This window comes from Lysinibacillus sp. NPDC093692 (assembly GCF_050280125.1).
In the GTDB taxonomy this organism is placed as follows: Bacteria; Bacillota; Bacilli; order Bacillales_A; family Planococcaceae; genus Lysinibacillus.
Genome location: NZ_JBNNUW010000008.1, coordinates 1 through 115343, shown reverse-complemented (window position 1 = coordinate 115343; position 115343 = coordinate 1). Strand labels below are relative to the sequence as shown.

At 35.7% G+C, this 115343-nt stretch carries 102 protein-coding genes, 3 pseudogenes and 2 riboswitches (1 of these 107 running past the window's edge); of the genes and pseudogenes, 32 read left to right on the top strand and 73 right to left on the bottom strand.

Annotated elements, in window-relative coordinates; genetic code table 11:
• Positions 1–103: the 3' portion of a 5,6-dimethylbenzimidazole synthase gene (gene bluB, locus ACQKN4_RS11000; RefSeq protein WP_079562615.1), read on the top strand. Its footprint begins 539 nt before the window's first position; the window shows 103 of its 642 coding nt (coding positions 540–642); the start codon falls outside the window, past its left edge; its stop codon occupies positions 101–103.
• A 129-nt stretch (positions 104–232) separates the two neighbouring features.
• On the opposite strand, the gene ACQKN4_RS10995 is transcribed toward bluB, so the two are convergent.
• A complete protein-coding gene (locus ACQKN4_RS10995; RefSeq protein ID WP_427483669.1) occupies positions 233–379 on the bottom strand; it encodes a hypothetical protein in 147 nt (48 codons plus the stop codon).
• Positions 380–1301: 922 nt separating this feature from the next.
• On the opposite strand from ACQKN4_RS10995, the gene ACQKN4_RS10990 reads away from it, so the two are divergent.
• On the top strand, positions 1302–2552 hold the full coding sequence (locus ACQKN4_RS10990; RefSeq protein WP_427483708.1) for a DUF445 domain-containing protein: 1251 nt from the start codon (positions 1302–1304) through the stop codon (positions 2550–2552).
• 799 nt (positions 2553–3351) lie between these two features.
• On the opposite strand, the gene ACQKN4_RS10985 is transcribed toward ACQKN4_RS10990, so the two are convergent.
• On the bottom strand, positions 3352–3498 hold the full coding sequence (locus ACQKN4_RS10985) for a YrzI family small protein (protein WP_427483668.1): 147 nt from the start codon (positions 3496–3498) through the stop codon (positions 3352–3354).
• A gap of 1252 nt (positions 3499–4750) precedes the next feature.
• Here ACQKN4_RS10985 and ACQKN4_RS10980 point away from each other — a divergent pair.
• The 5 genes from ACQKN4_RS10980 to ACQKN4_RS10960 all read left to right on the top strand — a co-directional run bounded on the left by ACQKN4_RS10980 (position 4751) and on the right by ACQKN4_RS10960 (position 9716).
• Entirely contained in the window at positions 4751–5425 is a 675-nt protein-coding gene (locus tag ACQKN4_RS10980) for a serine/threonine protein kinase (RefSeq protein ID WP_427483707.1), read from the top strand.
• Between the two features lie 502 nt (positions 5426–5927).
• Positions 5928–6272 carry a hypothetical protein gene (locus ACQKN4_RS10975; protein WP_079562620.1) on the top strand — a complete coding sequence of 115 codons (345 nt, stop codon included), beginning with the start codon at positions 5928–5930 and terminating at the stop codon, positions 6270–6272.
• 258 nt (positions 6273–6530) lie between these two features.
• The gene (locus tag ACQKN4_RS10970) at positions 6531–7097 is read left to right on the top strand and encodes a TetR/AcrR family transcriptional regulator (RefSeq protein ID WP_079562621.1); all 567 of its coding nucleotides are present in this window, start codon (positions 6531–6533) and stop codon (positions 7095–7097) included.
• A gap of 57 nt (positions 7098–7154) precedes the next feature.
• Positions 7155–9011 (top strand): alpha/beta fold hydrolase, encoded by a 1857-nt coding sequence (locus ACQKN4_RS10965; protein ID WP_427483667.1) that lies wholly within the window; start codon positions 7155–7157, stop codon positions 9009–9011.
• A 444-nt stretch (positions 9012–9455) separates the two neighbouring features.
• Positions 9456–9716, top strand: a complete 261-nt coding sequence (locus ACQKN4_RS10960) for a hypothetical protein (RefSeq protein ID WP_079562623.1) — start codon at positions 9456–9458, stop codon at positions 9714–9716.
• Between the two features lie 46 nt (positions 9717–9762).
• On the opposite strand, the pseudogene ACQKN4_RS10955 reads toward ACQKN4_RS10960, so the two are convergent.
• Together ACQKN4_RS10955 and ACQKN4_RS10950 are read right to left on the bottom strand one after the other, a co-directional pair.
• Positions 9763–10290, bottom strand: a pseudogene (locus ACQKN4_RS10955) (tyrosine-type recombinase/integrase); the annotation flags it as partial.
• Positions 10291–10491: 201 nt separating this feature from the next.
• Positions 10492–11124: pseudogene (locus ACQKN4_RS10950) on the bottom strand (IS66 family transposase zinc-finger binding domain-containing protein); the annotation flags it as partial.
• A 528-nt stretch (positions 11125–11652) separates the two neighbouring features.
• Here ACQKN4_RS10950 and ACQKN4_RS10945 point away from each other — a divergent pair.
• A complete protein-coding gene (locus tag ACQKN4_RS10945) occupies positions 11653–13965 on the top strand; it encodes a glycoside hydrolase (RefSeq protein ID WP_079562624.1) in 2313 nt (770 codons plus the stop codon).
• Between the two features lie 760 nt (positions 13966–14725).
• On the opposite strand, the gene ACQKN4_RS10940 is transcribed toward ACQKN4_RS10945, so the two are convergent.
• From ACQKN4_RS10940 to ACQKN4_RS10895, 10 genes are all read right to left on the bottom strand, one after another.
• A complete protein-coding gene (locus tag ACQKN4_RS10940; protein ID WP_427483666.1) occupies positions 14726–15274 on the bottom strand; it encodes a DinB family protein in 549 nt (182 codons plus the stop codon).
• A 262-nt stretch (positions 15275–15536) separates the two neighbouring features.
• Positions 15537–16463 (bottom strand): alpha/beta hydrolase fold domain-containing protein, encoded by a 927-nt coding sequence (locus ACQKN4_RS10935; RefSeq protein WP_427483665.1) that lies wholly within the window; start codon positions 16461–16463, stop codon positions 15537–15539.
• Between the two features lie 359 nt (positions 16464–16822).
• Positions 16823–17755, bottom strand: coding sequence for a carbamate kinase (gene arcC, locus ACQKN4_RS10930; protein ID WP_079561844.1), 933 nt, complete (start codon positions 17753–17755; stop codon positions 16823–16825).
• 5 nt (positions 17756–17760) lie between these two features.
• The gene (locus tag ACQKN4_RS10925) at positions 17761–18531 is read right to left on the bottom strand and encodes a DUF2877 domain-containing protein (RefSeq protein ID WP_427483664.1); all 771 of its coding nucleotides are present in this window, start codon (positions 18529–18531) and stop codon (positions 17761–17763) included.
• A complete protein-coding gene (locus ACQKN4_RS10920) occupies positions 18528–19793 on the bottom strand; it encodes a DUF1116 domain-containing protein (protein ID WP_079561846.1) in 1266 nt (421 codons plus the stop codon). Before ACQKN4_RS10920 ends, ACQKN4_RS10925 begins: the two co-directional genes overlap by 4 nt.
• Positions 19793–21547, bottom strand: a complete 1755-nt coding sequence (locus tag ACQKN4_RS10915) for an acyl-CoA synthetase FdrA (RefSeq protein WP_427483663.1) — start codon at positions 21545–21547, stop codon at positions 19793–19795. Before ACQKN4_RS10915 ends, ACQKN4_RS10920 begins: the two co-directional genes overlap by 1 nt.
• 17 nt (positions 21548–21564) lie before the next feature.
• Positions 21565–22614 carry an ureidoglycolate dehydrogenase gene (allD, locus tag ACQKN4_RS10910; protein ID WP_079561848.1) on the bottom strand — a complete coding sequence of 350 codons (1050 nt, stop codon included), beginning with the start codon at positions 22612–22614 and terminating at the stop codon, positions 21565–21567.
• Between the two features lie 124 nt (positions 22615–22738).
• A complete protein-coding gene (allE, locus tag ACQKN4_RS10905) occupies positions 22739–23542 on the bottom strand; it encodes a (S)-ureidoglycine aminohydrolase (protein WP_079561849.1) in 804 nt (267 codons plus the stop codon).
• Positions 23543–23567: 25 nt separating this feature from the next.
• The gene (gene allC, locus ACQKN4_RS10900) at positions 23568–24797 is read right to left on the bottom strand and encodes an allantoate deiminase (protein WP_079561850.1); all 1230 of its coding nucleotides are present in this window, start codon (positions 24795–24797) and stop codon (positions 23568–23570) included.
• Positions 24798–25092: 295 nt separating this feature from the next.
• The gene (locus ACQKN4_RS10895) at positions 25093–26715 is read right to left on the bottom strand and encodes a lactate permease LctP family transporter (RefSeq protein WP_427483662.1); all 1623 of its coding nucleotides are present in this window, start codon (positions 26713–26715) and stop codon (positions 25093–25095) included.
• 308 nt (positions 26716–27023) lie between these two features.
• Between ACQKN4_RS10895 and ACQKN4_RS10890 the strand changes: the two genes are divergently transcribed.
• A complete protein-coding gene (locus ACQKN4_RS10890; protein ID WP_079561852.1) occupies positions 27024–28637 on the top strand; it encodes a PucR family transcriptional regulator in 1614 nt (537 codons plus the stop codon).
• A gap of 253 nt (positions 28638–28890) precedes the next feature.
• Here ACQKN4_RS10890 and ACQKN4_RS10885 read toward each other — a convergent pair whose 3' ends face one another.
• The 7 genes from ACQKN4_RS10885 to ACQKN4_RS10855 form a co-directional block, all read right to left on the bottom strand.
• On the bottom strand, positions 28891–29649 hold the full coding sequence (locus ACQKN4_RS10885) for a class I SAM-dependent methyltransferase (protein WP_079561853.1): 759 nt from the start codon (positions 29647–29649) through the stop codon (positions 28891–28893).
• 80 nt (positions 29650–29729) lie between these two features.
• Positions 29730–30623 (bottom strand): AraC family transcriptional regulator, encoded by an 894-nt coding sequence (locus ACQKN4_RS10880; RefSeq protein ID WP_427483661.1) that lies wholly within the window; start codon positions 30621–30623, stop codon positions 29730–29732.
• A 764-nt stretch (positions 30624–31387) separates the two neighbouring features.
• On the bottom strand, positions 31388–32641 hold the full coding sequence (locus ACQKN4_RS10875; RefSeq protein ID WP_079561855.1) for an MFS transporter: 1254 nt from the start codon (positions 32639–32641) through the stop codon (positions 31388–31390).
• Positions 32642–33068: 427 nt separating this feature from the next.
• A complete protein-coding gene (locus ACQKN4_RS10870) occupies positions 33069–34277 on the bottom strand; it encodes an alpha/beta hydrolase fold domain-containing protein (protein WP_427483660.1) in 1209 nt (402 codons plus the stop codon).
• A gap of 1002 nt (positions 34278–35279) precedes the next feature.
• A complete protein-coding gene (locus ACQKN4_RS10865) occupies positions 35280–35654 on the bottom strand; it encodes a cupin domain-containing protein (RefSeq protein ID WP_079561857.1) in 375 nt (124 codons plus the stop codon).
• Positions 35655–35748: 94 nt separating this feature from the next.
• The gene (locus tag ACQKN4_RS10860) at positions 35749–36708 is read right to left on the bottom strand and encodes a 2-hydroxyacid dehydrogenase (RefSeq protein WP_427483659.1); all 960 of its coding nucleotides are present in this window, start codon (positions 36706–36708) and stop codon (positions 35749–35751) included.
• 514 nt (positions 36709–37222) lie between these two features.
• Positions 37223–38122 (bottom strand): helix-turn-helix transcriptional regulator, encoded by a 900-nt coding sequence (locus ACQKN4_RS10855; RefSeq protein WP_427483658.1) that lies wholly within the window; start codon positions 38120–38122, stop codon positions 37223–37225.
• Between the two features lie 95 nt (positions 38123–38217).
• Here ACQKN4_RS10855 and ACQKN4_RS10850 point away from each other — a divergent pair, with 95 nt between their 5' ends.
• Positions 38218–38673 (top strand): effector binding domain-containing protein, encoded by a 456-nt coding sequence (locus ACQKN4_RS10850; RefSeq protein WP_427483657.1) that lies wholly within the window; start codon positions 38218–38220, stop codon positions 38671–38673.
• A gap of 198 nt (positions 38674–38871) precedes the next feature.
• Here ACQKN4_RS10850 and ACQKN4_RS10845 read toward each other — a convergent pair whose 3' ends face one another.
• The 7 genes from ACQKN4_RS10845 to ACQKN4_RS10815 form a co-directional block, all read right to left on the bottom strand.
• Positions 38872–40068 (bottom strand): MFS transporter, encoded by a 1197-nt coding sequence (locus ACQKN4_RS10845; RefSeq protein ID WP_427483656.1) that lies wholly within the window; start codon positions 40066–40068, stop codon positions 38872–38874.
• A gap of 93 nt (positions 40069–40161) precedes the next feature.
• Positions 40162–40710 (bottom strand): MarR family winged helix-turn-helix transcriptional regulator, encoded by a 549-nt coding sequence (locus tag ACQKN4_RS10840; protein ID WP_079561862.1) that lies wholly within the window; start codon positions 40708–40710, stop codon positions 40162–40164.
• Positions 40711–41458: 748 nt separating this feature from the next.
• Positions 41459–42151, bottom strand: a complete 693-nt coding sequence (locus ACQKN4_RS10835) for a stalk domain-containing protein (protein WP_427483655.1) — start codon at positions 42149–42151, stop codon at positions 41459–41461.
• A 763-nt stretch (positions 42152–42914) separates the two neighbouring features.
• A complete protein-coding gene (locus ACQKN4_RS10830; RefSeq protein ID WP_427483654.1) occupies positions 42915–45239 on the bottom strand; it encodes an ABC transporter permease in 2325 nt (774 codons plus the stop codon).
• 2 nt (positions 45240–45241) lie between these two features.
• A complete protein-coding gene (locus ACQKN4_RS10825) occupies positions 45242–45892 on the bottom strand; it encodes an ABC transporter ATP-binding protein (RefSeq protein ID WP_427483653.1) in 651 nt (216 codons plus the stop codon).
• A 947-nt stretch (positions 45893–46839) separates the two neighbouring features.
• Complete coding sequence (locus tag ACQKN4_RS10820; protein WP_427483652.1) at positions 46840–47178, bottom strand: hypothetical protein; 339 nt, start codon at positions 47176–47178, stop codon at positions 46840–46842.
• 256 nt (positions 47179–47434) lie between these two features.
• Complete coding sequence (locus ACQKN4_RS10815) at positions 47435–48022, bottom strand: SCO family protein (protein ID WP_079561866.1); 588 nt, start codon at positions 48020–48022, stop codon at positions 47435–47437.
• Between the two features lie 589 nt (positions 48023–48611).
• Here ACQKN4_RS10815 and ACQKN4_RS10810 point away from each other — a divergent pair.
• From ACQKN4_RS10810 to ACQKN4_RS10790, 5 genes are all read left to right on the top strand, one after another.
• On the top strand, positions 48612–48947 hold the full coding sequence (locus ACQKN4_RS10810) for a DUF485 domain-containing protein (RefSeq protein ID WP_079561867.1): 336 nt from the start codon (positions 48612–48614) through the stop codon (positions 48945–48947).
• Positions 48948–50501, top strand: a complete 1554-nt coding sequence (locus ACQKN4_RS10805; RefSeq protein WP_079561868.1) for a solute symporter family protein — start codon at positions 48948–48950, stop codon at positions 50499–50501.
• Positions 50502–50988: 487 nt separating this feature from the next.
• Entirely contained in the window at positions 50989–51327 is a 339-nt protein-coding gene (locus ACQKN4_RS10800; protein WP_079561869.1) for a DUF485 domain-containing protein, read from the top strand.
• Between the two features lie 8 nt (positions 51328–51335).
• The gene (locus ACQKN4_RS10795; RefSeq protein WP_079561962.1) at positions 51336–52880 is read left to right on the top strand and encodes a solute symporter family protein; all 1545 of its coding nucleotides are present in this window, start codon (positions 51336–51338) and stop codon (positions 52878–52880) included.
• A 99-nt stretch (positions 52881–52979) separates the two neighbouring features.
• Positions 52980–53162 carry a hypothetical protein gene (locus ACQKN4_RS10790; protein ID WP_079561870.1) on the top strand — a complete coding sequence of 61 codons (183 nt, stop codon included), beginning with the start codon at positions 52980–52982 and terminating at the stop codon, positions 53160–53162.
• On the opposite strand, the pseudogene ACQKN4_RS10785 reads toward ACQKN4_RS10790, so the two are convergent.
• The 7 genes and pseudogenes from ACQKN4_RS10785 to ACQKN4_RS10755 form a co-directional block, all read right to left on the bottom strand.
• Positions 53159–53713, bottom strand: a pseudogene (locus ACQKN4_RS10785) (DUF5360 family protein). The gene ACQKN4_RS10790 and the pseudogene ACQKN4_RS10785 overlap by 4 nt on opposite strands.
• A gap of 13 nt (positions 53714–53726) precedes the next feature.
• Positions 53727–54299 carry a TetR/AcrR family transcriptional regulator gene (locus tag ACQKN4_RS10780; RefSeq protein ID WP_427483651.1) on the bottom strand — a complete coding sequence of 191 codons (573 nt, stop codon included), beginning with the start codon at positions 54297–54299 and terminating at the stop codon, positions 53727–53729.
• A gap of 173 nt (positions 54300–54472) precedes the next feature.
• On the bottom strand, positions 54473–55222 hold the full coding sequence (locus tag ACQKN4_RS10775; protein WP_427483650.1) for a TatD family hydrolase: 750 nt from the start codon (positions 55220–55222) through the stop codon (positions 54473–54475).
• Positions 55212–55961: an ABC transporter ATP-binding protein gene (locus ACQKN4_RS10770; protein ID WP_427483649.1), complete on the bottom strand. Its 750-nt coding sequence runs from the start codon at positions 55959–55961 to the stop codon at positions 55212–55214. The genes ACQKN4_RS10775 and ACQKN4_RS10770 overlap by 11 nt, the downstream gene beginning before the upstream one ends.
• The gene (locus ACQKN4_RS10765) at positions 55939–56709 is read right to left on the bottom strand and encodes an ABC transporter permease (protein ID WP_427483648.1); all 771 of its coding nucleotides are present in this window, start codon (positions 56707–56709) and stop codon (positions 55939–55941) included. Before ACQKN4_RS10765 ends, ACQKN4_RS10770 begins: the two co-directional genes overlap by 23 nt.
• Positions 56706–56999, bottom strand: a complete 294-nt coding sequence (locus tag ACQKN4_RS10760; protein WP_427483647.1) for a thiamine-binding protein — start codon at positions 56997–56999, stop codon at positions 56706–56708. Before ACQKN4_RS10760 ends, ACQKN4_RS10765 begins: the two co-directional genes overlap by 4 nt.
• 1 nt (position 57000) lies before the next feature.
• On the bottom strand, positions 57001–57996 hold the full coding sequence (locus ACQKN4_RS10755; RefSeq protein ID WP_427483646.1) for an ABC transporter substrate-binding protein: 996 nt from the start codon (positions 57994–57996) through the stop codon (positions 57001–57003).
• Positions 57997–58129: 133 nt separating this feature from the next.
• Positions 58130–58240, bottom strand: a riboswitch (TPP riboswitch).
• 252 nt (positions 58241–58492) lie between these two features.
• Here ACQKN4_RS10755 and ACQKN4_RS10750 point away from each other — a divergent pair.
• The 3 genes from ACQKN4_RS10750 (at position 58493) to ACQKN4_RS10740 (ending at position 62108) form a co-directional block, all read left to right on the top strand.
• Positions 58493–59101 carry a TetR/AcrR family transcriptional regulator gene (locus ACQKN4_RS10750; protein WP_427483645.1) on the top strand — a complete coding sequence of 203 codons (609 nt, stop codon included), beginning with the start codon at positions 58493–58495 and terminating at the stop codon, positions 59099–59101.
• Positions 59102–59164: 63 nt separating this feature from the next.
• Positions 59165–60451: an MFS transporter gene (locus ACQKN4_RS10745; protein WP_427483644.1), complete on the top strand. Its 1287-nt coding sequence runs from the start codon at positions 59165–59167 to the stop codon at positions 60449–60451.
• Positions 60452–60701: 250 nt separating this feature from the next.
• A complete protein-coding gene (locus tag ACQKN4_RS10740) occupies positions 60702–62108 on the top strand; it encodes a serine hydrolase (protein WP_427483643.1) in 1407 nt (468 codons plus the stop codon).
• A gap of 519 nt (positions 62109–62627) precedes the next feature.
• On the opposite strand, the gene parC is transcribed toward ACQKN4_RS10740, so the two are convergent.
• Positions 62628–65060: a DNA topoisomerase IV subunit A gene (parC, locus tag ACQKN4_RS10735; RefSeq protein ID WP_079561879.1), complete on the bottom strand. Its 2433-nt coding sequence runs from the start codon at positions 65058–65060 to the stop codon at positions 62628–62630.
• Positions 65057–67033, bottom strand: a complete 1977-nt coding sequence (parE, locus tag ACQKN4_RS10730) for a DNA topoisomerase IV subunit B (RefSeq protein WP_079561880.1) — start codon at positions 67031–67033, stop codon at positions 65057–65059. Before parE ends, parC begins: the two co-directional genes overlap by 4 nt.
• Positions 67034–67726: 693 nt before the next feature.
• On the opposite strand from parE, the gene plsY reads away from it, so the two are divergent.
• The 6 genes from plsY (at position 67727) to ACQKN4_RS10700 (ending at position 73643) form a co-directional block, all read left to right on the top strand.
• Positions 67727–68329, top strand: coding sequence for a glycerol-3-phosphate 1-O-acyltransferase PlsY (plsY, locus tag ACQKN4_RS10725; RefSeq protein ID WP_079561881.1), 603 nt, complete (start codon positions 67727–67729; stop codon positions 68327–68329).
• A gap of 19 nt (positions 68330–68348) precedes the next feature.
• On the top strand, positions 68349–68639 hold the full coding sequence (locus ACQKN4_RS10720; RefSeq protein WP_079561882.1) for a HesB/YadR/YfhF family protein: 291 nt from the start codon (positions 68349–68351) through the stop codon (positions 68637–68639).
• Between the two features lie 127 nt (positions 68640–68766).
• Positions 68767–70302 carry a spore germination protein gene (locus ACQKN4_RS10715; protein WP_079561883.1) on the top strand — a complete coding sequence of 512 codons (1536 nt, stop codon included), beginning with the start codon at positions 68767–68769 and terminating at the stop codon, positions 70300–70302.
• Between the two features lie 26 nt (positions 70303–70328).
• Positions 70329–71528 (top strand): Ger(x)C family spore germination protein, encoded by a 1200-nt coding sequence (locus ACQKN4_RS10710; protein ID WP_079561884.1) that lies wholly within the window; start codon positions 70329–70331, stop codon positions 71526–71528.
• Positions 71529–71531: 3 nt separating this feature from the next.
• Positions 71532–71765: a hypothetical protein gene (locus ACQKN4_RS10705; protein WP_079561885.1), complete on the top strand. Its 234-nt coding sequence runs from the start codon at positions 71532–71534 to the stop codon at positions 71763–71765.
• 36 nt (positions 71766–71801) lie between these two features.
• Positions 71802–73643, top strand: coding sequence for an endospore germination permease (locus tag ACQKN4_RS10700; RefSeq protein WP_427483642.1), 1842 nt, complete (start codon positions 71802–71804; stop codon positions 73641–73643).
• 164 nt (positions 73644–73807) lie between these two features.
• On the opposite strand, the gene metA is transcribed toward ACQKN4_RS10700, so the two are convergent.
• On the bottom strand, positions 73808–74743 hold the full coding sequence (gene metA, locus ACQKN4_RS10695; protein ID WP_079561887.1) for a homoserine O-acetyltransferase MetA: 936 nt from the start codon (positions 74741–74743) through the stop codon (positions 73808–73810).
• Positions 74744–74897: 154 nt separating this feature from the next.
• A riboswitch (SAM riboswitch) is annotated at positions 74898–75008 on the bottom strand.
• A 194-nt stretch (positions 75009–75202) separates the two neighbouring features.
• On the opposite strand from metA, the gene ACQKN4_RS10690 reads away from it, so the two are divergent.
• On the top strand, positions 75203–75574 hold the full coding sequence (locus ACQKN4_RS10690) for a nucleotide excision repair endonuclease (RefSeq protein WP_079561920.1): 372 nt from the start codon (positions 75203–75205) through the stop codon (positions 75572–75574).
• 71 nt (positions 75575–75645) lie between these two features.
• Here ACQKN4_RS10690 and ACQKN4_RS10685 read toward each other — a convergent pair whose 3' ends face one another.
• Positions 75646–76431: a TrmB family transcriptional regulator gene (locus ACQKN4_RS10685; protein WP_079561921.1), complete on the bottom strand. Its 786-nt coding sequence runs from the start codon at positions 76429–76431 to the stop codon at positions 75646–75648.
• Positions 76432–76556: 125 nt separating this feature from the next.
• On the opposite strand from ACQKN4_RS10685, the gene ACQKN4_RS10680 reads away from it, so the two are divergent.
• Entirely contained in the window at positions 76557–77327 is a 771-nt protein-coding gene (locus ACQKN4_RS10680; RefSeq protein WP_079561922.1) for a TSUP family transporter, read from the top strand.
• 137 nt (positions 77328–77464) lie between these two features.
• Here the strand turns inward: ACQKN4_RS10680 and ACQKN4_RS10675 are convergent, their stop codons facing one another.
• The 7 genes from ACQKN4_RS10675 to ACQKN4_RS10645 all read right to left on the bottom strand — a co-directional run bounded on the left by ACQKN4_RS10675 (position 77465) and on the right by ACQKN4_RS10645 (position 83177).
• Positions 77465–77692, bottom strand: a complete 228-nt coding sequence (locus tag ACQKN4_RS10675; RefSeq protein ID WP_427483641.1) for a hypothetical protein — start codon at positions 77690–77692, stop codon at positions 77465–77467.
• Between the two features lie 140 nt (positions 77693–77832).
• Positions 77833–79278, bottom strand: a complete 1446-nt coding sequence (gene panF / locus ACQKN4_RS10670; RefSeq protein ID WP_427483640.1) for a sodium/pantothenate symporter — start codon at positions 79276–79278, stop codon at positions 77833–77835.
• A complete protein-coding gene (locus tag ACQKN4_RS10665) occupies positions 79278–79541 on the bottom strand; it encodes a YhdT family protein (RefSeq protein ID WP_079561925.1) in 264 nt (87 codons plus the stop codon). Before ACQKN4_RS10665 ends, panF begins: the two co-directional genes overlap by 1 nt.
• A gap of 272 nt (positions 79542–79813) precedes the next feature.
• On the bottom strand, positions 79814–80179 hold the full coding sequence (locus ACQKN4_RS10660; protein WP_427483639.1) for a GyrI-like domain-containing protein: 366 nt from the start codon (positions 80177–80179) through the stop codon (positions 79814–79816).
• A gap of 182 nt (positions 80180–80361) precedes the next feature.
• The gene (locus ACQKN4_RS10655) at positions 80362–80832 is read right to left on the bottom strand and encodes a GNAT family N-acetyltransferase (protein WP_427483638.1); all 471 of its coding nucleotides are present in this window, start codon (positions 80830–80832) and stop codon (positions 80362–80364) included.
• A 23-nt stretch (positions 80833–80855) separates the two neighbouring features.
• The gene (locus ACQKN4_RS10650) at positions 80856–81098 is read right to left on the bottom strand and encodes a hypothetical protein (RefSeq protein WP_427483637.1); all 243 of its coding nucleotides are present in this window, start codon (positions 81096–81098) and stop codon (positions 80856–80858) included.
• Positions 81099–81482: 384 nt separating this feature from the next.
• Positions 81483–83177 carry a methyl-accepting chemotaxis protein gene (locus ACQKN4_RS10645; RefSeq protein ID WP_079561928.1) on the bottom strand — a complete coding sequence of 565 codons (1695 nt, stop codon included), beginning with the start codon at positions 83175–83177 and terminating at the stop codon, positions 81483–81485.
• Between the two features lie 411 nt (positions 83178–83588).
• Between ACQKN4_RS10645 and ACQKN4_RS10640 the strand changes: the two genes are divergently transcribed.
• Complete coding sequence (locus ACQKN4_RS10640) at positions 83589–84149, top strand: AAA family ATPase (RefSeq protein ID WP_079561929.1); 561 nt, start codon at positions 83589–83591, stop codon at positions 84147–84149.
• A 73-nt stretch (positions 84150–84222) separates the two neighbouring features.
• Here the strand turns inward: ACQKN4_RS10640 and ACQKN4_RS10635 are convergent, their stop codons facing one another.
• The 13 genes from ACQKN4_RS10635 to ACQKN4_RS10575 form a co-directional block, all read right to left on the bottom strand.
• Complete coding sequence (locus ACQKN4_RS10635) at positions 84223–85080, bottom strand: MBL fold metallo-hydrolase (protein WP_427483636.1); 858 nt, start codon at positions 85078–85080, stop codon at positions 84223–84225.
• Positions 85081–85084: 4 nt separating this feature from the next.
• Entirely contained in the window at positions 85085–85534 is a 450-nt protein-coding gene (locus ACQKN4_RS10630) for a MarR family winged helix-turn-helix transcriptional regulator (protein WP_427483635.1), read from the bottom strand.
• Positions 85535–86028: 494 nt separating this feature from the next.
• Positions 86029–86490: a DUF2975 domain-containing protein gene (locus ACQKN4_RS10625; protein ID WP_427483634.1), complete on the bottom strand. Its 462-nt coding sequence runs from the start codon at positions 86488–86490 to the stop codon at positions 86029–86031.
• A 186-nt stretch (positions 86491–86676) separates the two neighbouring features.
• The gene (locus tag ACQKN4_RS10620; protein WP_427483633.1) at positions 86677–87042 is read right to left on the bottom strand and encodes a hypothetical protein; all 366 of its coding nucleotides are present in this window, start codon (positions 87040–87042) and stop codon (positions 86677–86679) included.
• A gap of 212 nt (positions 87043–87254) precedes the next feature.
• The gene (locus ACQKN4_RS10615; protein WP_427483632.1) at positions 87255–88721 is read right to left on the bottom strand and encodes a class I adenylate-forming enzyme family protein; all 1467 of its coding nucleotides are present in this window, start codon (positions 88719–88721) and stop codon (positions 87255–87257) included.
• Between the two features lie 16 nt (positions 88722–88737).
• On the bottom strand, positions 88738–89469 hold the full coding sequence (fabG, locus tag ACQKN4_RS10610) for a 3-oxoacyl-ACP reductase FabG (protein WP_079561935.1): 732 nt from the start codon (positions 89467–89469) through the stop codon (positions 88738–88740).
• Complete coding sequence (locus tag ACQKN4_RS10605; RefSeq protein ID WP_427483631.1) at positions 89453–90364, bottom strand: alpha/beta fold hydrolase; 912 nt, start codon at positions 90362–90364, stop codon at positions 89453–89455. The genes fabG and ACQKN4_RS10605 overlap by 17 nt, the downstream gene beginning before the upstream one ends.
• 12 nt (positions 90365–90376) lie before the next feature.
• Entirely contained in the window at positions 90377–91381 is a 1005-nt protein-coding gene (locus tag ACQKN4_RS10600; protein ID WP_427483630.1) for a 3-oxoacyl-ACP synthase, read from the bottom strand.
• Complete coding sequence (locus tag ACQKN4_RS10595; protein ID WP_427483629.1) at positions 91378–92397, bottom strand: branched-chain amino acid ABC transporter permease; 1020 nt, start codon at positions 92395–92397, stop codon at positions 91378–91380. The genes ACQKN4_RS10600 and ACQKN4_RS10595 overlap by 4 nt, the downstream gene beginning before the upstream one ends.
• Positions 92394–93266, bottom strand: coding sequence for a branched-chain amino acid ABC transporter permease (locus tag ACQKN4_RS10590; RefSeq protein ID WP_427483628.1), 873 nt, complete (start codon positions 93264–93266; stop codon positions 92394–92396). Before ACQKN4_RS10590 ends, ACQKN4_RS10595 begins: the two co-directional genes overlap by 4 nt.
• A 14-nt stretch (positions 93267–93280) precedes the next feature.
• Entirely contained in the window at positions 93281–93988 is a 708-nt protein-coding gene (locus ACQKN4_RS10585; protein ID WP_079561940.1) for an ABC transporter ATP-binding protein, read from the bottom strand.
• Positions 93963–94739, bottom strand: a complete 777-nt coding sequence (locus ACQKN4_RS10580; protein ID WP_427483627.1) for an ABC transporter ATP-binding protein — start codon at positions 94737–94739, stop codon at positions 93963–93965. The genes ACQKN4_RS10585 and ACQKN4_RS10580 overlap by 26 nt, the downstream gene beginning before the upstream one ends.
• 99 nt (positions 94740–94838) lie before the next feature.
• On the bottom strand, positions 94839–96077 hold the full coding sequence (locus ACQKN4_RS10575) for a substrate-binding domain-containing protein (RefSeq protein WP_427483626.1): 1239 nt from the start codon (positions 96075–96077) through the stop codon (positions 94839–94841).
• 369 nt (positions 96078–96446) lie between these two features.
• Here ACQKN4_RS10575 and ACQKN4_RS10570 point away from each other — a divergent pair, with 369 nt between their 5' ends.
• Positions 96447–97436: an aldo/keto reductase family protein gene (locus ACQKN4_RS10570; RefSeq protein ID WP_427483625.1), complete on the top strand. Its 990-nt coding sequence runs from the start codon at positions 96447–96449 to the stop codon at positions 97434–97436.
• Between the two features lie 36 nt (positions 97437–97472).
• Here ACQKN4_RS10570 and ACQKN4_RS10565 read toward each other — a convergent pair whose 3' ends face one another.
• The 5 genes from ACQKN4_RS10565 to ACQKN4_RS10545 all read right to left on the bottom strand — a co-directional run bounded on the left by ACQKN4_RS10565 (position 97473) and on the right by ACQKN4_RS10545 (position 104881).
• Positions 97473–98372: a LysR substrate-binding domain-containing protein gene (locus tag ACQKN4_RS10565; RefSeq protein ID WP_427483624.1), complete on the bottom strand. Its 900-nt coding sequence runs from the start codon at positions 98370–98372 to the stop codon at positions 97473–97475.
• 212 nt (positions 98373–98584) lie between these two features.
• A complete protein-coding gene (locus ACQKN4_RS10560; RefSeq protein ID WP_427483623.1) occupies positions 98585–99403 on the bottom strand; it encodes an alpha/beta fold hydrolase in 819 nt (272 codons plus the stop codon).
• Positions 99404–99608: 205 nt separating this feature from the next.
• On the bottom strand, positions 99609–102800 hold the full coding sequence (locus ACQKN4_RS10555; protein ID WP_427483622.1) for a BTAD domain-containing putative transcriptional regulator: 3192 nt from the start codon (positions 102798–102800) through the stop codon (positions 99609–99611).
• Between the two features lie 267 nt (positions 102801–103067).
• On the bottom strand, positions 103068–103586 hold the full coding sequence (locus ACQKN4_RS10550) for a GrpB family protein (protein ID WP_240518297.1): 519 nt from the start codon (positions 103584–103586) through the stop codon (positions 103068–103070).
• A 314-nt stretch (positions 103587–103900) separates the two neighbouring features.
• Positions 103901–104881: a diaminopimelate dehydrogenase gene (locus ACQKN4_RS10545; protein WP_079561947.1), complete on the bottom strand. Its 981-nt coding sequence runs from the start codon at positions 104879–104881 to the stop codon at positions 103901–103903.
• 368 nt (positions 104882–105249) lie between these two features.
• Here ACQKN4_RS10545 and ACQKN4_RS10540 point away from each other — a divergent pair, with 368 nt between their 5' ends.
• On the top strand, positions 105250–105537 hold the full coding sequence (locus ACQKN4_RS10540) for a hypothetical protein (RefSeq protein WP_427483621.1): 288 nt from the start codon (positions 105250–105252) through the stop codon (positions 105535–105537).
• 9 nt (positions 105538–105546) lie between these two features.
• Here ACQKN4_RS10540 and yeiL read toward each other — a convergent pair whose 3' ends face one another.
• Positions 105547–106209, bottom strand: coding sequence for a transcriptional regulator YeiL (yeiL, locus tag ACQKN4_RS10535; RefSeq protein WP_079561949.1), 663 nt, complete (start codon positions 106207–106209; stop codon positions 105547–105549).
• Between the two features lie 96 nt (positions 106210–106305).
• Between yeiL and ACQKN4_RS10530 the strand changes: the two genes are divergently transcribed.
• On the top strand, positions 106306–107457 hold the full coding sequence (locus ACQKN4_RS10530; protein ID WP_079561950.1) for an MFS transporter: 1152 nt from the start codon (positions 106306–106308) through the stop codon (positions 107455–107457).
• 42 nt (positions 107458–107499) lie between these two features.
• Here ACQKN4_RS10530 and ACQKN4_RS10525 read toward each other — a convergent pair whose 3' ends face one another.
• The 7 genes from ACQKN4_RS10525 to ACQKN4_RS10495 all read right to left on the bottom strand — a co-directional run bounded on the left by ACQKN4_RS10525 (position 107500) and on the right by ACQKN4_RS10495 (position 112925).
• Positions 107500–108684: an oxalate decarboxylase family bicupin gene (locus ACQKN4_RS10525; RefSeq protein ID WP_427483620.1), complete on the bottom strand. Its 1185-nt coding sequence runs from the start codon at positions 108682–108684 to the stop codon at positions 107500–107502.
• Between the two features lie 200 nt (positions 108685–108884).
• Entirely contained in the window at positions 108885–109166 is a 282-nt protein-coding gene (locus tag ACQKN4_RS10520; protein ID WP_079561952.1) for a hypothetical protein, read from the bottom strand.
• 10 nt (positions 109167–109176) lie between these two features.
• Complete coding sequence (locus tag ACQKN4_RS10515) at positions 109177–109557, bottom strand: SHOCT-like domain-containing protein (RefSeq protein WP_079561953.1); 381 nt, start codon at positions 109555–109557, stop codon at positions 109177–109179.
• A gap of 13 nt (positions 109558–109570) precedes the next feature.
• Positions 109571–109936 (bottom strand): DUF2089 domain-containing protein, encoded by a 366-nt coding sequence (locus ACQKN4_RS10510; RefSeq protein ID WP_079561954.1) that lies wholly within the window; start codon positions 109934–109936, stop codon positions 109571–109573.
• 45 nt (positions 109937–109981) lie between these two features.
• Entirely contained in the window at positions 109982–110197 is a 216-nt protein-coding gene (locus ACQKN4_RS10505; protein WP_079561955.1) for a hypothetical protein, read from the bottom strand.
• 92 nt (positions 110198–110289) lie between these two features.
• A complete protein-coding gene (locus ACQKN4_RS10500; RefSeq protein ID WP_427483619.1) occupies positions 110290–111036 on the bottom strand; it encodes a hypothetical protein in 747 nt (248 codons plus the stop codon).
• 467 nt (positions 111037–111503) lie between these two features.
• The gene (locus tag ACQKN4_RS10495) at positions 111504–112925 is read right to left on the bottom strand and encodes a PLP-dependent aminotransferase family protein (RefSeq protein WP_427483618.1); all 1422 of its coding nucleotides are present in this window, start codon (positions 112923–112925) and stop codon (positions 111504–111506) included.
• A 102-nt stretch (positions 112926–113027) separates the two neighbouring features.
• Between ACQKN4_RS10495 and ACQKN4_RS10490 the strand changes: the two genes are divergently transcribed.
• Positions 113028–113630 carry a LysE/ArgO family amino acid transporter gene (locus tag ACQKN4_RS10490; protein WP_427483617.1) on the top strand — a complete coding sequence of 201 codons (603 nt, stop codon included), beginning with the start codon at positions 113028–113030 and terminating at the stop codon, positions 113628–113630.
• 306 nt (positions 113631–113936) lie between these two features.
• Positions 113937–114380: a hypothetical protein gene (locus tag ACQKN4_RS10485; protein ID WP_427483616.1), complete on the top strand. Its 444-nt coding sequence runs from the start codon at positions 113937–113939 to the stop codon at positions 114378–114380.
• Positions 114381–114590: 210 nt separating this feature from the next.
• Here the strand turns inward: ACQKN4_RS10485 and ACQKN4_RS10480 are convergent, their stop codons facing one another.
• Positions 114591–115055 carry a hypothetical protein gene (locus ACQKN4_RS10480; RefSeq protein WP_427483615.1) on the bottom strand — a complete coding sequence of 155 codons (465 nt, stop codon included), beginning with the start codon at positions 115053–115055 and terminating at the stop codon, positions 114591–114593.
• Positions 115056–115343 lie beyond the last annotated feature (288 nt).

Genomic DNA, 115343 nt, shown 5'->3' with positions numbered 1-115343 from the left:
TACTGAAAATTACCCAGAAAAGCCCATTTTAGAGTTAGCTAATTGGGAAAAAAGACGTTCTTTAGAACATCTTATTTTCGAAAATAAATGGGGACAAAACTAAAGACTTAATAATCTATCAGGGTGCGTTAATTGAATAATGTTGAATTGCATAGGCAACTCTTTTTTTTATTGAACTAACGAAGTAGTTTAATTTAAGAAGGACTTTTTGCATTAAAGTTGCTAACTGAACTTATAAAAGTTTCTCCTTATTACTCGGGTGTATATCACCTGTTTTAATGCTTATAACCTCTACTCGAATTGTTTCACTTACCAAATCGACTTGTTCCCAGATCAATGAAACGAGCTCAGAACGCCTCAGACCTGTTGTTGCTAACAATTTAAACCATTATCTCATTCCGCATCGAAAAACGTGATTTGGCGCGTTCTAAATAGCTGCTTTAGATCCGTTAATGTCATATAAATAGGAAGTATCATCGGTCTTTGGCGATTCAATCCCGCGCGTAAAATCATTAGGAAGGTATCGTTCAATTAAACAATATTTGGCGAACTATTTTAAGGAAGAGATTTTTCGGTTCACTTGCAAGTATAAAACCTCCAGATATCGTATTAAACTATAATTATTATCTGTACAAAATCATCCCATTATCGTAAAAAAGGGGATTATTCGTTTAAATAATGCTAATTATCGTTCAATGTAGATTTGTCCAATACTCATAGAAATTATTCATATTAATGAACTTAAATAGTTGTAACAGAAATATGATACAAGTTTCATTGAAGAATAATTATATTGATATTTATTGAGGAATTCATGAAGAGTCGAACATTCAAATATGTATGTTCGACTTTTTTTATTCATTCAGATATATAATTGAACAGAAATAAATCAGAAATCAGGTTAATTTTAAATATTGCGAATAAAGTATTTAATACTTATAAAAAAAAGAGAAATAAGCGAGAAATGACTTTTAATAACCACTCAGTAGAGTAAGAAGAATAATACATTATCATTAAAGAGTGCGTTTTATTATCTGAGCATACTCTAATGTTATGTCAAATAACAGGTATCCGTACTAATAATAAATATTAAAATCTAAGCGTTTTGCTTACTATTTACATTGTTGATTAATTGTTGAAATCAATCCGATTTAGTATGCTATTTACAATGTTATTATTTTTTTATCTTCAAAAACGGAACCCTTTAAACTTTGACAAGGGGTATTATTTTTAGAAGTCTCTAAGTAAGTCTGATTAAATCTAATATGTATATAGAATAATTTAAGAGGTTGATTACATTGATGAAAAAGGGAAAAAAATCAAATTATTTAGCGAAGATTTCTTTGGGAGTTATGAGTGCAGGATTTCTCATAACGATTCCATTTCAAGAAACCCTTATGGGAAAATTATTGCAAGGGGGATTTGAGGCAGGACTTGTTGGGGGGTTAGCAGATTGGTTTGCTGTAACAGCTCTTTTTCGCCACCCAATGGGTATACCTATCCCACATACCGCATTGCTTCCAAAAAACCGGAATAGAATGATTACAGCTCTTATAACCATGCTTGAAAATGATTGGCTCACTAAAGAAAGTATTAAAGAGAAAATCCAACAAATTAATTTTGCAGATAAACTAATACAACTTGCTGAGAAAGAATTGTCATCCGTAACTTTCAAAAGAAGAATGTGTTTAGTTCTTAAAGAGATAATTAATTTTGTAAATGTAGAAAAAATAGCTCCGTTTATGGAAAAGGTCTTAAAGGAATATCTTCATTCTTTAAAAGTAGAAAAAGTTCTTGAATCTATAATTACCCAAGCACTTCACAAAAAATTAGATGAAAAAGCATTGAACTATACCTTGACTGAAATCGAAAAGTGGATGTCAAAAGAAGAAGCAAAGCAGAAAATAGGAAGAATAGCCAAACAATTACTAGATAATATCGAAGCAGATGGCTTTTTAAAGATGGCCATTAGTTCTTTTCGTAATTTAATTACCGAGGAAAAGCTCGGAACTATGCTTCAACCATTTATGCTTAAAAAAATCATTCTTTTACAGAGTGATGATAACCCCTATAGGAATTTGATTCTTTCTCGAATTAGAGAAGAGTTAGAAGGCATACAAGATAAGGAACAATTAATGGTTGAAATAAATAATTGGAAGGAAACACAAGTAAACAATTGGAACACGGTAGATCAAATTACAGAGATTTTAAAGCAACTACAGAAGAAGTTGATTCTTCTAGTCGAAGATGAGGATTTTATTGATAAGTATGTGATCTCACTTATTCAAAACTTTATAAATAGCATAAAAACGCCTGAAAAAATGGAAAGTATTGAACATTGGATTCAAAAGCAAATTTTACACTACCTTGATAAGAACCATTCAAAAATAGGTGTTCTTGTCAAAGAAAATCTGGAAAAATTAGATAACGAAACTCTTATTACTATGATGGAAAATAACATTGGTAAGGATCTACAATGGATACGAGTGAATGGTGCAATTTGCGGGTTTTTCATAGGAATTATCTTAACAATCTTGAAAACTATTATATAGGATCAGTTCGTCAGGTAATCCTAATCCTGGTTGAAATTGTAGCTGATGGAGTTTATGTACGCAGGAAAGGGAATATATGCTATCAGTGTTTCATGGGGAGAATCACTGAACGCTCTAATCCAAAGTGTTAGCAACAAACCTATTGAAGGAAGTTTAACAATCAATCCAATAAAACCATTGCAGAAGAATTTTGGTCAATCCATATGAATACGGTAGCAGCAGCGACGTTTTATTCAGATAAAGATAGCTGATATACGGGTGCATAAATTAATGGCAAAGCAAAAACACAATCGGTTTAACGTGGTGAATTGCAACTGTATCGTAAGAAATATCACGAAGTAGCAGCAAATGGCTACGATGGATTTTCTTTATCAATTGCAATTAACAACTAATCATTTTTATAAATCCAATTTCCATTCCTATCTATTTGAAAACTTTTAATAGCTATTACTATGTGGAAACTTTGTTTATTACAAATGAAATTGTAATAAACAATATGCTACATGGATGGCCGATAGGGCAGAATAATGGAATTAAGTTTAGTATTTTTTTAAACTACATCAAGTTGTATGTGTAACATATCATATCGCTTAAAAAAGTGCAAAATACCTCCTGAAGCAACCCGTCCTAGATTAGAACGGGTTAGTTTTACGGAGATTATAAAATTAAATAGCTATATTGTCACTTTATATTACTTCATCTGGTGGTTGTGTCTTTCTCCAGCCATAAAACTGCATGATGTCTTTTGATCATATAAATCATTTCATTTCCCACCTTTCATGTTTTTTAATTAAGAAAATTAATATTGACGAATACGAATATAATTATCTACTTTTCTTCGGTTCTCTTCAAAGATTTTTTTCGCATTTTCATTATGAAGTGCTTTCTCAAGAGAGATCTCACGTTTTGTAATAGTTATCGTGAGAGCAAAAAAGTTTAATATCATTTATGATCACCTCCTTAAATTACCATAAAAAATAAAAAAAACCGTAGAGAGACTCCTCTACGGTGAAAAAAGGCACAAAAATACCGCAGGGGCACACTTCTCCCTGCGGTATGGGTATGCTAAATTACAAAAAAACTTAAGCGATCCATTCCGATCTGGTCGAATGTGTGATTTTCATTTTTACTTTAGTTGTGGCTAACAATGACATCAATTTAACGATAACGATCATCTCATTCGACCTCCTTAAGAATTTTATGTTTACTTTGTAAGTATATCTATATTTAAGTTGTTTGTAAACATCTTTTACTAAGATTTCCTGATTATTGAAGCGAGAGCCGTTATTTCTCATCAGGGTCAACGTATTACTGTTTAACGAGCTATCGTAGGGCTTCCTGTTAACTAGCGTATTAGCTATAGAATACACCTTAGAGGAAATTTGCGAAAAAGGTAAGTCAGAGGATGTCGGTATTGCTATGAACGATAGCTATGATTGTGAGATTGTCGTAGTCAATTAGTATGAAGAGAGTACAACTATTCAAATAAAATTAAATGAGTTGTATAAATTACCGCAAAATAGAGTGGACTTCATAAAATATAGACGCCAAAGTAAAATCTTTAGTGTCTTTAAATTTTTGAAATTGTGAGTTTGTCTGGACTTTCTTGTCCAAAAAGTAGGGAATTATCTTTCGTCTGTAGTTTCTTGTCCATATACACATATACAACAGATATTATGGGCGTTGACGTATCCAAGCCCTCCTCCACGTCAAATAATTTTAGTTTACATAATATAAATACCTTGGTCACAACTTTCTAGTTATCGGAAGTTTCCTATAATTTATCGTTCAAAAGGGGATTATTCGTTTAAATAATGCTAATTATCGTTCAATGTAGATTTGTCCAATATTCATAAAAATTATTCAAAGAGTGATGAACATAGCTAGGTGTTTCAGAATCACAATATATGTTCTTTGAGGATCAAAATAATTAAAACCTATCATTCTACAAAAAACCAATTTAAAAAATTCAAAGTAAAAATTCGATGTTCAGGAATTTAATTAAAATCTAAGAATATGATAATGAGGTATTCAAAATAATGATGAAAATAGTACCCTCCAAGCTTTTACGGGAGTGTTAGGTAAAAATCAATGAACTGCAATGTATAATCTGAATTTTGTTAAGAGGAATAGAGAATCACTATTAAAGTAACTTGGATAATGTAGGTTTCTTCAATGCTAATGAAGGGAGTGATTATTTGGAAAACGACTGGGACAAAGCTATTGGCTCTCTTTCTAAAATTAAAGTATTTTCAAATCCAAATAACGATCCAGTAACCATAAGTGGTGAAGCTAATGATTTGAAGTGTATAGGTGTTGGAACAGATGCGGCTGTTTTTCAGTCTCTTTCTGCCCCAGCCTATGCATTTAAAATATATGCCAAGGACAAATTACACAAAGTAAAAGTTGAAGCAAATGTTTATCAATTATTAGAAGATTCACCTTTCTTTTCAACATGTTTTGCTTCATATGACGAATATCTTATTTTAGGCTATGAAGAAGGAACGACTCTCTTTGACTGCATTCTACAAGGTATTCACATTCCAGAACAGGTTGTAAATGAAGTGGAGGATGCAAGAGAATATGTTCGGAATAAGGGCCTCAACCCCCGTGATATCCATTTGAAAAATATTTTACTACAAAATGGAAGAGCAAAAATAATTGATGTCTCTGAATACACATTACAAGGTAATGATTTTCGATGGGAGCATTTAAAAAAAGGATATGAGCAATACTATCATTTAATAGATGGAAATTCTGTGCCGTTTTGGTTAGTAGAAACGATTCGAAAGTGGTATAACCAGCGGGGAAAGAATTCTTCATATGAGGGGTTTACAAAGAATATTTTAAAACTTCTGTTTAAAAATAATTGAACTAACCGGGGCTTTACTTCATCTATGGAGGAAAAGCCTTTTCTACTTAAACAAACGAAGTGTAAAATGATAAGAACTTCGGGTCCAATTATTTTATATTCTTCTCCCTATCTATAATAAATTCTAATAACAATTTGATACTTTTAAAAAAATACATTATCAGGTAATTTTTATATAAAAAGTGTAAATCAAAAGTATTCCGCAATCGGGCGCTTTTCTGTAATGAGGAAAGCATCTTTCTTTATGAAAAGGGCCATATTGTTTAATTGTTAAACTGAATTATATATATGGTGAAATTATATTATAGAGAAGGGTTTACATGAATTTTTCTGGAGATATGGTTGGATTGTTGTTTCAGTTAATACCTATATTGTTAGTAGCGTTACTATTAAGATGGGTTCAGATCATTTGGGTAAATATTGAAATCCAAATTGAACAAAACAAAGAAATCATCTCTTTACTCAAAAAATAGTAGAGAAAAGATAAGAGGAGATAAAAAGCAATGATTGAACAATGTAAATGTGATGAAACATATGATTTAAGAGTAGAAGCAGATATCGGGGCTGATGCTATATGGTGTAATAAATGCCTCTGTAACTTTGAAATATCATATGTTCCAATTTCCATCGAACTGCAATCGGAATTAACAAAATGGATATTAAAATATGGTGAGTGGATTGATTGGGCTAATGATGAAATAGTTCCTATTGGAATTGAACTTGAAGAAATACATAATCAACAAGGATTAAAGCTAACGGAAAAAGTAAGGAAGGAACTTGAAGGGAAATACAAAGTTTCATTTTCCCCTTCTACATTTGCAAAAAGGCATGCAAACAAAAAGAAGTAAACTGCTATTACATAAACAGGCGCATTACTTTTAAAAGGAATGCGTCTTTCTTCATCTAAAGGGCCAGATTGTTGAATTGCAAGCCATCCAAAACAGTTTTGGGGTTCAGTTCAACTTTGTTCAAAATGAGATTAATTATTAGCAGTAAAATCAATTAAAGTATAGCTTTTTTGATCAATTTTATTATAAAACTAACAAAAATACTTGCAACACCTATTATAGGACTGTATAGTACTAATTATGACAAGGGTAAAATTAATGAATCAAAAACGTGTGATTGAAGTAGCTGCAACATTATTTTTAGAAAAAGGGTTTGCTTATACAAGCATGGATGAATTAGTTCGTGTAAGCAAAGTTTCAAAGTCTAATGTGTATTATCACTTCTCTAATAAGGAAGAATTGTTGGAAGGGGTCGTTGATTATTGGATAGAAATGTATCAATCTGCAATTGATGGCTTACTATCTCAAAACCAATTATTAGTTGAAGATCGTATCCAACTGTTTTTAAAGCAATTATCACAAGGAGTTCAGACGAGAGAATATAAGGGGAGCTGTCCATTTATTACGCTTTATATTCAAAGCCCTGCAAATGCCACAAAAGTAAAAGGAAAAATAGGTCTTTTTTTTGCAGGATTACAAACGAAAGTTTCTCTATTACTTAAACAAGGGATAGAGAATGGTGAATTTAGAAAGACAATTAATATTGACGAGGTTGCATCTCTTTTTATTACAAATCTTGAAGGAGCGCTATTTATTTCAGAAACACTGAAGGATGCAACTGTAATCATGAAAACAGCAGATCATTTTTTTAACTTGCTTCGATAAAAGAAGCATTTTTTTTACATCAAATTAGTACTGAATAGTACTAAAAGGGGGATTTATATGAGAACAGTATTTTTAACTGGTGGCACAGGTTTTATTGGAAAGCAATTAGTGATGGAATTAGCCAAAGAGCATGTTACAATTCTTCTATTAGTGAGATCGAAAAGTAAAGCAACACGCATTTATCAAGAAAGAGGCATCTTAAAAGAGGCAGTTATGCACTTTATTGAAGGTGATTTGTCGAAAATAGACTTAGGTCTAAGTGCTGAAGATAAGGAGTTGGTATTGAAAACGGATGTGATTATTCACGCAGGTGGCCCCATGGATATTCAAGCGACAAGCAAAGAGGCAGCTTCCGTATTTTTGAATGGTGCCCAACATATTAGTGAATTCGCTAAAAATATTCATCGATTGAAGGGATTGCAACAATTTATTCATGTTGTAGGCTATATGAGTCCCTTTGATGATATAAATAGCAAGATTGCGATAGATGTGTTTAAAGAAGGAAACAATTTTTTGAAAATAAAAAATCCATATGAGAGAACAAAGTTTTTAGCAGATCTTTATATCCGTCAGCAGGCATCAACAGTAGGTTATCCGCTTTCAGTAATTAATCCACCAACTGTAGTTGGTAGTAGTAAAACAGGGAGTACGGAGCAAACAGGAGGCTTAGGCTTACTTGTGAAGAGTATGCGAAAGGGGCTCATGCCAGTGATCCCTGGAGGTAAGGAATATAGATTACCACTTATTGCAAACAATGAACTAGCAAAGTTTATTGTGCAGGTTTTCAGATTGGGGCAACCAACTATACAGACATATACACTTGTTGAAGATAAACAACATGATCAGAATATTTCAGAATTATTAGATGCTATGTCAGAAAGTATGAATATGACTGCACCTAAAATTTCTGCCCCATTGCCATTTTTGAAAGCACTTATGAATAGTGGCGTAAGCAAAATAACCCAAATTCCTGCTGATGGGCTGAACTTTATTACAAATCGAACATTTTCAAATGGTTCAGCGAAAAAGATTATGGGAGAAGATTGGTTTAAGGAGACAAATGTAATGAAATTTTTCCCAGCCGTAATAGCTGATCTGGATTATCGCATGATGTATCAAAATGGCCAGCCCAGTCATTTATTTAAACGAACATTATGTAATAATACTACCATTTACCAATCACAAGGAGAGGGTAAACCGTTTATTTTATTACATGGTTTATTAAGTGATGGAGAGGATTTATTTCCTTTAGGGAAAGAGCTTCATGAAAAAACGGGTCGACCTGTATGGATCATGGACCTTCCAGGTTTGGGACGTTCTCCTTTTAAACGAGAGAAAAATCTTTTAAATATCTATTTGAATGTAGTGAAAAAGTTATTGGAGAAAGCTACTAACGGTGCCCATCTAATTGGCCATTCATTTGGTGCGTATATTCTTTTGGAAGCATTAGTACAAAAGTACATAGATAAGAAGTATACAATTACTTTACTTCAGCCACCTGTTGCTAAAAAAAATGCTAAATTGATAAATGTTCCTCAATTTTTGAACAAATGGACATTGAAATTGGCAACTACTAATTTGATAGAGCGTTATTTATTAAGTAATGGTTTATTTGAAAGTACGGAGAGCATCCCTGAACATTATATTGAAAAAATAAGTAACAGTTTTACTTCTCCTAGAATTTTAAATACCACGGTTCAGCTTAACAGTTTACTATTTAAAAACGTTCAAGGTGATTTCAATGAAGTAACAAAGTATAATCTTCGCATTATTTGGGGGGATTATGACAGAGGCTATTCTGCTCCTTCGCATCTTGGTAAGGTTGATTTTGTTCCATATGGTCATCATTTTCCTCTTAACCATCCATGTGAAACGGCTAATTTGGTAATAAAAAATAGTAGCACTAGCAGATGAGAGTGTGGGATAAATAAAAAGTGGGTAGTAAGATCGTTATTGTAATTCTAATTTCTCTTCGTTTACTTTGAATAAAGTAGTATTGAATCTAATAATCAACAAAGATTAAAAAAACAGAACTAACAAGTATGGTTCTGTTTTTTTAATATGAATTTAATATCAAATTGAGAAAACACATAAGACACCAAAGTCTAAACAATTTTGTCATCAAAGTAAAGTATAAACTTTGATGTCCATGTACAGTAGTTAACCAAGCCCTCCTCCACGACAAATAATTTTAGTTTACATAATATAAATACCTGGGTCACAACAGAACTAATGGATTTAGAAACGATCTATGAACAACTACCAGTAGCATATGAAAACCTATTAAAAAATCCACACTATATTAATGAATTTAAGGATCAACTAATTCGTTTTACTTTTTAAAAAAAGGAGCACGCAATGTTATCGAATACAAGTCCTTATTCTAATAATGCTACACTTTTTTCTAATCCTTCAATTGAAGGTAAAAATGTAACATCACCGTTTCAAACAGCTGAAGTAAACCCTTATTCTTATCGTCAACAAGTCGGGTTTCAATCAGAAGGATTTACAATGCCGTCAACAAATATGAATTATCCTTATCAACCGCAATTAACAACTAATCATTTTCAGTCTAGCTATCCAAATCAATTGAACGGTTACGATTTTTCTAATAAATAATAACTACCCATTTACGGGTAGTTGCTTCCTTTTAAAAAATAAGGAATCAAAATATTCGAAAAGAATCAATTGCTTTCTTTTTCTGTTCAAACTTAACATGTGTATAGACTTGAGTTGATGTAATACTTTCATGGCCAAGTAATTCTTGCAGTGTTCGTAAATCAACGTTATCTTTACTTTGCTGTAACATCAATGTTGCAAAAGTATGCCGTAAGTGATGTAGCGAGAAGCGGGTAGGTGGAAGGCCTGCTTTTTTCAATACATCTTAAAAAATGACATGTAAACCCCGCGGATCTAATGCTTTACGATTTTTATTTAGAAAAACAGGTTCTGTTGGATAAATTTGATATGATCTTAAAGAAGCTTTATAGGATGCCAGAAGCGGCATTAAGTGTGGATGAAGGGGCAATATACGTTCTTTTTTCCCTTTTCCTTCTATTCGAATTGTTTCACTTACCAAATCAACTTGTTCCCAGGTCAATGAAACGAGCTCAGAACGCCTCAGACCTGTTGTTGCTAATAATTTAAACATTAGCTCATTCCGCATCGAAAAACGTGATTGGGAGCGCTCTAAATAGTCAAATAGCTGTTATAGATCCGTTAGTGTCATATAGACAGGAAGTTTATCATCGGTCTTTGGCGATTCAATCCCGTGCGTAAAATCATTAGCTGTGAATGATTTTAAGGAAGAAATTTTTCGGTTCACCGAACGAGGTTTTTGTTTTAATGATCCTAATAAATATTGGATAAAGCGACGTACTTGGGTCTATTCCATTGCTGCATGGAACACCCAGTTTGAAAAGTTCTTATCATTCGTAAGCAGGCCATATCGTTCCCAACGGTAAAGAGGCAAGTATTGGATGAACTTATCATAGATGAGTTTTGCTAGAACGGTAGGTCCCGCAATGCTTCTCTGAATGGCAGCTTGTGGGGCTTTCCCACGTTTCATTTGTGCTTTTTGTGTGGCATCCATTTTGCAGTGCTTGCACTCGTAGGTATGTTCAATATGCTGAATGCGCATCATTTTTGCCGGAATGAATTTTGCTTCTTCACGCGCAATAGTTGTACCGGCTTCGGTCATTGGGCCAAGGTAACAGTCGCATTGTGTATTGGTGGGATGATGGTGAATTTCTTCTATTTCAATCCCATCATGAAAAGAATCATTCCGTTTTTTTTGTAATTTACGCTTAACAGTTTAAGTAACCGTCGCTGAGCTATGTTCTTCTGTGTGCTCAGATTCGTTAAAAGACGGATCGTCATCGAATAAAGAGCCATGTCAGTCTGGCCCTTGATACTTTGATTTTTCCGATTTTGAACCATATAAAGCCTTGGTTAATTGGCGAACTTGTCCAGTCAATGCTTCGATTTGTCGATTTGACTGAGCTAATTGTTGCGCAAGTATTCGAATTAATCGTTAATTTTGATTTTCTCGATTAGGAACGTTCTTCAAATCATTCACCACATTTCCGTTCAGAATAAGTTATGGATGATTATACCAGGGAGTATAAAAGACACCTTTTGCAGATTTCGTTATCGCTTTTAGCTGCTGAAGCGGTAAACCTTCTAAAAGCCAGCGAAGTTCCTTTTGTGAAAGGTTACGTACTTCCTTTTCATCTTTTCTTTTGTTTTTTGATTGCTACCTCACTCTTAGGATTTTTGTTGCAATGTGTATTCTCTATCAATACCTTATTTTTCAGCCATATTTACAATAGAAAGACCTTATTTCTTTATTTCCAAACTATTGGGGTTGGCGAATTGACATAAATGATTTAGAAAATATTTGGAGAACTTTTTACGAATTGGAAAATCAAAAATAGAATCTCTCTACTAAGGATTTGGGCTTGCCTTTTATTTTGAATTAAAAAATAATATGTTAGATTTGTTTGTCACATTAGTGTAACAAACCGATATTACTCTAGGTATGGAGGTGTGTTACATGAAAAAAATTCTATCAATCATGTTAATTGCTGCAATATTAACAAGCGTTCTTACGGGATGTAAGAAAGAAAAAATTAATACAGGTATAGAGGGTAAACCACAAATAAATAATTTAGACTTTAACTTTAGTGTGGATCCTGAGACACTTGCGCTTGAGGTGGAATCCAATGGAATTACTGAGAAATTATCTGAACCATTGGGGAAAATGAAAGTTTCAAATTTAAAAGACAGTGGAGATAACATTAGCTGGAACTACGCAGAACAGGGAATTAAGGTTGATATCGAAAAAAAAGATAAGTATGTTGATGTAACCATAAAATCCAGCAAAGATGAAGACAACATGTTTGCATGGCCAAAAGTGAAAGGTGACGGATATATGCTCCCATTAAATCAAGGGAAGTATATTCCAAGCAATGATTCAATTTGGAAAAATTACTTAAGTGAAGAAAAAATGAAGGTAATTGAGGCTTTATCTATGCAATTTTTTGCAGTTGATAAAAGTGGGTATTCACTAGTATATATAATTAAAAACCCTTATAATAGTGAAATTGTTTATAATACAGAAAACGATATTGAGTTTACTTTTAATCATGAGTTTCCAACTATTAATAAAGAGAAGGAATATGGTTTCAGAATATATTTAACGGAAAAAAATCCAGTAGATGTTGCAAAGACCTATAAAAATTATTTGATTGAACAGGGGAACTTCAAAAGCTTGGCGGATAAGGCTAAAGAAAATAGTAATATTGAAAAGCTTTATGGAGCACCTCATGCTTATTTTTGGGACAGAACTGTGATTTCAGAAGAAAATATTAAATGGGCAAAGCTGAGAGACAGTTTTCCCGAAAAACTGAAATTATGGATTCAGAGGCTATTAACTACTAATGTTGAGGATGGATCAGAGCTTTCATCAGCTTTTGAAGATTTAAAAACCTTAGATTATGTAGATAAATACAATAAAAAAAGAATAATAAAAGCCTTAAGTGCCGTAATGCAACTAAAGGAATTCTATAATCCGGAAGTATTTACTGAAACAGATAAAGATACTCAGAGGCTGTTAAACAAAGGAATAGAAAAATTAAATCCCGTTGAATTAATTGACCTAAATAAGAGATTATTAAAAAGCATGCTTGGAGAAGTAGTTGACCCAATAAAGAAGTGGGCAGATGCTAATACTGTGGATGTGATAAAGGACATGAAGGATTCTGGGCTAGAAAATATGTGGATCGGCTTGGATGATTGGCAGGAAGGATTCATTAAACCAGAGTTAGTAAAAGAAGCAGAAGAATTCGGCTATCTATTTGGTACCTATGATTCATATCATTCAATCCATGAACCAGGTAAAGAGAAGTGGGAAACTGCTAAATTTAAGGACACTTCACTTTACGAGAATGCAACTGTAACAAATAAAAATGGAGAAAAGATTGAAGGATTCCAAGGTGCAGGTAGAAAGTTGAATCCGACGCTTGCAATGCCTAGTGTAAAAGAAAGAGTAACTTCGATTTTAAATACTGGCTTAGCATTTAACTCATGGTTTTTAGACACAGATGGTACTGGAGAAATCTTTGATGACTATTCGCCAGAACATATTACTACTGAAAAGGAAGATATCCAGGCTAGGATTAAGAGAATGGAGTATCTGCAAAAAGAATGGAATATGGTAGTAGGAACTGAGGGCGGAAATGATTTTGCTAGCAAATCTATTGCCTTTGCACATGGAATAGAAACGCCATCATTTTCTTGGATGGACGAGGATATGGCAAAAAACAAACAAAGTGAGTATTACGTAGGGAGATACTATTCGAGTAATGGTGGAGTTCCCGAAATGTTTTCTAAACAAATACCACTAAAGGATAAGTACAAGAAGTTATTTTTGGATTCAAACTACACGATCCCATTGTATAAGTTAGTTTACAACGATTCAGTGATCACAACTCATTGGTGGGGATGGGGAACCTTAAAATTTAAAGACGAAATAACAAATAGAATGTTGTATGAGATACTTTATAATGTTCCTCCTTTATATCATATAGATAAACACGAGTGGGAAAAACATAAAGAAACAATTGTAAGGCATTCAAAGGTATGGTCAAATTTTAGCAAAAAAGCAATAACGAAAGAAATGACAGATTTTAAAATAATTTCAGATGATAGACTCGTTCAAATGACTGAATATGGCGAAGCATTAAAAGTAGTCGCGAATTTTTCAGAAGATAAATTTAACTATCAAGGCAAGACAATACCAGGAAAATCAGTGTTAATTATTGATGGAAATAGCAATACTATCTATTCACCGGAAAAAAAAGCGTGAAATTCGCAATAGTGTAACTGCTAATAATTTTCCTTTAGATAATCTTCAGAGAGGCTAAATCTGAACGCTAAGGAATAGTTTACAAGAAGACATAGAAGTAGCTTATCCATTGTGGAGGTTCATTGAAAAAAGGATAAAAAAGTAATAATTACGTATGCTGCAGTTAGCGTAAAAATATTAGAAAAAAGGTGAAGTTTACGTATTAAAATGTACCCTATAAGATAGACACTTTCAAAAAGGTCATCTTATAGGGTATTTTTGTTTATGTTGTAGAAGAAACGAGGAATAAAGGGCTGTCGGGAACAAGGCTAGGCTTGTCGTATTACATGAACGTTCGCAGCAAACTTTTTTATCAAACTTTATTCCAAACCAACACTAATATACATAGCTGTGGAACAGTACGAGCACATGGAGAAAAAATATTAAGACAGCTGGAAAAATGTACGTTTGTCTGGATATTCTTGTCCAAAAAGTAGGGAAATATATTATGTCCGGACATTCTTGTCCAAAATGTCTGTAGATTCTTGTCCATATACATATGGGCAGTTGACGTATCCAAGCCCTCCTCCACGCCAAATAATTTTAGTTTACATAATATAAATTATAGGAAGTTATGTATCAATGAAAAGTATACTAATAATAGTGAGACAAAACAGCTAAAAAAGTTAATTTAACTAGTAATGTTGTTTTTTAAGTATAAAATATGGGAACGCCCGATTTGGATGTTCCCATTCTTAATATGAAATCTGCGTTTACCTGCCTAAGCTTTTTGCATTTTACTTAGGAATACTATTTGCCCAATATGGTATGCGTCATGTAATGCTAAACTCTTCATTTCAAGCACTAATGATCTTTCTCCAGGTATCTGTCGATACAAATCTTCTTGTTCTGCTTTTGCTAGTATTTTTTCTAGTTCATTATGAACATCATAATATTCTTGTTTTGTTTCCTTCCAATTTTCAAACGTCAAAATTGGTAATCGAAATGTAGATTCATTATTATCTGCCCGTGGTTCATTCGCTGTATCACCAAGAAATCGCGTCAGAAGTCTCTTTTTATAGAAAAGTAAATGACAAACTAATTCCCAAATGGAATTCATTGCTCCCTCAGTTGGTTTCCAAAATGCCTGTTCAAAAGTAATTTCCTCTAGCACTTTTTCAAGTGCTGGAAACCAATCTTCTTCATCTAAGCAGCTTGTCCATTGTTGTAACAAAAGTGTCTTTGCATCCATTGTTTGTTCCCTCCAGTTTAATCCCTTTAATACATAATCCACTTTGTCAAAATCATTTACGGCTAAATATTTAAACAACTTTCACCAACCATTTTCTTTTCTTATAATGCGTTCTTACTTCTAAGCCCTTTAATGCGCGAAATGACCATAGTCTGCTATTTCAGCTGCAGTTAACCTTCAATTGGAGATTAAAGTTTAATCCATTTTGACTTCTGATAAACCATATATATAAATACGTCCTCTTTTTTGCATATTTCAATTGATATATGAATTCATCACAATCTTGCCACGCTAATTTACTCACACACAGAACATACGTTCTATACCTAAAAAACAGCATTTATTCATTAATTATAGTGATAATTTTCTGTTGAGCATCTAGAGCTTCAGGGATTGGCATAACAACAAACACATGATTCATTTTCGGATAAACAAAGGTATTGTGTTCAATTTCCTGTTCTGTTAGCTCTTCATCAAGTCTTATTGCATCTGGATATAAACATTCGTGCGTTCCAATAAAATGAGTTATCTTTCCTAGTCCTTTAAAGTCAAGGTTTATTGGACTAATCAATGGATCTTTTAAATCTTTATCAGCTGCCCATAACTTAGTAATGACTACCATTCCTTCACTTGCTAACATCGGATCGATTTCTTCATATTCAGCTATAAGAGGATTTTCAAAAGTCAAATCAACACTTGCTGATAATAAAATAATGTCTTTCGGTTGAGGCAAATTGTTCATTTTTACAACATGGGCCAGGCCAAGTGCTATATTACCGCCTGCCGAATCTCCCATGATTGTTAATTGATTTGAATTTTCAGCAGTTGCAAGCATTTCTTTATACAGATTTAGAATTTTCGGGTACGTATCCTTATAGTTAAAATGAGGCACTTTAGGATAAATCGGAACAATTATTTTCGCATTCAAAGATTGCGCCATTTTATCCAAGAACAACCAATGGAAACTTAAAGGTTGCTCCGTCCAAGCACCACCGTGTAGATATAGAATAGCTTTTTGCTTCAAAGACTTTTCGTCATTTAATGTGAAAACCTGCATTCCCTCGAATACATGCTCCTTCACTTCACTTAAAAATGTAACATCCTCTCCAATAACATAAGGTTTAGTGTTTTCAGTACCTTTTTCCTTAACAAACTGTTCGGTGTTTGCAATACTAGAAAAACTCTCTTTATTACTTTCAGCAATTATCCATTTTTCGAATTGAATACTTTCTTCTGAACGTTCTCCGTTATAAATAGTTACACCCATCTTTTAGTTTTCTCCCCTTTAAATAAACATTTTTATTGGTTTCAAAACATAGAATAATGATTTGTAATAGCTGTGAATCTTAGAAGTTTTTCAACAGTTTTACAAATTATCAATCTTCATTATACATTATTATCCTTTTTTAACTAAATATAAAAAGTCCAAAACTATTTCTCCATTTTTAAGACAAATAGTTTTGGACTTTTAATTTTTACATATGCTTTCTACTTATTTGTTTAAAGGCTAGTAGAACCCTCTTAAGAGTGATTCAACAATTTCGAAGTAAGTTGAACGACAAGAAGTTTGCAACGTCTAGAGAACGCTATATGTCGCTTTAGGACGTTGCAAACAACTAATTCAGCTTATTTTGTTATACGTGTACCTGCTTTTCCGTCTAATGCAGTTACTGCTTGATCGATTGAACAAATGATAGACTCTTTCCCTAATTTCGCAAATTCTATAGCTGCTTGCATTTTTGGTAACATACTACCTGCTGGGAATTGTCCTTCTGCAACATACTGCTCAGCTTCTGCTACAGTAATATGGCTTAATTTTTGCTCATTTTCTTTCCCAAAATTAATATAGACATTTGGTACATCTGTTAGCATCATGAAAACATCCGCATTCACTTGTTGTGCAAGCTTTAATCCTGAACGATCTTTATCAATTACTGCTTCAATACCTTGTAATTGACCACTGTCTTCACGATAAACAGGTATTCCACCACCACCAGATGAAATAACAATTGTTTCATCAATTAAACGTTTAATTTCATCTATACCATGAATCACTTTAGGTTCTGGTGAAGGCACAACGCGTCTGTATCCCCGACCTGCATCTTCTGCCATCGTAAAGCCTTGTCTTTCTAGACGCTGCGCATCTTCTTCCGAGAAAAATACACCGATTGGTTTAGTCGGATTTTTAAACGCTTGATCGTCCTTGTCCACTTCTACCATCGTTAGCAATGTCACCACATTTGTAGCAATGTCTCGTTCTTTCATATGGTTTTTTAAAGCTGTCTCCATCATATAACCAATGAACCCCTGTGATTCTGCGTTACAAACATGGATTGGTAGTGGTTCAACAACATTTTTAGCAGCTTCGTTTTGAGCAATAATATTTCCCACTTGCGGACCATTGCCGTGTGTAATGACAATTTTATGCCCCGCTTCTCGAATTTCCACCATATGGCCTGTTGCCGACACTACGTTTTTGAATTGATTTTCATAAGTTGCTTCTTGTTTTGGCTGTAAAATGGCATTACCGCCCAAAGCAATAACTACACTTTTCCCCATTTCTTTCACTCCTTAGTTAATGACATGTAAATGCCATATAACGTATCCATCCCGGATGATGAACCTACATTTATAAGCCTTTTCATACTTTCTAAAGATGGATCATGCTGCAATGCTGTAATCTTCGAACTAAATAGACCATCTAAAGCACATGTTATAAAACGCTTACTAACAATGGTTGTTAACGGTTCCTTCATTAAAGCTTTTAACGTTTCTAGATGTTTATGTTCGATAAAATGATTGATAAAATGTCCGTACAAAATGCCGACCAGTATATCGTCACCAGTTGGTGTTAGGCCTTGTCCACGTCCAATGAAGTAACGAAGTGTCTCCTCAAGATTTTCAGATGGATCTTGTAATCGATTGATCAAGGACAACACACGTGCACGTTCAAAATCTGTTGAATCATAGGCTTTAAATGAAATGTCTTGAAAATTTTCTTTTAATTGAGTGATATTTGCATGTTCAAAATCCATATTTAAAGGGAGTGTTTTTGAATTCAACAACATGTCAAATCGGTTATGAGTAAGACGTTTATGACGAACTGTTAACGTATCTCCCACTTGAATATAAGTCTTTATCGTTTCTTTCGTTTGTGGATCAAGCAATATACCAAACGGAAATGTCCCATTTTCATCGGTACCAGCAAATATCAATTCACCATTTTGATCAACGATATTCAAACCTTTTTCAAATATACTGTGTACGGAAAAGGTATTACCTTCATTTAACAATGGAAGTGCGATTGACCCAACCGCACTTGCTTGTAAAATCATCCTTTAAAGCCTAGCTTTTCGGCATAAGCTGTAATAGCTTTTTCGAAACATTCGATTGGCGGATGGACTGTACCGGCACCAATTTGTCCGTAACCCGCAATTTTGTGGGCAATACCTGTGTTGATGACTGGAGTGATCCCTGTTTCAACAACTTTCCTAGCGTCGATGCCTAAACATGCGCCTTTGAAGTCCCAAGTTGGGATGACAAAGTTCGGATTTTCACTAATACAAATTTCAGTCATTTGATTACTCGTTTCAAGCGCATCATTAAATCCGCCCGTACCTACAAAGCGTGTAACTGCAGGAGCTGCAATCATTGCCATGCCGCCCACACCGATTGTTTCTGTAATCGCTGAATCGCCCATATCTGTGTTTGCATCTTCTGCTGAGTAACCAGTGAAATATAATCCTTGTGGCGTATTAACAGGAGCCGTAAACCATTCGTCTCCCATACCCGCAATACGTATACCAAAGTTTTCACCGTTTCGGCACATCGCAGTAACAACTGTACCGTGTTCGATCGTACGCGCTGCATCCATCATCGCCTTACCAGCCGCCATGGCAATGTTTAAGAAAAATTGGTCTGTGTCAGCTAAGAACTGGATTACTTCTGTACATTGTTCTTTTTCAACGTCTTCTAATGACGTAATGATTGGCGCTATTTCTTTTAAAAACGCAAGTGACGCAGCAATATTACGTTGGTGGAATTCATCACCCATGGCAATCGCTTTCGCAAACAATACGTTAACGTTCAAGCCTTCAGCCAATGTTCTTAATGCTTTACTTAACACTGGACCTAATACGTCTTTCATCCAGTGTAAACGGTTGATTACTTGCTCATTATAAGCGCCAAAGCGTAATACGGCTCCAATCCCTTCGTTCATTTGACAGTACGCCTCGTGACCACTCTCTTTGTTAACAACGACAAGGACTGGCATATTAGGTGATGTGATACCACCCATTGGCCCAACCGCATTCACATGGTGACATGGAATAAATGTTATCTGATCATTTTCAAGTAGATCACGTGCACCTTCCTCGTCTTTTGCCCATCCTTCAAAAAGGATTGCGCCAACGCAGGAACCTTGCATAGGATCTGTCATGTTTTCATATTTCATTGGAGGTCCAGCATGTAATAACACATACTCTTTTAATTCTGGAATAACAGACTTAGCAGGTACAACATCCGTTAAGAATGGTGCTGCTGCTATGATCTTTTGAATAACGGCTTCGTTTGCTTCATTGATTGTTCTGAAACCCATTAGATTGTACCTCCTTCATAATAGTTTAAGAATTGAAGTACTTTCATTAACTTCTCATCGCCACCAGCAATTGGACGCCAATTAAATTGAACACATTCCGAGCCACTGTTTTGAACAGCTTCCGTAAAGCTTTTTAGCCCAATATTGATCACACTTGGTTTCATATTGATGAACGACATCACTTTATCATCTACTGCTAAATTTTCTTTTGTATAGTCGAATTTTTGTACATCGACAATTGGTTGTTCCACTTTACCGCCTATAAGTTGGATAGCTGTGCGAACCATTTGGTCGTTTGTCTTACAAATAATTGCACCGCTCTCTTTTAAGATCTCCATTTGTTTCTCATAACCTTGGATGTCCTGTGCTGTACCAACAACTGTTGCAAGCACTGCAAGTTGACGACCATCTTGACGTGCACTGTCTAAAATACGTTTGATTGCTGGTGCTAGTTCACTGGCCATGTCTTCATGCCCACCGTTACCAATGACGTTATCAATCATAATGACCGCTGTTTCAGGATCGTTAACGGATTTTTCAAGCATTTCGATTCGTTTTTCAGGATCAATCATCGGGTGTGGTTTACCTTTTGTATAAACATCATCACCTAAATCGATAATTTCATGAGTGTTTGTTTTTAAAACATAGCTATCGCTTTTCTCTTCAGTCATTGTATCTTTGAAAGCATCTCTCACTAGCATCGCTGCTTCAGATGCTAATGTACCGCCTGAATAATAACCTTTAATACCAACTTGTAATTCTTTTAATACAACGTTTACATCAGCTGTTGTCGGTTCGAAATTCGGTTTGTCCCCATTTGATAATTGGACAGCTACAACTGCTGCTTCTTCAAGTGTATAAGCATGATAGATGTTCTCTTCTTGATAGGAAGGTTTGTCACCTAAAAATAGCGTAACAACTGGTTTGTCAATATTTCTTAATAAGTTTAATACTTTGCGTTGTACTTCCTCTGCAGGTGGTTTGGAGATCACTGTAATTACTTTTACTTTCGGATCTTGATTTAACGCTTTGATGCTATCTAACATTGTAATCGCACCAACTTCCGTCGATAAATCACGTCCACCTGTACCAAGAGCGTTCGTAACACCTTTACCATAACGGTCAATAATTGTTGTCACTTCTTGGATCCCTGTACCTGATGCCCCGACAATACCGATGTCGCCTTCGTTTACGTTATTTGTAAAGGCAAGAGGTACGCCGTGAATAAGTGCAGTACCACAGTCTGGGCCCATCACTAATAATCCTTTTTCATGCGCTTTTTGTTTCAATTTCACTTCGTCTTCTTTCGAAACATTGTCGCTGAACATGAATACATGCAAGCCTTCGTTCAATGCGTTTTCCGCTTCCATCGCAGCATATTGACCAGGAATAGAAATTAACGCTAAGTTCGGATTGTTCGCAAGCTCCATTGCACGTTTCCAGTTATGTGCTTCTTGACCTTTAGATGTATTTTGTGAATCTGATTCACCTTTTAAAGCGATCTCTACTTCTTCTTTCACTTCGTCTACTTTTTGTTCTTGATCTGTATCTACAACGATGACAATATCATTTGGCTTAGCTTTTTCTAATTCATCCGTGCCTAAGCCAGAAGATTTAAAAATGTCTTTATTCGCTGGTGTTCCCATCATGATTGATACTTTGCTTACACCATCAATTGCAGATAACTTATTTGATAAAAGCATTAACACGATGGAGTCTTTATAAGTGTTTTCTTTTATAATTGTGTATAACATGATGATCCTCCAATTTATTATTCTGCAAATCTATTTTTTCCGTGATAACGATCGAAATGAACATCGTCTGACACAAGGTAGTTATAAATATCGTCTACGATTTCAATACCTTCTTTATCATATTTCGCACTTCTTAATTTACCGCGTTCACCTGGATAATAAATTTCTCCATATCCCTCTGCAGCTGGCTGCCCTTTTAATTCATCGAGCATCGTGGAAATTTGTCGTTTGAAAGCATCTAAATTTGTGAAATAGGCAGGATTAATAACAATATGAAGTTGACCTAAGTCACGCCCTTTTGTTAAGTCTTGATACATGGAAGACACATGCATACCATGAGGGACTCCTAGAAGACTACCGGATAATATATCTACCATCATCATCAAGCCATACCCTTTTGCACCCGAAATTGGCAGGAGTGCATGAACATCTCTAGCATTCGTAGTTGGTGCACCAGTTTCATCTACTGCCCATGTATCTGGAATAGATTCGTTTTTACTTCTTGCGTCTAAAATTTTGCCCCAAGCTTGGACAGTTGTCGCCATATCAAATGTAATGATGCGATCATCTGCAGATGGTGCACTAAATGCAATTGGGTTTGTACCAAAGTAAGGTTCAGTCCCCCCAAATGGCACGGCCATAGGATCTGATTGACACATACTAATAGCAACCATATCTTGTTCTGCTGCCATCTCAACAAAATAACCTAACGCACCACTATGTGAGATATTTTTCATACCAACAACGGCAACACCTGATTGTTTTGCCATGTCAATCGCTTTTTCCATTGCTTGTTTTGCCACTTGGTGACCTGGGCCATTATCTCCACCAAAAACAGCAGAGCATGGACCTGTTTGTTCAAATGTATAATTTGGATTTGCGGTAATACCGCCTTTTGCGATTCGTTCAGAATAGTATTCAACACGTACGGCACCATGTGAGTGAATACCTCTATGATCAGCGAATGTTAAAACATCTGAAACATCATGTGCCGCTCCTTCATTTAATCCCGCTTTTATAAACTTTTGTTTCATTAGATTAAATAGTTCTTCCTTCGATACACGCATCTTGTCAGCCCCTTTTCTTACATCACTAAAATATTTTGTCAGATTCTACATAAGTGAATTTCTTTTGTAACGGAGATACCTAATGAATCTTTCGATAGCTTCAAAGATTCATTAGGCCTCCTCTTTATAGGTCAATGTCTCGGTTTGCATCTTTAGAATAAATATATGAGAATGGTTCATCTAAACCAATTGCATAAGTTGCTTGTGGTACATAAGCGCCCATAAAGATATAATCCCCTTTATCAACTGGCATCCATTCGTTATCTAAGTTATACATTCCTCGGCCACTTAAAACGTACGCACCGTGTTCTTGAACATGTGTTTCAATGTAACCGTGTGAAGCACCTGGTTTGAATGAAAGAATATGAATGTTCATGTCATATCCGATCTCTTTTGGTAATAAATCTTGGATTAATACTTCTTTCATACCTTCATAAGCTTCTTGTTTAATGTCGTTCACATTACCTGTCACTACATCAGGTGTATGTCCTTTAAGTGGATGCCCTTTAAGTGGTTGATAACGTTTTTTATATAAAAATAAGCGGCTATCCTCACCGTTATTATTATTTTCAAAAGTTAACTGTAGGTGTGGCGGTACATATAAGTATCCACCTGCCGTTAATTCGTATTTTTCACCAGCTGCATAAGCGTTGATTGTGCCATTAATAACGTATACAAATGATTGAATACCTTCACCAGCGAAACCAGTTTTATTTCCACCTTCGTTTTTAACAGTCACTAAGTAATCTACGAATCTTGCGCCTAAACGTGGTGATCCTAAAATTGTTACGTCACAATCTTGAAAGCCAGGTACAACATTATTCACTAAGCCATCTGGTGTGATTAAAGCGTAATTATCTTTTTTAATGACAGAACGTGTTTCTAATAAACCTTCTCTGTATCCTTGATTAAGATTTAAGTAACCCATCAGTAAATCCGCTCCTTTTCAATGTTTATTCTTTATACGCTAGTTCATAAAGTACATCTGCTAATACTTCGATGCCTTTAACTAGGTCTTCTATCTTCGTCTCTTCTGTGATATTGTGACTAATTCCACCAATAGAAGGTACAAACAACATCGCCGTTGGAACATATTGCGCGAAGATTTGTGAGTCATGTCCTGCACCAGATGGCATCACTTTATATTGATCACCTACATTGTTTTTTGCTGCTTGTTCAATAATTCGAACGATTTTTTCATCCATCAATGTTGGTGCCTCATCCATCCATAAATTAATGTCGTAAGTCATGCTATTTGCTTCAGCGACTAGTTTAATTTTGTCTTCGATTTCTGCAGCAAAATCATTTAATAGTTGCTGATCAATATGACGACAATCTATTGAGAACGTAATTTCACCAGGAACTACATTTACTGTGTTTGGTACAAGTGTGACATGACCGAACGTTAACACAAGTGGTTCCCCAATTTCTCTAGCACGTTTTGTTAAATCAGTGACAATTTCACTATAGGCAACAACTGTATCACGACGTAATGACATTGGCGTTGTGCCTGCATGATTTGCTTCACCTTTTAAGTTGATCGTGAAGCGTTTTTGACCGACGATTCCATTAACAACACCGATTGTTTTGTTTTCCGTCTCTAACACCTTACCTTGTTCAATATGAATTTCAACAAATGCTTTGATGTCTTTGCGTACGTCAGTCGTATTACGATAATCAAAACCTGATTGACGCATCGCATCTTCGAACTTAATACCTTCAGCATCTTCAATTGTGTCAACATCTGATTTTTTAGCTAAGTTAAAGAAGTTTTTGCTACCCCAAAATGTATAAGGGAAACGACTACCTTCTTCTTCTGCAAGCGATAATACTTCTAATGAGCGCAATGGTTGACCATGCTTTTCTTTTAAATATTTCACAGCCACGAGTGCAGATAAGATACCGAATTGTCCATCTAGATGACCACCTTCAACTACTGTGTCGATATGTGATCCTGTTAAAATTGTTTCTTCCGGATATTTACTGCCAACAAGACGCCCAGATAAGTTACCGATGTCGTCGAATCGTGCATAGAAGCCTTCTTCTTTGAATGTTGTTTCCAACTCACGAACGGCATCATTCCATTCTTGAGAATATAAAAGACGTGTAATACCACCTTGTTCTAAACCGCCAAAGCTTGTGAATTTCTTATCTAACAACTCAAAAGTCGATTGAATATCCATACTGCTTTCACTCCTTCCTTCTACACTTTTATTATAGGGCCTTCCTTATAACCATTCATTGACACAACGAACAATAATGGAGGGTCCTTTTATGCACTTTAAACAAAAAAATTAGTAAGGAGCAAGTAGCCGTGAGGTAAAAAAGAATGCTGTTCGCTATCGATTATGTAAAGGGACTAAAAAGGCGTTTGAGCAGAGCAAATAATCGAGTTTATCTTTACGTAAAAACAAAAACCACATAGTAAATCTATGTAAAAACTTAGATTTACTATGTGGTATATTCATATTTACGTCATTAGAGGATAAATGATAACCCGAGTGTCATGATACATACGAGAAGGAGCAAGCCTAAACTATATCGTATTGTATATTGAAAAATTTTTGACTCATTCCCGGTTTGATTAACGGCTGCCGCTGCAATCGCGATAGATTGTGGTGAAATCAATTTCGCTACGCTTCCACCAGCCGTATTCGCAGCCATTAGCAATGATGGTGAGATGCCAATCTGCGTTCCGGTAACTACCTGCAAGCTGCCAAATAATGCGTTATTATTCACAACAGATCCCGTGAGAAAAACACCGATCCATCCTAATACTGGACTAACAAATGGGAAAAATTCACCCGTTTTGGCAAGCGCCAGTCCTAGAGAAGTGCTAAGCCCAGAAAAGTCCGAAAGATTAGCAAAAGCCATTACAAGTACGATTGTAACAATTGGTAACCATAGTTCTTTAATCGTGTCACCTAATAAATGAACGGATTGTTTGATATTTAATGCTGGAAACAGGACACTTGTTAAAATGATGGACAATAAAATCGCCGTTCCCGTAGCCGAAACAAAGTTAATATTTAAAATAGCTGGTATAGCATTTGCTTCTGTTACGATCGGTGGTGTACGCATGATTTGCTCATGTAATCCTGGCATTTTCAAAGCGACAGTCGTAAAATCAAGTGCACCACCATCTACAAATAATTGTTTAAATGCAGGCAAGCTCCAAACGGCAATAACACCTGTAAGGATATAAAATGGTGACCATGCTACCAAAATCTCTTTCATCGAATAGTTTTTTAATTTCCCTGTTAATTCTACCCCTGGTTCATGGTAAATCGTTTTCGGTTGCCACTTCCTTAAGAATAACGCTAAAGCAACCATACTAACTAAAGAAGGAATAATATTCGCAAGCTCCGGCCCGATCATAGTAATTGTCAGTAAATGAAGCACTGAATAGACACTACTAACGACTAAAATAGCTGGGAATATTTCTTTTATTCCCTTGATTCCATCTAAAATAAAAATGAGGAGAAAGGGTACGACAAATGATATTAAAGGTAATAGATAGGCTGTCATTCTTGACAGTTCTAACGTTTCCAACCCACCTACTTCAGCACCAGTAATGACAGGAATTCCAACTGTACCAAATGCGCCCGTAGAGGCATTGGCGATTAGACAAAGTCCGGCAGCTTTAATCGGATGAAAACCAAGCGTCACAAGTAAGGCTGCACAAATAGCGATTGGAACACCTAATCCGGCCGCTCCTTCCAAGAAAGCATTAAAACAAAAGCCAATGAGCAATAATTGCAGTCTTTGATCCTCGGTAATATTCGCTATACTACCACGTACGATTTCAAATTTTCCGGCTTGCACAGAAATTTTGTACAACCAAACAGCCATAATGACGATATAACCTATAGGCCACAGCGCTTTACCTGTTCCTAGAAGAATGGCCGCGAAAGCTTTGGCAATCGGCATATCGAAAATTCCGACTGAAATGATCATAGTAACCCCTAAAGTTAAAGCCGCTGCATAAATACCTTTTAACTTAAAGATTGTTAAACTAAGTAGAAATAGGAGTATAGGAAGAAAGGCTATGATGCCACTCACTATTTCGTTTCCAAGTGGATTGTATTGTTGATCCCACATCGTTGTCACTTCTTTCTAACGTAGTTATTTCTAACATGGTTTAGTTGAGTAAAAGTGAATTTCTTTGTTCGAGCTACTTTAGCATGCTATCCTTGTTGTAACCCGCTTTTCAAAAACAAAGCATTACATAGAATATTTTGACCTAGTTCAAGCATATGAATCTCCTTTACTATTTCGAAATAAAGGATTATACGTATAATAACCTTCAAAAATAGTATACAATCAGAGAGATAGCTTATCCTTGTAGCATCTTACATATTTAAATAATATTTTGGCTTTTTCTAACAAAGGTAGAGGAGATGATTCTTGTGACAACATTAAAAGAAATTATGTCTGTCCAACAATTTTCTGATTTAATATTGTTAAATGATGAGGGCGATTTAGAAAGAGAAGTAGAAATGGTTGATATTACGGAAACGCCTGACATTAAAAATTTCACAGCACCACATTCATTTATCGTCACGACGGGTATGTGTTATCAAGACGACCAATCCGGATTAATAGATCTCATACGAGAATTAAATGATATACAAGTTGCCGGCATAGGCGTTAAGTTATCGCGCTTTTTAGAAAAGATCGACGAGGAAGTATTAGAATATGCGAATGAGTTAAAATTCCCCATTATCAGAATCCCTGATAGTTGGAATCTTGGATCCATTACACACCATATATCATCCTATATATTGGATGAAGAAACTGAAAAATTATATTTCGCATTAGATATCCAACAAGAATTAAATACAATGCTTATGAGAGGTTTGAGCTTGGAAATGATGATTGAACGTATGAGCAGACTCCTCAGAGTCCCGGTGATGCTCTTAAATCCTTTCCATCAAATTAAATCGATGAGCCATCACTTCCACGAACACTCAGAGCAAGTTCAAAAAAATCTTAGTTACTTCAAAAGATGTGTTAATTCCAATCAAATTTCACCTAATAATAAAGCATCTTTCCAAGAAGAACATATTATATTTGAGGTTCCAGCATTTAAATATTTTCCATATTATTTGATGGTCTCAAATGTCAATACGCTTACGTATCCATTTAGTTTGCTTGCCATAGAACAAGCTGTCAATACACTCAGTCTTGCCATCTATAAAAATAGTAAAATCAAAGAAGCGGAACAACAAGATGTAAATCGATTTTTCGAAACTTTAATGTCTGAACATCCTGATAATCTTATTTCAGTCAAGCAGCACCCTGAGTTTTTAAAAAAGCATCTTATCCAACCATCTAATTTCTATCAAGTGATCGTTTGTGCAATTGATCAAGAAAGAGATGTGGAAAATAATATTTATTTGAATGAACGCTATCAGATGACCTTTGAATGGCTCACACATAAGTTGACGGACATTGATCCTTCTATCAGTGTCTATATGTCTCCAGGGAATCATCGGTTTACGATACTCTTACAAACGAAACATCAACATTATTTAGATTACTGCAAATATATCCAAAAAGAGTATCAAAAACTTTTTAATAGTACCCTTTCTTTCGGTATTGGGAATGAAGTCACTGAATTCTCACAGTTACCACTCTCTTATTTCGAAGCGAATGAAGCTTTTGATCATAAGTCTGAAAGTGGGAAAATAGAATTTATAGAACTCTATAAATCTAAAAGTGTGGAAGAATTATTACAACTCATTCCAGCCAATAAATTAAAGCCGTTTATCACATATACGCTAGGTTCATTAGCCTATCCGAAAACGACGAAGGAAAAAGAACTAAAACATACATTGAAAATTTATTTGGCGAACCATTGTGATCTTACAAAAACTTCAGAGGATATATTTATTCATCGGAATACGGTTAAATATCGGATTAAAAAATGTGAAGAGATATTAGGTCAACCTATCGAAGCACCTGACATTTCACTGGATTTACGATTAGCATTATTTGCATCAGAAAAAGTAAATTTTTAACCTAAAAAATCCCGCTAAAAAGCTGTTATGGATGCTTTATAGCGGGATTTTTTTCCTATTTTACCGCTACACTTGCTTCCCCACCTCAATTATGAGCATGAAAATATAGGAGCTCCTCTTCACCGCCGTTAGTTTAAGTGTAATTCATCATAAACTATTAGCAGGTTTAAAAGTCTTTTTAAATAAATGAACTGAGCGAAAAATAACGTTCAGTTCTTTTGGAAATATCCAATTTCATAAGTGTGCGATTATATTATTTTCGTACAGCTTCAAATGTAATGAGTTGGCTATCTTTTGATGGTTGCTTTTTGTAAGTATAATCGGCAGAACAAGTAATATCAGAAAAACCAACGTTTTCTAATATAAGTTTGAATTCTTCGATTCCGTACCATCTCATTGCAAACTTCTGTAATTCTGTGCTTACCAGCTTACCTTTTCTCCATTTCTCGTATTTTAAATAAGATAAGGTATATTGGTCGACCCAGTTGATTTCAATTGATTTGCTTTCTAATGAAATGCCTTCTTCGTTAGAAAGAGGAAAGGTTTCAGTAGTAATTTCTCCTGTACGCCAATTGCTTGGTAATTCCAAATCAACTATTATACGTCCTCCTGGCATTAGATGATTATAAAAGCATTTCAGAGCATCTTTAGCATCCATTAAATTGTCAATCAAGCAAAAGGAGCCTGTAGGTATAACGACAGCTTCATATTTTGATTCCAAAGAAAAACTACGTAAGTTACCTTCATATAGTTTCGGAGTTAAGCCTCTTTCTTTGCATCGTTTTCGACAAGAATTTAACATTTCTGTTGAATAGTCAATGCCATCAACAATAAATCCATTTTCAATTAAAGGAATTAGGAATCGGCCTGATCCGACAGCAGCTTCAAGTATCTTCCCTTTAGTCCCTTTTAATCTTTCAAGATAATATTCAATATCACCGTCAATTGAATACCCCACTGGTTTGGTAAAATCATATACTTCCGTACTTAATGCACCATAATAACTAAACATTCCATTTCCTCCGATATTATTTGCGAAAAATTTTAATTGAATTTTTAAAACTTCCGCACCTCAATTTTACTGATTAAAACTTATGATTTCTTTTTAATTGGTACATAAATTTCCATTACTGCATTTTCTAAACCATGACAACGTTCATCGTAAAATTCAAAGTCTACTTTTGCTTCGTCAAAAACATATTCACTGTCTTGAAACCATTCTTCAAAAATGTATTTCCATGTTGCCTTTACAACTTCTGATAATGGGTCTGCATTGTATGTTGCTGCTGTTGCAACATTGTCAACAGGAGGAGTTGTGAAAACTGCATATTCCGCTTTTGGAACATCAATTGTCATCATATCCGATGTTATATTTGAATAATCATCAACAATAACGCCGAACAAATATTTGACATTACTTTCATCAGATGAAGATACACAAATCCCAACTTCTCCATGCTTTGGTGGATTCAATTGTTCATACATTTTGCTCTCTAAATTTTCACCAGTATAAGTATCCCAATATGCAGCTATATCTTTCGTATATCCATTCGAAAGATTGGTTTTGATTCCATAACCTGCAACCTTAAAAGCAGATTTTTTAGTAAAGGTAGGATTCATGTTATAACTTTCGATTTTTAACATATTTTTGCTTTTGCTCAAGCTATTGTTTCTAGTAATATAAACCGTCGGACTGTAACCAAATTCTTTCCGAAACGCTTTGGAAAATCCGCTTGCTGTTTTAAAACCATAATCAAAAGCAATGTCAATGATTTTTCTGTTTAATAGAAGTTCTTCTCTAGCTTGAATTAATCTTTTTTTACGAACATAATCCATAAGAGGTGTTCCTTGATACAAACTGAAAACTCTGCAAAAGTGGAAAACAGAATAACCGATATGTTCTGCAATCTCATTTGCGGTAAGTTCTTCCCTAATGTGCTTTTCAATATATGTAATACTACGCTTAATGTCATCATTATAATTCAATGTACCAACCTACCTTCTTCTGTATGGCGAATTCATTATAACAATTTGTAAAATGAGATGCTGTTCCGTTTTTGCTAAAAAACTGTTTACATTTTTTATTTGCTCTTTAAAATTTCAAGATACTACTTTAACCTAATAAAAAAAAGAATCTTTAGATAATGAAGAATCGCTCTTGTTCGTTCTATTCATAATAATATCCACTTTCTTATCCAGCCACCTTGTAAATCACTTAAACATGAAAAATTGTCCTATTCACAGCCTTCATTGTCAAAATAACACCGACTTTTATATAAGTCCAAGTTCAATAATTGAAAAAAGTAACACTACAAAAAGTAATTAACTTCTCTCTTTCAGATAATATTTCTAGTTTCCATCGTATTCTTCCTACGCAAAGACTTTCTTATAAACTGTGCATCTTTGTTTCAAACTAACACCTAGAGAATTATTCAAAAATTTATCCATGCTGCGGTTGGTGATCCAGCCGAAAAACAAAGTCAAACCAATGATGGATAAAATACTGTATACAAACTAACTAGTAATTCAAATGAGAAGACAGTAGTGACAAGGATATGTTCCTTGTTACTACTGCCTAATTCAGTGGTTATATCGAACTCGGATTGCAGGGGTTGTACAATTCATGTTTTATATAAATCTAGAGCATTAGCTTGTAAGACCTCGATAAACTCCGCTGCCTTTAGACAGCAATTACAAAACTACCTATCAGCGGGAGATGTATTAAACCTCCACTGATAGGTAGCTTTACTTTATTCATTAGTTAGGGGATGGATTGTTTTCTTCTCTTTCAACATCACGACAATGAAGAATAAAATCGTTGCTGCTACAAGAAGTATTGCTGCAATATAGAATGCTAATACTTTCGAACCGGTGATATCACCAATATAACCAGTAAGAGTTGGCGCGATAACTGATGAAGTCATCCCAAAGAAGTTAAAGATACCTAGTGCTTTAGCCATGCTGTTGGAAGGTACTGAATCAGTTACATATGTGATTAAAACTGGATCAATGGCAAGTTTACCTAATAAACCATATAAAATTAGTGCTCCATAAAGGACAGCAGGGTTAGGTGCAAATACGGTTAAACTAATTGTTACGGCTGCACCAATTAACAAGAAGATAATTAATTTCTGACGCATATGTGCATTTTTATCAATATACTTAGAAAATATCAATGCACCAGGTACTGCTGTGACTGCAACTAAAGCAGCTACATATCCTACTGAACCTTGTTCGAATCCTTTTTCTGAGACAAGGAATGATGGTAACCACGTCACAATCATGTAATAACCATAACATGTTGCAAAATATACGAAATAAATAACTAATTTTTTTGACGAGAATAATTCTACGCCTTGAGATACTGTGTTTTGTGTTGTTTTCTTATCTTCGGATGTTTCATTTGTAGCTGTTTTTTTGTCTTGTTTAACAAACAACATAAACACAAATGTTACAGCTACTATTAAGACTGCTATAATATACAGCATGAAATTCCATTTAATTTCAAGACCACCTACTAATACAGATGAGCCTACTAGGCCAATGACCATCCCTAATGCCGAACCACTGTTGATGATCGCATTAGAAAAACTTTTCTTATCTTTTGGCATATATTTAGCTGATAAGGAGAACGCTGCACCATAATATGAACCAGTCGAAAGACCTGCCATTAAGGCGCCTATATAAACTTGAGTAATTGTCGTGCTTGATCCAATGACGAATGCTGCTAATGCAAAAATGATAAACGCAGGGATTAATACTCGTTTTTGTCCAAATTTATCGACGAGTATTCCTGATGGAATTTGCATACCTGTATAGGCAAAGAAATAAATAGAAGCAATAAGTCCTACTTGTGTATCGCTAATATTACCAAGCGATTCTTGAATTTGTGGATATATTGGCGTAAGTATTGTACGATAAATCCAAATAACTACCCAACCTAAACACAATGCAAAAATGATTTTTTTGTAATAATTCGGGTCATGTTTAACTGTTTGTTCCATGGTTGACACTCCCATTTTTTTGTATTTACTGCAGTTACTACTGTTATTACTTAACTTGATTGTAGGTTACGAGTAGGCAAAAAACATTGTTCACTTTGAACAAAAATAAAAATTACTTTGCATATTTTAGACAAAAGGCAATTCTTAAAATAGTTAATATTTCGTCTAAACAAATGAATACTCACTATACATTTTTGTTTGATCTTTCAGAGAGGCTTTCAAAATCAGTTGTTCATTGCCACCATTACACTTGGCTGACCGCTACTTCTATCTTCTCGGCATAGGAGGTGCACCCTATAGAGCGGCCATGCTGAGCACAAAAAAAGCTGATTTCTAACCAGAAATCAGCTTTGGAAAAATAAAAACTCTATCAAACTACTTTTTTCATATTTTTTACATATCTCATCAAATAATTTGTTTTTAATGTTTATTTGTTATATTTTTCAAGAAACATCTTGACCTTTTCGAAAGTAACTTGAGTATTCAAATTACCTGGTGTTCCATCATAAATATGATCAGCATGTGGAAGAAGATAAAGCTCATGAAGAACGTTATTCTTTGAAAGTGCTGTATCTAAAATTTTAGCTTGTTCTATTGGAACAATACGATCGTCCATACCTAAAAACGTAATAGTAGGTGGTGTGTGTTCTCCGATATAATTAATAGGAGAAAGTTTTTTATAACGATCAGGGAATTGTGAAGGTGTGCCCCCTATATATTCTTTCATAACATTTTGCACATAGTCCGGACTAGGGCTACCCTGATAAAACTTTGTCATATCTGTCGGTCCGTAAATATTAATTACAGAATTAATAGGTGTCGGTGCAACATTAGTTGAAGCTGATAACTCTTCATTCCCCATACTATAAGCAGCTAGCATAGCTAGATTCCCTCCTGCGGATTGGCCCATTAAATTTATTTTGGTCGGGTCAATTTTGTAAGTATCCGCATGTTCCACTACCCATCCTATTGCTGATTTCACATCGCCGACCTCATCTTTCCATTCTGCATGAGGAGGCATACGATATTGTACATCAAAAACAGTATATCCTAACTCACTAAGATATTGGTTCCAATGGGGGGCACTATTCTTATCACCTTCAACCCAGCCACCACCATGTACATTTATAACAGCAGGATTAAGTGCAGTTTTTGAACTTGCATGGGCAGGCCACACATCAAGCTTTAACTCTATGCCATCTGTAGTTTTTTCATATACAACATCCTGTGTAAATGTAGACGATATTTTTGCATTGTTAAAAAAATGAGTGTTAAGTGAAACTGAAACATTCTCACTTTTAGCATAGTTCTCCATTTTTATAATTGGTTCTACATTTAAAAATATGTTTAGTAACAATAGTGGAATCAAAATAAATTGAGCGATTCTAGCTTTTTTCCATGTAGCAAGTATTAATAGCGCTATGTTGAAAACTGTCAGAATGACTAAAAACCATGGAGTGTACAATGCAAGTGTTCCAACAAGACCCATCATGCTAATTATACTCATTGTATAAGTAATGGGAAATGGATATATTACCATGACAGTAATAAGTATCATTACTACTGAAAGGGCTGTTAATAGCCACTGAATTATACCTTTAGGGCGCCAAGATGTTAACTGTCGTTTTGTTATCATTTCTTTAAATTCCTCCATAATAAATCAACTATCTCTTTTTGTAAAAAGACTATTTGACTCTAATCTACTGATTTATCCAGCGTATAATAATTGTTTCAACGATGGATAAACCTCGAAAAAATGGCTTTTATACTTTATTTTAATCACTTACTTTTGTCATTATAAAGAACAACTGAAAATATTTTTTTATTACATTCCTCTCTCCTTTAAATATAACCGACACTAAAAACAAATTAAAATGTTCATTATCCCCCCGATATGATAATTTCAGTCTTAGATTTCCGTTAAGACATTTTTATTTTCACACGAATTTTGACTACAATTTAATAATTAAAATGCACTCAATAGTGAAAATTTTGGTTTCTTATGTGATCATATAAAAATATTAAGCCTACAATTCAATACCTCATAAATGGAATTTGTAAACCTTAAAACTTAGTATTTTTAAACAAATTTTAAATAAACCTTTCCTTTTTTATTAGGAAGTACGATGAATGTTAATGAGGAATGAACGTTAGAGGTAAATTTAGGAAGGAAAAGAACTCATATGTTTTGCAGCATTAAGGACCTATATATGTTCTCCGACTTTGGGTATTTCTTTTTTATTGATGATAAATACTCCTTCAATCAACCGAAACATCATAAAATCAGTACTCGACGAGTCAATACAAAAACGGAAGAAGGACTTTTGAGACAAGTCATATAAGACGTCCAAAAAAACTTTAAGTAAGAAATCAATGTAGTATCAATGGATTAAACCCTTTTAATACATGGTTTTCTGCTTTATCGTTGTATACCCCTATGTTTCTATACTTGCAAATATAGAAACATAATAAAAAAGCTGCCAAAAGATCAGATTCGATCTGTTTTCTGGGCAGCCGTTCAAAATTCCATTGCTTACTGTGAAATCAAGTTTTGAAAAAGTATATAAATCGTGTTAATCTCTCTATTTTATCGATGAAAACTAGTTAACCAACAGACGTGAAAGTTAACTCTACACTATTAATGCGGAATAAAACCAATTGGTGTAGGACCCGCAATTCCTAACATAACAAAATCTTTATCAGAATTATTAGTCATACCGTGCTTTTCACCCGGACGTGCAACAACAACATCACCAGCTTTAATTTGCACCATTTCACCACATTCTGGATAAAAATCTGCTGTTCCTTCAATAACAATCCAAATATCATCCGCCTTCTTGTGCGAGTGGATGGGCAAATCTTGTCCTGGACGCATACACCAGACAGCTCCAACAGTATTAGGTGTTTCATAGAAAATATGTTTTGTCGCTTCTTCATCTCTAAACTCTTGAATATCTGGCCAATGGAAAATACGGTTTTTCAAATCATCTCTTGCTATTTTTTTTAATGTCATTGTATTTTCTCCTTGTTTCAAATTTCCAAACCCAAATGATTTAGCGTGTAACAGATAAAAAACTTATCGAATTTGTAAGTTAAGTATCAAGGAATTATCCTTTTATAATATTTTGAGGTTTACCCTCTAAAAAGGCAATTGTGTTATCGAATGCAATTCTAGCACGCAATTCCATCGCTTCATCAGTTAAGAAACCTACGTGTGGTGTTAAAATTACATTTTTAGCTTGTAATAGCTTATAGTCTCCAGGTATAGGCGGTTCCATATCAAATACGTCGATACCAGCTCCGGCAATTCGACCTTCGTTTAATGCATCCGCTAATGCATCATTATCAACAATCGGACCTCGTGCGCAGTTGATTAAAATAGCAGATTCCTTCATTAATTCTAATTTTTCTTTAGAGATTAATCCCTTCGTACTTGGTAATAACGGAATATGTAAGGACACAATATCAGATTGAGTTAATACATGATCTAATTCCATATACTCAATTCCTAAAGCCTCAGCTTCCGGATTTCTTCGGGATTGGTCTGCAGCCACTATTTTTGCGCCAAATGCTTTAAACAAATGAGCCGTCATCATGCCAATTTTACCTGTACCAATCAAACCAACAGTTTTACCTTTAATTTCACGACCTTGGAATGCTCCTGGGAAATTAACGCCACGAATCTCTTTATCCCCCTGAGTAATATGACGATACACATCTAATACTAAACCAATTGTTAATTCCGCAACTGCTTGATTTGCATATCCAGCTGCATTACATATCAAAATATCTTGGTTTTTAGCTTGAGCGATCCCTACATGATCAACACCTGTAAAGGCAACATTGATTAGTTTTACATTGTCATTTTGATCAATGACTTCTGTAGGATATGGATTATTGGCAATCATAATCACATCTGCACCTTCACTACGTCTTGCTAATTCTGCCAAATCCGTTGTTTTCTCGTTGTAATAAACAAATTCATGACCGCCCTGTTTAATTGGTTCCGCTAATTTTTCAATGATCGAATCCGAAACATTTAATGGTTCTAATAATTTAACTAACATGTCATCAATTCCCTCCTATTATTTTACAATACGTCTGTTGATTAACTAGGTACCATAGTTTAAAAATAGAAAGATCCACGTTAAAATCACATAAGAAGAGGTGAATGAAATTTCAGTTTTCACTTTGTACGTTTTGCACAAAAAACAAGGTATTTTCATTTTTAACACTTCTACTTTCTCATATTTTCTTATGGTATTCCTTAATTCAATTGTAGGATAGGAGCATTTAAATAACATTGTTCACTTTCAACAAAAATAGAAACAACATTACATGTTTTTGACAAAAGTAAATATGAAAATAACTAGGGAATTATGCTTTATCGATCTTATAAGTACTTTCTCTTTCTGCTTTCCGAGCGGTATTTTTATCTCTACATACAATAAAAAGCCCGTCTACCTCCAAGGTAAACGGACTGTTATAGCTAGTTTAAAGGCTGCTGTTGTAAATATTCCTAATTAAAAGTTGATATAATAACATAAACTATAGCCCTTTAATCTTATTTAACATGCAGAACTATTTACTATATAGATTTCTAATCTCATCTAAATATTTCGTAAAATTATTAATATATGAAGTAGGCGATACAACTTCAACGAATTTACCATAACTAAGGAGAGTATTATATCCTAATACATTATCATTAAGAGGATAGATTACAGAATACCACGTATCATCTACATTCTTAATGCTTTCTCTTCCTAGTAATTCAAAAAATTTATCAATAACTAATTTATTTACTAATAGAGTAACTGGTACTTTCTCTTTCTCCATCCATTCACCACCATTATAAGATAGTGGTCGATACTCTCTTTTTGAGAAGGTACCTACAATACTAAGGTTTGATATTCTTGCAAGTTTATAGATTTTGAATTGTTCTGTGGAATAACAATAAGCATCCATGTACCAGCTTCTGTCTTTATATACAACTCTATATGGCTCAGTGGTCTTTATTGATTCTTCACCTTTTGAATTTATATAGTTAAAACTAATTAATTCATTTTTTCGTATTATTGAAAGTAAATCCAAAACCAGTTTTCTTAGTTCCGTATTTCCTTTCGAAAGAGAGAGGTCTATTTCAAAATCTGGAGTTTCTCCAATTTTATTTAACTTTAATATTGCATTAAACGTCGAGTTATCATCTAGTACTTGTAACCTACTTTTCAAACTTGTTTCAATAGACATCAACTCCGATTTCGACATCGGAGGTTTATTTAATTCAACTGAATCCATCAAATATATACCACCATTTTTACCTTTTACACAATACAGTGGTAATCCAGACAATGTAAGGTCATCTATATCTCGCATAATTGTTCGTATGTTTACATTGTATTTTTCAGCCAATTCTTTAGCTGTTGTTTTTTTATGATCAATTAGGTAAGAAATTATTCCTAAATGCCTATCTATTTTCATAAAATCTCCCTCATAAACCCCTTTATTAATATGACATACAGTTGTCATATTGTATTTGATAAGATTATAGCATAAACCAAAGGAGGTTCATGATCATGAAAATCAAAAGCAGAGAAACATTTAAATTAATTGGTAGAAGTATTGAGATACAAGGTCAAGGAGTAAATGATGAAAATTACTCAAAAGAAAAAACAAAATTCTATAAGGAATTGTTTGATCAAGGCATGATGAAAGAACTTATGCCTATCTCAACTGATAAAAAAGGTTATGCAGTTATTATTCCCATAGAAAACGGAATAAAATACTTTGCAGGTGTAGTATCAGATGATTGTAAAGACGGATATGAAAATTTAGAAATATCTTCACAATCTTATGTAGTACTTGCTACACATGATGGGGTTTCAAGGCTCTTGTTTGATAAACTTGAAAATGAGTTTTTTTCAAATAAAGACGATGTTTCAAAATTTAACGGCGAGAAAATTCTGGAAGTTCTTATAAATGGAAACCCAATGAATGCTGAAGTTGAACTTTGGGTGCCAATTAAAAGTTAGATTTCGAGACTATACTTTTTTGAAAAAACTGGTTAGATTTATCTAACCAGTTTTTAGGTTTATTTATTATATTGAATTTCAGTAAAATGTCATGTTAATAAAGGTAAGTCTCCATTATTGAAAATCGATATTTTTCGGAAGGCATATCGATTAACTTAGCTGGTCTTCTTCTATTTGATGCTAATGGTCCATCAATAATCAATTTAGACTTTGCTTAGTTTGCATTTTTATCATCATTGCAGAAACTAATCCGATACTAAGTGTTGTAGCAAGAAGAATGAATGCTACTGTAAAGCTACTAATTTTCATAAAGTAAACAGATATAATGGGCGCAACACTTGTTCCAGCAAATAAAATAACCGTATACATAGAGACCGCAATACCACCCATTTTCCAGCCTAATTGACTAACAAGTGTCACTAATGAAGGGGCAGCAAGAGAAATCCCACTAACAAATATGATACTAATGATGGTTAATCCAATTATGTTTGAAGTAACGCTCATCATGATTAGTGCGATAATCGAAAGAGTCAAGGCAACTTTAAGTACAAACAACACATTGAATCGTTTTGCTAGTTTTCCTGCAAAAGGTGACATTATCATTCCTAAAATACCAAAAGATCGAATGTAAATTAGTTTCTGACTACTCATTCCGAAAGAAGCGCTCGTAAGATACTCACCCAAAATAATATACATACTGACAAAAGACATTAATAAAACGAATGCAATCATATAGCTGAATATTAAATTTCCATTGGTGAAAATAGTATCAATCTTTTTCATGGGTTCCCATATATTTTTGGTTTGGTTATGAGCCACCCCTTTTGGTATAAACCACGATACTAGAAAGGCAGTAAAAATATATACTATAGAAAGAACATAAAATATTACATGCCAATGAGTATGTTCACTAACATATCCGCTAAATACCTGACCTACAATTCCAGCTACAAGAAATCCTGTGCTTATAAAACCAACTGCTCCTACTTTTTTATCATTTGGAAATACCTCAAGAGTATATGCAAGTGCTACTGGTGAAAATGTAGCCGCCGCAAGTCCCTGTAACCCTCTTAGTAGTAGAATTAAAGAAAAATCAGTAACCATTCCTAGTAGCAACGTTATAATACTTAATGAAAAAAGGCCCATAACGATCACATTTTTTCGTCCATATTTTTCTGATATAGCTCCATAGAAAAAACACCCTGTAGCAAATCCAATTGAAAAAATACTTGAAGTGATGCCTGCTTTGGACAATGAAATATGAAAATAATCACTGAAAAGACTAATAAGAGGTATTGTTAAATATAAACTAGACATAACTACCATCCCTGACCAAGATAAAATAATAGTCATCAGAGAATAATTTACTTGGTTTCCTGTAATTGCTTTGTTCATACAATAAATCACCCTTTTTAATTTGATTAACTTATAGTTAGATAATCTAATTAAATGATTAAAAAAATTAAACTGCATCAACAAAGCTACAGTTTAACGTTCCACCTCAAGTTTTCTTTGTATAGATGTTAATAATTTATTAACCAGCTTCTCAAAGACTTTTCGTTCATCGGGTTCCAAATCAATCATGTTAGAAGCACAAGACGACCAATAAGTTGGCAAAATCTCAGCAACAAAAGTACGACCTTCATCTGTTAAACTCACATAAATTTTCCTACGATCTTCTTTACTATGATTCCGTACGACAAGATTTCTCTTTTCTAACCAATCTATCATGGAAGTTGCCGACGCCCTCGTAATCCCTAATCGTTCAGCTATAGCAGAAGGAGTCGCTCGTCTTTCACCATGAAGTGTAAGTAATATTAGTAAGTCTAATTTACTTTCTGTAATTCCGAAAGGAGCCAGTTCAATATCCATTTCATCTAAAACGTAGTCACTTAACCACAATAACATTAATCCTAATTTTGCATCTTCTTTATCCGTATTACCTGAAGAAGTCGTTTGAATCAGCTCGATATACGGCTCTAGGCCTAATACTGGTAAATCATCTTCATTAGTGAACATTTTTTTAAATTTTGTCATTTAATCACCTTTTAATTAGATTATCTAACTATCTACCATTCTAACTAAAAATCTAAATTGATGCAAGAAGTATTATTACCATAAATTTCTTTAATCTAAAGCAACACAACAAGCATTAATCTAGAACGGTGCTTTCCTATATTTCATAGTTCTTGCTTTTTTCTGATTGAGGAATTTTTGCATAGCATCCAACACATGATCAGTGACACAAGCCCCACCCAACCCATTAATGAATACACCAACTTACAAAACAAAAAAGTACACCACTTATAAATAAGTGATGTACTAATTATCCTATAGTGTACGACAAGATAAGTTACTGTTTTTATAACAAAAACATACATTCACTTATCTTTAATATTACAAAGTAGTTGTCTTTTATTCTTTTTTTGTCAAAACCAACAGGTTCATTGTATAACTAATAACCAAAATGGCGTAGATAGTAAATATATGATCAATTTTTATAGAAGTGAGCTCTGATACAAGGTATTAGATTATAATCGACAAATATAAGATTAAGATCGTATGATATGCTGCCTTGTTCGCAGTACTTTCGCCTTTTCATCGTCAGATTTGGACAAGTCAAGATATATGGTAGTAGTACCCAAACAAGGTTGATAATTATATGTTTTACGAGACGTAAAGCAAAAAAAGAAAGAACATATGAGTGAGTCTCCTCGTTCTTTCTTTTTTATCACTGAACACGTGCTGTATTGACTTCAGATTCTTCTATATTTACTTTGTACAATTATTGAATAAATTTAGGATCTACTATACCTAAGCCACCGCCTTCCATTTCAATCTTCACTTTTGAAATACCTTCTAAATTAACATTAACCTTTATCTTTTCTTTTATCGATCCACTATCATAAATCAATTTATTATCTGCATAAATTTTCATATAACCTACCCCGAAAGAGCCCGCCGATAACTTTTTAACTGGTGCTAAATACGTTTCGAATCCTTTGTAATTTCCGTTTGCTAAGTATTCAACTGTATGATCTTGTACAGCCCCTCCACCATGATATCCACCAAGTTGATAGGATCGTTCAAACTTTTCTCCGGTACTGATTACAATAGAGCTTGGGTTATGGAAGAAGTGATCCTCATCACTCCCAATAGGTTTTACATCTTTTAAAGCGATGAATTTTGGAACATCACCAATATAAACGGACTTTGATTTTCCATCCCATGTCACTTTTTTCCCTAATGATTCAGCAACAAAACGCATTGGCACATAAGTAGTACCTTCATAAATAAAGCCAGATTGACCCGCTTGTGGTTTTTTTTCAACCTTATCAAAATAGTAATTGATTGTATCCTGAAATACGCTAATCTTTTTCAAATTGCTAGCCGCTTCCGTTGTTGAGAGGTATGTAAATGTTAATCCTCCTAATATAAAAAAGCCTAAATAACTTGTTACTATAAGTAATTTTTTCATATAGTCACTCCTTAATATAAATAGTTATATGTAATTATACCAAAAATTACATACTATATTCCGATATATTGTTCAAATATTGATCGTAGTGGAATTAGAAGTAATTGATTTAATTAAAAGGGAGTAATAGGTCTTTGTTCAATCCTACAATCTATTTATACAATTTTTATTACCCTTGTTTTAATCCCAAAAGCAGCAAGATTTATTTACGATAGGCACGTCTTTCAGCATATTCAACACATAGATAACATACCTTAATTTTTTCAGTTCTTTCATTCCGGTAATTTCTTAAATCAGCTGCTTTTCGTTTACAAAAATAACAAGCATTTTTAGGAGGTTTCGGAGTACTAGTTATTAATTAATATCGACTTCATTAAGGTTCTCCAATTCAAATATACTGTTTTAAATTTTAGTATAAATATTTCTTTTATTGTTAAATTACACCTTTTTAATTCCGTTTTTATTCTACCATATTCTTTAAGTGTTTTTAATCATACTCAATTAAATTCTAAACCTCAAAACATAGCATACTTAAATAACTGTCCGATTCTATTGCCATATACAAACCCCACATTCAAGGGGTTTGTATATGGCAATAAGACAGCTTTAATATTAATAAGTTCATGAAGAAATGTACTTAAACGAACGCAGGCATAAGTTTAACAAGACAAAACTTTTTAGACCCTCATTCGCATGTTTCGAAAGATGAGTTATCTTCGCATCAAGGGGAAAAATACTATTTTGTCTGATCATCTTAAAAGGCCTATTCCACACTTTTTAACGATTCAATCATATTGATTTTCGTAACTTTTCTTCTAAGAAGTAAATTAGAAACAATCGTCAGTAAGAATGCAAGCAATACAGAAACCAAAATGATTAAAATATTTAATTTATCAGGGATTTGCTGATGGGTACTTGATAGAGCCTTTACAATAATTTTATAAACATAACCACTGATTGGCAAAGCCACAATAACCGCGAATGAAGTTAATATGATGTTTTCCAAAAATATTAGTTTGTTTATTTTATTTTTTTGATAGCCTAGTACCTTAAGCGTTGCAAGCTCACTATTCCTTTCATAGATGTTTATGGAAGATATCGTATAGATAGCGCCAAAGGAAAGTATGATCGCACTTGTGATGAACATGATAAAAACAAAACTGTTTTGTTTCACAATGAATTGTGCTGATTTTTTCAAATCATTTTTATCAGCAATTGTATCTACATAACGATCTTGTTCAAAAAAGTTACGAACGTTCATAAGATCCGCCGCGCTATTTGCTTGAACTAAAAGCGAGGTTGGATTGTAGTCTATGTTAAAGCTCTTTAAGTACTCTGGTGTACTATAAAATGATGGATTCGAGTATTGTGTAGATATATTTAAAACTTTCATATCTACAGTAGTATTTTTAAGCTCTGGCGCTGTGAACTTTATTTTGATAAAATCCCCTTTTGAAATATGGTATTGATCCGCGTAAGATTTGGGTACAAGTAAACCGTTATTTTCTAAAGGGATGTTATCGTTCTTTTCATCAAAGAAATGAATGAGATTGTTATCTTCTTCAGTAACAATTAAAGTAGTATTTTCTTTTTCATTATCTTTGATGATTTCAATAGGAAAAGTCGATAAAAAATAACTTTCTTTCATACCAGGAGGTTGTTTTATCATATTAGGAGATGTACCGATCGTATAATCTACTTTTAGATCATACGTATAAACTTCTTCAATTTGATTAGCTACTTTTAGCAAGGATGCTTGAGTACCAAAAGCAGTAATCAGTAAAACCGTGCTAACAACAACACCAATTGAACTCGCTAAAGCCTTCTGTTTATTTAAAAATATATTTCTTAATATGAGTTTATTACTGTAGGAAATAGAACTCCAGAAGCCTGGAACTCTTTCTATCAATAGCTTTTTCATCTTCTTTGGCGGTTTAGGACGCATAGCTTGTGCTGCACGTTCTTTTAATATAGCTCTACCGCTTAAGTAACATGCTAGAACTCCAAAAGCACTTGAGAAAATAATCGGAGGGATGATTGAAAATAGAGAGAGTGAGAATTTAATGTCAGGTAAAGAATAGGCTCTCGCGCATGATGCCGTTACTAAAGGGATAAAAACAAAAGCGGCCATAACACAGCCAATGATTGAGCCTAGTATACTTGCAAGCACAGGGTATCCCATATAGTGAAGCATGATGTTGCTATTTTTCACACCTAAAGCCTTCATAATACCAACCTGAATTCTTTGAGAATCGATTGTCCTCGACATGACTAGAAAAAGGATAACCGCTTCAATCAAAAAGAGTACTAAAGGTATAACCTTACTCATTAAGTTATTATTATTTATCGTTTGATTGATTTTAGAATAATTCAAAGTCCGTTCCTTGTTTACTTGATCTAAATAACTAAGCTGTTTAGATTGTACCTCAATTGATTTGCCTAATTGTTCAATATCATACCCTTTTTTAGCATCAATGAGGACCTCATTATAATAAAAGCCATTTAAAATTTGAGGTAATGTCTCTTCGGCAATATAAGCTACCCCATAAGTTTTATGGTCTTGAATTTCGTTCTTTTTTGCATATTCTACATTCTCACCTAATCCACTAATTGTAAAATCAAAATTTTTGTCATTCGCCTTGATTGTGAATTGATCGCCAACACGATAATGATGTTCTTTTGCATAGTGAGAATCTAATAAAATCTCACCCTTGTTTAATGGGATATTCCCTTCAATGATAGTAGGCGTATTTATTTCATTGTTTTCAGGGATCGAATGAATTTTTAATGTAGTTTTGTAATCTTCAAAGGCTTGCGTTCCATCAAAGGTGTAACGTCCTTCAATTTTATGGATCCCTTCAATTTTACTCAAACGCGTCACATCATTTTTAGAAAGGTGACTGTAATACACATTTAAATCGCTTAAATGATGCTTTTGGAAGTAATCCTTCGTATAAGCACTTAGATTAGTGCTATACGTTACTAGTCCCGCATAGAAAAAAGCACCAACTGCGATAATAATTACTATGGCTAAAAATTGCCCCATAGATTGTTTGATGTCCCTCAATAATTTTAAAAACAATTTCATGTTTACCACTCAATCCCTTCAACACTTTGTTTTTCATTATTGATCGTGACGCTTTCGATGAATCCGCTTTTAACTTTAATAATTTTGTCTGCCATAGGAGCAATTGCTGAATTATGTGTGACCAAAACAACGCATTTCTTCGTTTCTCTGTTTAAATCTTGCAAAGTCTTTAATACGGACTTACCAGTTACATAATCTAAAGCGCCGGTTGGTTCATCACAAAGTAAAAGCAACGGATTTTTTGCAACCGCTCTAGCTATAGCAACTCTTTGCTGTTCGCCACCAGAAAGTTGTGAAGGGAAATTTTTGAGACGATTTTCTAATCCGACTTGATGTAAAATCTCCTTTGCATCCAGAGGGTGTTTACATACTTCAGTAGCAAATTCAACATTCTCGAGCGCGTTTAAATTCGGAATTAAGTTATAGAATTGAAAAACAAAACCAATTTTCTCACCACGATAGTCTGTTAACTTTTTGTCATTCAATCTTGTTATTTCTTGATTCCCAACAAATACTTGACCTGAGGTAGCCGTGTCCATACCACCAAGAATATTCAGAATCGTACTTTTACCCGCCCCACTTGCACCCAGTATAACGACAAATTCCCCTTCATATCGTTTTTGGTCAACGTCAAGTAACTCTAAAATAAACAACGATTGTCGTATATTTTAGAGTTACATTTTTTTACTTCACTTTTGTCGATACACGTTATCAAGAAGCCTTTGATCCTGGCAAAATAATAGAAATTTATATGCATTGCAAACGACTGTTTTTTGTAGCAGTTTCACCTGTATTGAACATGATGGTATTCCCTTCCTCACAGCTTCAAGATGTTTCCGTTGCGATTGCTGCTGCCATACCTCGGAATAAATTTTGCCTATAATCGACTGCCAGACGGTATATCTTTCTAATAATATATAAGCTGGCTAAATTAAATATATACATGTTTGGAAAAAAATACATTTTAAAAAAACCATTAATCATTAATGAAGTTTTATTTATAGTAGACATAATAAAATTATCGATTAAAAAAATATAAATGCGAGCTACGAGAGATTGGGTACTATTTCACCTAGCATTTTGCTGCTCTAACTGTTCTTTCTTTAAATCGTCCATAAAAAAAGCCACTCCATTTGTGATTAGTTACGTCACACGAAGCGGTTGCCTTTTCATACACGAAGGAGATCGTTTTATTTTTCAGAAAAAATAGTCTATTCAGTTAATTACATGGTATACTTTTCCTTATTAAATAAGGAGGTACAAGTCCAATGGTAAAAAAATAAAAATGAGAAAATCTCAAATTATTTTATTTTTTAAAATACACATGTAGATTTTCTCTTTCATACAATGAATATGTAAAGTAGAGGAGAAATAACATGTTAAATAAATTAACTGACTACTCCCACAGCTAAAGCAGTAGGGTTCTTATATACTTAAGAGAAGCGTTACAAAGCTCTCCACAGATGGTATTGTCATGTCCTGTGTACAACATCTTTGATTTATCTTCTGTTCTATAAGACTTTCTTATTTACACAACCGATGTTGTGTTGGCAATAAGTTTTAACGAAGGCAGGTAGCTCTACCTACGGAGGAATATCCCTCACTTGATTTGTTTGATACCCATGCTAAGAGGGAATGTTTTCTTTACTTGTCTTAAGTCTTCTATATGTTGATTGTGTAACGCTAAAAAAGTAGTAAACGTTTTATTGCATAAGTCTTGATTAGTATTTTGTAAGTTTGGTTCACTATTCATCAGTAAAAACGCACTATATAAATCTCGTTGTACGAGATGACTGCCAATTTGACACCAACGTTGATGGAGTTTTTTCTTTTCATAACGATCTGTCACATGGTTATACTGACTGGCTCTAAAAGTGATCGTATTTACTTTCTGTATCGTTTGTTTTGTGTAACCTAACTTTTGATTGATAATTTCCACTAACATGGCCGGGGATTACCCGCCACCCCTTTGTTTTTTGATTATTCACAATATATAATATAAACATATGTTCTATAAAGAAAAAAGCACTCCATTCCTCCCACCTCTGAAGAAGTGGGCTTCCTGAAGCTCACTTTTGTGAATGACCGTATTGTTCAATCCTATTAATTCAATAAATTAGTTGCCACTTCATCTAGTTGATGAGAGGGCTAAAAAATAACTCAGAAGTTCCTTCGAACTCCTGAGTTATTGTTTTTTATTTAGTTAAGGCCTTCATATCTGCCACGATCGTCTCAACTGGTACATCTGTAGTACCGTCATAATCCTTCACGACCATACCATCGGCATCCACTAAGTAGTAACTTGACATATGTACGACTTGGTCAGAATTCGGGTCGTTCTTTACTAATGAATTAAACGATTTCCTCGCAAACTGTTCAATATACTTTTGTTCATAGCCAGTTAATAGCTGCCATTTGCTTGCATCGGGCACTGAATACGTTTTCAAATAATTCGTTAAAACTTCTGGCTTATCAACCTCAGGATCAACACTAAAAGCTACAATTTGATAGTCTTCCAGACCTTTATCTTTAAGCGCCTTTTGAACCTCTGTCATGTTATACGTCATTGGTGGACAAATAGTATTACAATTAGTAAAGATGAACATCGCTAACCATGGCTTACCTTTTAAGTCATTTAGGCTAACCTTTTCATTATTTTGGTTTGTTACCGAAAAATCCTGTACTTCTATGTTCATTTCTGGTTCAAATTTATAGCTTCCACAAGCAGCAAGTATGCTACTTAATGTTAGTATCAATACGAGCATGACACTTTTCTTTTTCATTTATTTGCTCACTTCCCTTCCATTTACCATCGTAGTTAATTGTATAAATTAAAGTTGCTTAATACAAGATATGAGCTTATCATTTCACATTTTATATCCATTCTATGTATGTTATACAATTTTAGTATATTTAACCTCCTTTGCATTCCAGATAATTCACACTTTTTTTAAAAATTTTTCAAAGCTGTTTTTTACTATTTTGGTTATTTCCCAAGAGTTAAAACGTTTGTTATATAACAACATTTCATTACTTTCTATGCCCCTCCTCATCTGATGATGGAATAATAAACCACTTAAAAATTCTCTTTCACACTCAAATTTTCTACCACATTCAAAATTATCATTATTAAACTATTATAGGAATATTATTCTTATAGACAACACCATTCTCTTTCATGCGGTTTTTTTCTACTAAACCCTTATTATTTCTATGTTATTTCCGTATTCTAGAAATGATTAAAAATTATAAAAACTCAAAATTTAGTATTGCATTATAAGAATATACCCCATAAAATAAGTGAATATAACGGCGAATAGAAAAGAAATATGTCGTATAAAACAGAAATATATCACTTTAGGGGGAATAATAATGGCAAATGTTTCTGAACACAAAAATATAGAATCAATTGATTATAATGCAATTGAAGCTATGGAATCGTTCAACAAGTTCGTAAAAAAGAAGAATACCTTCCTTTTCTCGATCACAGCAATTTTTTTATTACTTTATATTTTATTGCCTATCCTTGCTTTCCAACCTGTACTACAACAAAAATTCATCGGAAATATTACGGGAGTTTGGGTTTATTCAGCTGGATTATTCATTATGACAATTGTTCTTTGTACAGTATATGTAAAAAAAGCAGCTTCATTCGATAAGGCTGCCGCAGCAGTACTAGCTGAGTATCAGGCGAAAGGTGGAAAATAAATGAACTTAGTATCCGTTGGTTTCTTCTTAGCAATCGTTGGTTTAACACTAGTAGTAACATATATCGCAGCGAAGCGGACGTCTTCTGCATCTGATTTCTATACAGCTGGTGGAGGTCTTAAAGGTTGGCAAAACGGCTTTGCGATCGCTGGTGACTATTTATCAGCTGCTGCATTTCTAGGGGTGTCCGGAGCGATTGCATTAACTGGTTTCGATGGTTTCTTCTTCTCCGTAGGCTATGTAGTCGCTAACTTAGTTCTTCTTTATGTAATTGCAGAACCTATGCGTAACTTAGGTCGATATACTTTAGCAGATATGCTTACTGCCCGCTTTAATGAAAAACGCATTCGTGGCGTTGCGGCGTCTGGAACAATTATTATCGTCATTCTTTATATGATTGCACAATTAGTAGGTGCAGGTGCTCTTATTAAACTATTATTTGGTATTGAGTACTGGATTGCAGTTTTAATCGTAGGTGTCATGATGACTACTTATGTTTTATTCGGTGGAATGACAGCTACTTCTTGGGTGCAAATTATTAAAGCTAGCCTTCTTTTATTCGGGACAGGCGTATTAGCTACATTAGTATTAATTAAGTTTGATTTCTCTCTACTGAAAATGTTTGATACGATTGCCACAGATCATGGTGAGAAATTCCTTGTTCCAGGGATTAAATATACAAGTACAATCGATTCCGTTTCAATGATGATGGCACTTGTATTAGGGACATCTGGGTTACCACATATTTTAATGCGCTTCTTTACAGTGAAAGATGCTAAAACTGCGCGTTCTTCTATTTCATGGACAACTTGGATTACAGCTATTTTCTTCTCACTAACTATTTTCTTAGGCTTTGGTGCATTAAATTTTGTAGGGATCGATAAAATTCTTGCTGAAAGTAAAGCTGGTAACACTGCAGCCCCTCTACTTGCTAATTATTTGGGCGGTGATGTGTTAATGGCATTTATCGGTGCAGTAGCATTCGCAACAATTTTAGCGGTAGTTTCGGGCTTAGTTTTAACAGGAGCTTCTGCCATCTCTCACGATATTTATGGTGAAATCATTAAAGGTGGTAAATTAACAGAAAAGCAACAAGTTGTAGCAGCTCGTACTGGCTCTATTTCTATTGCTATTGTATCTATTATCCTTGCGTTATTTGCGCAAAACCTGAATGTATCATTTTTAGTATCCTTTGCATTTTGTATCGGTGCTTCAGCAAACTTACCAGTTATTCTTTACACAATTTACTGGAAAAAATTCAACTCAACGGGTGCAATAGCAGCGATGGTTACTGGTTTAGTATCTTGTTTAGTGTTAGGTGCTATGGGGCCAAATGTATGGAGTCCTGTTGAAGGTACAGCCATTTTTGTTGGTAATCCTCTCGTTCCATTAGCCGTTCCAGCGGTTATTACGATTCCGCTTGGCTTTATCGCAGGCTATTTAGGGTCCGTTCTTTCTTCTAGTAAAGTACCACAGGAAGAAGCAGAACGTATTTACAAGGAAATTCGCGTTAAAGCAAACACTGGTGTATCGGTTTCTGATATCTCTCACTGACCCATTCCTAACATCCAAATTATTGAAAAAATATCTATCAATCATCCTATCCATATTAATAAAAAAACTCGATTTTTCATCGAGTTTTTTTATGTTTTCTTTCGAAATATTTCCCAATTTACTTATCTAGCAATACTATTCTCTTTCAAAAAAAATGAGAAAAAAAATGATTTTCACTAATTAAACAGTGTTTATTTTTCAAAAAAAACCATTTCTTTTTCTAATTTTTTTCCATATTCCTCGCTCGGAAATCTAGAATTGACCTACCTCTGTATATTTATCAGAATTTTCTAAAACCACTTTATTTCTTAGCTTTGTTACGTATATTCTCTTTCGAGACTTTTTTTTACGAAAATTATTTTTTCATAATTTTTCTGAAATGTATTGCAATTTTGTGAACTCTCTCATAAAATGAAGATGTGAATTCACTAATCTAGCAAAATCAAGTCTTTAAGCAGTAAAAATAAACACAAAATGGGGAATGTTAATGGGGAACAATAAAGCTAGCAAAAGTGTCGTGATTGACTATGACGCGATTGCAAATCAAGAATCATTTAAAGCGCTTGTTCGAAGGAAGAATTCATTTCTTTGGTTAATGACCGCGATCTTCTTAGCAGCATATATGTTGCTACCGGTTCTGACTTCGTACACGAAAATACTACACCAAAAGGCATTTGGGGAAATCACTTGGGTGTGGGTTTATTCAGCAGGACTTTTCATCATGACTTGGTCATTTTGTCATTTATATGTAGCAAAAGCGAATAGCTTTGATAAAGAAGCAAAGGCAATTATTGCTGAGTACGAGAATGGAGGTGGCAGCCGATGAATAACGGGATGAGTTTAACAGCCATATTCTTCTTCGTATCCATTGTAGGTTTAACATTAGTTATTACATGGTGGGCATCAAAACGAACTTCATCTGCAAGTGATTTCTACACTGCAGGCGGAGGGTTAACAGGCTGGCAAAATGGACTAGCCATCGCAGGTGACTACTTATCAGCAGCATCTTTCTTAGGAATCGCCGGTGCAGTTGCATTATTTGGATTTGATGGATTCTTCTTCTCTATCGGTTATTTAGTAGCTTACTTAGTGGTTCTATACATCGTCGCTGAGCCATTACGTAATCTTGGTAAATTCACATTAGCTGACATGATAACAGCACGTTTTGATAGCGCTAAAGTTCGTGCTACAGCAGCTTTAAGCACTATTACAATTGTATTATTCTACATGATTGCACAACTAGTTGGTGCAGGAGCACTTATTCAATTACTTTTAGGAATTGATTATTGGATTGCAGTTTTAATCGTTGGTTTTATGATGACGACATACGTACTATTCGGTGGTATGACTGCAACATCTTGGGTACAAATTATTAAGGCTTGTCTTTTAATGTTAGGTACAGTTATTATTTCATTCCTAGTATTAAAAGAATTCGGCTTTAGCATTGCAACGATGTTCAAAGAAATGGGAACTGCAACTGATAGCGGTGCAGCTTATTTGAATCCAGGTCTTAAATATACAAATGGTATTGATACTATTTCAATGTTAATCGCTTTAGTATTAGGTACAGCTGGTCTTCCACATATCCTAATGCGCTTCTTTACAGTAAAAGATGCGAAAACAGCTCGTTCATCAGTTATCTGGGCTACTTGGATTGTAGGTATCTTCTACATTCTTACAATCTTCTTAGGCTTCGGTGCAGCTAAATTCGTTGGTAAAGAAGATATTATTGCTGCAAACGCTGCTGGTAACATGGCGGCTCCACTTCTTGCGGAAGCACTTGGTGGCGACATTCTATTCTCATTCGTATGTGCCGTAGCATTCGCAACAATCTTAGCGGTAGTAGCTGGTCTTGTACTTTCTGGCGCATCTGCCCTATCACATGATATTTACGGTCAAATTATTAAAAAGGGCAAAATTACAGAAAAAGAGCAAGTACTTGCAGCTCGTATCGGTTCCATCACAATCGCTGTTATTTCAATCCTTTTAGCACTTGGTGCACAAACATTAAACGTAGCATTCTTAGTATCACTAGCATTCTGTATTGCAGGTTCAGCTAACTTACCTGTAATCATCTATACGATCTACTGGAAACGCTTTAATACAGCTGGTGCTATAACGGCAATGTTAACAGGTCTAATCTCTGCTTTAGCTCTTGTTGCTGTTTCACCAAATATTTGGAATCCAGTTGAAGGAAAAGCAATTTTCGTAGGTGATCCGTTAATTATGTTAACGAACCCAGCAATCATCTCTGTTCCACTTGGCTTCCTAGGCGGCTTCATCGGAACAATGCTTTCTAAGGAAAAAGATGATAAGAAATATCGTGAAGTCGATGTTAAAGCGAACACGGGTATTTCTGTGCAGGACGTATCTCACTAATAATACGACAACCGCCTCGTAAGTTAACACTTACGAGGTTTTACTTTTTCTTCCTTATTAGGTACTATATTTACAAACGACAGTTGGGGGTAAGAAAACATGACAAACTCAAATGCAAAAAAGAAACGTATGCATGTAAAGCGCACTAAAGGGAAGGACGTTGAAAAAAATCGTCAAACTTCCTCTTTCAGTACACATGAGCGTGTAACGAAAACGAAAAAAGAAAGCATTGAACAAAATTTTACAAAGCACAAAAAACACAACCACATTGAGGATTGTTAGTGGTTGTGTTTTGCTTGTAATGAGACATTTTGATGTTTAGAACTAATAAGTTTTGGAATAAAGTACAACGGATATAGTAATAGAAAAAGGTTTGGTATCCACCACGTAAGATCAAAATCAAGTTTTATTGTCCAAAAAGCAATCGCCTGTAATCCAGAACAACTTGTAAGTGTTAAAAATACTAAGGCAAAAGCTCTCCACTTTTCATTTTTTATTTTAAATAGACAGAGACTAATAAAACCAGTAACTGAAAATCAATTATGCCTCGCATAATTGCGTCTGGAATCGGCTTTGTGCTTGAACAAAGAACTCCTTTCCGATTCCGTGACATCCGCCGGAGGCTTTAACTTCTTTCAGCGGGTGTCCAAACACCCGCTGAAAGAAGTTAAAATATCTAGCGGGAAAAACGACCAATTCCATATTACTAATAATTCATTTTGATAATCCTTATATAAATACTCTTCTGGAATCAAATGAAAAAAAGTGACAAGCCAATACAGTATAAAAAAGAAGTCTGTACATAAAAATAGTATTTTTAAAGTTTTACTCATTTACAGCCCCCATTTAATTTTCTTCATGAACGTTACCATTAAGAATACCAAGCATAAGAATGTCCACCATTTCCTGCATAGTATCCTGAAGTGAAATCATATTTCTGCGTTTGAATGCATGATCCATCAATCTATAAAGCCCACCAATATCGACTTCTATAAATATCTCTTTATTAAATGAACGTATTTGATTTGCGACAATCCCTTCATCAATTAACGAAATAATGCCTGTCCATTGTTCTTGAATAAATTGATCAACTGTTTCCCATTGCTTTGGATAATAGCGTTGAAGCTCCTCTAAATACTGGAGCTGAGCAAATGTAAAATCAGCTGGAATTAATACAAGACATTTCTGTAGTTTTTCTAGAAGATTTAACGATGAATCATGCAGTATTTCATTTTCTTTCAACTTCAATTCATGGATTGTAAGATCAATCATGTCGTTGAGTAATTCTTCCTTTGATGGATAGTAACTATACAATGTTTTCGTGCTCATACCTAGTTGCTTTGCCAAATCCCCCATCGTAAATCGGAATCCTTTTCGTTCAGCTTCACTTATTGATTCTTTTAAAATTCTATCTTTCAACACGATCACCTGCTCTCTGGAAAATGAAAAAAGTTAGTTTAGAATGAAAATATTGTCAATTTAATGCTTCCACTTCGCTCAGCTATAGCGATTCGGGCGCTTTTACCGCGTTCAACTCTATCGAAAATTTGAAAAAACACAGCTGCTCTTTAAAAGAACAGCTGTGTTTTTTGTTATAAATTATAAAATATTGTCGTATTTCTTGTAATGATACGCGCCGCTTCCTCTGTTGTAAGCCCCTTTACCGAAGCAATAACCTCCATGGAATGATCCATCATCCATGGGGATGTTTGTCTATTGTTAAAAGAACCTTCGAATGGCCAAGGTCCATCTGTTTCTACCATCATTAGCTCGATTGGGTATTTTTTGATTAGATCTTGAATTTCAGTCTCATACGTACAATCAGGCGTCACAGAAATGAAATACCCATTATGAATCATCCGTTCAATCTCTTCCTCATCGCCTTTAAACCAATGAAAATGCGCTTTCTTTACATGATGTTTTTCTAGCAGGTCACAAACAATGGCCGCATCCTCATAAACAGCATGTAACACAATCGGTTTGTTTAATTCCTTTGCCAATACAATAAACCGTTCTAGCAACACCTCATACGCACGATCATCAATAGCCTTCTCCTGCCTCAAATAATAAGGCAACCCTACCTCGCCAATTGCCACCATGTCATGAGCGTGTTGACGTATCCAATCGAATAATGCCTCTTCCTCCGCATTACTAGGTAACGGTTGTTCAGGATGAAAGCCAAACGCCGCCTTTACTTTAGAATAGGCTTTCGACAGCTTCAACGTCTTTTCACATGACGGTAGATTCATGCTTACGGCAATGACATGTTCCGCTTCTTCTAGCAAAGGAGGTATGTCGTTTTTTTTATACTGATCTAAATGAATATGTGCATCAATCAACATTCGCCTCATCCTTTTCTTCTTTTAAATACGAGAATAATTGTTGCTTCAACGCCGTAAATGAAGCGGAATGGCGGATTTCTTCTTGTCGTGGCCTTGCAAAAGGTACGATTATTTCCTTTTTCATCGTCGCTGGTCGTTTTGTGAGTACAATAATACGATCAGCTAAAAACAGAGCTTCCTCAATATTATGTGTAACGAACAATATAGATTTTCTATATTTCTCCCAAATCGATAATAGCCACGCCTGCATTTCAAGCCTTGTAAACTCATCCAGTGCAGAAAATGGTTCATCTAAACATAAAATAGGTTTATTACTGACAATTGCACGAATAAACGATACCCGTTGTTGCATACCACCCGACAGTTCATTAGGAAATGCATTTACAAATGCTGCGAGCCCCACTTTATGTAACCATTCCTTCGCAACGTTGACATTAGGTTTTCCATGGAGCTCCTCAACCATCGTGACGTTTTCTATGATCGTCCGCCACGGTAATAAACATGGCTGCTGAGGCATATAGCCAATCGTTCCTCTTTTTTTCTGGATATCTGTGCCGTTTAATAAAATAGCACCTTTATCAATAGAAGAAACACCACCAATTAATTGAAAAAGTGTACTTTTCCCACTGCCAGACGGACCGATAATCGCCACAAATTCCCCGTCCTTCACCTCAAAAGATAAATTACGGATAACTGGAAGGGAATCAAAGGATTTATCAATGTTTTGAATGCTTAGCATAGTTTCCTCTCCCCTTCACAACAAGTTTTTCTAGTAATCGAATAGCACTAAATAATAATAAACTTAAAAATACGATGGCAAAAATCGCTACAAATACACGATCCGTTCGAAATGAAGATTGTGCCAATGTCATATAAACGCCAATCCCCATTTTCGCTCCTAACCATTCCGCAATAACAGCCCCCATAACGCTATAGGTAGCAGCAATCTTTATGCCTGAAAAAATTGCTGGATACGCATAAGGCCATTCTAACTTCCAAAAGGTTTGGGCTTTCGTTGCACCGATCATCTCAAAATAATGCTTTAGCTCAGGCGAAGTTTGACGAAAGCCGTCCATTGCCGAAATAACAATAGGGAAAAAGCACACGAGACAAATAATAATGAGCTTTGGCAATAAACCGAAGCCAAACCAAATGATTAATAATGGTGCTAGGACAAGTACCGGGACATTTTGCGACATAATGAGAATAGGATAAAATAGCTCCCTTATAAACGTAAAACGATGTAATAGCACCGCAACTGTTAGCCCACATAATATCCCGATAGCAAGACCAAGAAGTGCTAATTGGATCGTAGCTAAAGCATGCGGCACAAACATCTCATACGATTGAAAGCCCTCTTTCAAAATGGCACTCGGTGCAGGCAAAAGCCAATGTGGAATATCAGCAAAACGGACAATTAGTTCCCATATGAATAAGAGGAAGGCGATAAAAATTATCGTCCTTCCTTGTTTAACAGCCTGCTTCATCCCTTGTATTTCTCCGTTAGCGTATCCATTGTAATACCGGATGGCTGATATAAAATTTTCACTTGCGTAATGACATTGATTGCGCCAAGCTCGATCATCTTGGCATTCATTTTTTCAATAATTTGCAGCAAAGTCGTAAGCTCGCCTTCCATTGTCGTTTCTAATGGATGAACTTCATATTTCACCCCTGAAGTGTCGATCACTGCAATCGCTGCATCGACAAACGGGATCACATCTTCATATGTTTCAGTTTTCGGGATAATTTGTACACTTATTAAAGAGTTTGCCATATTACTTTGTCCCCTTTTTCGGTAAAAAGTCGTTTGTAAATGCTTGTTTTGCGTTAAATTCGCCCTCTAAAACTTTGTTATCGGCCATCCATTTCGCGTAGTTTTCCCAGACAGCTAATTTTTGCTCGCCCCATTGTGCAGCGTCGTCTTGATACTTATCTGCTAGCCATTCCTGACTTTTATGCACAAGGTTCTTATCTAAATCAGGTACCGCTTCTAGTAAACTATCAGCTGCCTCATTAGGGTGTTTTATTGCATATTCATAGCCCTTTGCTGCAGCAGCGACAAAAGCTTTTACCGTCTCAGGATTATCCTGAATCATTTTTTCATTTGTAGCAAGCACAGGTGTGTAATAATCTAATTGCTCACTATAATCTGTTAAATAAAGCATGTTCAGCTTTTCGCCGCGAAGTTCTGCTTCAATACCTGTCCATGCATAATAAATCCACGCAAAATCAATATCTTTTTTCATCATAGTGAAGAAATCTAAATCGCCTGCATTGACGATATCTAACTTATTAATATCCGCATTTTTTGTTTGCATAAGTGATTGTAGTACAGCCTTTTCAAGCGGTGCACCCCAGCCACCGTAAGTTTTCCCTTCAAAATCCTTTGGTGACGTAATGCCTTTTGATGCGGTAGATGCGAAACCCGAAGTATTATGTTGTATAATCGCTGCAATCGATACTAATGGTACATCCTGCACACGCGCCTGTGTAATTCCTTCCTGATAGCTTACGCCAAACTGAGCCTTTCCTGATGCTACAAGCTGATCTGCACCCGTTTCGCCAGGTAATAAAATATCAACATCTAAACCTTGTTCCTTAAAGTAGCCAAGTTTTTCAGCTACATATAAACCTGTATGATTTGTGTTCGGTGTCCAATCAAGAACTACCGATACTTTTGTTAATCCTTTAGCATCCTTTTTAGCCTCTTTTTCGCTACAGCCCACTAATGTAAAAAGTGCAACCATTAGGACCAATAACCATTTTTTCATGCTGAATCCTCCAAGTAAGTAGTGTGAAAGTGTTCATAAATGAATGTCTTTACCAGAGGGAAACAAAAGTCTGAAAACATAAAAAACGCCTAGGATTCCTCCCAGACGTTTTACAATCAGTATCAAAAATTTTCTTTTTTGAATAGATGTTCCCTACGCTGGTACGAGCCAAATCAGGTTCAAAGGGTCAGCGTCTATCGGACACAATCTCAGCTGGCAACTACCAGCCCCCCTACATTCTTTCCATATGAACTTTTCGATGATTATTATACCCATATCAATCCGGAAATGACAAGGGTCTGTTTACAGATAGTGATGAATTATTATTAAGCTGCCTCATTTCTAATCATCTAACTGCTATGGCCCTTCATTGAGGTATTTCTGTTATAACTAGGTATAAAATTCAAAAAATTCTTTAAACACATTGACAATGGAAACATATTACAATAGAATTTGATTGACCAATCAATCATTTATTTTGGAAGGAGTATCTAAAATGGAAACTAAACTTACTAATGATGAGAAAAAGAAAAGAAAAAGATCTACTATCTTAAACGCTGCCATTAAATTATACAGTGATACTGGTTTTGCGGAGACAAAAGTTGCCGACATATCAAAAGAAGCTGGTGTTAGTTTTGGTACCGTATTTACGTATTTTGATTCAAAAGAAGCGCTTTATGAATCAGCTATTTTGGAGCCATTGAAGGAAATCAAACCTTATTTTATTGAAATAGGAGAACACTTTAAAGGTGAGCCTCTTGAAGTTGTGAAGGAAATGATAGATTGTCATGTACAGCTTTTTTCAATGAAAAGTGAATACTTACGTCTCATTCAGCAGGTTCTTGCAAGACCTGATCGTTTCCCAAAACTTTTTAAAGAACTAGATGATTTCGTAAAAGTATTTATAAACAGTATTTATCCGGTTGTTGAAGAAGGTCAAAGGCTTGGTTACTTTTATGAAGAATCACCTTCATTAATTGCTGAATCGTACTTATCCATCTTAAACGGAATGCGTTTAACATTTATTGATGAATATACAAACGTGATGCGGAAGGATATATCGAGACAAGCTCTAAGATTATTTGGGCCTATCAAAAATAACTAAGCCTTCTCCCCCTTTGCCCAGCCAGGACCTGTAGACAATATAGTATTAAATAGGAGTGATTATATGAAATTGAGAGATATCCATCCCAACATCAAACTTCGCCTAGTCATGCAATTTCTAGGCGGTCTTATTTCTATGGCTGTTATCCCTTTTCTGGCTATTTATTTTACTCAAAATATCGGAGCTACTAAAACGGCTATTATTCTTATAATAATTGTCATTAGTGGGGTCCTTGGAGGGTTTATCGGAGGGCATATTTCAGATAAAATTGGGCGAAAAAAAATAATGATTTATTCTGAGATTGGACTATTACTTTCGTATCTGTTTATAGCACTTTGTAATTCCCCTTGGTTTAACCTTCCTTATACTTCTGCAGCATTCTTCATCATTAATATGTTTTGTGGAGGCATGTTTCAGCCAGCTGCACAAGCTATGATGATTGATGTTACTAATTCTGAATCGAGAAAGCTCGTATTTACAATTAGCTACTGGTTAGGGAATTTATCAACTGCAATTGGTGGAATCGTTGGGGCATTTCTTTTTAAAAACTACTTATTTGAATTATTTATTGGGATCTCACTAGTCACTTTGTTATCTGTTTTTATGACTGTATTTTTCATCACAGAAACTTATTCACCAGAGCCTTCACCTAAGTCTTCTCATCATAAGAAAAAATCTTCATCCGTAGAAATGTTTCAAACTTATTCAACCGTTTTAAAAGATAAGCTATTTATGTTTTATATTTTAGGAGCAATCTTGATCTTTACCTTGGAACAGTCTTTATCAAACTATATTGGGATTCGTCTCGAAAAAGATATACCTCAACATTCAGCTTCTTTGTTTGGAATAGATTTCATTGTAGATGGCACAAAAATGCTTGGTTTTCTTCGAACAGAGAATACTATTCTTGTAGTTCTCCTCTCAAGTGCTGTATTATTCTTGTTAAAAAAATGCAGTGATCGCTGGACTCTTGTTACAGGTATGTTGATCTTTTCTATATGTTTTAGTATCTTTGCTTCTTCAAATAGCGTATTGATTCTTTTTATTGCCATGTTTATTGGAACAATTGGTGAGCTGATGTTTGTGCCCATTAAACAGGCGATGATAGGAGAACTTGCCCCTTCTAACGCTCGTAGCACCTATATGGCTTTTAATAGCTTAACTACCTATGGAGCAATGATTATAGCTTCGTTATTGATCATCGTTGGACAGTGGATTCCCCCTATATATATGAGCGGGTTGCTCCTTATTCTAGGATTAACTGGTACATTTTTGTACTACATAATAACAAAAACGCTATACGCTAAAGTTAGTGAAAGGGATGATAGAAAAGTACCTGTTTCTAATTAAGAGAAGCAACAAATACTGTGAAGCTAAATAGAGAAAGTCTTTCTAATCCCCTAAAGAACCTAAACGTTGCGGCCAAAGAAACCGATGCCTTTGCCGGTATTTTATTGGCTTGCTTCGATGAACTAGCCCTACAAAAATTTCGATGAATTTGACCTTGATCAAACGTATAAATTGTTAATTGACTTATTAGAGAAAAAAGAAACAATTAGAGTTTAATTTAACTTTGATTGTTCATGTGAGGAGAAAAACAATGAAAAAAGCAATCATTTTTTTATGGAGCTTTCTACTCCTACTAACCCCTTTTTCTGCTTCTGCTAAAACGGAAGATACTAAACAAAAAATAACAAAGTTTATGGAAGAGTCTTTAGATATGTATAATATTCCCGGCGCATCATTGGCGATATTAGAAAACAGGGAAACGATTTATCAAAATCAATGGGGTATTTTAAGTGATGGTTCAAATGTAACAGCAAACACACCGTTTCTTATCGGTTCTTTAAGCAAACCAATTACATCTCTGGCTATTATGATGTTAGTGGAAGATGACAAAATAAGGCTGGATGAACCGATACAGTCCTATATTCCATCGTTTACCTATCAAACGGACAGTTCAAAACAAATTACAGTTTTGCATCTATTAGAACAAACAAGTGGTATTAGTGAACCTGACGGCCTTAAAGTGACGGACAAGGATTGGCCGAAAGAGGGGGCGATCAATCAAGCTATAAAAGGACTTAGTGGTGTAGCGTTATCTCACGAGCCTGGTGAGGTTTATGAATATAACTCTGCTAACTATTTACTCTTAGGGGCAATTATTGAAAATGTTTCGAACCAAACCTTTTCAGAGTTTTTGAATATGAATATTTTCACCCCGCTTGGTATGGAAAATTCCGCTGCTGATTATGAAAGTGCGGTAGAAAAAGGATACATACCTGGTTTTGAGTCATGGTTTGGTAGACCAGTTGTAAGTGATGGATTTTATGATCATGCAGGAGCACCTTATGGCTATATTGCGTCAAGTTCAAATGATATAGCGAAATTTTTAAAATTTATGTTAGAGGGCGGAGACTTATTATCAGAACAAAACCTTGAGTTATTAAAAACTTCTCCAGAAGAAGGTAAAACATACGGTTACGGTTGGCATTTTTCTAAAACAGAACATTTCCCTTTCCATGGAGGAGCAACATCTGATTTTAGATCGCAAATGTTTTTTATACCTGAAGAAAATATTGCAGCAGTACTTTTAACCAATAAATATAATTTTATAGAAGATGCTCAAGTTTCTCATATAATGAATGGAATTCGATCCATCCTGAACGGAAAAGGACCAGATGAATTGCCTGTACAAAGCTATAGTATCCAATTGAGTATACTGGGAGTTACATTACTCTTAGCTATTTTTACGATTATCCATTTCTTCAGACTTAGAAGAAATAAGGTTCTAAACAAAAAATTACCGTTCACTGTTGGAATCATTTCACTCCTCCTAGCTGTGGGATTGATCCCACTATTTGTTTATGTTATAGGTACCCCATGGAAAAGTATTAGGTTCTTCGCACCGGACATATCATTATTAATCTATTGTTTGGTAGGAATATTTGCTCTTAATGGAATTATGACTTTAATTATAACAATTCTTAAAAAGAAAATTACCTAAGCATATCCTTGGGCAAAACACTAAAAAAATATTCAATTATAAGCGCGCTTTAATTAGCAAGGATCACAAAAATTATCAAACGTTTTTATAAAAGGATGATACAATTATGAGGTTTATTTCAATTTATAGAAGGTCATCCGATGTTTCAACGAGTAAAATAGTTTGTGAAATAACGCACTTAAACTCCCATGAAAGAACTTAACCATCTTTCATTTTCTGTGGTGTGGCGCTGGTTTTTGCGCTACATGGATGGCTAACGGGTACTTCAGTTAAATATTCCATTTGCAAAATATCAAACATAAAACAGAGTTGATTCTACACATTTTGTAGATTAACTCTGTTTTTATGTTTTATCTGCAACAATCTTTTAGAAAACAGCCTAAAAATAAATCAATTTATTATCACTCTACAATTCTCCCATCTTTAGATTGAATAAGTTAGCCAAAGCACAAAGCTGATTAGTTTCAATTTACATAAAAAAGCCCAGCTCTCACAAGGAGCTGGGCTAGAAAATCAATTTTATTTCTCTTCTTTTTTGACCGTGAAGACATGTGAAATGGCACCGTCTGTAGCAATATCTACTTTAAAGGAGCCATTGGAATGTCGATCTGCTCGAGTTAATGCTTGTACGTCAAGGATTTCTTGAACGCCTTTTTCCGTCTCGATCGTTAGCTGATCCTCATTTGTTACTTTTACGACAGCCACGATTCGATGCGGGTTCGATTTTAACTCTGTTAATACTTTTAAGCCGCGTTTTGCACGGCTAGTCATTTCTACTTCGGCTACATTCATTTTCTTCACAGCACCGCGTTGCGTAACAATTGCCACATAGGACGTTTCATCTGGCGGTAAAACATTGATGCCGACTAATGCTTCTCCGTCTTTCAGTGCAATCCCTTTGACGCCACCTGTTTTCACACCTGTTACTGGTAATTCCTCGATTGGGAAACGAATTGCATAGGCAGTATCTGTCGTTAACATTAGTTCTACCTCGTCCGTCACAATACTTGCAAAAATCATTTCATCGCCTGACTTGACATTCATCGTTTTTATCGGCTTCGAATAGCGTGTTACAGCATAATCTGCTACAGATGAGCGTTTAATTTGTCCATCTTTCGTAGCAGTTAAAATATACGTATTGGCCTGTTCGAATGTCTCAAAACCATATACAGCAATAATAGATTCATCTTCTCCGGTTGGCACAATACTTGAAATATGCTGACCAAGATCCTTCCAACGAATATCAGGTAGCTCATGGACAGGCTGATAAATATAATTGCCTCGATTTGTGAACAGCAGTAGATGATGCTGTGTATTTAAATTTGCTTCATATAATAAATAATCGGAATCCTTCATTGCAAAATCCTGACCGTTTGAAGCTGCATGTGAACGCGTAGATGTTCGCTTAATATAGCCATCCTTTGTAACAGTCACTACGACCTCTTCACTTGGTACAAGGACATCTAACGTAATTTTAATTTCTTCAATTTCTTGCTCGATTTTTGAGCGACGAGGCTCTGCAAAGCGCTTTTTAATGTCGAGCAATTCTTGTTTAATGACACGTATAAGCTTTGCTTCACTATTAAGAATCCCTTCAAGCTTGGCGATCAGTTTATTTAGTTCATCTTGTTCATTGCGAAGCTCTGTAATATCTGTATTCGTTAATCGGTATAATTGCAAGCTAACGATTGCCTCTGATTGTACTTCTGTAAAGTCAAATTTCGCCTGTAAATTCGTTTTTGCATCTCGTTTATCATTCGACGAACGAATCGTTGCAATGACTTCGTCTAAAATAGACAATGCCTTTATCAAGCCTTCAACTATATGCGAACGATCTTTAGCTTTTTGCAAATCATAAATAGAGCGGTTCGTCACGACTTCCTTTTGATGGGCAATATAAGAATCCAATAGCAATGGCAATGTCATCATTGTCGGACGACGATTATGGATAGCAATCATATTAAAATTATAGGCTACTTGTAAATCAGTTGTTTTAAACAAGTACTGTAAAATCCCTTGTCCTGGAACATCTTTTTTCAGCTCAATGACAACACGTAGGCCAGTACGATCTGATTCATCGCGAATTTCTGCAATTCCTTCCAGTCGTTTATCCACGCGCTGCTCATCGATTTTCTTCACAAGATTTGCTTTATTGACATCATACGGTAATTCCGTAATAACGATTTGCTCTTTGCCACCTTTAATTGGCTCAACGGCAGCTTGAGCGCGCACAATAATTTTACCGCGTCCAGTCTCATATGCTTTTTTAATACCGTCGACACCTTGAATAATCCCACCTGTTGGGAAATCAGGACCTTTAATAACGGTCATTAATTCATCAACAGTGGAGTTTGGCTTATCTAAGCGCATAAGAACACCGTCTAGTACCTCATCAAGTGCGTGAGGTGGAATGTCGGTCGCATAACCGGCCGAAATACCCGTTGAACCGTTGACTAATAAGTTCGGGAAACGAGCTGGTAAAACAGTCGGCTCCATATCCTGATCATCAAAGTTTGGTACAAATTCAACGGTTTTCTTGCCAATATCGCGGAGCATTTCCGCTGCAATAGCAGAAAGCCTTGCTTCTGTATAACGCATCGCTGCTGGTGGGTCACCATCAACAGAGCCGTTATTCCCATGCATTTCAATCAACATATGGCGCGCCTTCCAATCCTGACTCATGCGCACCATTGCTTCATAGACTGAGCTGTCACCGTGTGGGTGATAGTTACCGATAACATTACCGACAGTTTTGGCTGATTTACGGAATGGTTTATCGTTCGTATTGCCCTCTGTAAACATCGCATATAAAATACGTCGTTGCACAGGCTTAAGACCGTCACGTGCATCTGGCAACGCGCGGTCTTGAATAATATATTTACTATAGCGACCAAAGCGGTCACCCATTACTTCTTCTAAAGGTAAATCTTGATACTTTTCCGTACTACTCATGCTTGGTCCTCCTCTTGTTGGATGAATTCATTTTCTAAAATATTTGAATCATCCTCCATACCGAAGTCTACATTAGCTTCGATCCATTTACGGCGTGGCTCTACTTTATCGCCCATTAATGTTGTCACACGTCTTTCAGCACGTGCACCATCTTCAATCGTTACACGAATTAATGTACGCGTATCAGGGTTCATCGTCGTATCCCACAGCTGGTCAGCATTCATCTCACCAAGACCTTTATAGCGCTGTAATATGTAACCCTTTCCAACTTTTTTAATGGCCGTTTGTAAATCATTTTCGGTCCAAGCATATTCAATCACTTCTTTTTTACCAGTGCCTCTTGATATTTTATAAAGCGGTGGTAATGCGATAAATACCTTTCCAGCTTCGATCAATGGTCGCATATATCGATAGAAGAACGTTAGCAGCAACACTTGAATATGCGCTCCGTCCGTATCGGCATCGGTCATAATCACGACTTTGTCATACGCTGCATCCTCGACCGAGAAATCTGTTCCGACGCCAGCACCAATAGCATGGATAATCGTTGAAATCTCTTCATTTTTCATAATATCCTGAAGCTTTGCTTTTTCAGTATTAATAACTTTACCACGCAATGGTAAAATCGCTTGGAACGTACGATCTCGCCCTTGTTTTGCAGATCCTCCTGCAGAGTCCCCTTCGACTAAATACAGCTCGTTTTTCGCCGCATTTCGTGATTGTGCAGGTGTTAATTTTCCGGAAAGAATCGTACTGCCTTTTTTGCTTTTCTTGCCGTTTCGTGCATCTTCCCGTGCTTTACGAGCGGCTTCACGTACTTGCTGCGCACGAATAGCTTTACGCACAAGAGATGCAGACAATTCAGCGTTTTCTTCAAGCACATATAAAATTTGCTCCGAAACAACACTATCTACCGCTGAACGTGCCTCACTAGTTCCGAGCTTACCTTTCGTTTGACCTTCGAATTGTAGTAAATGCTCTGGTATACGAACAGAAACAATCGCAGCTAAGCCCTCACGAATGTCTGTCCCTTCAAGATTTTTATCTTTATCTTTTAATAGGCCAATTTTTCGCGCATATTCATTGAAAACACGTGTTAACGCAGACTTGGCACCTGTTTCATGTGTACCACCATCACGAGTACGAACATTATTAACAAATGAAAGGATTGTTTCTGAGTAACCATCATTGAATTGGAAGGCGAATTCTACTTCAATATCGTCTTGAATCCCTTCCACATACTTAACAGGATGCAGGACATCCTTCTCCTCATTCAAATAAGCAACGAAAGCTTCAATGCCGTTCTCATAAAAGAAAACATCACCTTTGCCTTCCTCGCGTTCATCAATTAGCTCAATTTTCAAGCCTTTTAATAAAAATGCGGACTCTCTTAAACGTTCTGCAAGCGTATCATAATTGAATTTTGTTACAGAGAAAATTGTGTCATCTGGTAGAAAATGTACATGTGTTCCTGTCTGTTTTGTTTGTCCTATTTGTTCTAATGTTGTAACAGGATGGCCACCGTTTTCAAAGCGTTGACGATACTTTTTACCGTCACGATGAATCGTTACTTCTAAAAAAGTGGATAAAGCATTTACAACAGAAGAACCTACACCATGTAAGCCACCACTTGTTTTATAGCCACCTTGCCCGAATTTACCACCAGCATGTAAGACAGTAAAGATAATTTCGGGAGTGGGTTTCCCCATCTTATGCATACCTGTTGGCATTCCACGGCCGAAGTCTCGAACGCTGATACTTTGATCTTTATGAATATGGACAATGATATGAGAACCAAAGCCAGCCAGTGCTTCATCCACCGCATTATCTACGATTTCATATACAAGGTGATGAAGTCCACGGCCATCTGTAGAACCGATATACATGCCGGGTCGTTTTCGTACCGCTTCTAATCCTTCTAATACTTGAATGGCGTCATCATTATAGACGCTTGGTGACTGTTTATTCGCCAAAAAATTCCCCTCCAAAAAACAAAACGCATGTTCTATTTATGTTCTCTTCCTAATAATAATAGCATTTCCTGTCAATAGCTAGTGACAGACCCAATAAAATTTTAAAATTTCCTCACAGCTTTGTCGTTTTGAGCATGTTACCGGAAGAAAAAGTTGCAATATATGCATTATTATGTATTCCTAACTATCCTATTCCCTAGACGCAGGATCATAAACATTAGTTCCATAAATAAAACAACATATGGCTAACTTCTGGTCATTTCTCTCATTCAAATCGATGCCGATCGGTATAGGTTTTGGTCTTCCATACAGAAGCATTTGAAAATCCACTGAAAAATATACAATACAGTACTTCATAGCTTCCTTCTGTCTATTTGAAAATTCATACTAACTTACTCTAGAAATTAAAGATAGACTTCTATTCTACCAAAGGAATGGATGATTGACAAAATTGCCTTTTTACCTATATTTTTAGAAAGGGCTTTCATGCTGCCAACATGAATCATGTCAAAAAGCCTAACATATAATCAAATACATATTAAAATCCTTGAAAAATAGTTATCTTTTATAATGAATTCAAGATACACGAAGAAATCTCCTTCATGTCATTGTAGATTGTAGAGAAAAAGTGTAGAATATTTATTACATATTATTAGTACCAAGTAATAATCAATGAATGAAAGGAGTCCAGCTATGCTAAATGGACTTATTATTTTATGTGCTTATCTAATCGGCTCTATACCTTCGGGATTATGGGTAGGCAAAATTTTTTATAAAACGGATATTCGTGAACACGGAAGTGGAAATTTAGGTGCGACAAACACATTTCGTATTTTAGGAAAAAAAGCGGGAATAGTCGTAACAATTATGGATGTCTTAAAAGGTACAGCAGCCGTATTACTTGTAGCTCTTCCTGTCTTCTCTGACGTCTCCATTCACTCGCTAATTCTTGGACTAGTAGCCGTTGTTGGTCATATGTTCCCTATCTTTGCAGGTTTCCGCGGTGGGAAAGCAGTGGCAACATCAGCAGGTGTACTCTTAGGTTATTCATGGCCTCTATTTATCTTACTATTCATCGCTTTTGTTGTAACATTAAAAATAACGAAGATTGTAAGCTTAACTTCGATGATTGCCGCTTTAGTAGCACTTATTTATTCAATCGTTTATTATTTTGTTACAGGTGATTTTGCGTTAGGTATTTTAGTAGCTTGTTTATTTACCTTTATCATGTATCGTCACCGAGCAAATATTGCCCGCATTAAAAATGGTACTGAACCAAAGGTAAAATGGCTGTAACGAAGAGAGGAGCATTCTAATGAATATCACACTAACAGATAAAGCCCTACAATGGTTTAAACAAGAAATGGAAGTAGAATCCGGAGATACTATTCGTTTTTATGCTAGATATGGTGGTTCCAGTCCTTTTCACGAAGGGTTTTCTCTTGGAATGACACGTGAAGAACCAATCGAAATTGGTGTAAAGACGGTTATTGACAATGTGACCTACTATATTGATGAAAAAGATTTATGGTTCTTCAATGACCACAATTTAAATGTAGATGTGGATGCTACTAATGATGAACTAAAATATACGTATACAAAATAAAGCAGTGTTTCCTTTCTTTATACGAAAGGAAAACTGCTTTTTTCTATGAAATCACTTCCAACCTTAGTTTATCTTCTCTCAAAGTTGTACATTCTATATTTATGTAAAAACTTGAGGAGGAAAGAACATGTCTATTTCTAAAATTGCTGATACCTCCCAAAACAACGACCAACTATATAGTTCTCTTTCTCAAAATTTAAAGTTGATAAAAAACACACTGGGGAATAGTAATGACCTTGTCATACGAGAAATAACGATTGGAAAAGCTGAAAAATATACGTTAGCAATCATTTATATAGATGGCTTATCCGATAAAATAAGTATTTCTAATGCTGTGATTGATAAACTAATGCTTGATATTGAAGATCATCAAGATACAGAAATAGAAAAGATTATTCGATATTTGAAAGATTCTTGTTTAACAGCCGGAGATGTGAATGATATTTTCCATTTTTCAGCACTGTACAATTCTATTTTTAACGGTGATACGGTCATCTTATTAGATGAATCTTCGACTGGTATCGTGACAAGTACACAAGGTGCAAAAGATAGAGCCGTTATGGAACCAGCCACAGAGTCGGTTATTAGAGGTCCTAGGGAATCATTTACAGAAACATTACGTACGAACACGGCCCTGATCCGTCGGAAAATTAAAAGTCCAAACCTTTGGATCAAGACCCGGATTGTCGGTGAAGTAACAAAAACGGAAGTTGCAGTTATGTATATAAATGACATTGCCAATGAGAAAATTGTAGCAGAGGTTCTTGCCCGATTAGATCGTATTAATATTGATGGTATCTTAGAAGGCGGCTACATCGAAGATTTTATTCAAGATAACAAATTCACTATATTCCCTACAATTTATAATTCTGAACGGCCTGATGTTATTGCTGGTGAGCTATTAGACGGTAAAATTGCTATTTTAGTGGACGGTTCACCGTTTGTCCTCGTTGTGCCAGCATTATTTACATCCTTTTTACAATCTGCTGAAGATTATTATCAGCATTGGATGATCAGTTCACTTGTACGCATTTTGAGATTTTTTGGAATTGCCCTTGCCTTGGTGGCACCATCACTTTACGTAGCAATCACCACCTTCCATCAAGAAATGCTACCGACTCCTATGCTGATCAGTATTGCGTCTCAACGAGAAGGAGTCCCCTTCCCTGCCGTTGTGGAGGCACTCATTATGGAGATTGCCTTTGAGGTATTAAGAGAAGCAGGTCTTCGAATGCCAAGAACCATTGGACCAGCCGTGTCCATTGTTGGAACATTAGTAATCGGTCAAGCTGCTGTAGAAGCAGGAGTTGTATCAGCCGTAATGGTCATTATTGTAGCCTTAACAGCCATTTGTAGCTTCTTGTTCCCTGCCTATGGCTTATCCAATACAGTTCGTGCTCTTCGTTTCCCATTAATGATTGTATCAGCAATCGTTGGATTATATGGTTTGATGTTTGGCCTGATGATCATCCTACTACATTTATGCAGCATACGAACTTTCGGTGTCCCATATTTAAGTCCATTCGGCCCATTAATTTTAAAGGATCAAAAAGATGCACTTGTGTTGTTCCCGCGTAGAGCTTTATTGACTCGACCACGCTTAATTAGTAACAAAAACACTGTCCGAGGTCATAAATATTTTAATACGAAAAAAAGGAATTAAAAGAATGTGTAAACGAGGAATATACTATGTCAAAATGTAAGGCACTATGTTTACTAATGATTCTTTCTATACTTTTGAGTGGTTGCTGGAGTAAACGCGAACTCAATGAATTAGCAATTGTCGCGGCATTAGGAATAGATAAAGTAGATAATGAATTTGACATAACTGTTCAAGTTGTAATTCCTGGTGAAATCTCTTCCAAACAGCCTACTTCAGGACGATCACCGGTTATTACCTATCATTCAAAAGGTGCAACAGTTTTTGAGGCCATAAGAAAAATGACAACATTAACAGCTCGAAAACTTTATTTTTCTCATCTTCAAATAGTTGTGCTCGGCGATGAATTAGCTAGAGAAGGGATTGGCAAGCCGTTAGATTTAATTTCAAGAGATCATGAATTCCGAAATGATTTCGATGTCATCGTTGCTCATGACGCGACTGCCGAAGAAGTTTTAAATGTATTAACACCTATCGAAAAAGTACCAGCTATTAAAATGCTAAATTCTCTTAGAACGTCGGAGAAAACATGGGGTACAACCCAATCCATTAAAATAGATGAATTAATCAATACTTTAAATACCAAAGAAACAAGCGTAGTCATGTCTGCCATTGAAATTCATGGAGATAAAAGTGTGGGAATGGAGCAAACGAATGTTAAAAAATCAAAGTCATCTGCGGTCTTGAAGTACGCGGGCTTAGCAGTTTTTAAAGAAGATAAATATATTGGGCTTTTAACGGAAGATGAGAGTAGAAGCCTAGGTTTTTTAAAGGACAAAATAGAAAGTACAATTGAAACTCTTGCTTGCCCTAAGGGAGGTACTCTATCAACTGAAATTACACACTCAAAGACAAAAATAAAAGGTAAATTTAAAAATGGATCACCCAAAATCAATGTTGCTATAGATGTTAACCAAAATGTCGGAGAAGTTGAATGTGATATAGACCTTACAAAAGAAAAATCGCTTCAATACGTCAATAAAAAAACGGCAGAACTTATTAAAAAACGAATCGAAAAAACAATCAGTACAGTTCAGCAAAGTTATCGGGTCGATATTTTTGGATTTGGTGAAGTACTGCATCGCACAAATCCGAAAGAGTGGAAAAAAATAAAAAAAGATTGGCTAACCATATTTCAAGAGCTACCAGTTAAAGTCGAAGTACATGTCAACACGCAAGGCTTAGGGACGATGGAAAACTCATTAGTGAATAAGTCGGAGGGAAAATAAACTATGATGATGGCAATATTCATACTAATTATTTCTGCTGCTATAGCCTTTGCCTTTATTCCAACATTAAAAAAAAATAAAGAAACGAAAACGATCGTTATTTTTTCGATTTTTTTATTGCTTGGTGCCGCATTAAATATTGCGATCTTATTAAAGGTCAAAATACCGAGCCCACTAGATTTGATTACTTATATTTTTTCACCTATTAAAGATTACATCGTCTCACTAACTAAGTAATAAGGCAATATTATGTTAAGAAAAAAGGGGTAGTTCATGATGGAAAAAGAAATCATTAGTTCAAGACAATTTATGATCATTACCCTTCTTTTTTCAATTGGTACAGCTATTTTAATTATCCCTGCAAGTGTTGCCAGTGAAGCAAAGCAAGATGCATGGATTGCAGCGATTATTGGTGTCGTTATAAGTTTGCCCATATTAAAGCTTTTCGTTGCTTTAGGAAATAAAACACCCACCCTTACATTTGTAGAAGCTAATGAAAAAATATTAGGTCGTTTTTTCGGAAAATTCACTGCAATCGGCTTTATACTTATATCTTTACTTTCTGCCGGTGAATTATTATATTTCATAGGAATTTTCATGAAAACGGAAATAATGCCAGAAACACCTACGATGGCGTTTGCATTTCTGTTCAGTATTATCATCATTTATGCTGCATTTTTAGGAATTGAAGTTTTTGCCCGTTCTGCAGAAATACTATTTGCAATATTTACTTTAATTTTTATTTTCTTTGTCCTTTTTATTGCACCCTCCATCCAGATTGAAAATATACAGCCAATAATGGAAGCACCAAAAAAATCATTATTCTTTAGTATCATTCGATTTATAAGTCTTTTTTCATTCCCAATTGTCGTATTATTAATGATTTTCCCTTCCGCAGTTAACGTCCAAAAATCTGCGCAAAAAGGGTTTTACATTGGCACAATTTTGGGAGGAATTGTCTTAATTACGATCATCACACTATCGATCCTTGTCCTTGGCCCGGCAAATACTGCTTCACGGACATTCCCTAGCTATGCATTAGCCCAAAGAATTTCAATCGGGAACTTTTTACAACGTATGGAAGTAATTATGGCAGCCATGTGGATTATTACTATTTTTATTAGAACTTTTATGTATTTTTATGCTTCGGTTATCGGGATCGCACAATTATGTAAAATTAAAAATCATCGACCACTCATTTTTCCACTCGGCATGATTATCCTTGGACTTTCACAAATTGTTCATCCAAATATTATTCATTCAGATATTTACAATAGAGATATATGGCCTATATTCGCATTCATTTTAATGATCTTATTGCCATTACTATTATTACTTGTCGCTAAGATTCGTAAAATCAATGGTAATCAAGGAAATAATACGCAATGTAATAGCGGTACGCAAAATCAAAATGGAAATACTACACAAAGTGATAGTAGTAGCAATGGCGGTAACGCTTCTCAAAGTGCTGGTAGTAGTAATAATGATAGTTCTGCCCAAAGTGCAAGTAATAACAATAATTCTACTCAAAGTGATTGTAACGGTAATGGTGGGAATGCTTCTCAAAGTACAAGTAGTGACAGTGGTGGTAACGCTTCTCAAAGTGCGGGTAGTAGCAATAATGACAATTCTGCTCAAAATACAAGTAATAGCAATAATTCTACTCAAAGCGATTGTAACGGCAATGGTGGTAATCCTTCTCAAAGTACAAGTAGTGACAGTGGCGGTAATGCTTCTCAAAGTGCTGATAGTAGCAATAATGATAGTTCTGCCCAAAGTGCAAGTAATAACAATAATTCTACTCAAAGCGATTGTAACGGCAATGGTGGTAATCCTTCTCAAAGTACAAGTAGTAGCAATAATGACAATTCTGCTCAAAATGCAAGTAATAGCAATAATTCTACTCAAAGCGATTGTAACGGCAATGGTGGTAATCCTTCTCAAAGTACAAGTAGTAGCAACAATGACAATTCTGCTCAAAATGCAAGTAATAGTACTGCCGAAAATACTACTCAAAGTAAAATTGAAAACGATACCGGCAATTCTACACAAAATGATAGTGATACCGGAAATACACCAAACAGTGATAAGAATAAAAAATCGCCAGACAATTAACAGCAGTGTGGTTCATTACCAAAAGTGAAGCGGCTCATCGGACGCCCCCCAGGAGGCTCTGTGCGAAAGCAAAGCGGCAGCTACAAAGTGACCAGCCGGAACGGAAATGAGAAAAGTAAAAAATGATGACCCAAAAATATCAAGGTCATCATTTTTCTATGGCATTAAATATGATATTCAATTTGATCAACAAAATCCCATTCGTATGGTGTTTCTTGATAAACATAGTAGTTCAACCAGTTCGAGAATAACAAATGTGTATGGGCACGCCACGTATTAATCGGTTCATTTGCTGGATCATCATTAGGGAAGTAATTCAAGGGCACATCAATATCTAATCCTTTCGCAACATCGCGACTATATTCATCCGCTAAAGTTGTCGCATCATATTCAAGGTGACCAGTAATCATAATATTTTTATTGTCTTTAGATTGCACAATAAAAACACCAGCATCTTCTGAATAAGAGAGCAATCGTAAATCAGGGTGGTTGCGTACTTCATCAGTCGATACAGACGTATAACGCGAATGTGGTGCCGTAAACAAATCACTAAAGCCGCGTACTAAATCCACTGTTAAATCCGTAATGACATGAGAATATACACCTGAGCATTTAGCAGAAAGCCCAATTTTGCCAATACCGTAATGATGGTATAACGCTGCCTGTGCACCCCAACATATATGTAGAACCGATGTTACGTTCGTTTTGGACCATTCCATAATTTCTGAAATTTCCTGCCAGTAGTTCACTTCTTCAAACGGCATTTTTTCTACTGGTGCACCCGTAATAATCATGCCATCATAGCGACGATGACGAATTTGATCGAACGTCGTATAAAATAATTGTAAATGTGATTTACTAACATTTTTCGATTCATGAGTAGCAGTATTCAAAAATGTAATATTCACTTGTAACGGGGTATTCCCTAATAAACGTAGTAATTGCAGCTCTGTTTTTTCTTTTTCTGGCATTAAATTAAAGATTAAGATATTTAACGGACGAATTTGTTGAGTTTTCGCTCTATCCTCTTCCATTATGAAGATTTTTTCCTCACGTAAATGTTCTCCAGCTGGTAAGTTTTTTGGAATATTAATTGGCATCTTGCATTCCCCTCTCTTATAGTTCTCTCTGTTAAACCCATTATTGGCCTTAGTCTCCATACACAGGCCTTGCGTAAAGTCTTTTTTTCGATGAAATTAAAAAATCCCCCTCATTCCATTTGAGATAGAATGAGAAGGATGTTTTCCACGTTCACTCTTATCTCTCAAAGGACAAATCCTTCGCTGGAATTAGCACCTTTCTAACTTTTGTTAGAGGTTGCTGAAGCGTCATCGGGCCAAATCCCTCAACTTCTCTTGATAAGATTATTTAATTAAAAAGAATTGTAACATGAACATTTAAGAATATCAACAATACATAGAATATTTTGTTATTAACCATGCATGTCATTATGTAATTTGTTTAAAACTAATATTGAAGCTAAGTCCATATATTTTATGGTAAACAAGCTGTAATTATGTTAACATATACCTTTAGTAACAGAGAGGAACGTGAATAGTTTGATTAAAATTGAATTTCCAAAACCAGATTTAGTAATTCGCCAACGCGAGCAAGATTTAAAACCAGGTGATGTACCAATCACACCGTATTTCGGTTTTATTGATTTCCATAAAATCACTCGTGAAAATGGCGGCATTTTCTTATTCTACAATGAACAGAATGAACTATTATTTGTCGGTAAAGCACGTAAAATTCGTCAACGTATTAAAAAGCATTTTGAAGACAATGTGTCACCGATGAAAAATCATCGTGATGAAGTTTTCAAAATTGAAGTGTACGAAGTAGATGATCCAATGGAACGTGAAATTTACGAAACATACGCGGTTAATACATTCCGCGCTAAATACAATGTTGATAAAGTTTTTTATTAAGATAAAAGATCTTATATTACAAAAAATAAGAATCTACAAGCCATCTGTGCTTGTAGATTCTTTTATTATCTTCACTCTACGAAAAAGGCTTTACGTTCTTTAGTAATCCATTCCTCAAGCTCCATATCATCATCGCGCGTTAACAATCGATTGACAAGCACGTCATGCCAAATATAATCCTCTAATAAATAAATATGCACAGGGTCATTTGTTATAAAAGCCGTTTCTTGATTGGACGGTGAGTGTCCATAAATCATCTCTTGACCATCTATAGACAGAATAAACCAATGGGGCGTGGAAGCATTCCTCGTATATTGAGTAATGCGGTGCTGGTCAATCGATGCAATATTTTCATCCACATACAAAGTAATTCCATGAACCGAAATACGCTGAGCGACCTCGTGTATATCTTCTCGCAATTTTTCATACATATCTTCCCACATTGATAATAGTACTTTTTTCTCCGCTTTTTGTAATAACGACTGACAATAATTGACGATTGCCTCTTTTCCTTTTAGCGTCACAACCTTATGCTCCGCTTCCTGCTCTTTTACCTCTAATTTTTCTAATTGATCACTAATCGACGTGAAATTCGATTGCCAGCGTTGCTCAATTTGTTGTAAAAACACAGCAACAGGAATGGAAGAGTATGTCGTTTGATCTGCCGTTTCTTCTTTCAGTACTAACCCTTTTTCAACAAGCACATTAAGTATGTCATATATTCTTGCACGTGGGATACCGGAGTTCTTACTTACTTGATAGGCACTAACATGACTATTTTGTACGAGTGCCGTATAGGCCTTTGCTTCATATTCTGTGAATCCCAGTTCTTTTAATTGGGCGATTAATAATTCCATCGAATCCCTCCATTTCCTCTATTATAGTTGAAGGCTATGAAGATTAGCCAACGAAAAAATTAGTCTTTACAGACACGTGAAATTTAGTTACTATTTCAGTAGTAACTATCTAAAGAGGTGTATACATGCTATTTGAAGTAGATTTAAATGTAGTCATATTATTAATATCTTTTGGATTTTTAGCCGCCTTTGTGGATGCCGTCGTTGGTGGTGGTGGCTTAATTGCATTACCCGCCCTCATGTTTGCCGGTTTAAATCCAGCAGCAGCCGTAGCAACTAATAAGCTTGCTGGTACAATGGGGTCTTTAACATCAACCATTTCCTTTTATCGTTCCGGTCAGCTAGAAATTCGTTCGGTTATCAAATACTTTCCCCTAGCCTTTATTGGATCACTCTTTGGTGCATGGACAGTACATTTAATAAACCCCGAATTACTAAAACCACTTATGCTAGTAATGCTTGCAGCTGTTGCAGTCTATACAATCTTCAAAAAAGACTGGGGTTCAGTAGCTGCAGTCAAAAATTTAAAGTCTACGCACTTAGTTTTATTCATGCTATTGTTATTTTGCATTGGTTTTTATGATGGATTCCTTGGTCCAGGAACCGGCTCATTTTTAATTTTTAGCTTTTTATTAATCGGCTTCGATTTTTTAAAGGCAGCAGGAAATGCCAAATTTTTAAACTTAGCAAGTAATTTTGCAGGCCTTTTAATGTTCGCCTACTTAGGTCAAATTCATTATGTCTACGGTTTACTGATGGGTGTAGCTCAAATTGCCGGTGCATTTGTAGGTTCCCGTATGGCGATAAAAAAAGGTAGCGGCTTTGTTCGCGTATTGTTTATTATCGTAACGATTACATTGCTCACTAAAAATGCTTATGATTACATAATTCATTAAAAAAACGCCGTAGATACGCTATTTCTACGGCGTTTTTGTTTGTTTATGAACTTTGGGTGTTCTATTTTTTAATTCGAGAGAGGTTTTTCGTTGTATCAGGGGTTCTTTCCGTCGTTCCATTGACCCTTTCCGTCGATTCAAGTTCTATCCATCAATTCAGTAATCCTATCCACGACTTTCGACATTCTATCCATCATTTCAAGGTTTCTATCCACGACTTTGAACGTTCTATCCATCATTTCAAGGTTTCTATCCACGACTTCGAACGTTCTATCCAACAATTCAGTGTTTCTATCCACGACTTTGAACGTTCTATCCATCATTTCAAGGTTTCTATCCACGACTTCGGACGTTCTATCCATCATTTCGAGGTTTCTATCCACGACTCTGAACGTTCTATCCATCAATTCAAGGTTTCTATCCACGACTCTCGACGTATTATCTATCACTCTTTGAATACAATATAAAACGCCGTAGATATTCAATCTCTACGGCGTTTTATAAGTCAGATAAACAACTTTTCGTCTTTAAATTTATGACTCGTTAATAAGCTAACAATAACAAAAATGAATAAGGAAGCGACGATTGGAATTGTCACAGTATGCATGCCAAAGACAGAAGGGTAAAAACGATCAATGATAATATATAAGGTCATCCCTGAAATCATTGACGCTATCGCACCGTATTTGTTCGCCTTTTTCCAATATAGTCCTAAAACGACTGTCCAAATAAAGACTGCCTCTAGTCCGCCGAAAGCAAATAAATTAAGCCATACTAATAGATCTGGTGGATTTAGTGCAAAAACGATAACGACTAAACCAATCACTGCTGTAACAATAAAGCTTGCACGTTTAATTTCCGTATCATTCGCAGTTGGCTTTATATAATTTAAATAAATATCTTTCACTACTGTTGAGCTAACAAGCATTAGGAGCGCATTAACTGTAGACATCGTTGCTGCCATTGGTGCTGCTAAGACAACACCAGCTAAAAATGGCGGTAAAACCTTTAATGTTAGCAGTGGCATAACTTTATCACCAATCTCAATACCTGGCATCACTGGTCGTGCTAAAACACCAATTAGATGCATCCCAAACATAATTGTCCCAATGGCAATAGTGCCAATGATAATGGCTAAATGCATGCTTCTTGAATCTTTATAGCTCATCGCACGAACAGCGATTTGTGGAAGCCCCACTACTCCAACACCGATCAAAATCCAAAATGTAGAAACGTATAATGGCGTTAATTCACCTTCAGCTCCAAATGGAGATACGAGATTCGGATTCTCAGCGACAAGCGAAGCCATAATATTATCAATTCCTCCGCCAGCGATAATTGTCCCAATTAATAAAATAACTGTTCCGATCACCATAATCGAGCCTTGCACCGTATCCGTCAACGCAACAGCACGGAAGCCCCCAATGATCACATAAACTAACACGGAAATCGCAAAAATAAACAGTGCCGTTGTGTAGTTTAAGCCCGTTAATGATTCAATTAATCGAGCACCACCTACCCATTGTGCCATCATGGCAGAAAATAAAAAGATGATGATACTAATAGCTGATAAAATAACTATGACATGACTTTTATAGCGCTCTCGTAAAAAGTCGATTAACGTGATCGCTTGATAACGTCTTGCGATAATAGCAAATTTTTTCCCTAAAATCATTAAAACAAAATAACCCGCCGGAAGCTGAGCCATCGCCAATAATACCCAACCAAGCCCTTTCGTATAAGCAACACCTGGACCACCAATAAAGCTACTTGCACTACCGTACGTAGCAATCATTGTCATCGCAAGGATGAAGCCTCCCATTTCACGACCACCGAGGAAGTATTCCTGTAAAAATGAATTGGAAGAGCGTATCTGCTTATTTGACCAGATACCAATACCAAAGATGATGACTAAAAATAATAGCAGTGGAACAATAACTTGCCAGTGCATTATTGATCCACCTCCTCATCGTCAAATGGTACCTCTTTGAAAAAGAGTTTCATGACGAGCCAGATTAAAATAATCATAAAACCTGTCCCTGCTATACAGCTATAGAAAAACCATGCAGGGAAACCGAAAACATACGTATAGCTTGTTGGATCACCAGAGCCTAGTCCATAGGCAAAGCCGAACCATATCGCAAAGTTAACGATAACAAGTCCAATACCGATAAGCGCCTCTCGATGCGCAATTTTAAAACGTTGATCTTTCAAAATACTGTCCCCCTAACCTACTCTATTTTACTGATATGTTCGTATTATGGGAACCTTTGTGAGAAAAATAAATATCAGCACTACAATTTAGTTTCAAAAACGATAAACAGAAATTCCCCCTTAATATTATGTTTGACGTTTAGACTCTCATTAATAGACTTTTACTCAATCGTATCTAATAGCTCTATATCTAAATTCCCACTATTTTTCATGCTGTGAAATATTTCTAAGTGCCATTTATTTTTAAGTCTTTCATATTTATTTTCTTCAATTCACAAATGTAGATTCGTATAGGCATCCATTATTTTAAGATTGACCCCTTTATGTCTTAAAGTTGCATATCTTTGAGGTGTGATTGTTAGAGTGACCATATCATGTGGAATATCTTCGAACTCTTTCACTTCAACACAAACCCAGTATCCATCTTCTTCACCAAATTCATGTTCCACAACAAAAGCCCCAACTTGCTGTAAAGGATTTTTGACATGTTTTATTTCGCTAATTCGTTTATTTAACGGCAAAGATGTTTTAGGTATTTCGATTATATATTGATCATCCGGACATAAAACTCGAAAACCTACTAGCATTAGCTCCCAAACTTCTTTAATCGCTTTGTTTTGCAATGTGTTTTCAGTCATTTCCCCCTCTAAATAATCCTCCTTTCAAAATTGAAAAAACGCCTGGATAACCAAGCGTTTTTCACCATCTTTACTATTGGAATTTCTTTATTAATAAGCCCCAGATTGTGAAGGAAAATACTTTAATTCATACTCCTATACATGTGTTTGTATGATTTCCAATTGAAGCAAAGCAAATATGTTTAGCTGTATTGAAAGATACTAACGAAATAGTCTTCTTCAGGAAAGTCACCTATATATTCTAAACCATTTCTTGAATAAAACTGTTTTAACTTTTCATTTCCAGCCCAACAATCTAAATACAAGGTTTTATCTAATCCTTTTGCTAAAGAACAAGCAAATTCTGTTATTGCAGAACCAATGTTTTTTCCTTGGAACTTGGGTAAAATGGCAATTTGAGATAGATACTTACTTTTATCATCAAGGGAAAATTCATTTATATTTTCTATATCATATATACAAAACGTTCCTATTATTTCTTCTTCTACTATTAAAACGTACAAAAAGTTATTTTTTAATTGGTTTATAATTTTATTATGATCCCAAGGGTATTCCCATTGGTGTATTCGTTTTTGTTGTAAATTTAATGTAACCTCATTTAATATATACAACAATTGCGATAAGTCGTCGATTTTGGCTATTCTTATTTCCACTATCTAGCTCTCCTTTCATGGTTTTAGTTTTCATCAATGCTGAAAGAAGTTAAAGGTTTTTCTGGTCGGTTATAGCAATATTTGCAATTAGGATCACTACATTTTGATTCAGTCCAACTATTACATTTAGGGCAAAAATAAGCATCAAAATCATCGTAATATACTAGATTAAACTTGCATTTAGAACAATATTTATCTTTTTCAATTTGACCATAAAATTCAAAGTTGTCTATTATAACTTTTCCATACTTTTCTACTATTTTCATATACATACTCCTATAAAAATATTTATGTATCAAATAACTATTTTAACATATATCATCCACTAAATTTTGAATACTCACAATTTTTCAACTAATATATCCTTCATCGTTAATTGAATAGCAAGAATCTTTTAGAAAACAGGCTATATCTTTTTTACATAGGCGTTTAAGAAATAGGCTTGAATGTACTTTTAATAATTAATATGAATTACCGCAATATTAGATTGATGAACGAACAAATTGTTGTAGTATATAGTGCAATCTGTGATAAAAAAGAGGATAGATAGAGCCAATTTATTTAAGCTCTTCTATCCTTTTAATAAAATTTGAGAAAAACTGTTCCCATTTGTGTACTTCAAATTGCTAGGATTAGCGTTTATCAACTCTTTAATATTGGAATTTCTTTATTAAGCTTTGAAGCTCGTCTGCCTGCTGTGCCATTTCTTTTGCTGAAGAAGCCATATTATCTATGAAGGCTAGTTGCTCCTCTGCTGTTATCGTAACGTGTTCCGTACTTTCAGTTGCCTTGGTTGCAATGCGTGCCATTGCTTCTGTTGAGGCAGTAACTTCTTCAACACTTGCAGACATTTGTTCCGTTACAGCGGAGATGTCATGCAACTGTGTACTTACTCCCTTAATCGACTGCATGATCTTGTGGAAGGCCAGTTTTGTATCATCGACAACATCCATACCTGCGGCAGCTTCCTTCGAGTTACTAGAAATAGCCGTAATAACATTAGTCGTATCACTTTGAATTGAATGAATAAGCGATGCTATTTGATCAGCAGATTTCTTTGATTGTTCTGCCAATTTACGAACTTCATCTGCAACGACAGCAAATCCTTTTCCTTGCTCCCCGGCACGAGCCGCTTCGATGGCTGCGTTTAAGGCAAGCAAATTCGTTTGATCAGCGATGCTTGTAATCACATCAACGATATTGCCAATTTGTTGCGACTGATCACCTAAAATTCGGACCTGCGCCTCTACATGGTCAGATGATTTGTTGATAATTGTCATTTGATTCAATACACGATTCAAAGAATCATTTCCTTGAGCAGCCTCGTCACTCATTAAATCAGCAGCATCTGAAACCGTTGAAGCAGTTTCAGCAACTTGTTGGATGCCAATCGCCATTTCCTGCATGGCCGTTAAGCTATCACTTGTGCTATGTAATGTAGTTCTTGAACCATCGGCTAAATCTTGTAGTGTTGAAGTTAGTTGTCTCGTCATGTCAGCGGTTTGCTGTGATTTAGATGTTAAGCCATCAGACGATACATCAACTTGTTTAGAGGATTGTGCTATTTGTTGCATGACTACCTTTAAGCTTGTCAGCATTTTATTAAACGATTGTGCAAGCTCACCTGCTTCATCCTTGGAATTAATTTGTAGCTGTTTTGTTAAATCTCCCTCTCCATCCGCAATATCTCGAAGTTGAGCATTCATTTCACGAAGCGGCTTCACAAATGCTCTCGTAAACAGGAAGCTACCTAATATAGCAATGACAGCTCCGATGAACAATACAATGAGAAGCTTGCCGATAAATGCAAAAATAATAGCATTCACTTCATCGATTGTTTCACCGACAAACCACATCCCAATGATGTCTCCATTTGCATCTTTAATAGGTGCATAGAGTGTTAAATATTTCGTTCCTACTACATCTGCCTCACCAATAAAGGTTTCCCCTTTAGTCATAACATTTTCAACGACTTTTGGATCAGCATCTTTGCCAACTAAACGTTCGCCATTTAGCTTTAGATTAGTAATAAGTCCTTTGGAGCCCTGGAAAATGGTTACACCACCATCGATGCTTTCGCCAACCTCATCAACAAAGGCTTCCTGATCAACTATTTTTGAATCCCCTTTGTAAAGTTCCCCATCTTTTATAGCCCAATCGCCCTTAAATCGTTCTTCTAGAAGCGCATAGCCGACCTTTGAAATATGGGTTACACTCTGCTCAAAATTATTAAGCATAATTTCCTTCACTTGTATATGGGATACAAATCCAATCATAATGCTTAAAAACAGAATAACGCCCACTAAAAGCAAATTAAATTTCGTACTAATTTTAAAAGCGCGCAAATAATTCGTCTCTCCTTTCTCATATTAATTAGGAATATTATGTATAAAATGTGAACCATTTTTATTAAACATGATTCTATCAATAGTTTCAATACATTATCAATAAATTAACAATATTAATATAAATGAGTTGTTGGTGAGCAGTAGCTAAGGGAAATACAATGAATTCACAACGTGTGGTTAATTTCCGTTCCGACTGGGCACTTTGCCGCTGACGCTTCGCTTTCGCGCAGAGCAAAGCTTCCTGGGGGCGTCCGAGGAGTCGCCAGTCTCCACTCCGATAAACTTATCCGCATAACATATGCTTTAACATAATGTCACCACCATCTCTCGCTGGTGAACTAATATCCTTCGTTTTTATGGTGTAATTTGAAATTTATGCTAATATATTTTTTAAAAGGGAGGGAGTTTATGAAACTTGTTTTAATATTTGGTCCTCAAGCAGTAGGAAAAATGACTGTTGGACAGGAATTAGCTAAAATAACGGATTTGAAACTTTTTCATAACCATATGACGATTGATTTGGTTAGTCATTTTTTTGGTTATGGTACAACAGAAGGAAAAAGATTGGTTAATTTGTTTCGTCAGGAAATATTTGAAGAGGTATCCAAAAGTAATTTGTATGGCTTAATTTTTACTTATGTCTGGGCTTTTGATATGCAGGAGGATTGGGATTATGTCGACGATCTTGCAAAGCTTTTTGAATCAAGAGGGGGTACTGTTTATTTTGTAGAGCTTGAAGCTGATGTAGTAGAAAGATTGGAAAGAAATAAAAGCGGTAATCGACTTGAGCATAAACCTTCAAAGAGAGATATTGAATGGTCCGAAAAAGATTTGAAAAGCTCGATGGAAAAATACAGACTAAATTCCTTAGAGGGCGAATTAAAATATCCAAATTATCTCAAGATCAACAACACAAACTTGAGTGCTGAAGAAGTTGCTATGTGCATAAAGGAAACATTTCATTTATAGAATTGAAAAACGCCTGGATCTCCAAGCGTTTTTCGGTTCTAAAATAGAACTACATACCACTTACAACTTTATTTTAATCAACTGATAATCCGTAAATAAAACAATATACTATTTCTTCTTCTAACTGACTTAATTTACGATTTAGTTGAGTAGATAGTTCATTAACTAAATTCGAATGGTTTCTTTGATGTTTTTCTGTTAAATCACAAATTAACTTCAACAACATTATATACCCCATAAAATCCTCTTTAGATAATGGGGGCTCATGCGAAAGCACATAAATTTCGGCATCAAACATTTCAATGTTTTCTAAGAGATGTCTAACATTTTCAATTTTATATTGTGGTTGTTGTGTGTAAATACTTGGATACAAGCAGTCCCCTAAGAAAAGTACCTTTTCTTCCTCTGCATAAATAATTGATGAGTCATCGGAATGATCTCCACCCACATATTTGACTACACACCGAATACCACCTAATTCAATCTCATATTTATCTTTAAAAGTAATATTAGGTAATTTGATGGTAATATTTCTGTCTACTCCAAATTCTTTTTTAATCATGTCAGAACAAAACTGATTCTCTAGGCCTATTTCGACACGTTTATCTAAAGCTTCATCTGACCAATCATATTCCATCATTTTTTCAAGGTGCATCTTTGTGTTTTCATGTGCTATGGTTAATAGATTCATCTGATTTGTTCCAAAGCTATGATCCCAATGCCAATGCGTTAATACTACAGAATGATAATTAGCAATTTGACTTTGATTTAGTTCATCAAGAAATAACTTAGTATGTTTATCAGAATTTCCTGCGTCAACAATTAAGGTTTGGTGATCCCCACAAATGGCAGACAGTATTGGTCGATCAGTTTCAGAATTATGCGGTAAATAATGTATACGATTTGTTAGTTGTTTCAAATTTTTCTCCATTATCTTAACTCCCTTTGTTTTCATTAGTTCCGACAATTTTATTTAATGTATCAAGAACATTTTTTAACTCTGTTAAGCTAACTTTCGAATAATATTTTTCTACAAGCATGGCGTCAATTTTATTTAGAAGTTGATGAAACTCTTGTCCTCTATCCCCAAGATAAATAAAGGTCTCTCTACGGTTTATTGCATTCTCTTGACGATAGATCATTTTCATTTCTTCGAGCTTTGAAATTACTTGGCTAACCGCACTTTTTGAAATACCAAAATGATTTGCAATATCATTCGCAATTACAGGCTCATTGCGAATGATATAAAACATAATAATTTCTTGTTGTGGAGTTAAGTGAAAGTTCTCTAATTCCTCAACCTCTTTGGATTCTTGTAAAACTAACAACTTGAACTGCTCAAACTTTTGATTGATTTGGTCTATCATTATTAAATAATCGTCCAAGATTTATCAGCCCCAATTTACTTTTAGTTAAGTTTAGTTTACTTAACTAAAAGTGGATTGTCAATTATTGTATGGAATTATTAAAGATGGCAAGCCTTCTTTATTTTTGGCTATTTTCTCAAAGATTGTTACTAATAACACATTACACTGGTAAGTACCTTCTTTAATGTAAGGGAAATCATTTACGCCTACAGAAAGACTTAAACTGTCTATTACTATTTTTAGTCGGTCCGTCAGAACCTTTAGCAGTAAACTCTGGTACATATACCTGGAATCTGTACAGTTAGTTCAATAAAGCAAAAAGAGCTGCATATGCAACTCTTTGATCTTTAATAAACGCCCCGTTAAATGAAGAAGAAAATAAAATTTTACTAAAGAATCATATTTACTTACGATATAATTCTACACCCTCGTTTCTAGTGCATTTTTTATAATAGCTATTTGAAAAACTAAAGGGCAAGAAAATGACCACTACATTAAGTTCTCGGAGTGGATTAATTAGATAATTTCATTTGATTTTTTATAAGTATATTTTTTATAAAGGCTGCTCCTGCCGCCACCATTATTGTCACGATAAGTATACCAAATCCCATTACCGCTATTACTGGTGGTAACGCATTTGCATTACCAAGTACAAAGATACCTAAGACATACAAAACAATAATGACAAATGCACAATATTTTATATGATTTAACCCTTTAACAATGCGAATTGAAAAGATAGATTTACACTCAATGACTTGAATCATTTTCACTGTTTCGTAAATTGCATAAAAAAACGGCAGCGCTGTCGCATACATTCCAAATAAAATCGGATATCTTAGATATGCAACTTCTGGGTGTATTAGTACGGTTTCCTGCGCTACCCTCGGTAAAACCAACACACATAATAACAAAATGATAATACCTATTAAAATAATGACTGAACTTAAAATAGCGGAATTAATTTTTTGCATATTGTCCCCCCTTAATTTTTCATGGTTATCATTATAACGTCACAAAATTAAGAAAGTTTCTAAAATTATTATACATATCTGTTGGTTAAAAAATTTTTGGATGGCAACAATCTATAAGAAAATTGGCTTATTTTTTCACAGTCACGGCTCACTAACAGCTCATTTATATTAAAAATAGTAAAGTTGTTAGTTTGTTAAAAGTGCATCAATCGCTTGAACAGCTAGTTCCAACGCTTTAATCCTTCTTTCTAAAAGCGTTCTTTGGGGACTACCAACCTTTGACTTCATATATACACTCTCAATTGATGGTAATAAACCAACGAGAACATTGCGCGCTACGGCTAAATCTTCCTGGGTATAATAATGGGGACTTTGATTCCAAACATTTTCTAGCATCGCTAATCCAATGCAAACAGCTTTGAGTCGTTTCTTTACTAAAGTAGTATTTGCACCTTTCTCGGTCATCTGAGACAAGGCATTTTCGAGTTTGCTGATTGTCGATTGTAAAGATTTTATTGATTCCAATTTTTCTACATTTGTTACGTTTTCCATAGTAGAACTGCCCTCGCTTCGTTACTGAAAATCGTTAAAAATCTGATTTCACTCGCAATATTTTATCATAATTACACAGGGGATTCTCAACATTCTTGCCCAATTGAATCGCTCTTCTATCCGTTTATCCCAATCTTTAATGGACTACTCCGAATTGAGAATTAAGGATACAATAAAAGCAAAAAAACGCCTGAATTTCCAAGCGTTTTTCGTTATTTCGCAGCCTTCGCATACATTTGTAATGCTTTTTTATCAATTTTTCCGACACTTGTTTTTGGCAATTCATCAATGACGATTATCTTTCTAGGGATTTTATAGCGACCTAAATGCTTGTTACAAATTTCTTTGATTTTCTCTAATATAGTTTCATCCTGATCCTGACAAACGATAAAGGCCACTACGATTTCTCCCCAATACTCATCAGCTATTCCAATGACCGCTACCTCTTGCACTAGTTGATGGCGCAAAATACATTGCTCGACTTCTTGTGGATACACATTTTCCCCGCCAGAAATTATCATCTCTTTACTGCGACCGACAATATAAAAGTCACCATCCTCATCCATCATGGCTAAATCACCAGTTTTCAACCAACCTTCATGCATGATTTTTTCAGTCTCCTGCTGATTATTCCAGTAAAAAAGAAACATATGCTTACCTCTGACGAATAGCTCTCCCACTTCGTTGGGCGCACAGCTTTCTCCGGCACTATTGATAATTTTTGCTTCATTGAATTGCATACTCTTCCCGACGGCCCCTTTTTTCAAACAGGCTGCCTCTCGAGAAATATAAAAATTATTGGGCCCCGCTTCTGTTAAGCCATAGCCCTCTTTAAAAAATAGCCCCTTTTTAATAAATGCATCATAGATTGGATACGGACATGGTGCGCCTCCTGATAAAAATACGTTCATTGACGGGAAGCAATTCTCCTTAAAGTAGTCCGTTGCAATCATCGCTTGATACATTGTTGGCACAAAAAGTGAAATCGTAGTCTTATACTGATTAATTGCCTGAAGAGCGTTTTCTGCCTCAAATTTATCACCAATCACCACTGTACCGCCAGCCATTAAAAGCGGTATACATAAGGCATTTAAACCACCTGTATGAAACAACGGCATATAATTTAACGTACAATCACGATCATTTAAACCCCAGCTAATAATTGTATTAATTGCATTCCAATTCACAGAATTAAAGGATAGGACAACACCTTTTGCCTTGCCAGTTGTGCCCCCAGTGTAAATCATAAGCCAAGGGTCATTCAGGTCTACCTCTCGAATGCTGAGAGTAGCCGATTCACTCGCTAAACGCAGAGAATGCATATTTTCTAAAGATACTGGGCAATTCATTTCTTCATCGTAAAGCAGTAAAGAAGGCGTAGCATCCGTCAAAATATCATGTAATTCCTTTGCACTCAATCGCCAATTCAATGGTACGTAGATTAGTCCTCTTAATCCACAGGCGAATAAGACAGCAAAAAGCTGGATGTGGTTTTTCGCAAATACAGCAACACGACTTCCGGCCCGCAAGTTTTGGCGCTCAAAAAAATGACACCATTTTGTGATTTCCTCTGTTAATTGCTGATAAGTCCACTGCTCCTGTGTTTCGAGGTTTACCAATGCGATACTTTTAGATGTTAACGATGTACGTTTTAAAATCCAGGATTGCTCTACAAACATTTTGAAAGCCTCCTTATCACATCATAATTGCTCCATCTACATGAAGCGTGTGACCGTGGACATAGGAAGCCTCATCAGATGCTAAAAATAAATAGGCATTGGCAATATCTCTAGGTGTTCCTAATCTTTGCAATGGCACGACGGAACGCATTTGTGCTAGCACATTTTCTGGCATTTTTTTCACCATATCAGTTTCTGTAAAGCCAGGAGCCACCGCATTAACGTTGATCCCCTTGCGCCCTAATTCCTTCGCCCAAGTTTTCGTCATGCCGACAATAGCAGCCTTTGTTGCAGCGTAATTCGTTTGACCGACATTGCCATAAACACCGCTAACAGAGGATGTATTAATAATTTTGCCCCCTCCGGCAGCAATCATATGTGGAATGACCTCTTGCGTACAATTGAACACTCCAGTCAAATTCACATCTAGTACTTGATGAAACTGATCTTCCGTCATTTTTGTTAGCATCGCATCACGTGTAATACCCGCGTTGTTCACTAAAATATCGACCCGGCCCGTTTGCTCTATAACTGTTGCTACTAAGTTTTTGACGCTCTCTCTATCTGCAACGTCTACTTGCACAAATAATGCTTGATCCCCTAAATGTTTGGCAGCTGAAACACCTGCATCCTCATTAAAATCTGCAATGACAACGAATGCACCCTCTTCAATAAACCGTTCAGCAGCAGCATAGCCAATTCCATTCGCGGCTCCCGTAATTATGGCAACTTTATTGTTTAAACGCATACTTTTTTCCTCCTATTTCTAAAAACGCTTCAATTTCAGATGTCAGCTGTGGTAAATCATCTATTAATGGGGAATGACCGCAGTTTTTTAAACTAACGAATTGTGCATTTTCACCTAAATCGAGCATTATTTCCTCATTCATTCCTTCTGTTATTACGTAATCACGATCCCCTCTTAACACTAAAACTGGAATCGTAATTTGTTGTACTTCATGTGTGCCTTTTGAGACATCATGATCAACAGCACTTATATTGAAGACATTTAAGGCATGATAAACTTCCGCTAAATTTCGTTGTGTCAGCATATCCTCCACATATGTTTGATAGTGTTCTGGGCTAGGCTGTTTATGTGTGTAAATAAGTGCGTTCCAGACCGACTGTAAGCCATGCACATTTTTCGAATCATAGAAGCCTTGTACTAATTTTGTTTTAGATGTGTCGACGAGTACTTCCTCATAGGTAAAAGCTCTTTTTAATGCAGCTTGATTACCAGTACCTAAATCTGTGTAAAATGGATAGCCTCTCGTAGATGCCGAGGCTAGTAAAATAAGCTGCTGACAATAGCCTGGATACTGTGCGACAAACTGCATACAAACAGCTCCGCCCGTTGACCAACCAATCATGTCAAACTGCTGCAATTGAATCGCATCCACAAAAAGCTTCACATCATCACTAAAATCTTTAATCGCGGAAATTGGTTTATGATAAGATGAACTACCAAAGCCCCGTAAATCCAGCGCATAAATAGTATATTTTTCATCCAACGCGTCAATTAGAACGTCCCAATGTTTGGATGATGTCATATTACCGTGAATCAATAATAAAACACGTTCTCCCCCTTGACGTTTGCGATACGCAATCGTTTCTCCATTTGATAGCTCAATAGTTTTTAACATTGCATTTCCCCCTTATCCCCATCGAATCGTAATCGCTCCCCATACGTAGCCAATCCCAGCACTAACAAGTGTGACGATGTCGCCATCATGAATACGGCCTTCTTCTAACGCTAGCTGCAATGATAATATTTGATCAATCTGTCCGATATGACCATACTCTTGCAAGTAGATGGATTGCTCTTGCTCTAAGCCGAGTTCACATAAAATATAATTATGAGCAGATCTTTTCATGTGAAGCATCGCTAAATAACCAACATCGCCCTCATTGAATCCACTTTTCGCTAAAGATGTTCGAATTACCTTCAAAAAATTGCTTAAAGATTTTTGCTCTAAACGTTCCTTCATTCCAATTGGGTCAATCACTTCGAGCTGATACAATTTATTTTCTAAATCAGAAGGCGTCAAAGGCTTTTTTGTACCACCGACAGGCACGACTACATCCTCTGAGAAAGAGCCGTCCGTCATAATATCCGCCTCTAATAATTGATTTTTGTCATAGTTTTTCTGTAAAAGAATTGCGCCTCCACCAGCTGCTAAATTGTACATAAAGCGTGTACGAGGATTGCTGTAGTCGATAAAATCAACGTTTCGATAGCCACCAGCTAGGAGTACGGTATGAATGGAATCATCCGACGCCATTAAGCTTTTCGCTAACTTTAGTGCCATAATAGTTGTGCCGCATCTTAATTGCACATCAAATGCCCAAGCATTTACGGCCCCTAGCTCCTCCTGCATTTTTATCGAGGCAGTCCACAAAGGATACTCTTTATGCTCCTCTCCCATATACATCACAACATCAATGTCCTTCGGGTCGATATTAGCCTTGCGTATAGCGTCCTGCGCGGCCCATATTCCCATTTGAACCGTATGATCGTGCTCACCTGGAATAGGCTTTTCATAAATACCCATTTTTTGTCGAATAACATCCTCTGGTATATTGGAAAGCGTCGCAATTTCTTTTGACGTCATTTTCGTCTGCGGAATATAGATTCCTGTACTTACAATCCCTACAGTCATTCAAATCGCTCCTTTTCTTGCGACAGGGCAACCGATGATTGATTTATTCCTTTTCGCTTTAATCGCCATTTCCAAAACGTCATGCGCAAGGATCCAATAATTCCTTTTGGGAAAAAGATAACTGCTAAAATATAAAGGATCCCAAAGAAGATAATCCAACGTTCAAATATTGGATAATCACGAGCTAACCCTGAAAGCGCATGCTGTGCATATTCGATAACAGCCGATCCTAATAATGGTCCAACTAATGTGCCAACACCGCCAATAATCGTCATTAATAATGCATCTAACGTTATGTCCATTGTCATCACACTCGTATTGACAAAACGGAGGGAGATAGCATATAAGGAGCCTGCTAAGCTCGCAACAGTACCTGCGACAATTGAAGCAATCACTTTATAGTACAAAGTGTTGTAGCCTAGTGATTTTGTTCGTTGTTCATTTTCCCGAACAGCAATTAAAATTCGACCAGTTGGCGAGTTCACAAAGCGATATAGCGCAATAAAAATAACGACTAAGCATGCGAGCACGAAGAAATAAAACGTCATTCGATCTCTAAATATTTCAGGTGCTCTAAACGTAAAGCCATCATTTCCGTATGTAACAGAACGCCATTTTTCTGCCACAACTAAAAATAGTCCTGAAAAAGCTAATGTCAGCATCGCAAAGAAATGACTTTTTAATCGAAGTGTCAGTAATCCTACTAAAAAGCTAATGAAGCCTGCTAGTAACATGCCGACTACAATCGATAAGAAAAATGTTGAGAGTGTTGGCTCCATCTGTTTCAGCATGACAGCGGTTGTGTATGCACCTAAACCAAAAAACATTGCGTGCCCGAATGACACAATTCCTGTATAGCCAAGGAGAATGTCATAGCTCATCGCTAAAATACCGAAAATAAAGATTTGCGTTAATAAAATCATGAGCGTCCTTGAGTCATTGACGAAAGGGAGAAGCACTAAAATAGCTAACATGAGGAAAAAACATAGATGCTGCAATGGAAGCTTCATTTTCATGTTGATCTCTCCTTTCTCATAGCAAATAAGCCTTGTGGACGGAAAATTAATACAATAGCCATTAAAATCATATTGACCGCAAGCGATAACACTGGCACATAATAAGCCATAAAGCTGCCTGCTAAACCTACTAATATAGCTGCTAATAGCGAGCCTGAAAAACTGCCCATTCCTCCGATTACGACAACGATAAAACCTAATATCGCATACTCCATGCCCATTTCTGCATAGATGACGCCTGAATACGGAGCCATTAACATACCACTAAGAGCTGCAAGTGCTGCACCAACCATAAACACATATAAAAACACTCGCTTAATATGAATACCAAGCGCCTGTGCCATCTCTTTATCCTGTACACCAGCTCGAACGACGAGGCCGACCTTCGTCTTTTTTAGCATGTATTGGAAAATACCGAAAATGATAAAACCGACAACAATAATAAATAATCGATATTTAATAATAATTACGTCTCCAATTTCCCAGCTGCCTGCTAAGTAACTCGGCGTTTTCACGGCCACACCATTTGGACCAAAAACAACTTTAATCATCTCCTGCAGCACGAGCATTAGCCCTAATGTAATTAAAATTTGCTGAATATGATTGCCGTACACAGGTGTTATTATTAATTTTTCAGTAATGAGTCCTAATAAAGCTCCCGTTACGATGGCACCTACAATTCCAATAAGAAAGCTCTCTGTGAACATATACGTAAAGATCCCCGTATAAGCCCCCCAAACAAATAAACCCCCATGTGCAAAGTTCAAAACGTCCATTAATCCAAAAATTAACGTCAGACCAGCCGCCAGCAAAAAGATTAACATGCCAGTTGCAAGGCCATTAATGACTAAATTGACAAGTAGCTCCAATAAAGTACACCCCCTTATCCGATTCCAAGATATTTTCGTTTTAATTCTTCATGATGGATAAGATCTTGCATTTTCCCTGAGTGAACGGTTCTACCATCATCAATCAATGTATACGTATCGCCAATTCGGCTCGCCATCATAAAGTTTTGCTCGACAAGAACGATGGACGTTTGCTTTTTCATTTCAACAATGGCCTCCATTACTTTCTCTACTACAATGGGCGCTAATCCTTTCGAAGGCTCATCAATCAATATCAACTTACTATCATTGATAAATGCCCGTGCCATAGACAGCATTTGTTTTTGACCACCTGAAAGATGCCCACCAGCCTTCTTCCAAAATTTCTTTAAGTCTGGAAACAGCTCCAGTACATAATTTTGCCGCTCTAAAGTAGCTGTATCTTCTTTACGCATGGCTACTTTCATATTTTCCTCTACGGTTAAATCTGCAAAGATTCCTTGGTTTTCAGGAACATAGCCTATTCCTAACTTCGCTACTTTATAAGTCGGGCTTTTCTTAATAGAAATTGAGTTAAATTCTACCTCTCCCTTTGAGGCAGGTGTTAACCCCATAATCGTTTTTAAAGTGGTCGTTTTGCCTGCTCCATTTCTACCGAGCAGTACACTTACTTGCCCTTCCATTGCCTCAAAATTGACCCCCTGCAAAATATGATATTGCCCGATATATGTGTGGACATCATTTAATTTCAGTAACGTGTTCATCGTACAGACCTCCTAAATATGCGTTTTGTACGGTTTCGTTTTTCATAATGTCCTCTGGTGTTCCATCTGCAAGAAGCTGGCCATTAAATAGCACCATAATCGAATCCGACAAATCTAGAATCATATCCATCTTGTGCTCAATGAGGAGAATGGTTTTATCACCTTGATTTTTAATCGTGCGAATCACTTCTAAAATCGTCGGCACCTCCTCTAAAGACATGCCTGCCGTTGGTTCATCTAGTAAAAGAATTTCTGTATCAAGTGCTAACAGCATCGCAATCTCAAGCTTTCTCTTTTCCCCATGAGATAGCATTGTCGTGAGGGCATCTCTTTTATTGTCAAGTAAAACAAGTGTTAATAGCTCTTCCGCTTTTTCTGTAATCGCCTTATAGCTTTTATAATGGCGAAATAGTTGGAAACGAACTTTCTCCTTGGATTGCACAGCCAGACGGACATTTTCTAATACTGTCAGGTTCGGGAACACATTCGTAATTTGAAAAGATCGCCCTAGGCCCATGCGTGTTCTTTCAATTGCTGATTTTTGCGCAAGTGATTGCCCCTTAAAATAGACATCCCCGGCAGTCGGCTTTAACTCTCCACTTATTAAATTAAAGAAGGTTGTTTTCCCAGCTCCATTTGGTCCAATAATTGACTTCAAATGCTTTTCCGGCATATTAAAATTCACATGATCGACAGCTATGTGTCCGCCAAAACGAATGGTTAAGTTTTCTGTTCGCAAAATGGGTTCCATCGTATTCTCCTTTCTAGTACTTCTAACTCTCTTCACCCATTCTCATATGAAAGTGGGTGAAGAGAGACAGAATAATAACGCTTTCTGTCTCCAATTTCATTAATTCAAAACCGGAGGGGCTGTTTCTTCAGGGCTAAGCTCACGAACTAGCACTGGTACCGGATAATCTACACCATCCTGCTTTTCTAAACGGATCGAATACATCGACTGTAATGCTTGATGATCTTCTTTCCGGAAAGTCATCGTACCCTTTGGTGTTTCAAATGACATCCCTTCCATAATGCCAATCAGTTTTTCCGCATCTGTATCACCCTCTGATTTTTTCAAAGCATCTACAATCGAGATGGCTGCAGACATGCCTCCTGGCGTAAATAAATCTGGAACGTCATTGAAGCGTTTTTTATGTTCCTCGACTAACCATTTATTTACATCATTTTGTGGTAACGTGTGATAATAAACAGAGAACCCTTCCATACCAATTAATGGATTCATAAATTTCAATGCAATAATATCTGGTGCACCCGTAGAAATTTTAATGCCTTTTTCTTGAATTTTTAAATCGGCAATTTGATTCCACGGCGAGTTTGCACCAGCCCATACAACAAATAAATAATCTGGTTTTGCATCAATTACTTTTTGCAAATTGGACGTAAAATCAGTCGCAGCCGGATCTGCATATTCCTCTAAAACAATTTCTGCACCTAGCTTTTCCGCAGCCGTCTTAAAGGCTTTAACCCCATCCAAGCCAAAAGAATAATCCGGCGCAAACGTTGCAATCTTAACACCTTTTCCCGCAATCGCTGCCGCTGCAGCATAAGCATCTTGAGAGGAATTTCGGCCTGTACGGAAAATATATTTATTAAATTCTGAGCCCGTAATACTATCCGCTACCGCTGGCTCCACCACCATAATCTTTTCGTACTCTTCCGCAAGTGGTAAAACGGCAAGCGTATCACCTGAGCTAGAAGAACCTACTAAAAAATCAACCTTGTCATCTTCTAATAGCTTCGTCGCTTTTTGAACTGCAACCTCAGGCTTTGTTTCTGTATCTTCATAAACAATTTCTATTTTCTTACCATTAACCTCCATCGTGCCGCCAGTCGCATATTCAATTCCTAAATCAAAGCCATTCTTTGTTTGTTTCCCATACGATTCAAGAGCACCCGTTAATGACGCAAGCACGCCGATTTTAATAGTGCCCCCTTCCTCCGTAGTTCCTTTTGTGTCATCCTCTGAAGCCTTGTCGCCGGTTGAACTATCCTTCGTCTCATCCGAATTACAAGCCACCATCAACATCGTCAACGTCAATAAAAGCACAAATAACCAATGCTTTTTCATCCCATATCCCCTTTCATAATGAACTAAAAAGAAAGCGCTTTCGTTGCTGTGTAAACACTATATAAAACTCCAGTTACAAATTAGTTACAAGATAGTGTGGTTTTTTCGGGGATGAGGGGTTTATCGAAACAGTTTTGAGATTTATCGAGAATTTTTGATTGTTTATCGACCAACTTTATCAATTTATCACCCAACTTTTGAAAAATATCGATATCTAACTTCAAAAGTGTGATGTGCCACTTTTTCTGCAACAACAGCAAAGCAGTTTTATTATATAAATTTCATATTAATTCATTAGTAATAATATATTACCCATATTGAAAACTGGTTTTTATAATGAAGATAGCACTTTCAAAAGGAGGGACTAGAATGGAGTTTAGTAAACTTGGCAATAGCGGATTAACAATAAGCAAGATAGCATACGGAAACTGGATAAATCATGGGGGTAAAGTAGATGAGGATACTGCAAAAGAGTGTGTTAAAGCAGCACTAGATGTCGGTATAACTACATTCGATACTGCTGATGTTTATTCAGAAACTAAAGCTGAAGAAGTACTCGGCAGGTCTTTACAAAGTATACGCCGGGAGAGCATTGAACTATGTACAAAGGTGTGCCATCCGACTGGGAATGGGCAAAACGATAAAGGTTTATCACGAAAACATATTCTAGAAAATTGTAATGCATCTTTGCGTCGATTACAAACTGACTATATAGATGTCTATTATGCACACAGATTTGATCCAACTACTCCTCTTGAAGAAACGATGTTAGCTTTCGCGGATCTTGTAAGACAAGGTAAAGTGCTTTATATCGGTGTAAGTGAGTGGACAGCAGAACAAATCACCCGTGGTGCAGCACTTGCACGGGAATTGAATATTCCGTTCATTGCAAGCCAACCCCAGTATTCAATGTTGTGGAGAGTTATCGAAAGCGATATTATACCAACCTGTCAACGTGAAGGACTTGGGCAAGTAGTATGGTCGCCTTTAGCACAAGGTGTTCTCACTGGAAAATATCTACCCCAAAAACCAGTACCAGCCCAGTCGCGTGCTAATTCTTCGGCTGGCAAACCATTCTTTAATAAGCTTGCACAACGTTGGATGAACGACAATGTACTCACTGCTATTCAGAAGCTTAAACCCATCGCACAAGAGATTGATCTTACCCTCGCTCAACTTGCAGTAGCTTGGGTACTACAAAACCAGAACGTTCCCTCAGCGATTATCGGTGCCTCGAGCCCAGAACAGGTCAGAGAGAACGCGCTCGCTTCTGGTGTCAAACTAGACATTGAAATTATGAATCAGATTGACAAAGTATTAGAAGGTTTCGTTGAGTACGATCCGAGTAAAACAGGTTAATAATATTTTATTACCCATCCCCTTTAGGATGGGCTTTTATTTTTGGTGATTAAATTGCAAAATCGAATACATCTCTCTTACAACTGTTAAGAAATGATTTACTACTGCAGATTTTTCATCTTCTCTCCAACCAACATACAAATTTACCTTTGGTGTAGTCTCTTGGATTTTTTTATAGATAACCCCAGGATGTTTATAACTTTCCACCGACGATGGAACGACAGAAACTCCCATTCCGGTTGCCACTAAATTAACAATCGTTTGCATTTGAATTGCTTCTTGAACAACATTTAAGCTTACACCATGATCCCAAAAGTAGCTAATAATTAAATCATAAAAACTTGGACCCATATGACGTGGAAACAAAATAAATGGTTCATCCATCAACAATCGGAGTGGTATTTCGGGCAATGAGGCGAAAGGATGATCTTGATGTAAAACCAATCTTAAAGATTCTTCTGAACAAACTTCAGAAGAGAGTATTCCGTTGTTCTGTTTAGAACGAATAAATCCAATATGAATTTGTTTCTCATAAAGTGCTTTTAATTGCTGCTCTGTTGTCATTTCACGTAATATAAGATGGATTTTAGGAAAGCGTTCTCGAAATTTATTAAGAACTTCTATAACAATTTCTGTGGAATCGACAAAACCAATAATTAAGCTCCCTATTTTCCCTTCAGCCGCGAGTTGTGTTTCTTTTATAGTTCTTTCTAACTGAAGCAGTGTTTGTTGAGATCCTTCTAAAAATATCTTCCCAGCATCCGTAAGCTCTACCATTCTTTTCGTTCGATGAAAAAGTTGAACTCCCAATTCTTCTTCTAATTTACGAATTTCTTGGCTTAAAGGAGGTTGCGCCATCCTAAGACGTTCTGCCGCACGACTAAAATTCAATTCTTCTGCCACCATTATGAAATATCGCATTTTCCTAATATCCATTTGCAACTATCCCTTCTACTAAATTCGATTACTTTAATGCTAATGCTTCTTCTATATTCATTACGCAAATATAATTCGTTCGATGGGAAATTCACCTATATGGAAAAGAAGTGAAAAAATTGGACAGAAAGAACCCTTTGAAAATATTGAGTAAGTGAGTTAATCGATAGATTCTAAAGATCTCATTCTGTCTCTTTCTCACAAAATGTATTTCAATTGTAAATATCCTCTACCCTATCTACCCATTCATGCATAAGGCTATTAAACAAATCCGCTTGTTCAATTTGCAAATTATGCCCAGCCTTATCTAAAATTGTGAAAGTTGCTCTTGGGAATTTATCTAAAATCGTAAAAGCGTCCTTATAGCCAACCATGGAATCCTGTTTGCCCAACAAAAATAAGCACGGTTTATCAAATGAAATTTCATCTACAGGAAATGAAAAACGATAGCCTTTTTGGATTTTTTCTAAAAATTCCACATCTGCGTTTCTTTGGCCTGCTAACACTTCATTTGTATAGCGATGACAATTGTATTCATTTAAAACAACAAGATGTGAACTAAAATCCTCTAGTTCCTCTTTCGTTATTGTCGATAAAAATTCTTTATCTGCCGAGACAATACTTTGTTCTGGGACTGTTCGACCTTCTTTATCAGGAATAATCAACGGACAAATAAAAGCAGCCCCTAAAATTTGGTCTTGATACTCCCTCATTATTCCTCTCACTAAATATCCACCATAAGATTCTCCTACCAATAAATACCGTTCGTTTGGTAGTAATGCGTGTATTAGCTCTACAACGGCCTCTAGCATTTCATCTGAGTCATTGATCTTTTCATAGTCTGTCGTCTTGCCCATTCCTGGAAGGTCAATATAAATTCGTTTCCAGCCTTCCCTTTCGGCAAAAACAGGCTCCATACAGCCTTTCATTAATCTATGATCTGGCGAATAGCCATGAAGCATTACGATTGGTGTTCCGGTTCCAATCACTTCATAGTAAATATTCGCTTTACTTACCTTACAAAATGACATAGTAGTACCTCCAATTATTATAAAAATTATTGATTAATGCATATAAATGTTCATCAAAAGTTGTTATGTTTTTTCCTTGTAGGAGCTAGTTGATTTTCGTTCCGACTGGGAAACTCCTCGGACGCCCCTAGCAAAGCGCCCAGTCGAAACGGAAATCACCTCCATGTCATAGATGCCCCAAAAATAACCAATTACATCATATACACTAGCCGATTATCAAATCATAAACAACCATCGTCGATTCCATCGGTGTTGTATTTAGTTCCCTTTTTAATTGCTGCACACATTTTTCATACCATTTTAATGCAAGGGAGCGGTTTTGTAATTGATAGTAACTATACATTAACAAGCGATAGCCTTCTTCCCATAATGCATCCTCACGAATCATTCTTTCTGCATAAAAAATAGCTTGCTTATAGTTTTGCTGCCTCGTCGCATTTTGTGCTAACCTTTCCAGTACTTCAATATACAAAGATTGAAGTTTTTCTCGATCCTGTATAAGCCAATCTAACTGCTTTTTTTCAGCATAAAGTGTATCCATATAGCTTGTTTCAGCTAGATACAACCATTCGTTTGACAATTGTGGATCGAACTCCTCCATCCCTAATTCATAAAAATAGAGAAAGCGCTCGACATCAATTTGCAGAAATTGAGTATGCTGCAATTGATACATATTATTTTTACGCTGAATGAAAAAGCTATCTTGACGCGCATTTCTATTAGGCTCAAGAACCTTTAATAACGTATTCAAAACAACTTTAAAATCTCGATCGAGTGAATCAACATTTCGCTCTGGCCATAACGCCTGTGCGATCTCTTCCTTTGGCGTAAAACGATTGCGATGACAATATAAATAGACAAAAAGCTCCTTCGATTTATCGCGCTGCCATTCTTTATCCTCAAGCTTTCGATGATTTCTTGTTAAATTTAAACTTCCTAAAAAATTCACCTGCATTTCCTCATCAGGATAGATGATATTGTTCTCAACCTGAAAATAGCTACGCATCGTTAAAATAGCGGCATTTTCCCCTTCGGACTTTCTACTAAATTGTAAAAGCTCATAAAAGATCATCCCATTCGCTGGACCGAGAATGGTTTTTCTTTGTAAAAAGTAGTCATAGCCATTTGCGATGCATAACTGGGCAAACTGCTGAAAATAATGATTGAATGGTTGCGGTTTATTTTCTTTGAAAGCAATGACAGATTGAAAGAATAGTACATGCATTACACCATTTTGATCACCACAATTGTGAAATAATCGCTGTGCCTTCATTAATAATTGTCCGGCTCGTTCATATTCATGTTGAGAAAGAATGATTTTCACTTCAGCAATTAATATTAGAGCGGTCATCCACGCGTCTTGTACTTGCTCTGTTTCCTGTAAGCCGAGTGCTATATATTTTTTAGCTGAGATAATATCTCCTTGCGCATGTTTGACAATTGCTAGTCCCATGTAAGGTTCGGCTTTTACGCGAGAAATATTAATAGTATTCATTAATGTAAGAGCTTTCTCATAAGCTTGGCAGGCTCCTTGATAATCAGGAAAATCCACTAATAGGTAAGCATGTGCTTTGCGAATATAGCCAACAGCCTCTATAAAAACCGATTTTTCACGTAGTCCCCTACGAATCCCATGTTGAGCGGCATACCATGCATCCTTCCCCAGCCCTAAAAGCGCATAGACAAATGATGCTAGTAGCTCACTCTCTCTATGTGTCGCGACAAGCTGTGGTGGTAATTCCAATCTCTTCGTCAGTAATTCCTTCGCTTCTAATAGCTGTCCTGTTCTTAACAATATTCGAACATCGACATTTGCTCTTTGTAGCACGTCCTCCGTTAAAGCAACCTCATCGGTAAATACTTGTGCGCCTTTCGCCTTCCCTAGATTCACAAGATTTTCTGCATACTGACGTTGTAATTCGAGAAGTTCCTCTTTGTTTAACGGCGTATGATTCGCTAACTCTAAAGCCTTCTTTAAATGTGGCTCTGCCAATGCCGGCTGAATTGTATCGAGATAAATATGTGCTAAACCTGCCTGCGCTTTTGTCATAAACAGATAATCGTTATTACTTTTTGCGATGTTTGCACAATTTTCATACGACTGCTTTGCTTTTTCATAGTAAGCACGATAGCGGTGGCACTCACCTTCAAAATAATACAATTTATAATATTCGGACTTTTCATTAGCTGTAAATCTGTTTATCTTTTCTAATAACCACTCAAATTGCCCAGCACGGACTAGACTTTCAGCATGATTTTGTAATAGCTCTCCACAAAAATCCTGATCATTCGTTTTAAATGCGTGATGAAGAACGGCTTGAATATTGTTTTGCATTACATAATACAATGCTGCTTGTTTATGCAATGTAATATACTGTGAAGCATTTTGTTGTGGCCACTTTGCCTCTAAAAATCGACTAAACAAGGCATGAAAACGATACAAACCATCCTTCGTGATAGGTTGAATAAATAAATGTCGCTGGACAAACAGTTTTAACACTTGTGCAATTTCCGTACTATAAAATTGCGATATTAACTCCTCTGAGAAAGTGGGGAAAATCGCCAGCTTTAATAATACCTCTTGCTCAAATGCAGACATCTTAAGATAAACTTCCTCCGATAAATAGGTGAAAAGATCATTTGTAGAAATATTTAGCCAATGAGCTAATGTCTCATCGTTCCATTGCTCGGCTAATAAAGAAATACTAATTGCCCAGCCCTCTGTAATTTCCACAACCTTCGCTATTTCAACCTCTGTTAAATGCACCTCTGCATAATCCTCGAAAAAAACAGCGATCTCCTCTGAGGAAAATGCTAATTCTTTTTCTGCAATTACAAGTAATTTCTTTTGTAGTTTTAATCTCCTCGTAATATCCCAATTCGGCATCGTTCTAGAGGCAATGATAAAGTGAACATTCGGTGGTGAAAACTCAATTATTTTTTCCATCACATAATTTATATGAAATTCATGGTCAACGAGATGGTAGTCATCGATGACAATTAATATTGCTTCTTCGATTTCACATAAACTATTGACAAACAGCTTAAACCAACGATTAAGTTCTTCAATTTTCGGAAAACGGGATAATTGATTCCAAGCATCGAATTCTTGGCCGAAGCCCGGAACAATTCTTGTGATACTAAAAAATAAATGCCTTAAAAACGGCAATATATTATCATCTTCCTCCGACACACTATACCAGGAAAATTTGCTTGATTGTGCATGTAGAAATTGTGTAAGGATTGTTGTTTTGCCATACCCAGCTCCACTATGAATAAGCGTGCAACTATGGTCTAGACTCTTATTTAATGTTCTCATTAATGTAGCTCTACTAATACAATGATTAGACGGACTCGGTGAAATACATTTTGATTGAATAATAATGTCTGTCGTCATTTAGTGATAACCTCCCCATTCAACTGGTTATGTAAGGTTACAAGTCTTCAGAGTTAAAATCTTTTATGAGTTCATCATAATATCGCGGGGCTGATCTTATGAAATCTTTACATTTATATATCAAATAAAAGCGAAAACTCACGTATCGCAATTGTTGCTGAGACAAACCACGGGTGGAGTTTTCGCTTGGTACTTCAAGTTTATCAAATTGATTTTACCGTTACCAACTTTTTTCAAGTTTCTTTACTATCCGATGAATAATCAAAATTATTTATCGTATCTCTTAAACTCAGGAGTTTCCATTAATCTTTGGAAAAAGATATCTTTAGCTTCCCTATAGGCATCCATTGATTTAGCTTCGTACTCTTTCTTCAATTTATCATATGCATCGCGATATTCATTATTTGCCAATAAAACGTCTCTAAATTTCCAAAAGAAATCAAACTCAGAATCAATTACAGTTAATTGAACCCCTAAAGGAGGATTAGTTGTATCATCTTTAAATGCCCTAAATGTAGCTGTTTTAACACTTTCATCATTTCTTTCATATAAATTTGATAGTAGTTCTATGGCATTCGAAAATTGTTCAGCATTAACACGTACTTGGATATCTAAATCACCTTTAGTAATGCTATTAGGAATTGCTGAACTACCAACATGTTGAATATCAGCCTCTGGTAGCAATTCTTGTATTTTATTTGCGTGAATCAAAAATGATTTCTCAGCATTTTTATGAAATAGTTCACTATTAAAAAAATTCACTTTTTCTATTTGAAACTCCCCCAATCTATCCTTTTTTACAAAGCAGCAACGTTACAATGTAAAACTACTTAAGTAGATTTTAATAACCTAATTTTATTATAAGCACAAAAAGTATTTATTTGACAATAAATACAATTAATAAAGTCCAATGATTTTATTTCGATATGCTCCCTTTACGGAAAGTTAGCATTTGTGTAGTCGTTAATTTCGTCATCCCCAGCTTTTGATGGTGCTTTCATTTATAGTTTAGCTATATAGTGATTTAACAAAATGAATTGCTAAATTCGAAAAACCCGATTATCAACTAAATGATAATCGGGTAGTTTAATAGGTTAAAATTATAAAAGTTCCTTACGTAATTCAGCAGCTGATTTTGGTGATAACAGACCGAATGGGATATCGAATACTGTTTTAGCACCTTTGTCTCCAGCTTGGTTTAGACGATGTGCTGCACGAGCAAATGCTACTAAAACACTAGATGTGAAGTTTGGATTACTTTCAAGTTTTAATGAGAATTCAAGAATTTGTTTTTCGTTAGCGCCGCTTTCTCCACTACGAATAACGAATCCACCGTGTGGCATGCCTGTGTGGTTTGCTTTAAATTCCTCTTCAGAAATAAAGTTTACAATTGTGTCATACTCATCAAAATAGTTCGGCATCGTCACGATTTCTTGCTCAACTTTCGCCCCATCTGCACCTTCTTCAAGAACTACCCAACATTCACGTGCATGCTTTTCACGCGTTGTCAGCTCAGGATTTTCACCGTTACGAACACGGTCTACTGCCTCTTGAATTGGTAATGTGTATTGTACCGCATTTTTAACACCTTCAATACGACGCACAGCATCTGAGTGACCTTGACTTAAACCGTCTCCCCAAAAAGTATAAGTTGTGCCTACTGGTAGAACTGTCTCCCCTAGTATACGATTTAATGAGAATAAACCTGGATCCCAGCCAACTGAAATGACGGATACTTTACCAGACTCTTGTGCCGCTGCATCTACAGCCTCGAAAAACTCAGGAATTTTCGCATGAGTATCAAAGCTATCAATTGTATTAAACCATTGTGCAAAGTGTGGTCCTTGCTCAGGTAAATCTGTTGCTGAGCCACCACATAAAATCATTACATCAATGTCATTTTGGAATTTTTCAGCATCATCTACTAAATATACGTTAGCATTACTCGCAATGTTTACAGTTGATGGATCGCGACGTGTGAATACCGCTACTAACTCCATATCTGGATTTTGTGAAATAGCATACTCTACACCACGTCCTAAATTTCCATAACCTACAATACCTACTCGAATTGCACTCATTAAAAATTCCTCCTCACGATTACGTGACTATGTGAAGTCCTTCACGTTAACTCTACTTACAATAATACGTTGTGTTAGGAAAATTCACAATAGTTTGAGTACGAGTTTTTCTCTTAAAATCATACAAGTTTTCTATGATTTCTATTCGTAAATGGCATGAATACGGTTACATATTTAACTTCTTTCAGCGGATGTCACGGAAATCGGAAAGGAGTTCTTTGTGCAAGCACAAAGCCGATTCCGGACGCAATTATGCCGAGGCATAATTGATTAACTAACCTTTAAGTTTTAGTTAAAGCCTTGTAAATGAAGACTTTTTCCACCGCATGTCTTGTACAATAAAACTAACGACAAAGGGGGCATGTTGAATGAAAGGTAATTGTTATTCGCCAAGCACAACATTGGAACAAGGAGAATTACTTACTCGTCCATTCCGAAATGCACAAAAATCTGCTAAAGCTCACATTGAAACTGAGGTAAAGCACAAAAAGATCCCACACCACACACACCAATGTTTAGGGGTTATACCTTTTGGCGTTACGGAAGAAACCCTAGATATCTCCCTACAAAACCAAAGAGTCAATGAGGCTTACTTTTACCATAGCGGGAAGGAGATAGCACGCTGGTTAGTTAAAAAAAGTGAATACAATAAGTAATAGCACTCCTCACTGTATTTCCTGAGCCAATTCGGAAAGACGCTCTTCATTAATAATGTAATAGCCATTCTTTTTCTTCTCTAAAATTTTTTCTTCGCAAAATTGTGCAAGTACATATAATAAATGTCGATAGGAAACCCCTAAATACTCACAGATTTCAGTATGCTTTTCTTTATAGACTCCTTGATCTGACGAAAATTGAATAAATGCAGCAAGTCGATTTTCAAGTGGAAATGCTTGATTTTGTGTATATTTTGACGTCATTTTGAACGCCTTTTCCCCTAAAAACACACAAAGTTTACGTAAAAATAGTACATCCGTGAGTAATTTTTCTTTACAGGACTGTTTAATCGAAAAACAAATCGTCTCGGTTACTGTCTGAATCCCCTTCGTATATCTTGCCTCATTAAGTAACTCAATTTCCCCCATAAAAAGTGGTGCCTTCAAGTAATCGATAAGCGAGACTTTGCCATTTTTGTGTGTCATGTATAGCTTCGCCTTTCCCTCGATCATGTAGTATAGCGTATTTGGAAATGACCCTTCTTGAAAAATCCATTCACCCTTATCAAACTTACATATTTCTAAAAATGGATCAATTTCAAAAGAAAAAAAATCATCTATTGGATATTTATCGAGATAGTATGAACGTTCCTCAGCTGTCAGTATATGCATTTTTACTCTCTCCTTCGAAAAAATGTGAGATATCTCACATTATTGTATCGATGAACGTGCTATTATTCAACATAGTTAATGGAGGTACGTAATTTTATGAACAATCAACGATGGCTTTCTCAAAATTTCTTTGCATTTTTCTTTACATGGGGTATTTTCTTACCTTACTGGACTGGTTGGCTTGTTGATGCCAAACATCTTACAGTTTCACAGGCTAGCGTCGTAATGGGCTGTGGTCTTTTAGCACGAGCAATCTCAAATTTATTTTTCTTCCCGATGCTTGCAAAATATGTGAATAATAAACGACTCACTAGTATTCTAGCAATAGGTGCCCTACTCACAACTTTACTTTACATACCAAGCACGAGCTTTATCTCGCTTCTTATCGTTACCCTTATATTTAGTGTTTTCTATCCAGCACTGCTTCCTGCCGTTGAAAGTAGTGCGGCAACACTCGTACAGAATGGAAATGTCCACTATGGTAAAAGCCGCTCCTATGGTTCCCTTGGCTTTGTCATTGCAGTATTAATCATTAGCATGCTGACAGGTGCATTTGGCAATGACATTATCTTTTGGAGTATGGTGGTCGGCCTGATCGGTATGCTGTTGATGCAGCAAATGGCTACACCACAAGAGCTACTCATTGTACCGACGAAAGAACAACGTGCAAAATCGTTGTCGATGAAAACATTATGGACTATTAAAGGCTTCCCTATTGTTTTATTAGTCGTTATTCTGTTGCAAGGCGCACACGCTTCTTATTACAGCTACGGCTATATATATTTAGGGGATTTACATGTCGACCCATTCTACATGGGGATGATTATAAACATCGCCGTTATGTGCGAAATCTTATACTTTATGAAGGCTGATACACTATTTAAAAAATGGCGATCATCTTCTTTATTACTTTTAGCAGCAAGTGGTTCATCTTTACGTTGGTTACTTATTTACTTATTCCCGAATGTTTGGGTATTTATCGCTTCTCAAACATTACATGCATTATCTTTTGCTCTTGCGCATTACGCTTTTATCAGCTATTTAACAAAAACATTGCCAAAGGAGCAAATTCCAAATGCACAAGGCATCTACTCTGCATTAGCAATGGGATTAAGTACAGCTATCCTTACATTTTTAGGCGGATATTTATACGAAATTTCTCCTGGACTATCATTTGCAGCAATGCTTATTTGTACGGTTCCAGCAATCGGTATACTGCTTACTACTAGAAATAAATATCAATATTAAAATAAGCAGGTGAGAAAAAATCTCACCTGCTTTTCTATATGCTTACTTTGGATAATATGAAAACCCAGGATATTTCACGACTGGCCACTTTTCCTTCCTTAATACATGTAGAAGTTCAGGACCAATATTTAAATTACTTTGTACTAGCTCAGATGGAGTAAGAGCCATCCATTGATTTAACGAAACATCCTGAAATCTATCACTTTTAAACATTTCAAGGAACCATAACGTCTCCGTACCGGTATTCTCAACATAGTGACCATTTGCAAACGGCACATATCCAACATCACCTGCACGATAATCAAATGTTCTAGCCACACCATTTGCTGCAAACACTGTCATGCGCCCTTTTCCTTGTAAATAATATTGCCATTCATCATTATTCGGGTGCCAATGCAACTCTCTCATTGCACCGGGCTTAATCTCGACAAGGGCCGCTGCGATATTTTTAGAAATAGGAAAATTAGTGGAGTCTACAATTCTGACACTACCTCCAGGAGTTTTAATAGGCGTTTGAGCAAGCAGACGATGCTTGAAAGTTTGAGGGACTGTACCATATGGCGATTGTACTTTTTGTGTGTCTAGTGATCCTGGAACTTTATCTTGATAAATATAGACCTGTTCTTTCGGGATATGTTGAAAAGCGCTCTTTGGAACACCAAAATTAGAGGACAGCACATCTTTAGGCGTATGAGCAAACCAATCAGAAATTGAAAATGTACTAAGATCTGAGAAATGCCCATCGTCAAATACTAGTAAAAATTCACAGCCATCTTCAAGACCCTGTATGGAATGAGGAATACCTGGTGGGAAATACCATAAGTCCCCCGGTCCTACATCGGCAATAAAATTACGTCCATTTTGATCGACCGCAGTAATGCGTGCATGACCAAGAAGCATATACGACCATTCCGCCTGTTGATGCCAATGCAACTCACGAACCCCGCCAGGTGTCAGACTCATATTAACACCTGCCAATGTCGTAGCAATTGGGAGATCACGAACAGTAATTTCTCGAGACCAACCACCATGCTTTAAAACCATATGCGTATCAGAAAAAGAGAATTTTAAATTTGGTACAAGCCCAGCGTCTGTTTTAGGAGGGACAAGCAAATCAGGATTTTCCAAATCCCTCATAACATCTCTCGGCCCTTTATCCACCCCACCTGCACCATCTTTCCGAATAGGCTGTGGAACATAAGAATAGCCCTCTGGTATGTTCTCCAATGGTTCACCTCTTCATAAATAATCATTATTTAAATATGTATGATTCTTTACTAGAATTATTCTTTTATCAAAAGGTTTTGCGATTCTAGTACATATTTAACCCCGTCCTAGATTAAAGAACGGGGTTACGTACTTGAGCTATAATAGTTTTTTTCAATCAAGAAATTAGGCTTTTTCTTAAAAATGCTAGTAATCATCAATTATAGTCTAACTTTAACCTCTGTGCCGTCCTTAGCTTTGACATCCACTATCACGATTCCCTTATAATTTTTCAGTTCCTTGACGATCGGCTTTAGCGTGTTTTTATCTATTATTGGAAAAGTAAAGTCTATTTTTTTTCTTTCGAAAGGCTCTTTTGTCCATTTGTTTAAATTTCGTTGCAAAAGTTTCGAGGACAAAATTGAAATAACAATGTTTAACATAGCATATGGCATTGGGATATTAAGCCGAAAGCCTTTTGTTTTCACTTTTACATGCATCATAAGCAAATCACTACTCAATGATGACCGAAACGGTATCCCCGTTTGCCGATTTAATATCAACAATTTGGCCATCTAATTCGTTTTCAATTGCTTCAATAATAAGGTTTATATCAATATCTTTAACGTATTTTTCCGCTTGAGGAACACTCGCTGCGATACTGTGTCCAGCCAGTAATACTACCTTGACAAGTTTTATAGGTAAATTAACCATGACGTTATCATTTTCGGCTGATACAACACGGACTTTTAAAGTTTTATCTAAATATTTAGTCGGCTTATCATTACTTGTTTCTTCTTTTTCCTTTAATACTTGAATCAGTTCTGATCCTTGTTCTGCATCAATCTTTCCTTCTTGAACCATTGTTAATACTCTTGCAATTTCCTCTTTCATGATAAATTCCTCCCTATTCTTCTTTTAAAAGCTTAATAGCTTCTTCTGGTGTAATCTCGCCATTTTCCAGCATAGTGACAACTTTTCTCTCGTCTACTTCATTTTTCTTCTTTTGCTCATATCCAAGAGATGAGATAATGTCTGTTAGCTTGCCTCGAACCGTTGGATACGAAATCCCCAGTTCCTTTTCCACTTCTTTGATATTCCCTCTGCAAGTTAAAAATACTTCTACAAAATGAAGCTGATCCTTTGATAAAGATGCCAACTTAGATAATTCAAACTCATTTTCAATCGTTGTGTGACAATGAGAGCACTGCAACTTAGTAATTTTCAATGTCTTACTGCAAACAGGACAATTTGTGATAACTTGATAAGCCATAGTGAAATCCCTTCCTTCTAGTTGATTTGATTATACAACAAGGAATTAAAAATGCAAGTGATTAAAATTAAACTTTTTAATTAAAAAAATAAATATTATTAATTCTTTGTTTAAAATCATTAATTCTTCATTTTCGCTTTTAATGTGAATTAACTTATGACTATATATTTTAATCCCGTCCAGCATTAGGCCAACAAATGGCTTTTGTGTAAAGAGAAGCGGCCGCGGCGGATGTTTAGACGCCAGCAAATATTCCAACATTTGATTGTTCACCTCAATAATGTTTTTCGACAATAAAAAAAGAACACAATAAGATGTGTTCTTAAAGTACATTATTTATTATGAAATGCAGATTATTTAATGCCTCCATCAAAAGGCCAAAATAAAATATTTATACCATTCTTTGTACCGATATAAAGATAAGCTTCTTTGTTAATGCCGTCTCCATCTATTACTACATAATATTGACCAGCTTTGTAAGCATATACATAGCTATTACCATTTATCTTTTCTGCTACAGGCTTACCGAAATATTTCTGTAGTTTTTCAGTTAGCTCTTTTTTCGAGCCCGTTATCATTGTATTTTTGCCTATAGCATTAACTGCTTCCGTTCCTTCAAGCTTATTTTTAGGAAGGAAAGCGTATGATGCCTTAAGTGTCATATAGAACGGAATTTCGCCATACTCAAGCGTACCTTTATTATTGGCTTTTAAAGATTTATAGTTCATGCCAATATTCCCTGGCACCCATTTTAATTGCCCCTTCTTCGCTAGGTTGGCAAATTCCTGATCGATATAATCTATCTCTATCATCTCTCCATCTTTAGTAAGTTGATAGTATTTTGTATCGAATAAGCCAGTAAATCTATCGCCCATAGCTACGTAGTCTTCATTATACCTCTCAATACCTATTTCAATAATACTAGGCGAAAGGAATTCGGCATTGATACCAACACCATTATCAATCTCTTTCTCTAAGAAAATTTCTCCATTTGGGCGAACGCCCACTAATTCAAGACTGTCACCACCACGCCCAGAATCTTTATAATACATAAATGTATCTTTATTTCCAGTGACAGTGAACTGCATTTCTCCTTCCATAAATGGGCCACCGAAAGAATATACTTCATTCTTTCCTTTTAAGATTACTGGAACGCATAAGTTTTTTTTCACTCCAATTGTCAATCCGTTAGACAGTTCATATGGGAAATTTTTGTTCTTACAAAATTCTGGATTTGATACTCTATGTATTTTAGAGACTTTTTCATTAGTCGCATCGGCGGACAGACTATTGAATGTGACAGTAGCCACTAGAAAAAAAATAAGTGAAAAAATAATTTTAGTTAGATTCCTCAAAGCGTTTCTCCTTATTTTATATTTAGTCTTGCAAGACTATTTTAGTACACATGTATGGTAAATTCTACATTAAATACATATATTTTTCTTATTTTTTATATATCGTCGACATAATTTGCTGAAACAAATCAAACATACCGATACTTAAAAGAAATCACCCATTGTATGTAATCATGTATACAATGGGTGATTTTCTTTAAGTTTATACATTTCTACTTTTTTGTAATCTCAAATAGGATATTTAATCCTTTTTCCAACTCTTCCTCTGTCGCATAAGCATATGATAATCGAATATGTTGAGCATCTTGCGGATCGTAAATATAACCGGGATTAATGAGTACTTCGCGCTGCAATAGCTTGGTAAACAACTCTTTATCAACAATGGGCTCATGAAACTTTAGCCAAATATAAAAGCCACCTTTTGGCTTATTCCACTCTGCAATATCATAAAATTTTTCTTGTAAAATAGTCTCTACATAATCTGCTCTTTGCTGTAATTTTTGGCGTAAGTCGACGATATGCTTTTCATACTTTCCGGACTGTAGCCAATGCAGCACAATTTCCTGCGAGATGGCGCTTGAACCGTAATCCGTTTGCATTTTTATATCCGCTAACCGCTCTATAACAGTTGTTGGACCAATTAACCAACCAATTCTAAGTCCAGGGCTTAATGTTTTCGAAACACTTCCAATGTAAAGGACTTGCCCGTTATCATCCATTGATTTAATTGGGGGCGTTGCCGCTTCAAAGAGCAATTCGTGATAGACGTCATCCTCAATAATAGGAATTCGAGATTGTTGACATGCTTCATAAAGCTGCTTTTTTTCATGCGTAGTCCACACCCCTCCAGTCGGATTGTTTAATGTAGGAACAGCATAAAATACAGCCTGCCTTTTTCTTTTTCGTTGAGCTAAAGTTTGTACAAGCTGTTCATCTCGATGGATAGCCAACATTTGCATACCTACAGACTGGAATGGATGCACTGAATTTAAATAAGATGTTTGTTCTTGAAATACGATAGACCCCTGTTCTAGTAGTCCAACTGCAATGAGCTGTAAAGCCTGTAGTGCACCGGAGACAATGCACACATTTCTGGGGTTTGCATGAATGCCCCTTTTTATCACGTATTCGCAAATCGCTTCTCGAAGTTCATCGCTACCTTGTGGTGATGAATAACCTAAAGCTTTCGGTTGCAAAGAGAGCTCTTTCAATGACGCTTCAATTTCAGCTGTCGGTAATAAACTTGGTGCTAGCTCCCCAGTACCTAATCGAATGACATCATCGCGCTGCTCGTATTCATTGATTAATTGAATGGTATGATAATTTGGCTTATGTAAGCTTGTGTCAATAAAGGATTGCCAATTTGGCTGTGATTGTGTAATTAAGGAATGCCAAGAATTATGAGCTACAAATATACCTGAGCCTACTTTCGATTCCAATATTCCTGCTGCTTTTAATTCCTCTAACGCCTGCTGAACAGTACTCCGGTTTACCCCAAACTGTATCGCTAGCTGTCTTTGTGTTGGTAGCTTTGTCCCTGCCACCCAATCGCCCCGTTCGATATGCTCAATAACCCATGTCACAATTTGTTGCTGTAATGTCATTTCACTCCGTCTATTTGGCTGCCAGTTCATTCGTATCACCCCTCGAAATTGGGTGGATAAAAAACCATCCAATTGGTCGTTTTCTTTTAGTTATAACACATCTAGAATAGTTAGTGAAAGGAGGGAATGTTATTGGAAGCATTTCTTCATGGAATGATTTTAGCGTTTGGACTTATTTTGCCTTTAGGCGTACAAAATGTCTTTGTCTTTTCTCAAGGTGCAACACAGCCTCGTTTAGTTCGGGCCTTACCAGCCAGTATAACAGCCGCAATTTGTGATACACTTCTAATCCTACTTGCAGTATTTGGTTTATCATTAATCGTATTGCAATTTGAATGGTTACGGATCGCCTTAATGACTGTTGGTATACTTTTTTTACTTTATATGGGCTATACAATTTGGTGTTCGAATCCAGCAACTGCCGATAACAATGAAGCACTACCTATAAAAAAGCAAATTTTATTCGCACTATCTGTTTCGCTCTTAAATCCACATGCCATTTTAGATACAATAGGTGTTATTGGTACAAGTGCTTTAAAATATAGCGGCACAGAGCAAATATTGTTCACGGCAGCTTGTGTTTTGATTTCTTGGTTATGGTTTTTAGGTCTTATCATTGCCGGAGCATCGTTGAAAAAACTTGATAGCTCTGGGAAGCTTATGAATATTTTCAATAAATGCTCAGCGATTTTTATTTGGGCAACCGCTCTCTATCTTTTTAGTGGAATACTGTAACCTATGCACAAAAACACTCAAGATACTGGTTATTATTAAGATCAAGAGTTAAAGAAATGCAGTTAATTTTTATGGATCCTATATTTAATGTACAACATAATAATATGCAATTTTTAAGCTGAACTAATTTTTGATATTAGTTCAGCTTTTGTTTGTTTTACACTTAATAAAGTTTGCACCACTCTGCTAAGCCATCGAAGTTATAGATATATTTTTCGGAATATTTTATTTACATTCACTTGATTTTATAGGATAATGCAATGAATTGGTATAAATTGTTATATTATGAAAGTTAGGTGAAGTTATTTGTTTAATAATTTAGGTATGTCTTTTTTATGGTTGTTACTTGCTTATTCAGTCGCAACTTTAGTAGTTTTTATACATATGTTAATCACCAATAAATTTTTTGGTGTTCAAAATGCGAAACAGGCAGGTACAACTTTTTTAAAATCACCCGTTTATGTTAAGTCTAGACCCTATCAGGTTCTTTACAATGTTTTAATATTTCCAATTTTCCTTTGGTTATATAGTAAAGGAATTGATACGGATCATGTAAAAGAATTTATGCTTTATACCGTTATCCAATGGACAACACTTTCAATAATAATTGACTATATTAGTTGGGTTTTAATTCCCCATAAATTTAGGTTAACACATAAAGAATTTTATATTGATTATCAACCTTATATTACTTTAATTTATGTTGCAATTTTTGTTAGTCATTATATAGTTGGATTTTTCATCTCGTAAATTTTGTAGGATTCATAAACCTCTCCCTCTTTACGAGGGTCAAATTCAAGTGAATTAAAAGGTCTATAATCTCAGGTGGGAGCTTGTCACTAGCAAAAATAATTAGTACAACAGTCACACCTAGGAACCGCCTTTTTATCTGGTCCTTAATATCACCTTCACATACATATTTTTCTTATTTCAATATCTTTTCCAGCGACTGCTCTATGTTCAAGAAGAACTTCTATTAAGTGGTAATGTTGCACCAATCAACTCGTCTTCCTGATTAAGATAATCCAAAACACTCTGTATATCCTCCACATTATAACTTTTGACAACTATCATATGCTTTATATGGAGTCCTTTTGGATAAATGTTTGATTGTTGTAAACAGTTTTTTAACCGTTCTGGAGTATAAAGAATACACCATCTCTCACTCCCGTCACTCATTTTCAAACTTACTTCTATCCAATTTGTCTCATTAGGGTCATTTGATACTTCGTCATCAAACGTCCAGCTTATTAAATCTACGAGATCCTCACTATTCACATTAAAGTGGAATAATGAAAACCATCTTAGTCGTCCATTGTCACATTTAATACGAACCATTTCTTTATCCTGTTTCATATCAATCACTTTGTATAATTTACCTCTTGTTAATTCATCAGAGTATACACCTGAGGTACGACAAATCAAATTCTTGTTTTTCATAAAACCTCCAAATTTAGCGAAATTTAAATCTTACAATTAATTTTACTACGATTAACCAACCTACTTCAGTAGTACAATAAGAAAAACATACTAAGATTAGTAGTGCAGACCAAGGCATTGGTTCGTACTACTATTTTTTTATATAGTAGAGGTGAAGAATAGGTCGGGCAGCTCTTTGGATCTTGAATCCGTAAAAAAAACTGACCTACTTCACAACCTTATTTGAATCAGGTTTAAGTATGTTGGATCCTTTGAGATCGTGTATAAGAAATG

What these genes read in the sequence shown, in the direction of transcription:
- ACQKN4_RS10845 (WP_427483656.1), bottom strand. Translation starts at nt 40,068, where the DNA reads ATGAACAAAGCAATTACAGGAAACCAAGTAAATTATTCTCTGATGACT.
- ACQKN4_RS10865 (WP_079561857.1), bottom strand. Translation starts at nt 35,654, where the DNA reads ATGACATTAAAAAAAATAGCAAGAGATGATTTGAAAAACCGTATTTTC.
- ACQKN4_RS10860 (WP_427483659.1), bottom strand. Translation starts at nt 36,708, where the DNA reads ATGTTAGTTAAATTATTAGAACCATTAAATGTTTCGGATTCGATCATT.
- ACQKN4_RS10855 (WP_427483658.1), bottom strand. Translation starts at nt 38,122, where the DNA reads ATGAAAATAGATAGGCATTTAGGAATAATTTCTTACCTAATTGATCAT.
- ACQKN4_RS10635 (WP_427483636.1), bottom strand. Translation starts at nt 85,080, where the DNA reads ATGGAGAAAAATTTGAAACAACTAACAAATCGTATACATTATTTACCG.
- ACQKN4_RS10830 (WP_427483654.1), bottom strand. Translation starts at nt 45,239, where the DNA reads ATGAAATTGTTTTTAAAATTATTGAGGGACATCAAACAATCTATGGGG.
- ACQKN4_RS10970 (WP_079562621.1), top strand. Translation starts at nt 6,531, where the DNA reads ATGAATCAAAAACGTGTGATTGAAGTAGCTGCAACATTATTTTTAGAA.
- ACQKN4_RS10985 (WP_427483668.1), bottom strand. Translation starts at nt 3,498, where the DNA reads ATGATATTAAACTTTTTTGCTCTCACGATAACTATTACAAAACGTGAG.
- ACQKN4_RS10960 (WP_079562623.1), top strand. Translation starts at nt 9,456, where the DNA reads ATGTTATCGAATACAAGTCCTTATTCTAATAATGCTACACTTTTTTCT.
- ACQKN4_RS10685 (WP_079561921.1), bottom strand. Translation starts at nt 76,431, where the DNA reads ATGGAATTATTAATCGCCCAATTAAAAGAACTGGGATTCACAGAATAT.
- ACQKN4_RS10750 (WP_427483645.1), top strand. Translation starts at nt 58,493, where the DNA reads ATGGAAACTAAACTTACTAATGATGAGAAAAAGAAAAGAAAAAGATCT.
- ACQKN4_RS10765 (WP_427483648.1), bottom strand. Translation starts at nt 56,709, where the DNA reads ATGAAGCAGGCTGTTAAACAAGGAAGGACGATAATTTTTATCGCCTTC.
- ACQKN4_RS10595 (WP_427483629.1), bottom strand. Translation starts at nt 92,397, where the DNA reads ATGAAAATGAAGCTTCCATTGCAGCATCTATGTTTTTTCCTCATGTTA.
- ACQKN4_RS10885 (WP_079561853.1), bottom strand. Translation starts at nt 29,649, where the DNA reads ATGTTTAGTTATTATGGTGCATTAAGTACGGAAGTATATGATTTTACC.
- metA (WP_079561887.1), bottom strand. Translation starts at nt 74,743, where the DNA reads ATGCCAATTAATATTCCAAAAAACTTACCAGCTGGAGAACATTTACGT.
- ACQKN4_RS10575 (WP_427483626.1), bottom strand. Translation starts at nt 96,077, where the DNA reads ATGAAAAAGCATTGGTTATTTGTGCTTTTATTGACGTTGACGATGTTG.
- ACQKN4_RS10805 (WP_079561868.1), top strand. Translation starts at nt 48,948, where the DNA reads ATGAACTTAGTATCCGTTGGTTTCTTCTTAGCAATCGTTGGTTTAACA.
- allC (WP_079561850.1), bottom strand. Translation starts at nt 24,797, where the DNA reads ATGGATATTCAATCGACTTTTGAGTTGTTAGATAAGAAATTCACAAGC.
- ACQKN4_RS10650 (WP_427483637.1), bottom strand. Translation starts at nt 81,098, where the DNA reads ATGAAAATAGTAGAAAAGTATGGAAAAGTTATAATAGACAACTTTGAA.
- ACQKN4_RS10555 (WP_427483622.1), bottom strand. Translation starts at nt 102,800, where the DNA reads ATGACGACAGACATTATTATTCAATCAAAATGTATTTCACCGAGTCCG.
- yeiL (WP_079561949.1), bottom strand. Translation starts at nt 106,209, where the DNA reads ATGCATATACTGACAGCTGAGGAACGTTCATACTATCTCGATAAATAT.
- ACQKN4_RS10565 (WP_427483624.1), bottom strand. Translation starts at nt 98,372, where the DNA reads ATGGATATTAGGAAAATGCGATATTTCATAATGGTGGCAGAAGAATTG.
- parC (WP_079561879.1), bottom strand. Translation starts at nt 65,060, where the DNA reads ATGAGTAGTACGGAAAAGTATCAAGATTTACCTTTAGAAGAAGTAATG.
- allE (WP_079561849.1), bottom strand. Translation starts at nt 23,542, where the DNA reads ATGGGTTACTTAAATCTTAATCAAGGATACAGAGAAGGTTTATTAGAA.
- arcC (WP_079561844.1), bottom strand. Translation starts at nt 17,755, where the DNA reads ATGGGGAAAAGTGTAGTTATTGCTTTGGGCGGTAATGCCATTTTACAG.
- ACQKN4_RS10520 (WP_079561952.1), bottom strand. Translation starts at nt 109,166, where the DNA reads ATGATGCATGTAAAAGTGAAAACAAAAGGCTTTCGGCTTAATATCCCA.
- ACQKN4_RS10740 (WP_427483643.1), top strand. Translation starts at nt 60,702, where the DNA reads ATGAAAAAAGCAATCATTTTTTTATGGAGCTTTCTACTCCTACTAACC.
- ACQKN4_RS10605 (WP_427483631.1), bottom strand. Translation starts at nt 90,364, where the DNA reads ATGTTAAAAACTATTGAGCTATCAAATGGAGAAACGATTGCGTATCGC.
- fabG (WP_079561935.1), bottom strand. Translation starts at nt 89,469, where the DNA reads ATGCGTTTAAACAATAAAGTTGCCATAATTACGGGAGCCGCGAATGGA.
- ACQKN4_RS10625 (WP_427483634.1), bottom strand. Translation starts at nt 86,490, where the DNA reads ATGCAAAAAATTAATTCCGCTATTTTAAGTTCAGTCATTATTTTAATA.
- ACQKN4_RS10935 (WP_427483665.1), bottom strand. Translation starts at nt 16,463, where the DNA reads ATGGGTGTAACTATTTATAACGGAGAACGTTCAGAAGAAAGTATTCAA.
- ACQKN4_RS10570 (WP_427483625.1), top strand. Translation starts at nt 96,447, where the DNA reads ATGGAGTTTAGTAAACTTGGCAATAGCGGATTAACAATAAGCAAGATA.
- ACQKN4_RS10755 (WP_427483646.1), bottom strand. Translation starts at nt 57,996, where the DNA reads ATGAAAAAATGGTTATTGGTCCTAATGGTTGCACTTTTTACATTAGTG.
- ACQKN4_RS10660 (WP_427483639.1), bottom strand. Translation starts at nt 80,179, where the DNA reads ATGACTGAAAACACATTGCAAAACAAAGCGATTAAAGAAGTTTGGGAG.
- ACQKN4_RS10510 (WP_079561954.1), bottom strand. Translation starts at nt 109,936, where the DNA reads ATGGCTTATCAAGTTATCACAAATTGTCCTGTTTGCAGTAAGACATTG.
- ACQKN4_RS10515 (WP_079561953.1), bottom strand. Translation starts at nt 109,557, where the DNA reads ATGAAAGAGGAAATTGCAAGAGTATTAACAATGGTTCAAGAAGGAAAG.
- ACQKN4_RS10770 (WP_427483649.1), bottom strand. Translation starts at nt 55,961, where the DNA reads ATGCTAAGCATTCAAAACATTGATAAATCCTTTGATTCCCTTCCAGTT.
- allD (WP_079561848.1), bottom strand. Translation starts at nt 22,614, where the DNA reads ATGCGTGTATCGAAGGAAGAACTATTTAATCTAATGAAACAAAAGTTT.
- ACQKN4_RS10585 (WP_079561940.1), bottom strand. Translation starts at nt 93,988, where the DNA reads ATGAACACGTTACTGAAATTAAATGATGTCCACACATATATCGGGCAA.
- ACQKN4_RS10915 (WP_427483663.1), bottom strand. Translation starts at nt 21,547, where the DNA reads ATGTTATACACAATTATAAAAGAAAACACTTATAAAGACTCCATCGTG.
- ACQKN4_RS10620 (WP_427483633.1), bottom strand. Translation starts at nt 87,042, where the DNA reads ATGGAAAACGTAACAAATGTAGAAAAATTGGAATCAATAAAATCTTTA.
- ACQKN4_RS10920 (WP_079561846.1), bottom strand. Translation starts at nt 19,793, where the DNA reads ATGGGTTTCAGAACAATCAATGAAGCAAACGAAGCCGTTATTCAAAAG.
- ACQKN4_RS10495 (WP_427483618.1), bottom strand. Translation starts at nt 112,925, where the DNA reads ATGAACTGGCAGCCAAATAGACGGAGTGAAATGACATTACAGCAACAA.
- ACQKN4_RS10715 (WP_079561883.1), top strand. Translation starts at nt 68,767, where the DNA reads ATGTCTATTTCTAAAATTGCTGATACCTCCCAAAACAACGACCAACTA.
- ACQKN4_RS10925 (WP_427483664.1), bottom strand. Translation starts at nt 18,531, where the DNA reads ATGATTTTACAAGCAAGTGCGGTTGGGTCAATCGCACTTCCATTGTTA.
- ACQKN4_RS10870 (WP_427483660.1), bottom strand. Translation starts at nt 34,277, where the DNA reads ATGATAACAAAACGACAGTTAACATCTTGGCGCCCTAAAGGTATAATT.
- ACQKN4_RS10705 (WP_079561885.1), top strand. Translation starts at nt 71,532, where the DNA reads ATGATGATGGCAATATTCATACTAATTATTTCTGCTGCTATAGCCTTT.
- ACQKN4_RS10795 (WP_079561962.1), top strand. Translation starts at nt 51,336, where the DNA reads ATGAGTTTAACAGCCATATTCTTCTTCGTATCCATTGTAGGTTTAACA.
- panF (WP_427483640.1), bottom strand. Translation starts at nt 79,278, where the DNA reads ATGCACTGGCAAGTTATTGTTCCACTGCTATTATTTTTAGTCATCATC.
- ACQKN4_RS10710 (WP_079561884.1), top strand. Translation starts at nt 70,329, where the DNA reads ATGTCAAAATGTAAGGCACTATGTTTACTAATGATTCTTTCTATACTT.
- ACQKN4_RS10760 (WP_427483647.1), bottom strand. Translation starts at nt 56,999, where the DNA reads ATGGCAAACTCTTTAATAAGTGTACAAATTATCCCGAAAACTGAAACA.
- ACQKN4_RS10840 (WP_079561862.1), bottom strand. Translation starts at nt 40,710, where the DNA reads ATGACAAAATTTAAAAAAATGTTCACTAATGAAGATGATTTACCAGTA.
- ACQKN4_RS10500 (WP_427483619.1), bottom strand. Translation starts at nt 111,036, where the DNA reads ATGGAAGGAGAAATGCAGTTCACTGTCACTGGAAATAAAGATACATTT.
- ACQKN4_RS10800 (WP_079561869.1), top strand. Translation starts at nt 50,989, where the DNA reads ATGGGGAACAATAAAGCTAGCAAAAGTGTCGTGATTGACTATGACGCG.
- ACQKN4_RS10545 (WP_079561947.1), bottom strand. Translation starts at nt 104,881, where the DNA reads ATGAGTGCAATTCGAGTAGGTATTGTAGGTTATGGAAATTTAGGACGT.
- ACQKN4_RS10680 (WP_079561922.1), top strand. Translation starts at nt 76,557, where the DNA reads ATGCTATTTGAAGTAGATTTAAATGTAGTCATATTATTAATATCTTTT.
- ACQKN4_RS10615 (WP_427483632.1), bottom strand. Translation starts at nt 88,721, where the DNA reads ATGTTTGTAGAGCAATCCTGGATTTTAAAACGTACATCGTTAACATCT.
- ACQKN4_RS10560 (WP_427483623.1), bottom strand. Translation starts at nt 99,403, where the DNA reads ATGTCATTTTGTAAGGTAAGTAAAGCGAATATTTACTATGAAGTGATT.
- ACQKN4_RS10775 (WP_427483650.1), bottom strand. Translation starts at nt 55,222, where the DNA reads ATGTTGATTGATGCACATATTCATTTAGATCAGTATAAAAAAAACGAC.
- ACQKN4_RS10530 (WP_079561950.1), top strand. Translation starts at nt 106,306, where the DNA reads ATGAACAATCAACGATGGCTTTCTCAAAATTTCTTTGCATTTTTCTTT.
- ACQKN4_RS10580 (WP_427483627.1), bottom strand. Translation starts at nt 94,739, where the DNA reads ATGGAACCCATTTTGCGAACAGAAAACTTAACCATTCGTTTTGGCGGA.
- ACQKN4_RS10965 (WP_427483667.1), top strand. Translation starts at nt 7,155, where the DNA reads ATGAGAACAGTATTTTTAACTGGTGGCACAGGTTTTATTGGAAAGCAA.
- ACQKN4_RS10975 (WP_079562620.1), top strand. Translation starts at nt 5,928, where the DNA reads ATGATTGAACAATGTAAATGTGATGAAACATATGATTTAAGAGTAGAA.
- ACQKN4_RS10745 (WP_427483644.1), top strand. Translation starts at nt 59,165, where the DNA reads ATGAAATTGAGAGATATCCATCCCAACATCAAACTTCGCCTAGTCATG.
- ACQKN4_RS10875 (WP_079561855.1), bottom strand. Translation starts at nt 32,641, where the DNA reads ATGGAACAAACAGTTAAACATGACCCGAATTATTACAAAAAAATCATT.
- ACQKN4_RS10835 (WP_427483655.1), bottom strand. Translation starts at nt 42,151, where the DNA reads ATGAAAAAATTACTTATAGTAACAAGTTATTTAGGCTTTTTTATATTA.
- ACQKN4_RS10675 (WP_427483641.1), bottom strand. Translation starts at nt 77,692, where the DNA reads ATGATGGATAGAACGTCCGAAGTCGTGGATAGAAACCTTGAAATGATG.
- ACQKN4_RS10540 (WP_427483621.1), top strand. Translation starts at nt 105,250, where the DNA reads ATGAAAGGTAATTGTTATTCGCCAAGCACAACATTGGAACAAGGAGAA.
- plsY (WP_079561881.1), top strand. Translation starts at nt 67,727, where the DNA reads ATGCTAAATGGACTTATTATTTTATGTGCTTATCTAATCGGCTCTATA.
- ACQKN4_RS10505 (WP_079561955.1), bottom strand. Translation starts at nt 110,197, where the DNA reads ATGTTGGAATATTTGCTGGCGTCTAAACATCCGCCGCGGCCGCTTCTC.
- ACQKN4_RS10790 (WP_079561870.1), top strand. Translation starts at nt 52,980, where the DNA reads ATGACAAACTCAAATGCAAAAAAGAAACGTATGCATGTAAAGCGCACT.
- ACQKN4_RS10895 (WP_427483662.1), bottom strand. Translation starts at nt 26,715, where the DNA reads ATGTGGGATCAACAATACAATCCACTTGGAAACGAAATAGTGAGTGGC.
- ACQKN4_RS10640 (WP_079561929.1), top strand. Translation starts at nt 83,589, where the DNA reads ATGAAACTTGTTTTAATATTTGGTCCTCAAGCAGTAGGAAAAATGACT.
- ACQKN4_RS10990 (WP_427483708.1), top strand. Translation starts at nt 1,302, where the DNA reads ATGAAAAAGGGAAAAAAATCAAATTATTTAGCGAAGATTTCTTTGGGA.
- ACQKN4_RS10810 (WP_079561867.1), top strand. Translation starts at nt 48,612, where the DNA reads ATGGCAAATGTTTCTGAACACAAAAATATAGAATCAATTGATTATAAT.
- ACQKN4_RS10700 (WP_427483642.1), top strand. Translation starts at nt 71,802, where the DNA reads ATGATGGAAAAAGAAATCATTAGTTCAAGACAATTTATGATCATTACC.
- ACQKN4_RS10815 (WP_079561866.1), bottom strand. Translation starts at nt 48,022, where the DNA reads ATGAAAAAGAAAAGTGTCATGCTCGTATTGATACTAACATTAAGTAGC.
- ACQKN4_RS10600 (WP_427483630.1), bottom strand. Translation starts at nt 91,381, where the DNA reads ATGACTGTAGGGATTGTAAGTACAGGAATCTATATTCCGCAGACGAAA.
- ACQKN4_RS10720 (WP_079561882.1), top strand. Translation starts at nt 68,349, where the DNA reads ATGAATATCACACTAACAGATAAAGCCCTACAATGGTTTAAACAAGAA.
- ACQKN4_RS10850 (WP_427483657.1), top strand. Translation starts at nt 38,218, where the DNA reads ATGAAAATCAAAAGCAGAGAAACATTTAAATTAATTGGTAGAAGTATT.
- ACQKN4_RS10945 (WP_079562624.1), top strand. Translation starts at nt 11,653, where the DNA reads ATGAAAAAAATTCTATCAATCATGTTAATTGCTGCAATATTAACAAGC.